We start from the raw sequence: 115,343 nt of genomic DNA, 5'->3' as shown, positions 1-115,343 counted from the left end.
CATTCCGGCGGTGTTCATCTCGCTGCAACTGACGGGCAACCCGCTGCCGCAGCTTGGCCTGTTCTCAACCCATACGGAATCCGGCCAGCCATTGCTGCAAACACTGAACGAAGTGTTGATTGAGCTGGGCTTCAATGACTATACCGGCAATCACGGATCAACCTTCAACATGGTGCTCTTCACCCTGTCGCTGATGATCGGTACCGCTGGTCTGCCACACGTCATCATCCGCTTCTTCACGGTTCCGAAAGTAGCAGATGCACGCACTTCGGCAGGCTGGGCGCTGGTTTTCATCGCACTGCTGTATACTGTCGCTCCGGCAGTTGGTGCAATGGCGCGTCTGAACATCATCACCACGCTTTATCCAGAAGGCATTCAGGGCGAACCGCTTGCCTTTGACAACAAGCCTGACTGGATGCTGAACTGGGAACGCACAGGTCTGTTGCGTTTCGAGGACAAGAATGGTGATGGCCTGATCCAGTACTATAACGAAGCGAACCCGCCGCAGCGTGCGATTGACGAAGGCTGGGAAGGCAATGAAATGGTGTTGTTCAACAACGACATTCTTGTCCTTGCCAACCCCGAAATCGCCAATCTTCCCAGCTGGGTTATTGGTCTGATCGCAGCAGGTGGTCTGGCGGCTGCGCTGTCAACAGCGGCTGGTCTGCTTTTGGCAATCTCGTCTGCGGTGTCGCACGACTTGATCAAGTCGATCATCAATCCGGGTATCTCGGAAAAAGGGGAACTGCTTGCAGCCCGTATTTCGATGGCCTTTGCGATTGCGCTGGCGACCTATCTGGGCCTCAACCCGCCGGGCTTTGCGGCGCAGGTGGTGGCACTGGCCTTCGGCCTTGCTGCGGCGTCGTTGTTCCCGGCCATCATGATGGGCATCTTCTCGAAGAAGATGAACTCGACCGGGGCGATTACAGGCATGATCGTCGGCCTTGGCTCGACCGTTCTGTATATCTTCACCTATCTGGGCTGGTTCTTCATCCCCGGCACCAACATGCTGCCCAACACGCCTGACAACTGGCTGTTCGGCATCTCACCGCTGAGCTTCGGCGCAGTGGGTGCGGCTCTGAACTTCATCGCAGCCTTTATCGTGATGAAAATCTCCGCGCCGGTTCCTGTAGAGATTGAGGAATTGGTCGAATCGATCCGTGTTCCGAAAGGTGCTGGCGACGCTGTCGCTCACTGATCTGACGCAAAGACACTGGCCTGTCCCCGTGCTACGGGGGCAGGCCGCCCAACGCCAGGACGGTGCTATCAGGACAGCATGACATGACCGCAGCAACCCCCCAAGTTCTGGAATTTCTGCAAAGCGTACATCCGTATGATTCATTGCCGCAGGACGAACTGGCGCGCGTCGCCGGTTGCTTCGACCGCAATGAGGTGCCCGCTGGCACCGTGATCTATTCCGAGGGCGAGCCGGTTACCGGTGTCTGGCTGGTCAAATCCGGCACAATAGAGGTGACCGATATTAACGGCGCGCTCGTCTCTATCCTCAGCCCGCGCAACTCTTTCGGTGAACGTGGTTTGTTGCGCGAAGGGCGCGCGGTGACTACGGCCACGGCCACCACTGATGCAGTGCTTCTGTGCCTGCCCGGTAGCGAGTTGCGCCACCTGATCGCCAATTTCCCCGCATTCGAGCGGTTCTTCACCCGTGGCACGCCCAGCGGCAAGCTGGGCCGGCAGAATGATCTTGCAACACTGAAAGTCGCAGATCTGATGGCGCGCAAACCCTTCAGCGCCACCGCGCAGACCACAGCACAGCAAGCGGCAAAAATGATGCGCGAGCATCGCATTTCCTGCGTGCCCGTTGTCGAGGGTGAAAAGCTTGTGGGCATCGTCACCACCCGCGACCTGTCGGGTCGTGTGCTGGCCGAAGGGCGCGCAACCGATACACCGCTGTCAGAAGTGATGACCCCGGACCCGCTGTCCCTGACGCCGCAATCGCTGGGGTCTGATATTCTTCACATGATGCTGGAACACCGCATCGGGCATTTGCCCGTGGTGCGCGATGGCAAGCTGTTGGGGATGATCACTCAGACCGATCTGACCCGATTTCAGGCAATCAGCTCTGGCCAGTTGGTGCGCGATGCCGCTGTTGCTGAAACCTATGCCGATCTGGCGCATGTGACCGAACGCATCCCGCAACTTCTGGTGCAACTGGTGGGCGCACATAACGCGCATGATGTGGTGACCCGGCTGATTACCGACATTGCCGACACAGTAACACGGCGCCTGTTGAAACTGGCCGAAGAAAAGCTTGGCCCCCCGCCTGTGCCCTATCTTTGGGCGGCCTGTGGAAGTCAGGGGCGGCAGGAACAGACAGGCGTCAGCGATCAGGACAATTGCATCATTATTGATGATGCCGTCACCCCTGATGAGATGCCATATTTTGCCGAACTGGCGCGTTTCGTCTGCGACGGGCTGGATGCTGCGGGCTATTTCTACTGCCCCGGCGACATGATGGCGACCAACCCGCGTTGGTGCCAGCCGCAAAGGGCGTGGAAGCGCTATTTTCAGGGCTGGATCAAGACCCCCTCGCCCGAGGCCCAGATGCTCGCTTCGGTCATGTTCGACCTGCGGCCCATTGGCGGGCAAGTCAGCCTGTTTCGTGACTTGCAGGAAGAGACGCTGGCCGCAGCGTCCAAGAACTCGATCTTTGTGGCGCATATGATCTCGAACTCGATCAAACACGCGCCGCCCCTTGGCCTGCTGCGCGGCTTTGCGACAATCCGTTCGGGCGAGCACAAGAACCATGTCGATATGAAGCTGGGCGGCGTTGTGCCGGTCACCGACCTTGGGCGCGTCTATGCCCTGCGCGGGCGGATCACGGCGGCAAATACGCGCGCGCGGTTACTGATGGCCGAAGAACAGGGGATCATCTCTGTCTCTGGCGCGCGCGATCTGATCGAGGCATATGACCTGATTGCCGACCTGCGGCTGGAAAATCAGGCCAGTCTGGTCCGGATGGGCCGCAAGCCGGACAACTTCCTTGCACCGTCCGACCTGTCGGATTTCGAACGCAGCCACCTGCGCGACGCCTTTGTGGTGGTCCGCACCATGCAATCTGCGGTTGGTCAGCTTGCAGGCACTTTGGGATAAAGGACACCACTAAAAATGCTCATGGAATTTCTGGCAGTGATCGTTGCAGGTTTTGGGGGTGGTGGCACCGCCTTGATCCTGCGCCGTCTTAGCGGGCGGCGTCTGCCTGAATGGCTGACCCCGGCAGGTGTTGCGGCGGGAATGCTGGCCATGGTGATCTATCTGGAATATTCTTGGGCACCCCGCTACGAGGCTGGCCTGCCTGAGGACGTGATCGTCGTCAGCAAGAACCAGCATTCCTCATGGATGCGTCCGTGGACATATGCGGTGCCGCTGACAAACCGTTTGATTGCGGTCGATAACCGTATCCGCCAGCGCAACAGCAAAAACCCCGATCTGGTCCTGACCGGGGTCATCTTGCAGGAACGCTGGGCCCTGACGATGGGGTTCAAGTCCATGTTCGACTGCGCAAATGCCCTGCGCGCCGATCTGACCGAGGGGACGAGACTGGATGAAGCGGGGATCCCGGTTTCGGCAGAGTGGTACACGCTCGCCCCTGATGACCGTTTTCTGACTATTGCTTGTGGAGGAGAAGCGCATGAAGGAGTCGTCGGAGAAGGCTGATATCCTTGTTGTGGAGGACGAGGACAACATTGCCATCGCTCTGAACTATCTGCTGACGCGCGAAGGCTACAACCAGACGCGGCTGTCAACAGGTGCGGGCGCGGTCGAAATGATCCGCACGCGCAAGCCTGATCTGGTGCTGCTGGATGTCATGCTGCCCGAGGTTTCGGGTTATGAAATCTGCCAGTCCGTGCGCGCTGATCCCGAATGCAGTGATGTCCGCATCCTGATGATGACCGCCCGCGGCTCAGCGATGGAGCGGCGCAAGGGTCTGGCGATGGGGGCAGATGGGTTCATCTCGAAACCCTTCGAGTTGAAGGAACTTCGTGAACAGGTCCGCAAGATCCTGTCCGGCGAACTGGCCACGCTGCCGCAAGAGGGAATTGCGGATGCTTGAACGCCTCAGCTTGCGCATGCGCATCTTGCTGTTTTTCGTGTTTCTGGCCTTTGGGTCCGTTGCCGCGATGGTGGCGGGTGGTTGGCTGATCCTGTCGCGATCGGACACAGCAGGGCTGGCAGGCGAGATGATACAGGCCGCGATCCTTGCCGGTTTTCTGATCCTCTTTCTTGTGACCGGGATCTGGTATCTGTTCGACGCCCATGTTGCGCGGGCCATTGACAGCCTGGCCAATGCCATACGCACCCGCGCGCATACAGATGTCAGCAATGATATCCGTCAGGAAAAAGAGCGCGCGAAATATCTGGGCGACCTTGCCCCGGCCGCGTCAGAGATGACACGCGCGCTGGCGCAGACGCGCTCGGCGCTTGCGGAATCTGTGGCGCGCGAAACCTCGCGCCTGTCGGCAGAAAAAGCGCGGCTGGAAAAGCTGCTGGCTGATGTGCCTGTCGCTGTGCTGCTGTGCACCGCCGATTACCAGCTTGTGTTCTACAACGGGCAAGCCGTCACCATTCTGGAAGCTGGCGGTGCCCCCGGTCTTGACCGCAACCTTCTCGATTACCTGCGCGAAGGGCCGGTCCGCCATGCCTATGAACGGCTCAGCAAACTTAACGATCCTGAAGCGGCCTCTGACCTGATCTGCGCCACGACCGGAACTGGCCGCCTGTTGTCAGGCCGGATGCGCGTGCTGCGCCGGACCGACAACATCCAGCGCCCCGGCTTCGTTCTGACCCTGCGCGACGTGACAGCCGACCTTGCCACCCATGCCGCGCGCGAAGCGCTGCTGGACGAAGTGTTCGACAAGGTCCGCCGCCCTGCCGCAAACCTGCAGACGGTTATCGGCGTGCTGTCGGAAGATGCCGAAATGGCGCAAGCCCAAGACCTGATGGCAGCGCTGCTCTCCGAAGTGCAGACATTGACAGCCGCCATTACCGACCTTGGCAAGCGCTATGACGAAGGGCGCAGCGACTGGCGCCCGATGGGCCAGACCCGTGCCCAGGACCTGATGGATGGGGTCAGCGCGCAGTTCAATGTGTTGGGTCTGAAGATCGAAACCGAAGGCCCCGACCTGATGCTGACCTGCGACGGCTTCGAGTTGGCGCTGTTTTTCCGCTGGCTGGGGGAAAAGCTGTCAGCGACCGGACATGGCCAGACCTTCCGCCTGTGCCTGGCCGAAGAGGATGGGCCGGGGGCGGTGTTTGACATGCTCTGGCAAGGCGAGGCGCTGCCCGTCGGTGTGCTGGATGGCTGGCTGTCAGAGCCGCTGGATACAGACCTGCCCGATATGACCCCGCGCGCGGTTCTGAATGCCCACGCAACCGAGGCCTGGACAGAAACGCGCAAGGATGGATGGGCCGCTGTCCGAATTCCCATCCCCAAGGCGCGCCGCGCAACGCGCAGACCCGCCCCGATTGACCGCGAGGTTGTCTATGACTTCGAGCTTCTGTCCAAGGAACGCAACGCAGAGGTGCTTGAAAGCAGGCTTGAAGATCTGACCTATGTCGTCTTCGACACCGAAACAACGGGCCTGACCCCGTCCAGCGATGAGATTGTGCAGATTGCGGCTGTGCGGCTGGTGAATGGCCGACGCGTGCGCCGCGAGGTCTTTGACACGCTGGTCGACCCGAAACGCGCCATCCCCCAAAGCTCGACCGAGGTGCATGGCATTACCGAAGATATGGTCAAGGGCGCGCCGACCATAGCCGAAGCGGGCAAACGGTTTCATGATTTCGCGCGCGGCGCGGTGCTGATTGCCCATAATGCCCCTTTTGATATGGAATTCCTGCGCCGTCACGAAAAGAACATCGGCGCAAGATTCGATCATCCGGTGCTGGATACGGTGCTGCTATCCGCAGTTGTCTATGGCCAGCTTGAACAACACTCGCTCGATGCGCTGACCGCGCGGCTGGGCATCACCATCCCGGAAGAGGCCCGCCATACTGCAATCGGCGATACTGTTGCCACGGCTGATGCCTTCCTCAAGCTGATTCCAATGCTCAAGGCCCGCGGCCTGAACACATTTGGCGATGTTCTCAGCGAAGTGCGCCGCCACGGTCGCTTGCTGAAAGACCTGAACTCTAGTTCATGACCTCAAAGCAGCCAGCGCGGAGATAAATCAACTGTCCTTAACTGAAGATTAAGGAATATTCCCTATCCTGTCTTGGCCGGAACAGGCTTAGCCAGGGGGTCAAGAATGACGCAGGCCGCATTATTGGGTATTATCATCACGGTGACAGCATCGCTGATCGTGCTGGGCTCTCTTGCCATATTTGTCGGGCTTTGGCGCCCAAAGCGCAGCACGCCGAATGTCAGCTTTGGCACGTCCGAACAGGATGTCGTTTTCATTTTTCGCGATCATGAGCTGATAGATTGTTCCGACCCGGCCCGCGCCTTGCTGAAATCACTCAGCCCCGCGGACGTTGACAGCGCAGAAAACGGCAATCTGGCCGTGCTGCTCGAATATCTTTCTGCGCGTTTTGAGAATGTGCAGGAAAAACTGGGCGGGCTCGCGCAATCCGGCGGGTGGGAAATTGCCTCTCATGCGGGCGACGGGTTTATCCTTTCGGCCAGTTTTCACAAGGGCCTGACACAACTGCGCCTGACCAACCAATCCGATGCCGGGGCATTGCTGGCCATCGACCGGCTGAGCCATAATGCCCTGCAAACCGAATTGACCACCCTGCGGTCTGTGCTGCGGAACCTGCCGACCCTTGTGTGGCAAAACGACGGGCGTGGCCATATCACATGGGCAAACGCAGCCTATATTCAAAACCTTCAGGGCGTAGAAGGCACAGAACGGGCCTTGGCATGGCCTCTGCCGGACCTGTTCGCGCAATGCGATTCGATGACCGAAGGCCGCCTTGCCTATGAAAAGGACGGCAAAACCCACTGGTTTTCCCATAGCCAGACAACAGACGGCGAGATTGTCACCCATTTTGCCACGCCAATAGACGCCACGGTTCAATCCGAAGCTGCGCGCCGCGAATCCATCCAGACCGTTACCCGGACATTTGCCAGCCTGCCCATCGGCCTCGCGTTGTTTGACGCAGACCGGCAGTTGCAGGTTTTCAACCCTGCCCTGGTGGACCTGACTGGTCTGGAACCGTTATTCCTGTCCGCCCGGCCCAGTTTTGAACAACTACTCTACGCGATGCGCGAAAAGCGGATGCTGCCAGAGCCGAAGAATTTCAATTCCTGGCGCAGTGATATCGTGGCCATGGAAAAAGCTGCCGAGAATGGCGAATACTCTGAGGAATGGTGTCTGGAGGGGGACAGGACCTATCTTGTCACCGGGCGGCCACAACCCAACGGGGCCATCGCGCTGTTCATTCAGGACGTGACGACCGAAACAACCCTTGTGCGCAGTTTCCGGGCCGAGATTGATCTGGCACACAAGGCCCTGGACCGGATTGGTCAGGGGGTCATCATTTTCGGGTTCAGCGGTCAGGCGATGCTGGCGAATGCAGAATATGTCAAAATGTGGCAGACCGACCCCTGCGCCGACCTGGCAGACAAGGGTTTGCCACAAGCGCTTGGGCAATGGTCTAATGCGTGCGAGGCAACCCAATTCTGGGGGCGGCTGGCAGAATTCATCACGACGCAAACCGATCAGGACAAGATGACCGGCACCATCACCTTGCGAACGGGGGGGAATGTCCTTGTGACCGGGCGTCGCCTGACGGGTGGTGACATCATGATAACATTTCAAAGCGAAGCCGTTGCCGCACCGCGCGACCGGCGAGAGCTGGACCTGCATTCAGAATTGTTCCGCCGCCCTGACAAAAGCAGTCCCCTTGACGAAGGCCCCCCCGCAGATGCCTTGTCGCGCCCCCCTCTTGTGCCGCGCAAGCAACGCACCGCGCGCCATACAGGTAGCCGAGTGCGGGCCTGAAGGGTCAGGGACCGGCAATACCGCGCCCCTGCACCACGCAAACCGGAAACTGACAATGCCCGAGGCGGGACGGCCGGCATTAACGTGCCAAAGACAGCAGGCCCGCGACATCAATATATGCTTCAACATGATCCGCCAGTGCATCGAGGGTCTGTTCGACCAATGCGGCATGAACCACCCCGGATGAGGGTATACCCAGCCCCTCCAGAAACTGCGCCCTGAAACGGTCGGACGCAAACAACCCGTGCAGATAGGTGCCTGTTATCCGCCCATTCGCAGATATGGCACCTTCTGGCGAATCATTCACCATCGCAAACGGGCGTGTGCGGTCGGCACCGGACGTGCGCCCGATGTGAATTTCATAGCCCCTTACCTCCAGCCCCGTGGCCACATGCTGCGCCTCGACACGCGTCAACTGCTTGTCGGGCGTCATCGTGGTTTCAACATCCAGCAGGCCAAGCCCCGGCGTGTCACCGGCAGGCCCCTCGATCCCATCAGGGTCAGACACGACGTGGCCCAGCATCTGGTAACCGCCACAGATTCCAAGCACATGCCCCCCGCGCCGGATATGGGCCTGCAAATCAATATCCCAGCCTTGCGCACGCAGAAATGCCAGATCACCACGCGTCGATTTGGAGCCGGGCAAAATGACCAGCCGCGCATCGCCCGGTATCGCCTCGCCCGCGCGCACCATGACCAGATCGACCTCTGGTTCTGCGGCCAGCGGGTCAAGGTCATCGAAATTGGCAATCCGTGAGAAGGCGAGGCAAGCAATCTTGATCCCCTTGCCCGTCCCGCCTGATGCCAGATCTAGCGCGTCCTCGGCCGGTAGCAGATGGGCGCGCTCAAACCACGGCACGACCCCGAAACCGGGCCAGCCGGTGCGCTGTGAAATCAACTGATAGCCATCATCAAACAGCCGCGGGTCGCCGCGAAACTTGTTGATGACAAACCCCGCAACCATCGCGGCATCCTCTGGGTCGATCACCGCCTGCGTGCCCACAAGTTGCGCAATCACGCCGCCCCGGTCGATATCGCCCACCAGCATGACCGGCACATCTGCCGCACGCGCAAAGCCCATATTGGCAATATCACCGGCACGCAGATTCACCTCGGCAGGGCTGCCGGCACCTTCAACGATCACCAGATCATGCACCGCGCGCAGGCGGTTGAAGCTGTCCAGCACAGCGCCCATCAGCTGCGGCTTCAACCGCGCGTAATCCCGCGCCATGGCAGTGGTCAACCGTTTGCCCTGAACGATAACCTGCGCGCCGCGCTCGCTTTCTGGCTTCAACAGCACCGGGTTCATGTCGGTCACCGGCTCCAGCCCTGAGGCAAGCGCCTGCAAGGCCTGCGCGCGCCCGATCTCGCCCCCATCTGCCGTGACAGCGGCATTGTTCGACATGTTCTGTGGCTTGAACGGGGCCACGCGCAGGCCCCGCCGCCGCGCCGCGCGGCATAGCCCGGCCACCAGCATGGATTTTCCGACATTCGAGCCGCAGCCCTGAATCATGATGGCCGTCATTTACCGTCTTTCTTCAAACAAGTGGCGCCGCGACAATGCTGTAGCATATTCTGAAAGAGAAGCCCGCGAAATCACTTGCGCGCACGGGTACAGAGCGCCATCTTCGCCCGAATCCGGGATCAAGCAGGAAATGACAACATGAAGGTCGGAATCGCACAGTTTGCTTCGGACCCAGATGATCTGGATGCCAATTTCGAGTTGCACAAGGACTGGATCACGCAGGCGCGCCGCGAAGGTGTAGAATTTCTGTTGCTGCCCGAATTGTCGCTGACCGGCCATTATGGTGCCCTGCGCCTGCTGGATTTCGCCATGCCCCGCACCGATCCGCGGTTGATCGCCCTGTCGCAGCTTGCGGGCGACATGATCATCTGCCCCGGCTTCATCGAAGAGGGGCCAGCCGCGCAATTCTACAACACCACGGCGGTGTTGCGGGCGGGCGAGTTGGTCACCTTGCACCGCAAGATCAACCTGCCCAATTATGGCAAGCTGGACGAGGGCAAGCATTACGCCTCGGGGCGGTTTGTGGATACCTGGGCGATAGATGAGCAATGGCAACTGGGCCTGCTGATATGTGCCGATGCGTGGAACCCCGCGCTGGTGCATCTGGCATGCCTGCACGGCGCAACCCTGCTGGCCTGCCCTGTGTCATCGGGCATCGAGGCTGTGGGTGAGGAATTCGACAACCCCGCTGGCTGGGCGCGCACGATGAAGTTCTATTCGGTCATGTACGGCCTGCCCTCAATGATGGCCAATCGCACTGGCCGCGAAGGGGACCTGACGTTCTGGGGTGGCTCTCGGATCATCGACCCGTTCGGCAAGCTTTTGGCGCTGGCCGGGTCAGAGCCGGAACTGATTACCGCAACACTGACCTATGATACGCTGCGCCGTGCGCGCTATGCCCTGCCAACGGTGCGCGACAGCAATATCGCACTGATCCACCGCGAAACCACGCGGCTGATCGACTCGCTTGGTGTGCCGGATGTGGTGCGCCGCCCGTAGTGTTTGCCGCCTGACACAAGATACCTATGACCGCTTGGGGGGGGGCGTTTCGGACGGTGGATGGTTTAGGCAAGCCGCGCAGCGTCGGGCCGCGGTGCGGCGAGCCACGGGTGAATCTGTAGCACTTTATGCTGGCCAAATCCGCGCAAGATCAGATCGTTGCGCAGGTGGCAGCCCAATCGCCGTGCCGTGGGGGCGGCCCGGCGATGCACGGCGGGCTGACGCCCTTGATTCCGCGCAGCCGAATGGCCGAAAAGTCCCGCAAAGCCGACCCCCCTCAAAAGCATCGCTTGGGACGCCGGGACTTTCCGTCACGTGGCGAACACTCGCATGGCGCAATTTGGCGCGTGGCTTCGGCAAAATGTCGCGTTTTGCAGCCTGCGCCCGCGCATCATCGCAGTAAGATTGCCTTGACCTGTTCAGGAAGGACACGCGATGTTTACCTGCACCCTGCCCCGCCCTGCCGCAATATTGCAGGTTGGGCCATGAACGCGCCACGCCGCGCAGGGGGACGGCGCAGCAAGGCCGGTCGCACCAGCACCAGCCTGCCGCAACTGCCGTGGCAAACCCTGACCAACCCCTATTCCCCGATGGAGATTGCAGGCCCGGACGCGGTCGAGGCCATTCACCGCACCTCGATCCGTATTCTGTCGGAACTGGGGGTGCGTGTTATCGGCGCGTCTGTGCTGGACCTGTTTTCCAAGGCAGGTGCCAAGGTGGACCGCGACACAGGGCTGGTGCGTTTTGATGAGGAGCTTGTCAATCACGCCCTCGCAACAGTGCCAAGCCGCACCAGCCTGACCCCGCGCAACCCTGCGCGCCGCGTCGAGATTGGGGGCAATTCGCTGTGTTTCGGGCTGGTTGCAGGCCCGCCAAATGTACATGATTGCGTGAACGGGCGGCGCGCGGGCAATCTTGCGGATTATGAAAATTTCATCCGCCTGGCCCAGTATTTCAACGCAATTCACCTGATCGGCAATCAGGTCACCTCGCCCATGGAACTGCCCGCCAATTCGCGGCATCTGGACACCTACCTCGCCAATTTGCGGCTGAGTGAGCTGTCCTTCCATGTCTCGGCCATCGGCAAAGGGCGGGTGATGGACGGCATCAACATGATGGCGATTGCGCGCGGCATTTCGCGTGAAGAGATGGCGCATAGCCCCGGTGTGACGACCATCATCTCGGTCAATTCGCCTAGGCTGTTCGATCAGGAAATGGGCGAGGGGCTGATTGCAATGGCCGAACATGGCCAGCCCGTGTCTATCACGCCATTTACGCTGATGGGCGCAATGACGCCCGTGACCTTGCCCGCCGCGATGGCCCAACAAAACGCCGAGGCGCTATTCGGGGTTGTGCTGACCCAGCTTGTGCGCCCCGGCGCGCCAGTGATTTATGGCGCGTTCACCTCGAATGTGGATATGAAATCGGGCGCGCCTGCCTTTGGCACGCCGGAAAACACCAAGGCCAACCTGATCGCCGGACAATTGGCGCGGCGCTATGGGCTGCCTTACCGCACATCAAACGCCAATGCGTCCAATGCGGTCGATTTGCAGGCGGCTTATGAAACCAGCATGTCCACATGGGGCGCGGTTCTGGGGGGTGGCAACCTGATCTATCACGCGGCGGGATGGCTGGAGGGCGGGCTGACCGCATCCTATGAAAAGCTGGTCCTTGATATCGAGATCTTGCAGAACATGATCGAAATCTTGAAGCCGGTCGATTTTTCGGAAGCCGAGCTTGGATTTGATGCAATCGCCGCCGTGCCCACAGGCGGGCATTTCTTTGGCACCGACCATACGATTGCGCGCTATCAATCCGCATTCTACGAGCCGCTTTTGTCAGACTGGACGAATTACGGCGGCTGGCAGGCGGCAGGCGCAAAAACCGCGCTGACGCGCGCCACTGAAATCTGGCAACGCGCGCTGGTGGAGTATGAGGAACCTGCCCTCGACCCCGCCATCCGCGAGGAACTGGACGCCTATGTTGCCACCCGCAAGGAACAGATCGGAACCGCCGAGCCATGACACACGCAAAACCCCTTCCCTCTCATGCGCAAGCCGTTGTCATTGGCGGTGGCGTCATCGGCTGCTCTATCCTCTATCACCTTGCCAAGCTGGGCTGGGCCGATGTGGTGTTGCTGGAACGCAGCGAATTGACCTCTGGCTCTACATGGCATGCGGCAGCAAATATTCACGGGCTGCATGACAGCACCAACATCTCGCGGCTGCAACATTACACGATGCAGCTGTATAAAGAGCTGGAGGCCGAAACCGGCCAGTCCTGCGGCGTGTTCCAGCCCGGATCGCTATATCTGGCGCAGACGCAAGCGCGCGTCCATCAGTTGCGCCTGCAAGAAGCGAAAGCGCGCCGTTATGGGATGAACTTTCACGAAATCTCGCGCAATGAGGCAGAGCGGCTGCACCCGCTGGTCAATTTCGACGGGGTGCAATGCATCATGTTCGAACCCGATGGCGGCAATGTTGACCCCTCAGGCGTGACCAATGCTTATGCCGTAGGCGCGCGCCAACGCGGCGCGGAAATTCACCGCTTCACCCCTGTTACCGGAACCGAGGCGCAGCCGGATGGCACATGGATCGTGCGCACGAAACGCGGCGATATTCGCACGCCCTGGGTCATCAATGCCGCCGGTTTGTGGGCGCGCGAAGTCGCCGCGATGGCAGGTCTGACGCTGCCGCTTATCCCGACAGAGCATCAGTATTTCGTGACCGAAACCATCGCGGACGTAGCCGCACTGGGCCGCCGCCTGCCATCGGTCGCGGACCGCGATGGCGAATATTACCTGCGGCAAGAGGGGCAAGGGCTGCTGGTGGGCGCCTATGAGCGTGATATGCGGTTCTGGGCGGAAGATGGCACACCGCTGGGCTTTGGGCATGAATTATTCGCCGATGATCTGGACCGGATCGAAGACAACATCCTGCGCGCCATCGACCGGGTTCCTGCCGTGGGCGAAGCGGGCATCAAGCGCGTCATCAATGGCCCGATGATCTGGTCGCCGGATTCGTCGGCGCTGATGGGGCCAGTGCCGGAAATGCGCGGCTATTTCTGCTGCTGCGGCATCATTCCCGGTTTCAGCCAGTCCGGCGGGCTGGGCAAGCTTGCGGCTGAATGGATCGTCGAGGGAGAGCCGTCACTGGACCTGTTCGGCTGGGACATGGCCCGATTCGGGCATTGGGCGGGCAAGGATTTCACCCGCGCGCGGGTGGCCGACCAATATGCAAACCGCTTCAAGATACACTTTCCCGGCGAAGAACGAACCGCAGGCCGCCCTGCACGCACCCGCCCAGCCTATGCGATGCAGCAGGAAATGGGGGCCGTTTTCGGCCTGAATTACGGGTGGGAACACCCGCTTTACTTCGACGCAGCCACCCCCGACAGCGCCGGGTTCACCCGTCAGCCGTGGTTTGACACTGTGGGCCGAGAGGCGCGGATGCTGCGCGACCATGCGGGCATTATCGACATCTCGAATTTCGCAAAATACCGCGTAACAGGGGCAGGCGCAGAGGCTTGGCTGAATGCCGTTTTTGCCAACCGTATGCCCACCCGCGTGGGGCGGTCCTGCCTGACACCGCTGATCGGCAAGCGCGGGGGCGTGGCAGGGGATTTCACTGTCACACGGCTTGGCGAACAGGACTTCTGGGTCATCGGCTCTGGCATGGCAGAGCGCTATCACACCCGCTTTTTCCACGATGTGCCCTTGCCCGACGGCACCCGTTTTGACAGCCTGACCGACAGCACCTGCGGGTTCAATGTCGCAGGGCCGCGCGCGCGCGATCTTTTGGCGCGGCTGACCAATACGGACCTGTCAAACGCGGACTTCCCCTTCTTCCGCTCGCAACGCATCACCGTTGCGGGGGTGGACTGTGTCGCGCTGCGCGTGTCCTTCACCGGCGATCTGGGCTGGGAATTGCATTGTGCCGCGACAGATCAGGTCGCGCTATATACGGCCCTGCTGGACGCAGGCCGCGAGTTTGGCGCAGGCCCGGTCGGCAGCCGCGCGCTGATGAGCCTGCGCGTCGAGAAAGGCTATGGAAGCTGGGGGCGCGATTACAGCCCCGAATACTGGCCACAGGAATCGGGGCTGGATGGGCTGATCTGCGATAACAAGGATTTCCTGAACAAGGGCGCATGGCTGGCCATCCGTGACACGCCGGCGCGTGAACAGATGGTCATGTTGGAAATTGACGTGACCAACGCCGATGCACAGGGCGGAGAGCCTGTGTTCCTGCCCGATGGAACGCCACTTGGGCAGGTTTCATCAGGGGCCTATGGCTATGGCGTGCAGAAATCACTTGCCATCGCCTATGTAAATGCTGGCAGGCGCCCCGATGATGGGCAGGTACAGGTGGCGATTCTCGGCCAGCCACATGGCGCCCGCATTCTGGACCGCGCACCATTCGACCCTGATGGCCTGCGCCTGCGTGACCGCCAGCTTGCAGATATACCCTTGTGACGCCTGCCCTCTCGACACGGGCGGGTGCGCATGTGAAGCTGTGTCAAACAGGTGATCAAGGCGTATCAGAATGACCACTTCAAAGCCCGCTTTCGTCTTTCTGGTCGAAGACGGCTTTGCGATGCTGCCCTTTACCTCGGCCATCGAGGTGCTGCGGCTGGCCAACAAGCTGACTCACAGCACGCAGTACAGCTATTGGGTGTCCACGCTGGGCGATGTGCGGGTTACGGCCTCGAACGGGGTGGGGATTGACCCCAGCCGACAGATTGCAGAGCTGGGGCGCGAGGACCGGATCGTTGTCGTGTCTGGCGATGGGGTGTGTCAGGCGCGCAATGCCGGTCATTCGTCCTTTCTGCACAAGGCCGCGCGCTTTGGGCACGAAATCTGGGGCCTATCCTCGGGGGTGGTGCGGCTGGCGCAGGCAGGGTTGCTTTCAGGGCGGTCTGTTTCGGCCCATTGGGAAGACATTCCCTATCTTGAACAGAATTTCCCCAGCATCACGGTGACCTCTTCGCTCTTCACCTTCAGCCAGAAAATTGCCACCTGCGCGGGCGGGTTATCGGCCGCTGATCTGATGCTCTCGCATCTGCGCATGTCTGGCCCTGCCACCCTTGCAGATGAAATCTCTGCCCGGCTGATTCTGGATGGCACGCGCGCAGGCCGGGTGGTGCAGAAACTGCCCACACGGCTGAGATACCGCAGCAGCAGCCCAAAGGTGCAGCTTGCGCTGGAATTGATGGACGGGTTCATGGATGACCCGCTGCCCATCTCAGAGATCGCGGCCAAGGTTGCCGTATCCCAACGCCAGTTGGAACGCCTGTTCATGACCGAACTGGGCAAGACGCCCAAACAGCTATATCTGGAATTGCGACTGGAAACGGCGCGCTATGATGTGCTGGTCAGCACCCGCCCGATCACCAGCATCGGGCTGGATTACGGCTTTAACCCCAACAGTTTTGCCCGCAATTACGTTAAAATGTTCGGAATAACGCCAAAAGCCGATCGCGCAGGCGCAAAGGGACAGGCACCGCAAAAGGCAGGGGAAAGCTAAGTTATGGTGCGGGTGGTCGGAGTCGAACCGACACTCCTTGCGGAAAGGGTGTTTGAGACCCTCGCGTCTACCATTCCGCCACACCCGCACAACTTTGGCGTCTTTAGCGCGGATGTTTTCCTTTCGCAACGGGTCAAAATCAGCTTTGCGTAAATTTGATGGCGCTTTTCCCCTGCCAATTCCCATGAAGATTGACCTTTTTCGACGAATAGCGTATGGGACGAGGCTATGCCACCTTTCGATGGCATTTCCGCTCGCGGGGCGTAGTAGCAAAGCGTCCCTGAACCGATCGCGGCCCGATGCCGTATCAAATGGACGCATATGACCCAATTTTCTGATCTGAAGCTGGACCCGAAGGTCCTCAAGGCGATTGACGAAGCCGGATACACAACCCCGACCCCCATTCAGGCACAGGCCATCCCGCACGCGCTTGAAGGGCGCGATGTACTGGGAATCGCCCAGACCGGAACAGGCAAGACAGCCTCTTTCACGCTGCCGCTGATCACGCGTCTGGGGCGCGGGCGCGCACGCGCGCGGATGCCGCGCAGCCTTGTGCTGGCGCCCACACGCGAACTGGCCGCCCAGGTGGCCGAGAATTTCGACACCTATGCCAAGCATACCCGCCTGACCAAGGCGCTGTTGATCGGTGGCGTGGCCTTTGGCGAACAGGACAAACTGATCGACCGGGGCGTGGATGTGCTGATCGCCACACCCGGCCGATTGCTGGACCATTTCGAGCGCGGCAAACTGCTGCTGACTGGCGTCGAGGTGATGGTCGTGGACGAGGCCGACCGTATGCTGGATATGGGCTTCATCCCCGATATCGAGCGGATTTTCGGCCTCACACCTTTCACCCGCCAGACCTTCTTCTACTCGGCCACGATGGCGCCAGAGATCGAGCGGATTACCAATACCTTCCTGTCGAACCCCGCGCGAATTGAAATTGCGCGTCAGGCCACCGCGTCAGAGAACATCGCACAGGAACTGATCGAACTGCCCGCCACCCGCCGTGATGGCGCAGCCAAGATCAAGCGCGAAGCATTGCGCGCGATTATCGACGCCGAAGGCGACAAGCTGGAAAACGCGATTATCTTCTGCAACCGCAAGGTCGAGGTTGATATTCTTGCCAAGTCCCTGACCAAGCACAAACTGGACGCGGCCCCCATTCACGGGGATCTGGACCAATCGCTGCGCACCCGCACCTTGGAGCGGTTTCGCAATGGCGAGTTGCGATTGCTGATCGCGTCCGACGTGGCAGCGCGCGGGCTTGATGTGCCAACAGTCAGCCATGTGTTCAACTTTGACCTGCCGTCACATCCGGAAGATTATGTCCACCGGATCGGGCGCACTGGGCGCGCCGGGCGTTCGGGTAAGGCCGTGTCGCTGATGGTCCCCGCTGACCAGAAATACCTCGACGCGATCGAGCAGCTTCTGGACCGCAAACTGCCACGCGGAACAGCGCCGAATCTGGATATTGGCAAACCTGTGGCCGAAACGGAACCCGCGAAAGACGCCACATCACGACGCGCGCATTCTGTATCCAAGGCGAAATCTGCCGCCCCGGCCCCCAAGGCTGAACCCGCGACAGAATCAGCGCAACAAAAAGCAAAGCCCGAGGCGCAGGACGAACAGAATGCCAATCTGTATACCCTTGACGATGCCAAATCCGCACGCGGGCGCGGCCAGTCACGCGGTCGCAAGGACAATCGCGGGCAGGACAACCGTGGTCAGGACAATCGCGGCGCGGTCGTAGGCATGGGCGACCATGTCCCGGACTTCCTGCTGCGCGAATTTCGGATCGCCTGAAGTAACAGGGGAAAGCCGCAACATTTGATGTGCGGCTTTCTACCCTGCCCCCGCACTTAACGATACAACAGTGACACCTTGTTATGAAACAGGTGAATCTTTGACGGGTCGGCCTTCAGCTTGACCTTGCGGCCCTTCAGGTCTGTGTGAATGCCAGCCAGCTTTGCCAGCACCGGGGCCGCCCCTTCAGACTCGGGCTTGAAATACAGCACGGTCAATTCGCCCAAAGCCTCCAGCAACTCGACCTCGCCCGCATAGAGGAAATCGTCGCCATCAGTTGCGACCAGATCTTCGGGACGCGCGCCCAGATTGACCTTCAGCCCCATATCGGCGTCAGTGGTGGGGATATTGGCAACCGCGCTACCGCCGCCCGCCAGTTTGACGCGTGTCTGCGCACCTGTGCCCACAATCTCGCCCGCTAGCAGGTTCATCGCCGGAGAGCCGATAAACTGCGCCACAAACTCGCCATTGGGGCGTTCATACAATTCCAGCGGGGTGCCGACCTGCGCAATACCACCGCCCGCCAGCACGACAATCCGGCTGGCAAGTGTCATCGCCTCGACCTGATCATGGGTCACATAGATCATGGTCGAATTGGGCATCGACTCTTTCAGTTTCGCAATCTCGATCCGGGTGGCCACGCGCAGCGCGGCATCGAGGTTTGAGAGCGGTTCATCGAACAGATACACTTTCGGGTCGCGCACGATGGACCGGCCAATCGCAACCCGCTGCCGCTGCCCGCCCGACAACGCCTTTGGCAAACGATCCAGATAAGGGCCAAGTTGCAAGATATCAGCGGCGCGGTTAACCGCCGCGTCAATCTCGGATTTGGATTTCTTGGCGATCTTCAGCGCGAAGGACATGTTATCGCGCACGGTCATATGCGGATAAAGCGCGTAGGACTGAAACACCATGGCAATGCCGCGCTGCGAAGGGGGGATGTCATTCACGACCATCCCGTCAATCTGCAACTCTCCGGCGGTAATCTTCTCCAAGCCCGCGATCATCCGCAGCAGCGTGGATTTCCCGCACCCTGAAGGCCCGACGAATACAACCAATTCACCCTGCTGGATATCAAGGTTGATGTCAGACAGAACTTTGACCTCGCCATATGCCTTTTCGACATCGGTCAACTTCAGATCGGCCATGATGTCTCCTCCTCCCTTGTTATCTTCTGACGACCAGACAGGGTTGCCAAGGTCCAAGATGCACCAGCCCGTCCTCTCCCGCGCCAGAGCTGTTCAGTTCCTGCCCGACGGGGACCCAGTTGCCCTCGGGCAAATACAGGGTTGCAGGGTCATGGCTCAGGTTGAAGGCACAGAACAGTTCTTCGCCCGCCTCCTCGCGGAAGAAAGACAGCACCTCACCCGAGACATGCAGATTGCGCATCGTGCCGCGCGACAGCGCGCGATGCGCGTGGCGAAAGGCAATCGCGCGGCGGTAGTGATGCAACAGCGCATCTGGCGCGCGTTCCTGTGCATCTACGGCCAGACCCAGATGCTCGCGCGCGACAGGCAACCACGGCTTGCCGCCGGAAAAGCCACCATTCTGGTTGTCTGCAACCCAGACCATGGGCGTGCGGCACCCGTCGCGGCCCTTGTATTCCGGCCAGAACTGAATGCCATAGGGGTCTTGCAAGTCATCGAAGTGCAATTCCGCTTCTTGCAGGCCCAATTCCTCGCCCTGATAAAGGCAGACGGAGCCGCGCAGACACATCATCAATGTGGCATAGGCCCGCGCTGCGGCCGGGGTCAGGTTCCAGCGTGAAATATGGCGCATCACGTCATGGTTGGAAAACGCCCAGCACGCCCAGCCTTCCGGGGCGACATGGTCGGCATGGCGCAACACCGCCGCAAACCGGGCGGCCGAGGGTGCATCCGGGGACAAAAACTCGAACGCATAACACATCTGAACCTTGTCGCCGCCAGATGTGTATTCGCCCAAAATCTCCAGCCCGCGCTGCGCATCGCCCACTTCACCAACCGCAGCAGCATCATAAGTATCCAACACCGCGCGGAACCGGCGCAGGAATTCCAAATTTTCAGGGCGGTTCTTGTCGTAGAGATGTTCCTGATGGTTATACGGGTTCACCGCAGGCGCGATAGAGGCATTGCGCCGCTCTGGTGGCAGGGGCGGGTTGTCGCGCAGGTCATAGTCATGGACATAGAAATTGATCGTATCCAGACGAAAACCGTTGACCCCGCGTTCCAGCCAGAAACGCGCGATATCCAGCAATTCTTCCTGCACAGCGGGTTCATGGAAATTCAGGTCCGGCTGCGACGAAAGGAAATTGTGCAGGTAATATTGCAGGCGCGTTGCATCCCACGCCCAAGCCGATCCACCAAAGATGGACAACCAGTTATTCGGCGGCGTTCCATCGGGTTTAGCATCGGCCCAGACATACCAGTTGGATTTGGGGTTGTCGCGGCTGGAACGGCTTTCCTTGAACCACGGATGCTGGTCCGAGGAATGCGAGAGGACCAGATCAATCAACACCTTGATGCCAAGCCGATGGGCCGTTGCCACCAGCGCGTCGAAATCCGACAAGGTGCCGAACATCGGATCTACATCGCAATAATCCGACACATCATATCCGAAATCCTTCATCGGAGAGGTGAAGAAAGGGCTGATCCAGATGACATCGACGCCAAGGCTGGCGATATAGGGCAGCCGTTCCATGATACCGCGCAAATCGCCGATACCATCGCCATTGCTGTCCTGAAAGCTGCGCGGGTAGATCTGATAGATCACTGCGCCGCGCCACCAGTCGGGGTAAAGCTCCAGCCCGTTTTCGGGCTGCAACAGGGTTTGTGCAGTCACGTTATTTGTCCTTACTTGACGGAGCCGGCCAGCAGACCGCGCACCAGATAGCGTTGCATTGTGAAGAAGACGACCAGCGGCACCGCGATCGAGACAAAGGCCGCAGTGGCCAGAATGCCCCAATCCCCCCCGCGAGAGCCCAACAGGTCATCGGCAATCTTCACCGTCATGACCTGAGAATCCGAGCCGGATGGCAAGAAGACTTTTGCCACCAGCAGATCATTCCATGTCCACAGGAACTGGAAGATGGCAAAAGAGGCAAGTGCCGGAAAACTTAGCGGCAGGATGATGCGCACGAATATCTGGAAATCCGTCGCGCCATCGACCTTGGCCGATTCAATAATGTCGCGCGGCAGCCCGACCATGTAGTTTCGCAACAGATACACCGCCAGCGGCAACCCGAACCCGGTATGCGCAAGCCATATGCCAAGGAAACTTTGCCCGATGCCAATATGCGTATGCAGCGACAACAGCGGCACCAGCGCCAGTTGCAACGGCACGACCAGCAGCCCCACCACAGCGGCAATCAGCAGCCCCCTGCCGGGAAAGTCCATCCAGGCCAGCGCATAGGCCGCGAATGCCGCGATCAGGATCGGGATGATCGTGGCGGGAATGGTCACTGTCAGTGTGTTGATAAATGCACGATCCATCCCATCGGCAAACAGCACGGTCCGGTAATTGGCCAATGTGAATTTCGGCGGTGTGCGGGCCTCGAAATAGATTGTCGGCCCCCTGTCCAGCGCCTCGGGTGTCTCGATCCGGTAACTGCCATCGCTATTGACGACCGCAGTTCCCCCCGCGCGCAGGTCCGACACCTCGCCCGCAGCAAACTCGCCCGGGGCAACAGCGCGGGTTCCATAAGCGGAAACCGTGCCCGTCGCATCGGGAAAACTGCTGGCAAGGGCCGGGTCGGCAAACACGTTGCCTTCCAGAATGAAACTGCCGCCTTCCTCGCGCGGGTTGTCGGCGGCCACACGGGTCCGGAAATTCAGATCAACCGCCAGAGGGGCTTGCCACCAGCCAGAATTGGAAATCTGGTCCCGGTCACGAAAGGACGACACGAACAACCCGATTGTCGGCAACAGCCATAGCAGCACCAGAATGATGACTGTAATATTGACCGCAAGTTTGCTGCCCTGATTTTGTCCCGCGATATTGTCCATATCTCGCCCCTCCCTCAGCGCATTTCATTGCGCGCTTGGCGGATGTTCCAGATCATGACCGGCAGCACCAGAAGCATGATCACGAAGGCCACAGCCGTGGCGCGCCCGTCATCGCGGAACATGTAGGTCATCATGTAGCTGGGCAGGATATGCGTGCCGAAATTGCCGCCTGTCATGGTGTAAACGATGTCAAACACCTTCAGCACAAGAATGGTGATCGTGGTCCAGACAACAACGATCGTGCCCATGATCTGCGGCACTTTGATCTTGAAAAACACCTGAAACGGGTTTGCCCCGTCAATAATCGCGGCCTCGATGGTCTCTTCGGGAATGCCGCGCAGGGCGGCAGACAGGATCACCATTGCAAAGCCTGTCTGAATCCAGACCAAAATGAACATCAGGAAAAAGTTGTTCCAGAACCGCACTTGCAGCGGGTCCAGAACCGCCAGACCCATCGCATCACGGATCGAGTTGATGATGCCGATATCGGGATTGGCCGAATAGACAAATTTCCAGATCAGCGATGCGCCCACGAAGGAAATGGCCATTGGCATGAAGATCAGGGATTTGGCGATATTGCCCCAGCTTAGCCGGTCAGTCAGCTGCGCCACCAGAAGCCCCAGAAAGGTTGCCATCGCCGGCACGAACAGCACCCACAGCAGGTTGTTAATGACCGCAGTGCGAAAAGTCCCCTCGCTGAACAGGTCGATGTAATTGCCCAGTCCGATGAAATTTGCACCTGACCGGTCAAACAGGGACCGCCAGAAAGACCCGACCACCGGATAGGCCAGATACAAACCCAGCGCGAACATGGCCGGGAACAGAAACAGCCACGGGCGCACCTGATTGGCACGGTTGATATTGCGCCCGGTATTCGGCCCCTTGGCCGGGAAGATCACCTTGTCGAGCAGCATGTTCGAGAAATAAAAATACCCGACACAGCCCCCGACACCAATGATAATGGTCAGCATCCCCTGAAAGACTGGTGACATTCTTCCCCTCCCTGCGGGCTATCAAACACCACCATATCTGGCAGCGATCATGCTCCGGCGCGCGGTCCAGATATTGGAACTAGCTTTGCAAAAGACGGGGCCACCGTTTCGTGGCCCCGTCCCGGATACGGTTTGCCTTAGCGCATCGCATCCCAACGCGACTGGATCGCGCGGGCCACATCGTCGGCATCGGCGCCGGTCACGAAATCAACCATACCGGTCCAGAACGCGCCCGCGCCGATCTCGCCCGGCATCAGGTCAGAGGCGTCGAAGCGGAAAGTTGTCGCATCGGCCAGAATCTCGCCCTGCGCGCGCTCGGAATCGCTTGCATAGGTTTCAAGATTCACGCCCGCATGTGCGGTCAGGAACCCGGCCTGCGCCATCCACAACTCATGCGCGATAGGCAGCTTGAGGAATTCGATCATCGCCTCAGCGCCCTCAGAGGGGTTGGTGATGGCAAACAAAGTGCCCGCGCCCAGAACCGGACGCCCCAGATCACGCTCCTCAAAGGCCGGGAAATAGAAGAAATCGACATCTTGACCAACTTCTGTTCCTTCGGGGAAGAACGCCGGAATGAAGGACGCCTGACGATGCATGTAGCAGGAAGGCGGAATCTGGAACAGCCCTGCCGGACTGTCGCGGAAATCGGTCGTCGCCGCAGCCTCTGCGCCGCCCTGGACGAAATCATCATTGCGCACAAACCAACCAAATGCGTCGATGGCCTCAATCACGGCCGGGTCGTCAAAGGGCAAGTCGTTGGTCACCCAATCGTCATAGACCTCTGGCTCATGCAGGCGCAGCATCATGTCTTCGACCCAGTCTGTCGCTGGCCAGCCGGTTGCTGCGCCGGACCCCAGACCAATGCACCATGGCGTGCCACCGTCTTCGACGATCTGTTCGGTCAGCGCCTTCAGCTCTTCCATCGTCTCGGGTATGTCATAGCCCATTTCGTCAAAGGCATCTGGCGAATACCAGACCAGCGATTTCAGATCGACACGGTAGAACAGCCCGTAAAGCTGGTCATTACCATCCGGGTCAGCATAAGTGCCCAGATCAACCCAGCTTTGCCCGGCGGCATAATTCTCGCGCACGAAATCGGCTGTCCCTTCGGCAAGCGGCGTCAGCAGGCCCTGCGCGGCCATATCTGCGGCAAGCCCCGGCTGCGGGAATACCGCGAGGTTGGGCGCACTGCCCGCACGGGTAGAGATGACGATGTCCTGCTCAAAGCTGTCAGAGCCCGAATAGTTGACTGTGGCCCCGGTCGCCGCCTCAAAATAGGCGAGGACATTGTCAACTTTTTCACGCTCATTGCCCGTCCAAGGCCCGGTGATCTCGATTGTTTGGCCTGATAGATCGACGGATTCGGCAAAGGCGTTATAGCTGTCCCAAGTGAAAGCCCCCTCACCCGGCGCGAATATCAGGTCTTGCGCAGTCGCGCCCGATGCAACAAGCGCCAGCACTGCGGCGCTCGCGTAAAATCTGGATTTCATTGTCATCCTCCCAAGGTTGACTCGTTGTTTTGCACAATTTTTATGCGCGTGCTGATCAGCATCCCAGCAGTTTGGAATCGTATCCCCAAACCGCTTTGGATAGCGGCACGTTGGCGGAAGCAAAACTCTCTGTCAAATGATTTTCTTGAAAACCAGCAGTATTTATTGGGCTTTTCGCAGGTGCAGAAAATTATACCTTCAAGATACCCCCTTTTCACCAGAGGAAATTTCCGTAGAGTAACGGCATGATTCAACACGGTTTGGCTAAATCATGGGCGTAACACTAAAGCAGCTTGCGGCCTCGCTGGGTCTGTCACCTACGACAGTCAGCCGCGCGCTGAATGGGTTTCCCGAAGTCAACGCCGCTACGCGCGAAAGGGTGCGCGCGGCGGCGACCAAGGCCAATTACCACCCCAACACCCGCGCCAAAAGCCTTGCGACAGGGCGCGCGCAGGCAATCGGCCATGTGATCCCCGTCTCGACCAGCCATGAAATCGTGAACCCGATCTTTGCCGATTTCATTGCTGGCGCGGGCGAGGTGTATTCGCGCGCCGGGTATGAAATGATCCTGCGTGTCGTCGCCGATGCAGATGAGGCCAGCGCCTATAGCGACCTGATCGCGCGTGGGGCGGTTGACGGGGTCATGGTGCATGGCCCCCTCGTCCATGATCCGCGTGTCGAAATGCTGGCGGGGCTGGATATTCCGTTCTTGCTGCATGGGCGCACCAGCAATGTGACTGCGCCCTATTCCTGGCTGGATATCAACAACCACCGGTCCTTTCATCGCGCCACACAATTCCTGATCGACTTTGGCCATCGGCGTATTGCCTTGGTCAACGGGCTGGAAGAAATGGATTTCGCCTGCCGTCGCCGCAAAGGGTATCTGGAAGCGCTGAGCGGCGCAGGCATCGAACCCGACCCATTTCTGATGCGTCAGGCCGAAATGACCGAACCTTACGGATACCGCGCAGCGCAGGAAATGATGCAACTGCCGGACCCGCCAACCGCGTTTCTTGCCTCTTCCATGATTGTGGCCTACGGACTGCGGCGCGGATTATCTGACCTTGGGTTGAAACTGGGGCGCGACGTATCGGTTGTGACACATGATGACGAATTGTCTTATCTACCCAATGACGGAGATGTGCCGATGTTCACAGCCACACAATCCTCGGTCCGCGAAGCGGGGCGGCGCGCAGCAAAAATGCTGCTGCAACTGGTGACCGACCCGGAATGCGGCCCTTTGACAGAATTGATGGAGACCTCGCTTGTGCTGGGGGCCTCTACAGGGCCGGCGTCACGATGAGCGGGTTTGATTTCTCACGCGCCGGTTTTCCTGCGGACTTCCTGTTCGGCACCGCCACGTCGTCTTACCAGATCGAAGGGCACGGCTTTGGCAAGGCCGGGCGCACCCATTGGGACGATTTTGCCGCTACGCCGGGCAATGTCGTGCGCGCAGAAGATGGGGCGCGGGCCTGTGACCATTACCGCCACTGGGCGCAGGATCTGGACCTGATCGCGGATGCTGGCCTCGACATTTACCGCTTTTCAACGTCCTGGGCGCGCGTGATGCCCGAAGGGCGCGGGGCGGTAAATGCCGAAGGGCTGGATTTCTATGACCGGCTGGTGGACGGTATGCTGGCACGCGGGCTGAAACCAGCACTCACCTTGTATCACTGGGAACTCCCCTCGCCACTGGCCGATCTTGGCGGCTGGCGCAACCGCGATATTGCCGATTGGTTCGCCGATTACACGCAGGTTCTGTGCAAACGCCTTGGCGACCGCATCTGGTCCGCCGCCCCGATAAACGAGCCGTGGTGCGTAGGTTGGTTGTCGCATTTCATGGGCCAGCATGCGCCCGGTCTGCGCGACATTCGCGCGGCTGCCCGCGCCATGCACCATATCGGCCTTGCGCATGGGCGCGCCATTCAGGTGATGCGCGATCTGAACATGTCCAATCTGGGGGCGGTGTGCAATTTCGAATATACCCTGCCCCTGACCGACAGCGCCGAGGACCGCGCCGCCGCCGCGCGCTATGACGGGATCTACAATCGCTGGTTTCTGGGGGCCATGTTCAAGGGTGCCTATCCCGAAGATGTGCTGGAAGGGCTTGGCCCGCATATGCCGCAGGGCTGGCAAGATGACATGGACCTGATCCGCCAACCGCTGGACTGGCTTGGCCTGAATTACTACACCTGCAAGCGCATCGCCCATGCTCCGGGCGCGTGGCCCAACCTGTCCGAACATATCGGCAATCTGCCCCAAACCCAGATGGGCTGGGAAATATGCCCCGAAGGGCTGCACCATTTCCTGCATTTCGCGCGGGACAATTACACAGGCGATCTGCCGCTATATGTCACCGAGAATGGCATGGCCAATCCCGACACGCCCCAAGTGCCGGACACAGCCCGCATCGACTATCTGAACCGCCATATCGCCCAAGCACGGCGCGCAATCACAGAGGGCGTGCCGCTGAAGGGCTATATTATCTGGTCCTTGATGGATAATTACGAATGGTCGCTTGGCTATGAGAAACGCTTTGGCCTTGTTCATGTCGATTTTGAAACCTTGCAGCGCCAGCCGAAAGCATCGTATCACGCGCTGCGCGCAGCCTTGGCGCGGAACTGAAAGAGATCATAGATGACAGAGCGTGACAGCCCGGTTCTTGTGGCCGATGTTGGCGGAACGAATACCCGCGTCGCGCTGGCGCGGGGGCGGACACTGGTTGCGGCCTCGACCGAGCGGTTCAGGAATGCCGAATTTTCCGGGCTGGATGCTGTGTTGCAGGCCTTTCTTGACCGGCATCGCAACCGGCCCGAACGCGCGGCCATCGCCCTTGCGGGGCGGGTGCAGGGCACACAGGCGGAAATGACCAATCTGGGCTGGCAGGTGGATGCAGGCGCAATGGCAAAAGCCACCGGGATCGGGCATATTGCGCTGCTCAATGACTTGCAGGCACAAGGTCACGCCTTGGCCCATTTGCCAGATACACATCTGCGCCGCCTGCGCGCAGGACAGCCCGAAGAGGGGCCAAAACTGGTCATCGGGCTGGGAACGGGTGTGAATGCAGCCCCTGTCTATGCCGCTGGTGCAGGGCATTTCGTCCCCCCGGCAGAGGCGGGGCATATCCATCTGCCATTGCACGGGGCTGAAGATTACCGTCTGGCAGACTGGTTGACCAAAAGGCGGGGGTTTGCCTCAGTCGAAGATGTGCTGTCCGGCTCCGGGCTGGAACGGCTCTATGCCTTTCACGCGCAAGAGGCACATTCCGGCACAGCCCTGAATGCCGAACAGATCATGGCCGCGATGGAGGCGGGCGATGCGCTGGCCCATGCAACAGGGCGGCATTATGTGCGGCTTCTGGCGCAGGTCACAGCGGATCTTGCGCTGATAACACTTCCCGCAGGGGGGGTCTATTTCATCGGCGGCGTGGCGCGCGCTTTTGCGCCCTGGCTGGAACGCTTCGGGTTTGAATCTGCCTTTACCGATATGGGCCGCTTCTCGGATCTGGTTGCGCGCTTTCCGGTGGCGATTGTCGAAGATGATTATGCGGCCCTGTCAGGCTGCGCGGCCTATGTGCAGGCGCATTAGTCGCGCAGCGGCATCCGCTGGCCAATGAAATTAAGCGCATATCCCAGCACCCCGAAGCCCAGCACCATCGCGGCCACATTCACGGCCACGGCACCGGCCCCGATCTGGCCCATATCCAGAAAAGGGTAGGGGTACCACCCGCTAACCGCCCCGCGCCCAAGGGCGTAAACCGCATAACCCGCAGGCCAGATCAGCCACCACAAGGGCTGGCCGCCGCGCGGGTCATGGCGTGTCGTCTCCATCAGCCAGAACCACAGCATGAGTGCTGGGAAAATCGTGTGAAACGCCTGATCTGTCCACCAGTTCAGCCCGCTGAAATTGTACAGATGCGCTAGCAAGGCATGATAGACCACCCCCACCACGATCATCGAAAGGGTGACCATCGTCATCCAGCCAAAGGACAGGCGCTGGCCGGTAATGGCAATGGTCAGCATGGTCGCCGCCATCAGCGCATTGGTCAGAATGGTGAAAAACCCCGCCAGCCCCCAAAGCGTCAGCCCCAGCCCCACGCCATGCTGGGCAAGATTAAGCATAATCTGCGTCGCCAGCACCACCACCCCCAAGCCACCGATCAGGCCAGCTGTGATGCGGTATTTCGGGTTCATGGCAATCTCCCTGCTGATTCTTCCACGCCACCCTAAATCAGGACCGACCCGCAGGAAAACACTTGCCGATGGACAGCCAAAGCGGCACATCCAACTCATGGACTGGCGCGACGAAGGTATTTTGCTGGCAATGCGGCCGCATGGCGAAACAAGCGCCATCATAGAGGTATTCTCGGCGCTGCACGGGCGCCATGCCGGTGTGGTGCATGGCGGGGCCTCGCGCAAGATGGCGCCGGTTCTGCAACCCGGTGCGCAGCTTGATCTGGCGTGGCGCGCCCGGCTGGAAGAACATATGGGCAGCTTCACCGTCGAATTGACGCGTGCGCGCGCGGCAATGGTTCTGGGTGACAGGCTGGCACTGGCGGGGCTAAGTGCCGCTTGTGCGCTGTGTCGCTATGCCTTGCCGGAACGACAGGCGTCGCCCATGCTGTATTCCGCGACAGTTGCCTTACTGGACAGGCTGGGCCAGCCCGGTTGGCTACGTGACTATGCGTTGTGGGAACTGACATTGCTGGAAGAAACCGGCTTCGGGCTGGACCTGCAACAATGCGCAGTGACAGGCGCAACTGACGGGCTTGCCTATGTCTCGCCCCGCACCGGACGTGCGGTCACCGCGCAAGCAGCGGGCGAATTTGCCGCACGATTGCTGGTTCTGCCTGCGGGGCTGGTAACGGATGCGGCGCTCGACGCGCAAGCCGCGCGCGATGCGTTGCACCTTAGCGGGTATTTCCTGCACCATTGGCTCTCAGAGTCAATCGGCCGCCCCCTGCCCGAGGCCCGCGCGCGGCTGGTGTCGCAACTGGGATAACGGGCAGCGGCCCCCGCCCTATTGCGCCGCACGTTCCAAAAATTCGACCAGCGCCTGCCGGTCATCAGGGTCGCCGATGCGCTGCTCTGGCATCCGCGATCCGGGTGTATAGGCTTCGGGGCCAAATTCGAACAACTCCGCCACCGTGCGCGGTGTCCAGACAATATCCAATTCGCGCAGCGCGGCGGAGTAATCATACCCCTTCTGGCTGGCGATAGGGGTGCCGAATATGCCATGCAGGCTGGGGCCTGCGCGCATATGGTCATCGGGTATCAGCGAATGGCATACCGCGCAGGACTGCCAGATTTCCGCCCCCCGGCTATCATCGGTATATTCCTGTGCCATGGCCAGTTCTACACCGCCAAGCGATGTGCCATCGGCCAGTGACCAGCGCCGGATCACACCGTCATTTCCGGCGGTGAACACCTGCTCTGCATCCAGCGCCAGCGCCCAGACGGGGCCGGATTCCGCCGCAAACATCTGCCGCTGCGCAAGATCCGCGCCCGCCAGCAGCCACACTGTGCCGTCTATCGCGGCGGCGGCAACATCTGCCTCTGTCGCCGCAAGAGACACAAGCGGCCGGTCGGTCAGAAACCGTTCCGGCAGCAAGTCGCCACTTTCCGAGAACAGACGCAGCGCGCCATCGGCAAAGATCACGGCAATCCGGCCCTGTGTGATGGTCAGGCCATTAGGCAGGGCTGGCAGGTCTGTGCGGGCCTGCACATCCATCTCCCTGCCCCAGCGCACAAGGCGCAGATCACCGCCCACTGTCACCAGATCACCAGAAGGCAGAAAGCCTATGCCCGTCACCCTGTCGCTATGGGCTTGATGGTCCAGCAGCTGCAAGCTGTCGCGCTGAAGCAACTGGACACGCCCATCCCAGAATGATGCAGCCACATAAGCGCCATCATCCGACACCGCCAGCGCCGCCACAGCAGCGCCACCCGCTTCAGTGGAAAAGACGGGGGCACGTCCATCGCTTTGCCACATTGCAAGACGCCCGTCCTGACCTGCGGTGACGAACTCTCCCCCGGGCAGCACGGCCACGGCGGTGACATTGCCATCATGAAACCGGGTGATATTGCGCGCGGTTGCGGTCTGAATATCCCACAAAATCGCGCGTGTATCGAACCCGCCCGAGAGCAGAACACCCTGCCCGCTATCCAACGCACCTACCGGCCCGCCATGCCCGACCATATCCTGCGCCTTGAGCGGCAGGACAGCGGCCAATGTGGCGGCCAGCGACAGGGCGGCAAAACGCATGATGCGGATCAGTTGCCGATCAGGTTGGATCCGGGGTTATCGACCCGCGCCCCTTCGGTCGTAAAGGCCGCATGTGACGGCTGCTGAAAGCCGCTATCCAGAAATGTCGCAGCCCCGAAGGCAACAACGACAGCAAAGACGACGGCAGCAAGAAAAGCTTTCATGGCAAGACTCCTGTCAGGTTCGCACAGGCCGAATGGCGCGTGCTTCGGGTTTCAGCCCCGCCATCATGGCGCGGGCAATCTGTTGATAAATCTGGCCCAGCGGCCCTTCCGGGTCGCGGGCGGTGATCGGCTGGCCTGAATCTGAGGCGGCTCGCAATTCCATCGTCAGCGGCACGCCCCCCAGATAGGGCACTTTCAGGCGCGCAGCCTCTGCCTCGGCACCGCCCTGGCCAAAAATGGCATGCGCAGTGCCACAATCTGGGCAGAGGAAGTGGGACATATTCTCGACAATGCCCAAAATCGGCACATCGACCTTGCGAAACATGGCAATGCCACGGCGTGCGTCGATCAGCGACAAATCCTGAGGGGTCGAGACGATGACTGCCCCCGCCAGCTTCGTGCCCTGTGCAAGCGCCAGTTGCGCGTCCCCTGTTCCGGGCGGCATATCGACCAGCAGCACATCCAGCCGCCCCCAGTCCACATCGGCCATCATCTGGGTGATGGCGGACATGACCATCGGCCCGCGCCAGACCATTGCAGTCTCTGCCTCGACCAGCAACCCCATGGACATGGCGCTTAGCCCGTAAGCCTGCATCGGTTTCAGCTTGCGCCCCTCGCCCATGCCGGGCTTGCCATGCAGGCCCAGCAAGGTGGGCAGTGACGGGCCATATATATCGGCGTCCAATATGCCAACGCGCAGCCCCTGCGCGCGCAGCGCCAGCGCCAGATTGACTGTGGTGGTGGATTTCCCGACCCCGCCCTTGCCCGAGGCAACCGCGATCACATGGCCAATGCCTGCAAGCGGGTCAACCTTGGCCGGTTTGGGTGCCTTGATCTGCGGCGGGCTATCGCGTTCCGAGGTCAGGACCACGAAAACCGAATTGACCGAAGGCAGCGCGCGCAGCCTCGCCTCCGCTTCATCGCGGACAGGGGCGAAGGCCTGCGCCTCTTGCGGGGTGATCTGGATCGACAGGCTGACGCGGCCTTGCGCCACGTTCAAACCAGAGACCCTGCCAGACGCGGCAAGCCCCGTGCCGTCTGGCAGCATCACCGTATCAAGCGTGGCGCGGATGTCGTCTTGCATGTGCCTTGTCGTTTCCAGTTGCCATCCCGATCAGCCGATCAGAATAAAAACCCGGCCCCATTGCTGGCGCCGGGCATAGGTCAAGACCCCCCTCCCGGCCTCACTCCGCCGGTGTCGTGACCTGTGTGGTATTGCGCTTTTGCGTGGCTTTCACTTCTTCCACCCATAGCGAATGGTGTTCCTTGGCCCAGTTTTCATCCACTTCACCAGACCCCATTGCGTCAAATGCGCCTTCCATCCCGACCGAACCGATATAGATATGCGCGATCACGATGGCCGACAGCGCGGCAGCAATCAGGGCATGGACGACTTGATAGAACTGCCAATCCGCCTGTGTGCCAGCCTCTGCGGGGAACAGCATCATGATGCCGGTATAGGACAGCCCCGCCCCACCAATCACAACAGCCCAAAAGATCAGCTTTTGTCCGGCATTGAACTTGCGCGCGGGCGGGTGAACCCCTTTTTTCAGCAACCCACCGGCTTGCTTGATCCAGTCCAGATCAAGCTTCTCGGGGATGTTGTGGACGATCCACAGCAACAAGATCATAACCAGTGACGCCATGAACGGCCATGCCAGATAGTTATGTGCAATCTTGCCATAGGCCGACAGCGTGCCAAACGCGGCTTCACCAAAGATCGGCAGGATCACCGACTTGCCGATAATCAAGTTCAAACCCGTCAGGGCAAGAATGATGAATGTGGATGCCAGTGTCCAATGAGCAAACCGCTCCACCCAGTTGAAGCGCAGGATCGTGCGGCCAGACATGCCGCTATCAATCCGGATTTTGCCACGGATCAGATAGAAAAGCGTCAGGATCGCAATCATCCCGATCACAGCCCAGATCGAAAGCGTGTGCAGGGTTCGCCCTTGCAAAGCGGCCCATGACTTGTTGTCGGGGCTAATCAGCGTGCCTGCACCACGGTCAGGAATGGTCACCCGGCCAGAGACAACAGCACTGTCCCCGCCAAGCGCCTGGAACATGGCATCTTCATTGACGGAACTTTGCGTCGGGTTCACTTGTGCTTGCACCTGTGGCGCGGACAGACCAAAGGCCAGGACCACGGACAGGGCAACAAACAGTCTTGATAGATATGTCATCTTGGCCCCCTCCTTACACGGTTACCGTATCGCCATAGGCGGTGCGCCAACCCCAGGCACCCGACCCATAGCCGCGCGTAACCACACGCTCGCGGTAAATGTCAGCAATGATGTCGCCATCACCGGCCAACAACGCCTTGGTCGAACACATTTCCGCACAGAGTGGCAGCTTGCCTTCGGCCAGACGGTTCGCACCATATTTGACGTATTCCGCCTGTGACATGTCCGGCTCTGGTCCGCCGGAACAATAGGTGCATTTGTCCATCTTGCCGCGCGTGCCGAAATTGGCGGTTTGCGGGTACTGGGGCGCACCGAACGGGCAAGCATAGCTGCAATAGCCGCAGCCGATGCATGTGTCCTTGTTGTGCAGCACCACACCATCATCGGTGGTGTAGAAACACGCAACCGGGCACACCGCCGCGCAGGGCGCATCAGTGCAATGCATGCAGGCCATGGACACCGAACGCTCGCCCGGCAGACCATCATTGATGGTCACCACGCGCCGCCGGTTTATGCCCCAAGGCACCTCATGCTCGTTCTTGCAAGCAGTTACACAGGCCTGACATTCGATACAGCGGTCTGCGTCACACAGGAATTTCATCCGTGCCATTTTCTTGATCCTCCCTTACGCCGCTGCGATCTGGCAAAGCGTGACCTTGCCTTCATGCATGCCCGTCACCGGGTCGTAGCCATATGTGGTAATGACGTTGACAGATTCCCCCAGAACAATCGGGTCAGTTCCGGCAGGGTAGTTGCCGCGCTGGTCCTCGCCTTGGAACCAGCCTGCGAAGTGGAACGGCATGAAAGCCAGCCCCCGGTTCACACGCTCGGTTACCAATGCCTTGACGCGGGCGCGCGATCCGCCCTCTGGCCCTGTCACCCAGACCCAGCCGCCATCGACGATCCCACGGGCGCGGGCGTCTTCGGGGTTGATCTCGACAAACATGTCCTGCTTGAGTTCGGCCAGCCACGGGTTCGAGCGCGTCTCCTCGCCGCCCCCTTCATATTCGACCAGACGACCAGATGTCAGGATGATCGGGAAGTCGCTTGCGACATTGCGTTCCACAACATCCTGCTGCACAGACTTGCCGATATTCGGCATACGCTGCTGGCGGCGGTCTTCATTCGTCGGATATGCAGCCACCAGATCAGGCCGGGACGAATAGATCGGTTCACGGTGCACCGGAATCGGGTCTGGCAGGTTCCATGCAATCGCGCGGGCCTTGCCGTTGCCGAACGGGACGCAGCCATGTTCCAGCGCCACACGCTGAATCCCGCCCGACAGGTCGATGGACCAGCTTACGCCGCCCATATTGTCACCCCCGATAGCCTCGATGACAGAACGCTCCTGTTCGGTCAGATCGCCATCCCAGCCAAGCTCTTCCAGCAGGGCATAGGTGAATTCAGGGTAACCATCCTGAATCTCTGACCCTTGCGGCCAGCTGCCTTCCGCCAACAGGGTTTCACCATCGCGTTCCAGCCCGAAACGCGGACGGAACGCGCCGCCACCTTCCATCGGGTGCAGGTTGGTATTGTACAGAATATGCGTGCCCGGATGGCGCAACTCTGGCGTGCCCCAGCAAGGCCACGGCAAGCCATAGTAATCACCCTGAACTTCGGCAGGCGCATCGGGTTTGGCCCGAAGTGTCACCAGATCGAAATGTTCCTGATTGGCCATATGCGCTTTCAAACGCTCAGGCGACTGACCAGTATAGCCAGTTGACCACCCCCCGCGATTGATCTCGCGCAGGATGGATTCGGGCGTCGGTTCCATCCCGAACTTGCCCTGTACCATCTCATAGTTCTTGAACATCTCATCCGCAAAGCCAAGGCGCTCTGACAAGGCATGGATCACGGCATAGTCGTTGTCGGATTCAAAAATCGGATCGACAATCTTTTCGCCCCATTGAATGGAACGGTTGGATGCAGTGCGCGAACCGGAACATTCGAATTGCGTGCAGATCGGCAGCAGATAGGTGTTGTCCGTGCGAGAATGCAGGGCTGCGAAGGTTGTCGGGTGTGGGTCAGCCACAACCAGCAGGTCCAGCGCATTCATGCCGCGCTGTGCATCCTGCATCCTTGGCACCGTGTTGCCACCGTGGCCAAAGACGATCATCGCCTTGATATTGTCCTGCTGGTCGATTTCATCGGCGTCAATGGTGACCGCATCGAACCAGCGGGTCGAGGTGATGCCCGGAATTTCCATGTTCTGCTCTGGCGTGCGCGCATCGCGCCCGCCTTTGGCTGGCACCGCATCAAACCGGCTGACGAAATATTCGTAAGGCACGTCCCAGACGCGGCTCCAGTGGCGCCATGCACCTGCGCCCAAGCCGTAGTAGCAAGGCAGGTTACCCACATCGAGGCCGAAATCCGTGGCACCCTGCACGTTGCAATGGCCGCGGAAAATATTGGCGCCATTGCCCTCGCCGCCGACATTGCCGGTGGCCAGCAGCAAGATGTTGTAAGCCCGCACATTGGCAGTGCCGACAGTGTGCTGCGTGCCGCCCATGCACCAGATAAAGGTCGAGGGGCGTTCTTTCGCGAATTGCTCAGCCACCCGCTTGAGCGTTTCGCCATCCACGCCGGTGATATCCTCGACCACGTCAGGGGTGTAATCTTTCACCACTTCGCGGACCTGATCCATACCGTAGACCCGCTGCGCAATGTATTCGGTATCTTCCCAGCCATTCTCGAAGATGTGGTACAGCATCCCGTTGATAACGGCGATATCCGTGCCGGGGCGGAAACGGACATACTCGGTCGCATGCGCGGCTGTGCGTGTGAAGCGCGGGTCAAGCACGATGACATTGGCGCGCTGCGTTTCCTTGCCTTCAAGAATATGCTGAAGCGACACAGGGTGCGCCTCTGCGGCATTGGAGCCCATGAAGATCACGGTTTTCGCGTTGCGGATGTCGTTATAGCTGTTGGTCTGCGCGCCATAGCCCCATGTATTCGCCACGCCCGCCACGGTCGTCGAGTGACAGATACGCGCCTGATGGTCCACGTTATTTGTACCCCAGAAGGCGGCGAATTTGCGGAACAGATACGCGCCTTCATTCGAGAACTTGGCCGACCCCAGCAGGTAAACCGAATCCGCGCCCGAATTCGCGCGGATCTCGCCCATCTTCTCGGCAATCTCGTCCAGCGCCTGATCCCATGAAATACGCTGCCATTCGCCGCCCACCTTCTTCATCGGGTACTTGATGCGACGATCCCCATGCACAAGCTCACGCACTGACGCGCCCTTGGCACAATGCGTGCCGCGGTTGATGGGGCTGCCATAGGCCGGTTCCTGACCAACCCAGACGCCATTTTGCACTTCGGCGATCACAGAGCACCCGACCGAACAATGGGTGCACATGTTCTTCTTGACCTCGATCGGCTGGCTCATATCGGTAAAGCCTGCGGCCTCGACCCGGCGCGTCATGCCTGCGCCAACAGTCGTAAGCGCAGCCAGACCACCCACCGTCAGACCGGAAGCGCGCAGAAAGCTGCGGCGATCCAGCGGCTTTGCGGCCATGCCAGAGGCCATTTGCGACAGGCGGCCAGTGGACGCCGCCTCACGGGTTCTGCGTTTGACCAGCATCAGTTTTCCCCCCGAGGATAGTAGCGGTTGGTGCGGTAGTAGGTTTCGACATGCTCTGTGACCTGATAGCGCGCACGGGTACGCTCATCTCCGGTCTGCTGTGCAAAACCGGGGCGCGCACCGCCGACGCTCAGCGCCGCAGCAGATGCCGCCCCTGTCGCCGCAACACCGAAAAAGGCGCGGCGGCTGATCGGATTTCCCTTATCCTGTGCCATGGAACCCTCCCATCTGGCTGGATGTTGCGGCGTGACCCTGCACCATCCCGGCTGAAGTTCTTGTTTCTTGATCAAGCCGCGAGCGTGAAGGCCCGCGACTCGATATCGGTGAGCAGCCGGCCAATTTCGGCCAGCGGACGATAGAACCGCGCACTTGGCGCAATTGCGAGGTCGTCAAAAAACTGCCCGGCCCAAGGGGCGATGTGGCGACCGAAAAACGCACCCTGCCCGGCAATGTCGATGTCTATATCCCCCGCACACATATCGGCCATCACTTCCAGCAACAGGGCGATATGGTCTTCGGGCTCGTGCCGCCCCTCGGCGCGCGCCACCCCGATCCGGGCAAGGTCGGCGCGCAACTCTGCAAGAGGGCGTTCGTTTAGAAATCCGGTCAGGTAGAAGCTGGCATAGGGCAACAACTCACCACGACCGACACCAACAAAAAGCTCGAAATATTCACGCTCGACCGCATGAGCGTTTGCCTCGGCAGCCGCCGCAGCAAGGGCGTTGAATGCAGCGCCCATCGGGGTCTGATCCCCTTTGATCTTCGCAATCGCACCCAACAACACCTCGTCGGGCGCAGAGATCAGCATGCGTGACAGAAAGCGATACTGTTCGCTTCGCGCCACATCATCCGCAGCAATGGCTGGCCTACTCGTAGGCTGGCTCTGGGTCATTTCAATCAATTCCTGTTCGCGCTGTTTGTACTGATATACAACAGTATGCAAAGTTTAGCGCCAGCGCATCAGACTGTCCAGATATTTGATGGACTTTGTATACAACTTTAGTTCAATCCGGCAGCGCGCCACCATGCCGCCTGCGCGGTGGTGTATCGTCTATATCCGACTGATTCTCATAGGAATTATCTGTGTCATGTGGTGCTTGTGCATCTTGTGGCGGGACCGGAGATTCGACCTTGGAAGCATCCTCAACCGGGGTATTCTGCGCCGCAGAATCCGGTAGCCCGGATGCGGGGACTGCGTGTGATTTTTCCCGCTCTGCTTGCCCTTCCAGAGATGCCGCATTGCAGCGCGGGGCAGTCAATTCGCGCAGCATTTCAGCCGCCCTTTGCGCAGACGGGGCCGCCCCGTCACCGGGCACCCCGCCGGGGGTGTTCCAGTCCCAAGCATAGTCAACCGCCGGGTCCGCATGGTCGCGGATGGCGGGGGTCAACAACCATTTCTTGCGCAGCGCCGCATTGCGAAGCGCTTGCGGCACCCCCTTTTGCAAAAAGGGCCGGATATCCGTTTCGATTGTAAACTGGTCAAGCGATGGCAAGGCGGCAAGCTCTTCATCACTCAGCGATTCGTCAGGTTCTTCTGCTGGTTCAGGGCTGGGCGGCTCTGCCTCCTGCGCCTGCGGGGTTGGGGCAGTGACGCGCTTGCGCTTGGACCAGCGGCTGAAAAAATTCTCGTCTTCAGGTGGTTGCGCCATGTTCTACCTCTTGCGGGGGGCATTGACCCATTTGTCATCAGGCTGAAGGACACGCGGCGCGCGGGCGGTCATGGCGTTCGGGTCCACGGGCAGGCGCTTGCGCTTCTTGAAAGGAATCTCGACATGATGCGCCGCAACGAAATCCGCCACACGGGCGCGAATGGCCTCTGGCATGGGAACAGCCTCGACCACAAGATCAAGGTCAGAGGCATAGCCCTCGCCTTCATAGGGATCGGCGGTGACATCGACAATCTCGGCGCGCTTCGGGTCCTGGCCCCGCATGGCCACCCAGATCGACGGGCGCTGTGCGCGCAGATTGTCCAGATGATGACCAGTATCCCCCGAATACAGAACCAGATCACGCCCCCCCAGATACCACGTCTCAACCCCATCTTCACTGCGCAGCAGGGTATGCGCTGCCGCATCTGGTTCTTGTGGCAACACGGCAATCGGGCGCAATTCGCCGGTGCCCCAACGGGTGACAGGTGGGCGGCGAAGCGCCAGAACCGAAACGCGCAAGACTTCCTGTGGCATGGTGCAACCTTCCTCAGTTCAGCGCAGGCTCTGCCAGGGGCAGGCCCGTCAACAGGTTTTGCGGCTTCATGCGGATCGCGCCATCCGCACCCAGACCAAGGATCAACCAGATCGGCTGTCCACGCAAGTCTGGCCGGATGCGGGCGGTATCTGCCACCTCCATGCGGAACAGGCCAACAAGCGTTGCAGGCATGGGCCGGCCATGCCACAGCGCATTGCCAATCGCGGTGCCCACCGGGTCCAGCCCGACAAACCACTGCAAATCAACCTCATCCGCGCGGGTCTGGGGGGTGATCGCCACCTCCAGCGCCAGCATATGGCGCACAAAGGCTTCCAGCGCTTGCGCCATGCCGCGCCTTGCCTCCGGGTCACCACCGAAATTCAGCACCATTGTATGCGCATCAGATCGGGACCAATAGGTCCATTCATTGCCACCCCCCAGCACATCAAGGCTGTCCACACCGCCTGAAAACATCGCCGTCAGGGGCGAGGCGTGCATTTCCTGTTCATGAAGCTGGACAAGTTCCTCATCTGCCAGCAGCAGCTTGTCGTCCTTGATATGGCTGCGCTGGGGCCGAAAGAAACATTCGGCCGCGCGCAGCACTTGCGGGTCATCACAACCATCCAGCGCATTGCGCAGGATAAGCTGCACCAGTTGCGCCATGAAGACCGCCGGAAATACCGCGCCATCCCGCATGATCTGCGCATAGCCCTCCTCAATCGTCCCTGCCGCCAGCAACCTGTCTCGCAGCCCCAGAAGAAAACGCCAGTTTTCCTGCGCATCGCGGTCTTGCAGCGCGGTCACCTCCATTTCAGACACTTTCGCGCGCGGGCTTGCCATCAGCCTTTTGTGCAAGCTGCGTTCTGCCACGCACGCATCGGCGGGGGGCAACACTTCGGGTCGGGCCAGCCATGCAAGGATCAGCTCATCCGTAACCAGCATCCGCCCGGCGCGGTCCAGCCGTGTCAGATGATGGCCAGAGGCAACCCAGAATTCAGGCATCAGTCATCCCCCCTCAATGCAAACAGATCGACATGATCCTCGACCTCTTCGACAAAATGAAATGCGCGGTCATGGCCCTGCAAGTGACTGCCGGAAAACGCGGTCTCATCACGCGGCTTGAGTGTGCGGAACTGCTCCATGATCGCGCCATCTTCCTTGTGGCGACGGTGCAGCGCAATCAAGGTGTTCAGCGGATGCGCCGCGCACAGGCTTTCCGACAGCGCCACTTCCTCTTCCGCAGCGGGGCGCGCAGCCTCCAGCGACGGCGCCCCCAGATGGGTGACAAGGTTTTGCGCCAGCACCTCAACCATCGCGGCGCGTTCCTGTGCGCTGGCCTCCTGCACTGTCACCAGTGTTGAATGCCCGAAACTGTCCACACCCAGAAAGCCCGAGCGAAAGGCTATCGCTTCCTTGCGGGTCAGGCTGTCAGGCGCACGCCCCCAGAACAGGAATGTGCCCGGCACCGCCCATTCGCCCGGCTCTGCCGCTTGGGCAAACACGACCTTGTCGGACGCGTCCAGCCGTATGGTGCGCGGCAACCGCGTCACAGCTTTGGCCCCGTTTCATCACGCCAACCCGTGCTGCCCAGCGCCTCCAGCAGCGGGGCAGAGCGTGTGCCGCCCCCCGAAGGCGTCATCTCGACCAGCCGATCCCCCTCGACCCGGCGCACCCCGCGCAGCAAGGGCGGGTCGATGCGCATCAGGTAACGGTTGGTCACCGCCTCGATCCCGTCATGCGCCCAGCGGTCGAAATACAGCATCATGTAGCTGGCAAAGGTCGAGATGATATCTTCGGCAGGGTCAAACACCTCTTCCGCCAGCGAGGTCGAATCCGGGAAACGGCCGGGTTCCTCAAGCTGGTCCCGATCCGCAATCAGTTCAACCGCGAAAACCATCCAGTCGGGCACATCCTCCGGCCCGCCCCCCGGCGCAACCTGAAACCGCCCGCCACCAAGGCGCGCCTTGTCAAAACGCAGCTCATCCGGCCAGTTCAGGCGGACGGCGCGTTCAGGCGGGCAATGAGCGGCCAGCGCATCAGCCACAGCCACCATGCCCAGCAAAAATGCCATCTGCGCCTGCGCAAGGGGCTGTTCCGGCTCCAGCACCACGGCAAAGGCCAGACGCCCCGGTGACTGATGCACAACCAGTGTTCCCGCACCTTCTGTCGGTGCCAGTTGCGCTGCATGGTGCAAAACATCGGCCTGATCGGTGCGGTGCAGCGTATAAGGGGGCGGCAGGGCAATCTTGCCCGCCTCGCTGGTTTCAGACGCGGTTTGCATATATCCTCCCTGTCGCGATCTTGCGCATAGGTGCTACCCTTTGCGCCACATGCGGTCTATATGCCTGTCAGATAGTCCAGCCAAAGGCCAGAGAAAAGCCCGATGCCAGATCACCAGAAAACCCGCCTTATCTGCACCTGCGAAGCGACCATGACGCTTGATCCCGCAAAACTTGGGGCCGAGGGGCGCGCGGCCAGCCAGCTTTGCCGCGCACAGCTGGATCATTTTCGCGCCGCCCTGGGCACGTTTGCCGATGTGACCGTCGCCTGCACACAAGAAGCGCCACTCTTCACCGAATTGGCCGAGGATGCGGGCTTTGACGGAAACCTGCGTTTCGTCAACATCCGCGAAACCGCAGGCTGGTCGCAAGAGGGCGCACACGCCGCCCCCAAGATGGCGGCCCTTCTGGCAATGGCCGAAATGGACGCCACGCCATTTGAAGTTGTCAGCCTTGAAAGCAACGGTATCGCCCTGATTCTGGGGCGTGATCAGGTCGCGCTGGATGTGGCGCGCGATATGTCCGACAGTCTGGACATCACCGTATTGCTGACCCCCGGCGCAGATGTCGTGCCACCGCGCCAGACCACGTGGCCTGTGCTTCAGGGCAGCATTCGCCGCGCGAAAGGCCATCTGGGCGCGTATGAGCTTACCGTAGATGACTACGCCGCCCCTGCCCCATCATCTCGTGCAAAGCTTGAATTTGAGGACGCGCGCAACGGGGCCGTTTCGCGCTGTGATCTGGTGATCGACCTGACCGGCGGACAAGCGCTGTTTCACGAAACCCGCCCCGGCTATTTCCGCGCCGATCCGCGCGATGCGCGTGCCGTTGCGACACTGGTCAAACAGGCCGCGCAGATGGTGGGCACATTCGACAAGCCCAAATATATCGACTTTACGCCCAACCTGTGCGCGCATTCGCGCAACACATTGACCGGCTGCACCCGCTGTCTGGACCTCTGCCCGACAGGCGCGATCACCTCGGCGGGCGATACGGTCGCGATCGACCCGAATATCTGCGCGGGTTGCGGCCAATGCGCCGCTGCCTGCCCGACAGGGGCCGCCGCCTATGCGCTGCCTGTGGTGGACAATATCGCCGCGCGCCTGCGCGCAGGTCTGGCCGCGTATCTTGATGCAGGCGCGAAAGATGCGCCTGTCATCCTGTTCCATGACGAGGGGCATGGCGCGTCGCTGATAGATGCCAGCGCGCGGTTCGGGCGCGGACTGCCTGCGCATGTGATCCCGGTGCAGGTGAATGAACCCAGCCAGATCGGCCCGGAACTGATGGCCGCAGCGCTGGCCTATGGGGCGGGCGCTGTGCGGGTTCTGGCCAAGGAGCGCCCCGCGCATCCGCTGGACGGGCTGGCCGACAGCCTCGCCCTGATGGATCGGGTCTGCGCCCAGACAGGCCACGGTACGGGCCTGTGCGCGCTGATCCAGACAGATGACCCGGATGCGCTGGATGCCGCCCTGTGGCACCCCGCCACGCCTGCACGCGCCAAACGCTCGCGCTTTTTGCCGCCCCGTGACAAACGCGGCCTGCTGGTGCTGGCGATGGAGGAATTGAACCAGACCGCCCCGCACCCGGCAGAGGTGATTGCCCTGCCGAAGGGCGCGCCATTCGGCAGGGTTGATCTGGATCTCGACGCCTGCACCCTGTGTCTGGCCTGTGTCGGCGCATGTCCTGCCGGGGCGCTGTCGGACAACCCCGATATGCCGATGCTGCGCTTTACCGAAAGCGCCTGTGTGCAATGTGGCATCTGTGCTGCCACCTGCCCTGAACAGGCCATAACACTGGCCCCGCAAATGGATTTCAACGCATGGTCCGCACCCAAACGCGTATTGAAGGAAGAGGAACCCTTTGCCTGCACATCTTGTGGCAAGGCCTTTGGCACGCGCGCCAGTATCGACCGCGTGATGGAAAAACTTGACGGCCACTGGATGTTCTCTGGCACGGCAGGCGCGGATCGCAAGCGCCTACTGACCATGTGCGATGATTGCCGCACGCGCGAGGTGGTGATTGCGGGCTTTGACCCGCATGAGAAGGCCGGTAGCTGACACGCGCGGACCAATCCGCCGCGCATTGCCGGGCCGCGGTGCGGCGATCAAAGATTCAATCTGTGGCGGTTTATGCTGGCCAAATCCGCACAAGATCAAAGCTATGCGCAGGTGGCAGCCAAATCGCCGTGCCCGTGGGCGGCCCGGCGATGCGCGGCGGCGCATTGCGCCTTGGCTCCGCGCTTGGTGCGAAAATACCCTCCCCAAAGCCCTCGCATCAACACTCTCCAAAGAGGCGACACAAGGGCTGACGGCCAGATGCGGCAGGGCATGAGGCAGCAGCCGAACCCTATTGCGGCGGCAACATGCGCAGCAGCGCGTCCAGTTGGTCGGCCTCTGACGCGGGCTTGTCGTCGCGGATGCGCGAGATGCGCGGAAAGCGCATTGCCACGCCCGATTTATGGCGCGGCGACCGGTTAAGCCCCTCAAAAGCCACCTCAACCACTTTTTCCGGCCTGACCGCGCGGACAGGGCCAAACCGGTCCACCGTATTGTCGCGGACAAAACGATCCAGCGCCTTCAATTCGGCATCCGTGAAGCCGAAATAAGCCTTGCCCACGGGAACCAGCGTGTCACCATCCCACAGCCCGAAGGTGAAATCTGAATAATAGCCCGAGCGTTTGCCATGCCCGCGCTGCGCATAGAGCAGCACAGCATCCACCAGCATCGGGTCGCGCTTCCATTTGAACCAATGCCCCTTTATCCGCCCGGCCAGATAAGGACTGGCGCGGTGCTTTATCATCACCCCTTCTATCACGGCATCATGCGGCGCGGCGCGCAGGGCGGCCACGGTGTCCCAAGTGTCAAAGGGCAGCAGCGCCGACAGGTCAATGCGCGCAGGATCAAGCGTTTGCACAGCGGCCTCCAGCGCGGCACGGCGCTGCGCAAATGGCAAGGGGCGCAGATCGCGCCCTTGCCACAGCAGCACATCATAGACCCGCAACGCCGCCGGGTGCGAGGCCAGCATCGCCGCACTAACCCGCTTGCGCCCCAGTCGGGTTTGCAGATCGTTGAAGGGCGCGACCTGATCGCCGCGCCGCACCAGCAATTCGCCATCCAGTGCGCCGTCGAAATCCATCGCGGCAATCACATCGGGAAAGGCTGCGGAAATATCGTCCCCTGTGCGAGAATAAAGCCGACGTGTCCCCCCCTCGGAAACGGCCTGTACGCGGATGCCGTCCCATTTCCATTCCGCGACATAATCGGCCGGGTCCAGCGCGGCCAGCGCATCTGCATCGGTCGGGGTCGAAAGCATAACGGGCCGGAAGGGGGCCAGGGCGGCGCTGACGGGCTTGGGGCCTTTTTCCGCCCAATGAAAAAGGCTTTCATATGGTGGCGTCAGCCCGTGCCAGATTTCTTCAACCTCGGCCAGATCCAGCCCGCCGTAATCGGCCACCGCCTGACGCGCCAATCGCGCGGACACCCCCACGCGCAAGCCCCCTGTTGCCAGTTTCAGATAAGCAAAGCGTTGCGACGGGCTTAACCCGTCCAGCCGCGCCGTAATCAGCGCTGGGAGGTCAGCCTTTGGGGTATTCTGCAATTCCTCGACCAGCGCATGAAGCGGCACATCACGCCCATCGGCCCCGCCCGGCCAAATCAGCGCGATGGTTTCGGCCAGATCACCCACGAAGTCATAGGACAAGGCGAACAGCTCTGCATCCACGCGCCCAGACACGATTTTGCGCAGCAATGACGGTGTCACCGCGCGCTGGTCCAGATCACCTGTCAGCGCGGCCAGTGCCAGGCCACGATCCGGGTCGGGTGTGGCGGCAAAATACCCCGCCAGATGCGCCAGTTTCAGGCTGCGGCGCGGGGTAAAGGCCAGCCGTTCCAGCAAATCTGCAAAATCACCGATCATTCCGGTTCATCCTCATAGCCCACCAGCCGCAAGGGGCGCGCCTTGCGCTGGTGCATCTCGCACCAGCGCAGGATCGCATCTTCGCGCCCATGCGTGACCCATGTTTCGGCCGGGTCAAGTTCGGTGATGGTCTGGGTAAGTTGCGGCCAATCGACATGGTCGGAAATCACCAGCGGCAATTCGACCCCGCGCTGGCGTGCCCGCGCGCGCACCATCATCCAGCCAGAGGCGAAACTGATCACCGGGTCCGGAAAACGCTGCGCCCATGTCGCCGCAAAGGCCGAAGGCGGGGCCAGAATGATCGCGCCCGCAAAATCGCCTTTCTTGCCGCGCGCCACAGTTGCAGGCCGCAGATCCCCAAGCGCGATTCCTTGCGCGATGTGATAGTCACACAGCTTTTGCAAAGCACCGTGAATATAGATCGGTGCGTCATAGCCCGCCGCACGCAGCAACATGATTACGCGCTGCGCCTTGCCCAGCGCATACGCACCCACCAGATGCGCACGGTCGGGGAAAGCGGCGACCGAGGACAGCAGTTTTGTAATCTCGTCCTGCGGGTCAGGATGACGGAACACCGGCAGTGCAAAAGTGGCCTCGGTCACCAGTATATCGCAAGCCACGGGTTCCCACGGGGCGCAGGCCGCATTGGGGGTGCGGGTGTAATCGCCCGTCACCACAACGCGACCGCCCGGCCCCGCAATACAGACCTGCGCCGAGCCGAGCACATGGCCAGCCGGGTGAAAACTGACCTCGACCCCGCCAATCCGGCAGACCCCTTCGGCCACCTGACGCGACTGTGTGAAATCCGCGCCATAGCGCAGCGCCATAATGTCGAGCGTCTGGCGTGTGGCCATAACAGCACCGTGGCCCGCGCGGGCATGGTCGGCATGGCCGTGGGTGATCAGCGCACGCGGCACCGGGCGCAGCGGATCAACATAGAAATCGCCATCGGGGCAATACAACCCTTCTGGTCGGGTTATCAGCGGTGGCGGGTTTGGGGGCATGGTCTCTACATCTGGTTCGAGGCTGCTTTGGCCATAGCATAGCGCCGCAGTCGGTCAGGCCAAGCACAGAGCAATTCGTCTCAGATACGCCCTTTCAGGCACCGCCCTGCAACGCGGCTTCCAGTCGTGCCCATTCCGTTTCATTCCCCGGCAGTCCAAGGCGCAGCCAGTGCGGGGAATAGGGAAAGATACGGCTCCAGATCTGTGCTGCTGCAAGGACCGTCTGCGCTGCGGCGGCATCGGGGGTGTGATAGGTCCGAAACAACAGTGTTCCGCCGACAAGCTGCCATTCGGCTTGCTGCGCCAGAGCATCGAGCCTTGCACTATCAGCGCGCAGGCGGGTGCAGGTCTGGTCGTGCCATGTGCTGTCATCCAGCGCGATGCGCCCCAGTTCCAGCGCGGCCCCGCTGACGGGCCAGGGGCCGGCCATCTGTGACAGGGCGGTTGTGACCTCTGGCCCCGCAAAGGCAAAGCCCAGACGCAGACCGGCCAGCCCCCAGAATTTGCCGAAGGATCGCAGCACGATCAAGCGGTCGCAGGCATGGGCGGCAAGCGACACATCCGGCACAGGGTCAGCAAAGCTTTCATCGACGACAAGGCACCCGACCTGCTGCGAGATGGCGCGCAACTGCTTTGGGTCATGATGGCGACCGTCGGGGTTGTTCGGGTTGACGACGATGGCCAGATCAGCCCCTGCCAAGGCGCTGATCTTGTCCACCTCGACCACCTGCCAACCAACCGCGCGCAGACAGGCGGCATGTTCGTTATATGTGGGGGACAGTATTCTGGCCTCGCCCACAGGCAAAAGGCGCGGGATCATCTGGATTGCGGCCTGCGCACCTGCCAGTGCAACGCCAAGCGCGTCTGTGCCAAAGGCTTGGCGCGCTGCGCGCATCAGGGCCGCTTGCGCGCTGCGGGTCGGTAGGTCGGTCCAGACATGTGCAGGCAGGTTGGGCACAGGATAGGGTTGGCGGTTTATGCCTGTGGACAGATCTATCCAGTCCTGTCCGCCAAAGCGGGCCTGTGCCTGATCTATATTCCCGCCGTGATCGCGCATGTGCCGTATTGCCTGATTGCCCCGTGCTTCTGTGCCTTTCCCAGACGATCGGTGCAAGAGGGAACCGGGCGATATGAAACGATGCGGCACGGCGCTGCGCGGGTTGCAAGGCCCATCTCACCGTTTGCCATAATACAGGCCCACGACATGCTCGGCCTCGGCAAAGAACAACCATCGTTGCGCCAGCATGCCCGCGATATGGGCCAGCAGTGCGATAAGCACAATCACATAGCCCGCAGGCAACAGCAACGCGATGACAGGCAGCACCACCCCCAAGCCCAAGGCGATGACCCGCAATTTATGCGCATGTTTGCGGCCCACGACATGCACCATCTCGCGCAGCAGATAATTGCGCCCCGAATGCGGCGGCTCCAGCAGGCGAACACGCCCGAAACGCCCCAGACCGGTGGCTGTTCCCGTGTCGCTGCGCGCTTGGGCGAAACGCTGATCGCCTATGACCCAATGAACGATCATGGCCAGCCCCAGCGCCAGCATCAGCCATAGCGCAAGGGTTTGTTGCGCTGCCAGAAGCGCCCCGCCTGCGAGCGCGGCCAGCACAAATACGGGCGGCGTTGACCAGTGATGCCAGCGCGGCACAGCGCGGATCTGGGCGTAGATCATGGCCGTGGCGAATATGGTGGCGAGGGCCAGCACGGCCCCCAGCCAGCCAAGCAATGGCAAAGGCGTGTCCCAAAACACCGAAGCCGCCGCATGTGGGGCCATGACAAGCAGGCTGGCCACCGCAAGCACCGCTTCGCGCGACAGCCAGCTGGAGCGCCATTGCGAAAAAGCCTTCAGCGCGCGTTCGGGGTGGCCCAGATGAAACGCCGCCGCGATCAGCCCGATACCCGCCAACCCGTAGCCGAGCCCGAACAGGATAAACGCCGCCAGTCCCGTGGGCACGCGCAGCCCAAGGCCCAGCCAGACCAGAAGGCCAAACCCCATGCCTGACAGGACCGTAAACAGAATGAGTGAGGGGGCCGGATGCATGTCAGAGCTTCTCCAATGCGCGGTCAAGCCAGCCAAGGAAACCAGCGGCCTTTGCCTCTGATGCGCCGCTGCTGGATGGCGTTTCACACAGGCTGGCAAGGTCGGGCATTTGCAATGTGTCGCGCCCGCGCGGAGGCAGGTATTTGTTGACAGGGCGGGTGCCTTGTTCCGGCATCAGATCGAACCCGCCGCGTTCCGCGACAAGCTGGCTGACTGCGCTATCTGGGTCGCCCAGATCGCCGAAATGGCGCGCACCGGCGGGGCATGTGCGCACGCAGGCGGGTTCACGGTCCTGTTCAGGCAGGTTGTCATTATAGATGCGGTCCACGCAGAGGGTGCATTTCTTCATGACCTTCTCGGCCCCGTCCATCTCGCGCGCGCCATAGGGACAGGCCCAGGCGCATAGCCCGCAGCCGATACAGTCGGTTTCATTGACCAGCACTATGCCGTCCTCGACGCGCTTGTAGCTGGCCCCGGTGGGACAGACCGTGACGCAGGGCGCATCATCGCAATGCAGGCAGGATTTGGGGAAATGCACCACCATTGGCGGGGCGGCATCGCGCGTGACCTCGAAACTATGGACACGGTTCAGGAATGTGCCCTCAGGGCTTTCGCCATAAGCGTCCATGTCCGAGAGTGGCGCGCCATAATTCTCGGTGTTCCAGCCTTTGCAGGAAATCACGCAGGCATGACAGCCCACGCAGGTATCGAGATCAATGACAAGGCCAAGCTTGCGGGTGCTGGGGGGCGGCAAACTGGTCATGTGGGGCACCCCATCGAGGTTCCGCCCGTGGCCCGCGTTGTAATGTGAGTATTTATGGCAAGAAAATGCAACATACGCCTAGTCCTTTACCTGATGCGCCAGATCGCGCGCGGGGGCAGGAAGGGGCGAGGATTGCGCCTTAGGGGCCGGGTAGCTGATGCTTTGACCGGCCGGGGCCTTTTCGATTTTCACGCGCAGGTCATACCATGCCGCCTGTCCGGTGACCGGGTCGGAATTGGCCCAGCGCAGCCCGTCGCCCCTGGGCGGCAGGAGTTCGTGGATAAGGTGATTGAGAAGCGCGGATTTCGTGGCCTCTGGCGCGCTTGGGTCCAGCGCCCATGCCCCGCGCCGCTTGGCAATGGCGTTCCATGTCCAGACAGTGTGGGGGTTGAGCGCATCCATGCGCACCACCGGCAAGGTGATACGCCCATGCGGTGAGGTGAGAACCGCCCAATCCCCGTCGGCAAAGCCATGCTGCGCCCATAGGCTGCCCGAGACATAGAGCGGCGTGTGTCCATGGATCTGGCGCAGCCATGCGTTCTGGCTGCCCCAACTGTGATAATGCGCCATCGGACGTTGGGTCAGCGCGTGAACGGGGTAGTCGGCCCGGTCGGTAATGGCATCGGTAAAGGTGGGGTACCAGACTGGCAGCGGGTCCATACTCTCGATCAGGCGCGCGCGCAGATGATCGGGGGGCTGGCGGTGGCCATGCCCTTCGGCAGCAAGCTGGAACTTGCGCAAGGGTTCAGAATAGAGGTTGAAGACATAGGGCTGCGGGCTGTCATAAAGCCCGCGCGACACGGCCCAGTCCTGATAGGCGGCATTCCACGGTTTGTAGAATTGCGCCTCGGCTGGGATATGGTCGATCCAGAAGCCACCGTTTTCGATATAGCGCTCGATCTGGTCGAGGTTGGGGCTGCCGCGCCCCTTGCCCGCGCCATCGGCACCGCGAAAGCCCGCAAGTGGGCCGATACCGGGGCGGCGTTCGTGGTTGGTGATGTAATCGGCGTAATCCTTGAATTTCGGCGTCCCATCGTCGCGCACCATGCCGGGCAGGCCAAGCCGCGCGCCAAGGTCCAGCAGCACGGATTGAAAGGGGCGCACATTGCGTTCTGGCGTGACCACAGGCCAACGGATAGAGTCGGCCAGCGCCTCGGCCTCGCAGATGGGCCGGTCGAGAAGCGAGATACAGTCATGGCGTTCAAGATAGGTGGTATCCGGCAGGATAAGATCGGCAAAGGCCACCATTTCAGAGCTATAGGCGTCCGAATAGATGATGCGCGGGATCTTGTAGCTGCCATCCTCGTTCTGATCCGTCAGCATTTCCATGACGGCGCTGGTATTCATCGACGAATTCCACGCCATATTCGCCATATACAGAAACAGCGTGTCGATGTCATAGGGGTCGCCCGCATGAGCGTTGGAGATGACCATATGCATCAGCCCATGCGCCGACAGCGGCGCGTCCCATGAAAACGCCTTGTCGATGCGTTTGGGCTGGCCTGCGTCATCTACAAGCAGATGTTCCGGCCCCAGCGGATAGCCCAGATGCGGGCCGTCCAGCGGCTGGCCGGGGCTATGGCCTGCATGGGGGCGGGGGTGTCCTTCGGGGGGCTTGGGATAGGGGGGCTTGAAGCGAAAGCCGCCCGGTGTTTCGACAGAGCCGATCAGGATTTGCAGCATATGCAGGGCGCGGGCCGTCTGAAACCCGTTGGAATGCGCCGAGACACCGCGCATGGCATGCATGGCGACGGGACGCCCTGTCATGCTGGCGTGTTTCACGCCACGAAAATCGGTCCAGGGCTGGTTGATCGTGATTTCTTCCTCGAATGCAACCCGCGCAATCTCGCTGGCGATGGCGCGAATACGGGAGGGGGCGATGCCGCAGCGCCGTGCCACATTCTCCGGGGCGTAGTCGGGCGACAGGTAGCGATCGGCCAGATGGCGAAACACCGGCAGATGCGTGACCCCGCCGATTTCGACCCCATTGGCCAGATCAGGCGCGATATCGGGGCTGTCCCATGCCAAAGCACGGCCCGTGCGACGGTCGCGCACCAGCGGCTTGCCATCCTCATCGCGCAAAAACAGCCCTTTTTCCGGCCCTTCATGCGCATTCACCAGATAAGGGGCGTTGGTGTAGCGGATCAGATAGCCAAGGTCGATCTTGCCCGCGCGCAGCAATTCATGCACCAGCGACAGGATGAACAGACCATCCGTGCCGGGCGTGATGCCGACCCAGTCATCTGCGACCGCGTTGTAGCCAGAGCGGATAGGGTTGACGCCGATCACCCGCGCGCCGCGCGCCTTCAGCTTGCCCAGACCCATCTTGATCGGGTTGGAGTCGTGATCCTCGGCCACGCCGAAAAGCAAAAACAGCTTTGTGCGATCCCAGTCGGGCTGGCCGAATTCCCAGAACGACCCGCCCATCGTGTAAATGCCTGCCGCTGCCATGTTGACGCTGCAAAAGCCCCCATGCGCGGCCCAGTTCGGTGTTCCAAATGCCTGCGCCCACCAACCTGTGAAGCTTTGGCTTTGATCGCGGCCTGTGAAAAAGGCCAGCTTTTCCGGGGCCGTGTCGCGCAGCGGCTTGAGCCAATCCGTCGCCAACTGCAACGCTTCATCCCATGAGATTTCTTCAAACTCGCCCGAGCCACGCGGCCCGACACGCTTGAGCGGTGCGCGCAGCCGGGCGGGGGAGAGGTGCTGCATTATACCCGCGCTGCCCTTGGCACAAAGCACGCCCTTGTTCACCGGATGGTCGCGATTGCCCTCGATATAGGCAACGCGCCCGGCTTTCATATGGACGTCGATTCCACAGCGACAGGCACACATGTAACAGGTTGTCTTGCGGACCTCGTCCGAGACCTGTGGCGACAGGTCCGGCGCCGGTTGGCTTGGCATCCCCATGTTCCTCCCGTTTCTGTTCCGCTGCGGGGTGTAAATGCGGAAACGTGTTTTGCGCATCTGAGCAGAAATGGGACATGGTTGTCCAGAAATTATACATGAGCCGGAAAAAAATTGGCGTACTGAAACAAGGCGCTAAGCCATGCCGATGCATATTCGCGCAGGGCTATCGGACAGGAGGGTGCGAAGAATGCGGTTCAGGCGATGCGGCGGAAGGTCGACACTTCAGTCGAGTTGTCGAAAAACGGCACCGAATCTGCCATCTCTTCGCCCGCAATATGGGCTTGTGCTTCAGCCAACACGACTTCGGTAATGAACGGCAGGTTCAAGCGCCGCGCCTCGCGCAGGGACACCCAGTGCAGATGGCTTAATTCATCGCAGGCGGACGAGAAGTCGTCCAGATCCCCAATTACAGCCTCGGCATTGGCCAGAAAGAAGCGCGCATCGAAGCGCCGGGGCCGACCCGGTGGTGTAATGGCCCGGAAAATATAGCGTAGCCCATATGCATCGGGCACCAGCCCCTGTTCGGCAAACCCGCGCCAGTCCGCTGGCGGGTCAGGCCACGCGCCCGCGCATCCCAACATCAGGCCGGTTTCTTCCCACAATTCGCGGATTGCGGCGACGGCAAGGGCCTGCGGCGCGTCATGGCCTTGTGCAAGGCGGGCGATGCATGCTTGCGCCAAAGGGCGCGCCAAGGTGACTTCGCGATCTGTTGCATCCACCGCGCCGCCCGGAAAAACAAATTTCTCGGGCATGAAGGCGGCCTTGCTGCCACGCTGGCCCATCAGGACGCGGGCATCCTCGCCCGTGCCACGAATCAGCAGGACCGATGCCGCATCTCGAATTGCAGTCTTGTCAGCGCTGGCGTTCATTCGCCCCCTCGAAGCCGTGCATACGGCGTGACCATTGAATGGCGACGATCATGCCCTTGAACCGCGGCAGAAGGAATAGGGAAAGCGCAACCAGCAGGCCAGCAAAGACCCCGAACATGACCGCCGGGTGCCAGTCCCAGGCGAACATGGCCGCAACCATCAGTGGCGTGACCACTTTCAACGTGACCAGCATGGTCAGATAGGCTGGCCCGTCATCGGCGCGCTGATGGCTCAGGTCTTCGCCACAATTCGGACAATTGTCCCGCACTTTCAGGTACCGCTCCAACATGGGGCCGTCGCCACAGGCGGGGCATTTACACTGCACACCGCGCAAGATTGCGGGGCCGAGTGGTCGGTCATCGGTCAATTTCACTTCTGCCAGGGTCATGTTCGCGCTCCATGTAACCAAGGGGTCCAGATACAGGCGTCATGCGCAGAAAAACACCCCTCATGCATATTTTGCGACGCGATGCCGCAACGCGGCGCGAAAAATTGCGACGGAAACAGTCACAACCCGCGTTTGAGGAAGTATCGAGAGGCGAATGTCCGCCTGCAGAGGAGAGATACTGATGAACAAACTTAGCCTTGCCGCCATGATCGGCGCAGTGATGCTGACAACAGCCCCCGCAATGGCGCAGACCCGTATGTCGATGCCCAGTTTTGAACAACTTGACGGTGAAAGCAGCGGCAGCCTGTCGCTTGAAGATTTCCGCGCAGGGCTGGATCAGCACCGTGAAGCCGCCATTGACCAGACCATCGCGCGCATGATGGAACATGCCGATGAAAATGGTATGCTGGACGAAGCCGCCTTGCGCGCAGGTCTGGCAGAGATGCGCCCGGAGGCACGCTCGGAACAACGCGCCGAGCGGCGCGCGGACATGACCTCGCGCTTGTTCTCGCGGATCGACAGAAATGATGATGGCGTGATTGATGAAGCAGAGTATCAGCGCTTTACCGAAATGATGTCAAAGCGCGGCGAGAATACGCGGCCACGGTGGCGCGGTCGGGACTGATATGGTGCGGGCCGGGCACGGAATTCCGCGCCCGGCCTGCAAGGAAAGGCACATATATGCCGCTGGAACAGCGACCGGGTGATGATCAGGCGGCATTGCTGGCGCGGTTTGTTGCGGGTGACCGCCATGCCGCCGAAGCACTTACCGACCTGATTGCGCCGCGTATCCTGCGATTTGCGGCGCGTATGTTGGGCGATCTGGCCGAGGCAGAGGATGTGACACAGGAAGCGATGTTGCGATTGTGGCGTATGGCCCCCGACTGGCAAAGCGGGGCGGCACAACCTGCAACATGGGTGTACCGGGTGGCCGCAAACCTATGTACCGACAGGTTGCGCCGCCGCCGGAAGATGCTGCATGAAGTACCGGAACTGCCCGATACGTCACCCAGCCAGCACGCACAAATGATGCAGACCGCACGAATACAGGCACTAGAGGCAGCGCTGTCACAGTTGCCGGAACGCCAGCGTCAAGCCGTGATCCTGCGCCACCTCGAAGGGATGTCAAACCCAGAGATTGCAGCAATCATGATGCTGGGGGTTGAAGCTGTGGAAAGCCTGACGGCACGGGGAAAACGCAACTTGTCCGCCATTCTGGCCGGCGACCGCGAAGCATTGGGGTATGATGATGACGATTGAGAAGAATAACATGTCTGCGCCGGATCATAATGCCGAGGGCCGCAACCAACAGGATGCGGACCACCTGATGCTGTTTCTTGATGCGGCACGCGACAGCCCGCCAGAGATGAGCACATCGCTGCGCGAGCGGATTCTGACAGATGCGATGGCCAGTCGCACAGCGCCCGCGCGCCCAACAGTGAACGCTTTGGGCTGGCGCAACTGGTTTTCGGGCTGGGCTGCGCCAGGATTTGCAGGCGGGGTGACGGTGGCGGTGCTTGGGTTCTGGATCGGCGTGACAATGCCAATGCCTGTCATGGCTCTTGATGCCCCTGAATGGCTACAAGGCGCGCTGGGATATCTGGACTTGATGGCGGTTCAGTTGATTGGGATAGATGACCCGCTCTTGATGGAGTTCTGAGACATGGAGCAGACGAAACCAAAACGCCGCATTCCGTGGTTGAAACTTGCGCTTGCGGGGTCGCTGGTTCTGAACGTGCTGGTGGTGGGCATGTTGTGGGGGGTCATGACACGGACGACACAAGAAGGGTCGTTGCTGCGCAGTTCGGTTGCGGCCCTACCGGCCGAGGACCGGCGCGAATTGCGCCGCGCGACAGGTGCGATCCTGCGCGAGGCGCGGCGACAGTCCGAAGGTGGTGCGGGTGCCCCCCAACAGATGCTTGCCGCCCTGCGCGCAGATGATTTTGACCCCGATACATTCTCGGATGCGTTGCGTCAGGCGCAGGACCGCTTGCTGCGCATGAGCACCCAGATGCATGAGCAGTTGCTGGAAAAAGTCAGCGCGATGTCGCGTGAAGAACGCCACGCCTATGCAGATTCGTTTGAAGAGCGGATCAGGACCCGCCCCGCGCGCAGCGCACCACGCAATCGTGATTGACCTCTGTCCCAAGGGGCGCACCGTCTGCGACAGCATCCGCGCATTGCCCGATGGCGACCCGGTTCCGCCCGGTCGATTTCGCAACGCGCAAAGCATGATCGGCAAGGTCAACAACCAGTCTGATCTGGTCCAGCCGGTTGATATACGCATCGCTTTGCGCGCTCTGCTGGACGGTAACCCCGATAGAGGCCGTGATGTTCAGACTGTAATTCCCATTGCTTAGCCGGTAGGCACGCCCTTCGATCCGCGCGCGGATATTCTCGGCCATGGCATGCGCCTGTGTCATGTCCGCATCTGGCAGAACGACCAGAAATTCTTCGCCACCGTAGCGCGCCAGCAGATCTTTCGGGCCGATCGCGTCGCGCATCCGGGCCGCAGCTTCGACCAGAACCTCATCCCCCGCGACATGCCCGAAACTGTCATTGACCTGCTTGAAATTATCCAGATCAATCAGCAAAAGGGCATAGGTCAGACTTGGGGCGTCGGCTGGTGTCATAACAATATCTGACAGGCGCGACATTGCATAACGGCGGTTGAACAGCCCGGTCAGAGAGTCACGGGATGCAAGGTCAAGCTCTACGCCAATGGCATGGCGCATTGCATCAATACGGTGCTTGCGCTTGACCATTGCGCGCAAACGCAACTGGGTTTCCTCTGTGTCCAGCGGCAGGGACAGCACTTCTTCTGCGCCCAGATCCAGCGCCATGGCGCGCTGCGATTTCGCGTCTTCCTGCAACAGAACGGCAATCGGAATGCGGCGGGTCGCATGGCGCGCGCGCAATTCCGAAATAAGGTGAATACCGTGTTCTTGCAGCACTTCAGGGGCCAGCAGCAGGATGTCCGGCTTTCGCTGTCCGAACTTGCCCGCCAGAATATCGGTGACATTGCATGAATCATGGAAAATCCGGGCTGCGCCAGCATCCAGAATATCGTCGCTGGACCCGGCAAAGACATTGCGCCCGCGCACCAGTGTCACGCGCCCATCGGGCCTGAACAGCGAAACCGCTTCTGCCAGCCCGTGGCGCAGACCGGGCGTCGCCCTGGCCTGATAATCCTGCTCGAACGCACTGGCGCGCAACAGCGAGCGGATGCGCGACATCAGGAACGCATCATCCATCGGTTTGTTGAAAAATTCATCTGCCCCGGCTTCCAGCGCAAGCAAACGCGTGCTGCGCGCACTGTCGGCAGAAAACAGGATAATCGGCACATTGCGGGTCTTTGGGTCTTCACGCAGGCGGGTGCAGATTTCGAGCCCCGTCGTATCGGGCAAGTTGCAATCCAGCAAGATCAGATCCGGCACGCTCTCCGCCACAAGGCGCAGCGCCTCTGCACCATTGGATGCAAGGCGGGTTTCATAACAGGCAGCCGTCAACTTCGCCCGAAGGATCATGCGGCTAAGTAGCATGTCATCCACCACAAGAATTTGAGCAGGCATTGTGGCTATTCCCCAATTCGCTTATCTGTTTCTTAATAAATATAGCGAAGTGGTTAACAAACCCTTTCCGACAATGAGGGTAATTTTAATGAATGACGCACGCGCTGAAGAAATTTCCTTGGCCGCATTGGGCTGGCTATGTGCACAAGACGAACTTTTGCCGGTGTTTCTGGCGGCCAGCGGTGCCAATGCGCAGGACTTGCGCGCAGAATTGTTAACGGATAGCGGGCCGGACAGAAATTTACTGGTGGCGGTTCTGGACTTCATTCTCATGCGCGATGACACTGTCATCGCCTGCTGCGATGCTCAAGGGCTGGCATTTGACCAACTGGCCCACGCACATGCGCTTCTGTCAGGGACAGCACAGATGCACTGGACCTGAGCCAACGGGCCTTGACTTCTGGCCCGCCAGATTGTGTATCGCCACAGCCGGACGACTTGCAGCCAAAAGGGGCATATCATGCACGCCTATCGCAGCCATACCTGCGCCGATCTGACCGCCGCCCATGTGGGTGAAACCGTGCGCCTGTCAGGCTGGGTGCATCGCATCCGTGACCACGGCGGCGTTTTGTTCATTGACCTGCGTGACCATTTCGGAATTACGCAAGTGCTGGCTGACAGCGATTCTGCCGCGTTCAAGGATATTGAAAAGCTGCGCGCCGAATATTGCATCCGCATTGAGGGCACCGTCAAGGCGCGCGATGCAAGCCTGATCAACAGCAAGCTGAAAACCGGCGAGATTGAAGTCTATGCCCGGTCCATGGATGTGCTTGGCGCGGCCGATGATCTGCCCCTGCCTGTGTTCGGAGAGCCGGATTACCCCGAAGAAACGCGGCTTGCCTACCGCTTTCTGGACCTGCGCCGCGATGGGCTTCATGCGAATATGATGCTGCGCTCCAATGTGGTGCGGTCGATGCGCAACCGTATGTGGGACACGGGTTTCACGGAATTCCAGACACCGATCATCACCGCCTCCAGCCCAGAGGGTGCGCGCGATTTCCTCGTGCCCTCGCGCCTGCATCCCGGCAAGTTCTATGCGCTGCCACAGGCCCCGCAGCAGTTCAAGCAGCTGATCATGGTGTCGGGCTTTGACAAGTATTTCCAGATCGCGCCCTGTTTCCGCGACGAAGACCCCCGCGCCGACCGTTCGCCCACCGATTTCTACCAGCTTGATGTCGAGATGAGTTTTGTCGAGCAGGAAGACGTGTTTTCTGCTGTCGGGCCAGTGCTGCAAGGCGTGTTCGAGGAATTTGCAGGCGACAAGAAGGTTGATCCTTGTGCCGAGTGGCCGCGCATCCCCTACGCGGAGTCGCTGTTGAAATACGGCTCTGACAAGCCGGATTTGCGCAACCCGATTGAGATGCAGGTCGTGTCCGAGCATTTCCGCGGGTCTGGTTTCGCGATTTTTGCGAAACTGCTGGAAAACGAAGGCACCGAGATTCGCGCCATTCCCGCACCGACTGGCGGCTCGCGCAAGTTCTGTGACCGCATGAACAGCTTTGCGCAGGCGCAGGGGCTGCCGGGGATGGGGTATATTTTCTGGCGTGCGGGCGAAAACGGGCTGGAAGCTGCTGGCCCGCTGGCCAAGAATATCGGCCCCGAACGCACCGAGGCCATTCGCACCCAGCTTGGTCTGGGCGAAGGCGATGCAGCGTTTTTCCTTGGTGGCAAGCCTGCCCAGTTCGAGGGTGTCGCCGCGAAAGCGCGCGACGAGATCGGGCGCGAGTTGAAGCTGGTGGACGAAAACCGCTTCGCCTTTGCCTGGATCGTCGATTTCCCGATGTATGAGGCCGATGCCGAGACAGGCAAGGTGGATTTCAGCCACAATCCGTTCTCCATGCCGCAAGGCGGGATGGCCGCGCTGGAGGGTGACCCGTTGGCTGTGAAGGGGTATCAGTATGATCTGGCCTGCAACGGGTATGAAATCCTGTCAGGGGCGATTCGCAACCACAAGCCAGAGATCATGTATCGCGCCTTTGAAATCGCGGGTTACCCCAATTCCGAAGTGGACAAGCGCTTCGGCGGCATGGTCAAGGCATTCAAATTCGGTGCCCCCCCGCATGGTGGCTGTGCTGCCGGGATTGATCGGATCGTCATGTTGCTGGCGGATGAGGCGAATATCCGTCAGGTGATCATGTTCCCAATGAACCAGCGCGCCGAAGATCTGCTGCTGGAAGCGCCATCGGTTGCCACCAATGAGCAGTTGCGCGACCTGGGGCTGCGGATCGCCCCGAAAGACTAGGCCGCGATATGTGTGCCTGACGCCAGTTGCCGCCAAGAGTGGGGATGGTCCGGGATACGGGACCAAACTGACGCTGAAGTGCGCGGGCTTGAGGCCGAAAGCGGTTGTGCATCACCGGGCCGCGGTGCGGTGATGCGCGGTTAAACCCATAGTACGTTAGGCTTGGCAAATCCGCACAAGATCAAATTTGCCCGCTGGAGGCGGCCCAAGCCCCGTGCGGTGGCGGTAGCCGTTTCGGTCGCGGCGGCGCTTGTTGCATTCATCCACTGTCCGCCCCCGATATTCGTGGGTCTTGGGTCAGATGACGAACGCTAAACCAGCGGCTGCGCGTTCAGACGTTTGCGCAAAACCTCGACCAGACGACCCGCGCCGCCCCCGCTTTTGGTGGCCGCGACTGCGCCCTGCATCTCAACGTCATGCAGGCTACGGGCCAGCCCTTCGCAGAATTGCAGCGCGTATTGGCGGCGATCACTCTGGTCCGGCCCCTGCAACAGATCAAGCGCCAGATACAGGTCATCGCGCAACGCGCTTACATCGGGCAGTGGTGTGTAAGCGGCCGCTTGCATGGCATCCATGTCGAAACAGGACGGGGCCAGCGCCGCGCGGAATTGCGACAGGCTGACGATGGGTTTTTCAAAAAACTTGTCTGCGCCGGCAGTATAGGCAGCCGATTCGAGTTCTGGCTGACCAGAGATTGCGATAATCAATGGCACGCGGATAGAACGGCGGGCGCATTCGGCGATCAGTTCCAGCCCCGATCCATCCGGCAGGCCCAGATCAATCATCACGACATCCGGCGTGTATAGCGACAGATGCCGTCTGGCACCGCAGAGTGTATCCGTCCGCCGAATGCGCCCACCCGTCCCGCGCATCACCGCGCGGATCGTGTCGCTGAACAGGCGGCTATCCTCGACCAGCAGCAAGGTTCCCCCTTGCTGATACGCATGGGGCATTGACCTGGGCGCGGGGGCTTCCCGATGTCCAAGGCCAGAATTTACAAGGTGCGAATTCATCCTATCCCTCCATCACAGCTTATTCGATTTCACTACAAATTGACTAAGACAGCGTTAATCACGGCAGTAATTTCGCCCCAATCAGGCCGCGCACGCCACTGAGATATTGCCACGCAGCGCCCGGACCCGCATAAGCGGGGGAAGTATTTTCTTTGGAGGGACAGGATGATCGGTCGTCTGAACCATGTTGCCATCGCCGTGCCGGATCTAGACGCGGCAGCCGCACAATATCGCAGCACATTGGGGGCCGATGTCGGCGCGCCTCAGGATGAACCCGATCACGGGGTGACTGTGGTCTTCATCACCTTGCCCAACACCAAGATCGAATTACTTTATCCGCTTGGAGAGAACAGCCCGATTCAGGGCTTTCTGGACAAGAACCCGGCCGGAGGGATTCACCACATCTGTTACGAGGTGGAGGATATTCTGGCCGCACGCGACAAGTTGAAAGCCGAAGGCGCGCGCGTTCTGGGAAGCGGAGAGCCGAAGATCGGCGCGCATGGCAAGCCTGTATTGTTCCTGCACCCCAAGGATTTTAACGGCTGCCTGGTGGAATTGGAGCAAGTCTGATGTCAATCATGTCTGCAATCGCGCTTTATGGTGTTATCTGGTTCATGACCATGTTTCTGGTGCTGCCCTTTCGCATGACGACACAGGGCGAAGCAGGCGAGGTTGTGCCCGGCACCCCCTCTTCCGCGCCGTCAGATGCGCAGATGATGCGCAAGGTAAAACTGGTGACATTCATCGCCACGCCCGCCTTTTTGGTGATCGCGGGCATTATCCTGTCTGAAGTCATCACCTACGAGATGCTGGAACAACTTACAGGTCGGGGCTAGGCACCGGTTTGTAGAGGCGGTGATACATATGCGTAAACACGGCCGCGCCGACCAGTGGCATGACAAGGTTCAGCACAGGCACGCTTAGGCCAGCCGCCAAAACAATGCCGGGCAGCCACAGGCGGAACATATGGCTTTTCTGAAGCGCGCGCGCTGCGTCCGGCGCGTGCCGGCGGCGCGCGATCATGGTGAAATATTCGCGCGAGAGTAAAAAGCCGTTCACCAGCCATAGCAGGATCAGCCCCCAGCCGTTGGACACGGCGAAAACCCCCATCCCCAGAACATTCAGCGCGACCAGTAGCCCGAAATATCGCATTGCATCATTGGCTGATTCGCGAAACGGCACGGAATTGCGCGGATCAAGGCCGCGGTAATGCTCTGCCTCGACGGTGTCTGCGACATCATTAAGATAAAGGCCCGTAAAGACAGAGGCGACAGGCACCATAAGAAAAACCGATAGCCCAAGGAGATATAGAATAGAGCCGAAGGAAAACAGCGACCCCAGCCCCTGCACCTGCCCGGTAATTGGCAGAAACAACGCGCCGGGGATCAGAAGTTGCACCAGCAGCAGAACAAAGGCGTAAATCACGAACAAGAGCGCCACAGACAATGCGATCCCGATCCATAGCGGTCTGCGGAAGCGGGGATCACGCAATTGCGCGATGGCCAACCTATATGCTTCAATCATGGTGCTTTTCCTTCAGCGTCACTGGTCATCTGCCCCGCCCCATGCAGATTTATGAAAGCGGCTTTGCCGTCATTCGACGGGCAAATACATTCTGTGCGGGGCGGCATCACTCTGCCATCCATGTTGTCAGCGCGGCGATATCGGGGCGCGGGCGTTCCGGGGGTGTGGCTTGCGCCGTGCCGATATGAATAAATCCCGCGACCCATTCTTGCGCAGAGAGGCCAAGTTCCTTCAGGATGTCCTTGTCCGAGGCCACCCAGCCTGTCAGCCAGTTCGCCCCCCAGCCTGACGCAAGCGCGGCATTCACCAACCCAAGGCACACGGCCCCGGCGGACAGGGTCTGTTCAATTTCCGGTATCTTGGCAGAGGGTTTGGGGCTGGCCACCACGGCCACGATCATCGGAGATTCGGCGAAAGCGGAAGCAGCCTTGGCGGCCTTTTCTGCGTCGATCCCCAATTCAGCGCCGCGGGCGAGAATACGATCTGCAAAGCGTGCAAGGGCCGCGCGTTCCAGAACGACGAAGCGCCACGGTTCCAGTTTGCCATGATCGGGCACACGCGCTGCAGCCTCCAGCAGCCGGGCAAGCTGCGCGCTATCTGGCGCTGGCGCGTGCAGCATCTTGGCGGGCCGCGACCGACGGGTCAGCAAGAATTCCATCACTTCTGGGTTTTCGGACATTCAACTTCTGCCATGCTCGTAAATCTGGTCAGAAGGTAATCTGTATTTGCAGGCGGGGGAAGGGGGCGCACGGTTATCCGCAAGTGCGCTGAGAGGCGATGGTAGACAGACCTCCGATGGCTCTGCCGTCTTAACCCTGTGTTCAAGCCTTGCCCTGATACTCGCCATCATATCCTCTGAAAATTTTCTCATATGAATTTTGAAAACCTTTATCCAGAAAGACTTGCGCGCGAGAGGCGCGCCCGGCTGCGTGCAGAAAGGCTGTATGAACAGGCGCAGAACGATTTGCGCGCCATGAATGATCATCTGCGCGCCCATGCCTTCAAATTGTCTGATCAGGTTATCGCCCAGCGCGAGGAACTGGGTGCGATAAAGCGTCACGCCGACACTCTTGAGGGCATGAACACTCAGGTCAGTCAGGATTTGCAGATTGCACATGTCGAAGTTGATCGCGCGAATCTGCGCCTGCGGGAAGCTGTTGAAACGCTGCAAGACGGGTTTGCGGTCTTTGACGCCGAACAGGCCCTGATCCTTGCCAACAAAGCCTATCTTAGTGTTTTCAGAAACTTCGCAGAGGTGCGCCCGGGTATCCGTTACGCCCGGCTGCTGGAGATTTGCGCCCATGAAAAGCTGGTGGAGCTGGGGGACCTTTTGCCAGATGAATGGGTGTTCAAGATGCTGGACCGCTGGCACAAGCCCCAGATTCCGCCAATGGAATTACATTTCACAACCGGTGTGTCGGTACGACTGACCGACCGAAGAGTTGCCAATGGCGATTATGTGTCGCTGGTCAACAATATAACAGACGCCCTGCACTATCAGGCAGAGTTGCGCGACGCGCAGACCCGCGCCGAAGCCGCAGTTCAGGCAAAGTCGGCATTTCTGGCAAATATGAGCCATGAAATCCGCACCCCCATGAATGGCGTTGTCGGAATGGCCGAATTGTTGACAGAAACTGCGCTGGATGAGGAACAGAGCGAATATGCCAACACCATCATCAGCAGCGGTCAGGCGCTGGTCTCCATCATCAACGACATTCTCGATTTCTCGAAGATGGATGCGGGCAAGTTACTATTGGAGCCCACGGCTTTCGATCTGGAAAAGACCATCCATGAAGTTCTGAGCCTGCTTGCCCCGACCGCACGAAACAAGCGCATCGAGTTGATCCTTGATTATGACATCTTCCTGCCCTCTCAATTGATTGCCGACTATGGCCGGATACGCCAGATCCTGACCAATCTTATAGGCAACGCCATCAAATTCACGGAAACCGGATATATTCTGGTGCGTGCGGTTGGCGTTGGCACGTCTGCTACAGGGCATATCGTTACGATCACTGTCGAAGATACCGGGATCGGCATAGACCCAGACAATCAGGGCCAGATCTTCACCGAATTCAGTCAGGTCGATCAGACCGCCAGACGCCGCTATGAGGGGACGGGTCTGGGCCTTGCCATCACGCAACGCATCGTCACACAAATGGGTGGAAATATCTGGGTGGACTCGGAACCCGGCGTCGGGTCGTGTTTCGGCATTACGCTGGAACTGGCCACCGCGCATGACAGGCCCGCGCCCGCAATGCAGCCCCTTCCGCCGGATTGTGGTTCGGTGCTGCTGATCAGCGACCATCTGATCAGCCGCGATATTCTGGCGCGTCACCTCAAGACCTTATCGGTCAATGTCTTGTCAGCAACCCGAATGGATACGGTTCGGCGCCATATTGCGAAATCACCCCCGGACTTTGCCATCATTGATCAGGACTTGACCGAATGCGATGCCCGCGACGTGATGGATGAACTTGCACGTCACTGCCCCACGACTCGCATCGTGGCCCTGTGTTCCAACCTGACCGAAATCAACGCCGAGTCGGAGCGGTGCAAGACCTTTGCCACATTGCGCAAGCCGGTCATCTGGCGTGACCTTCTTGCTGCACTGAACAAAATAGCAACATTCAATCCACCTGTGTCGGGGCCAAAGGGGCCGGGAAGGACAAGCGCGCCCGCGTCGCGCAAGCTGCGCATCCTCTATGCAGAAGATAACAAGGTTAATCGACTTGTTTTCAGCAAGATGCTGAAAGACCTTGATACCGAGTTACACATTGCCGAAAACGGGCGCATCGCAGTGGAGGTATTCAACCGGCTGGCCCCCGACATTGTGTTCATGGATGTCTCCATGCCCGAAATGGACGGGCGCGAGGCGACCCGCCACATCCGCGCCACGCCAGCGGGCAACACAGTCCCGATCATCGCATTGACGGCCCACGCGCTGGAGGACGAAATTACGCAGATGCTGCAAGCGGGCATGAATGCCATGCTGAGCAAACCGCTGAAAAAATCTGAACTTATGGCCGCCTTGCGCGATCACGCGCCGCCGGAATTTACCTTGCCAGAAGATTGAGCAGGCAGTTCCCGCACGAAAACCGGCTGGTCCTGCTGCGAAAGCTCTGGGGTGTAGCGGTAACCGGCTGTGTCGAAGTCACGCAAGGCTGCGGGGTCTGACAGCCGGTTTTCCACGATAAACCGCGCCATCGCCCCGCGCGCCTTCTTGGCGTAGAAGCTGATGATCTGCGGCTCTTCTCCGTCGCGCTGCTCTTTGAAGACGGGGGTTACAACGCGGGGCTTCAATGCGGCGCGATCGACGGCGCCGAAATATTCCTGCGACGCGCAGTTCACAATCACATCCGCGCCTGCCTTTTTGGCATCTGCATTCAGCGCCTTTGAAATCTGTGCACCCCAGTAGTCATACAAGGATTTGCCGCGCGCCGTTTGCAGGCGGCTGCCCATCTCAAGGCGGTAGGGTTGCATCGCGTCATAGGGTCGCAGTACCCCGTAAAGGCCCGACAGAATGCGCAAATGCCCTTCGGCCCAGTCCAGCGTATCCGCATCCAGCGAAGCGGCATCCAGTCCGGTATATGTGTCGCCCGCGAAGGCATAGATCGCGGGGCGTGTCGCCAGATCATCAGGCCGGGCGGCAAAGCTTTCGAAGCGTTCAAGGTTCAGTTCTGCCAGCTTGTCACTGATTTTCATCAGCCGTTTCAGCCCTGCGGCACCAATCTTGCGCGCCGCATCCGCCAGCGCAATCGCATCTTCCTGAAACAAGGGCTCGGACATCGCGCGCGGCTGTCCTTTCGGGGTCCAGTCAAGTTTCTTGGCAGGGGACAAAACAACCAGCATGATACACCATCAAAGATCTTAATTGTCGAGATACCTATCGGACCTGGCGGGAATGTCCAGAGCGGGCAGCAAACGGGCCTTGCGCGCTTGCCCTTTGTGCCCACTCCGCTTAGGTTTGCGCGAACCAATGCGGAGTGACCCATGCTGTCCATTATCCAGATCCTGCTGCTTATCCTGAGTGTCGCGCAATTCATTATCATTGCGCATATCATTCTGAGCTGGCTGATAAATTTTCAGGTACTCAGCCTGCGCAATGCGATGGTTGCCTCAATCTGGGACGGGTTGAACCGGCTACTGGAACCGGCCTATCAGCGCATTCGCCAGTTCATGCCCGATCTGGGCGGGATAGATCTTGCGCCCCTGATCGCATTGATCGCGATTTATGCGATCCGCGTCATCCTGATTAACAACGCGGCAGCATTTATCTAGGCTGATGTCGTCCCCCCTTCCCGTTGCCGATACCCAGCCGCCTGACGCGGTCCTGTCGCGTGTTTTCGGCTTTCCCGCCTTTCGCCCCGGTCAGGCCGAGATTGTTGAGGCCGTGATCGCAGGGCAGGATACGCTGGCCATTATGCCCACCGGCGGTGGCAAGTCGCTGTGTTTCCAACTGCCCGCGCTATGTCGCGAGGGGCTGACTGTCGTGATTTCCCCGCTGATTGCACTGATGCGCGATCAGGTGCGCGCCTTGCAGGAACTGGGTGTTGCGGCAGGCGCGCTGACCTCTGGCAATACCGAAGCCGAAACCGATGCTGTCTATCAGGCTCTGTCGCGCAATGAATTGAAGCTGCTTTACATCGCGCCTGAACGTCTGGCATCGGGCGGCACGATTGACATGCTGCGCCGCGCGCGCTGCGGCTTGATTGCAGTGGATGAGGCGCATTGCGTCAGCCAATGGGGCCATGATTTCCGCCCCGACTATCTGCGGCTGGGTGATTTGCGTCGCACCCTGAATGTGCCGTTGGCCGCCTTTACGGCCACCGCCGATGCCGAAACCCGCGCCGAGATTATCAAGCGGTTGTTTGACGGGGGCGCGCCGAAAATTTTCCTGCGCGGGTTTGACCGGCCCAACATCCGGCTGAACTTTGCCGTCAAGAACAAGCCGCGCGACCAGATATTGGCCTATGCACGCGCGCAGAAGGGGCAATCGGGCATTGTCTATTGCGGCACCCGCGCCCGGACCGAGTCGCTTGCCCAAGGGCTGCGCGACGCAGGCCATAATGCGCGCGCTTATCACGGCGGAATGGAAGCACACGCCCGGCGCATGGTAGAAGACCTGTTTCAGCGCGAAGATGACCTGATCGTAGTGGCAACCGTGGCCTTTGGCATGGGGGTGGACAAGCCCGATATCCGCTGGGTGGCCCATGCCGATCTGCCCAAATCCATCGAGGCCTATTATCAGGAAATCGGTCGCGCGGGCCGTGATGGTGCCCCCGCTGATACGCTGACGCTGTTTGGTCCTGATGATATTCGCCTGCGCCGGTCGCAGATCGACGAAAGCCCGGCCCCGTTGGAACGTAAACAGGCAGATCATGCCCGCCTGAATGCGCTTTTGGGGCTGGCCGACGCGACGGGTTGTCGCCGTCAGGTGTTGCTGTCCTATTTCGGCGATGCATCGGAACCCTGCGGGAATTGTGACCTTTGCGCGATCCCTGCCAAGCTGTTCAATGCCACCACCCCCGTGCGCAAGGCGCTATCGGCCATTCTGCGCACAGGCGAGAATTTTGGCGCAGGGCATTTGATTGATATTCTGTTGGGCAATTCCACCCCCAAGGTCGTCCAGCGCGGGCATGATGCCCTACCAACCTTTGCCGCCGGAAAAGACCTGAGCCGCGCCAAATGGCAGGTGGTGTTTCGCCAGATGATGGGCCGCGATCTGGTGCGCCCCGACCCAGAACGCCACGGTGCCCTGCGCATGACCGAAACAGCCCGCCCGATCCTGCGTGGAGAGGCGGAAATACACCTGCGCGAAGATACGGTCACGGGCGCACAGGACCGCCCTGCGGTAAAATCGCTTGTCTCGGACGAAGACGCGCCGCTTCTGTCCGCGCTCAAGGCCAAACGGCGCGCCCTCGCCGAAGAAGCCCGCGTGCCCGCCTATGTTATTTTCACTGATCGCACCCTGATCGAGATGGCAGAAACACGGCCCGCCAATATGGACGAAATGGCGCGTATTTCCGGTGTCGGCGCGACCAAACTTGACCGCTATGGCGCCGGCTTTCTGGAAATCATCACCGGGGCCACCCCTGCCCCGCAACACCCCCAGCGGCGCAAGCTGGCAGGTCGGGAAGCGGGCGATCTGTATGATGCGCTGTTCATCCTTGCGCGCGATCTGGAACGCGGGCCGGACGGAACCGACAAGTTGCTGACGCTATCACCCGCGACCTTGCGTGCTATCGCAACCGCACAGCCCCGGACTGAGGCAGAGCTGGCGCGGATCAAGGGCATGGACCCCGCGCGCGTGGCGCGGTTTGGCCCCGCCCTGCTGGAAAAGCTGGCAACATAACCCCACGGCCGGCCTTGACGCTGCGCTGCCCTTGCGGCACCGCGTCTGGAAAGGAGAATGCCGATGTACCCCTTCGTCCGATTTACCAAGGAAATGCTGAAATACCGCAATGCCCCGCGCCTTGGGGTCTGCGATCTGCATGTGTCCTATCATCGGTGCTGGCCCTGGGATCTGGACCCTTGGGTGGAATTGAACAATGGCCGCACGCTGACACTGTATGATCTGGGCCGCATTCCGATGGCCATGCGCACCGGGCTGATAGATGTGCTACGCAAAAATGGCTGGGGCATTACAGTCGCGGGCAATTCCACGCGCTACCGCCGCCGCGTGCGCGCGTTCGAGCGGTTCGAGTTGCGCAGCCGGTGTATCGGTTGGGACACTCGGTTTCTTTATACAGAACAGGGCATGTGGAAGGGGGAAGAATGCGCCAACCACATCCTGATCCGCTCGGCCATCACCTCGGCGCAGGGCATCGTGCCGCCCGCGCAGGTTTTGCGCGCAATGGGCCAGCCAGAGGACAGCCCCGAATTGCCGCAATGGGCGCAGCTATGGATCACCGCAGAGGCCGCACGCCCCTGGCCCCCGGTGATCTGACAGGTCGGCACGGCGGGGTTTTCTGACGCCCAGAGTTTAGAACGCTTCCAAAAATTGATCTGCATCAATGCAACGCATCACGACGCTGTTAGGATGTGAGTCGACACGCGTAAGCATGCATGGCGATGGCCTTGCAGTCGTTCTAGACTAAGTAACTCGAACAGGAGGCCCACATGACCCCCAGACATTTCCACCGCCTTGGCGCAACTGCCATGGCCTTGGCGCTAAGTGTCACGGCAGTTCATGCCGAAGACATCGCCGAATACATGGATTTCTTCGAACCGCTCCCATATTTGCCCCCCATCCCGGCCAATAACTCACTCACACCCGAAAAGATTGAATTGGGCAAGATGCTGTTCTTTGAGCCGCGTATTTCCGGCTCTGGGGTGATCAGCTGCGCAACCTGCCACAACCCTGCATTGGGCTGGTCTGACCGTATTCCGACAGCTGTTGGCCATGACGGGCAAGTGGGCAACCGCAACACCCCGACCGTGCTGAACTCTGGCTTCCTTGGGTCGCAATTCTGGGATGGGCGCGAGCCTGATCTGGAAGGGCAGGCACTTGGCCCGATCGAGGCCGAGATCGAGATGAACATGGATCTGGAAGCCGCTATCCGGCGCCTGAAGGAATTCGACATCTATCACGAGCATTTCGCGGCGGCCTTCCCGGGTGAAGATGACCCGATCCGCGCAGAGAACATTGCTTTCGCAATTGCCAGCTTCGAGCGGACGCTGAACACGCCCAACTCGCCTCTGGACCGTTTCCTTGCTGGCGACGTGCAAGCGATGAGCGACAGCCAGGTTGAAGGCATGAAACTGTTTGTCGATGCGGGTTGTGTGGCATGCCACAATGGCCCAGCGCTGACCGATAGCGGCTTCCACCGCTTCGAGCTGCCCGGTTCGACAGATGAGGGGCGCTTTATCGTCACTGGTGATGAAGCAGACATGTTTGCATTCCGCACACCCACCCTGCGCAACGTTGCTGTGACCTATCCGTATTTCAACAACGGTTCGGTCGACAACCTGCATGACGCTGTCCAGTTAATGGGCCAGCAGATGCTGGGTCAGGACTTCTCTGATGAAGAACTCGACAACCTCGTGGCCTTCATGCATGCGCTGACCGGCGAAATGCCCGATCTGGAAATCCCTGCGCTGCCATAAACACGGCTGCGACAGTTTCCTGCACCGCCTGCCACATCGTGGCGGGCGGTGTTTTCATGTGTTTAGCGGGTGGCGCGTGCTGTGCCACATGGCCCATGTCAACGCGACGTTGAGTGTTCCAAGTGCCGCCAGAAGATACAGGGTTGCCCCCTCACCCATTGCGCTGATGACAAACGCGCCGGCCATTGGCGCGACCGCCTGCGCCATCAGCGCCGGACGGGCAAGCCGCCCCAAAGCGTCAGGGTGGTAATCGCACTGCGCGCATCTGCGCCATACAGACGGCCCAGCGTTGCAAATGCCGGATCATACAGCGTGGCCGCCATGCCAGCCCCCAGCACGAACCAGCCCAGCCAGAAAACCCATAGCGCGGGGGCCGATGCCAGCAAGACCAACCCCATCGCAAGGGCCACGACCCCGCCTGCCAGAACCGGACGCCCACCATAGCGGGCAATCAGCCGACCCACAAAGGGCGAGCACAGGGCCGCCGTCAGCAAGCCCGCAGACAATGCGCCGGTGATTGCATTCAACCCCCAGCCTGTCGCAGCGGCTATCGGTGCGGCAAGAACGGTCATAAGGTAATAACTGCTGCCCCATGTCAGGATCATCACGACACCAAGCGCCGAAATGACCACCCAGCGCGCGCGTGCGGGTTCTAGCTCTGGCATGTTTCAGGGCGTGTTTCAGGAAACAGGATCATTCCGTTTTCTTCGCTCAGATGCTGAAGTTTGCACGAAAATGTGCATAGAAAAGTCAAAACGACGCAGAGTGCGCATTTGTGAAACTCTTGCCAGTTGGCGCCTTACCGCTTAGGTATGAATGTTGATGGAAATCTGCGCAACATACAGTTGACGGCCATACCCAAGAATAGGAACTGATCCATGTCAAAAATGAAATCTTTCGTAGTGGCTGCATTGATGACAGTCCCTTTTGCTGCTCAGGCAGAACCCACAGGCGACGCAGCTGCCGGTGAAACCAATTTCCGCCAATGCGCAGCTTGTCACGGAATCGTGGATCCTGATGGCACCGTTATCCAGCGCCTTGCACCCACAGGTCCGAACCTTTGGGGTGTCGTTGGTCGTCAGGCTGGCGCATATGAAGGCTATGCACGTTTTTCCGGTGCAATTGTTGCAGCGGGTGAAGAGCATGGTGTCGTCTGGGACGAGGAAACTTTTGTAGCCTATGTTGACGACCCAAGTGGTTTCCTGCGCGAGGTAACTGGCGATCCGCGCGCACGTTCGAACATGAACCACCGTCTGCGTGGCTCGGCTGAAGACATTTATGCCTACCTGGCACAGTTCAGCGCCGACTGATACATTTTGCAAATACAAAACAAACGGGGCCGCATGGCCCCGTTTTTCATTGCGCTGCGGGAATAGCCATCAGCCATTCTCGCGCAGGATATGCCCCGCCAGATAAAGAGAGCCGCAAATCAGGACATGCGCGCCGGGGTCTTTTGCTGCGATGGCTTGCAGCGCTGTCAGGACATCGGGCGATTCGCTTGCATCAATGCCAGCGCTGCGCGCGGCATCTGCTGTCTGTTGCGCCGACAGGGTTGCCGCCTCGCCTGGAATCGAGACCGCATAAAGATGCTGCGCCACGTCTTGCAACGGGCGCATGAAGCCCGCCACATCCTTGGTGTTCAGCATTCCACAGATCAGCCATATACGGCCGACATTCATCTGCGCCAATGTTGCAGCAATCGCATTGCCCGCTGCAGGGTTATGCCCTCCATCCAGCCAAAGCGTGCCTTGCGGCAGGGCCTCTACCAGCGGGCCGTTGCGCAGCCGTTGCATCCGTGCGGGCCAATGGGCCTGTGTTACAGCCGCCTCTGCCCCGTTGCCATGCCCCAGCGCGCGCAACGCAGCCAGCGCCATGCCGGCATTTTGCACCTGATGCGGGCCGGGCAGGTTTGGCATGGGCAGGTCCAGAAGCCCATTTTCATCCTGATAGATCAGTCGCCCGCCCTCAACACCGACATGCCAATGCTGGCCATACACCAGAAGTGGCGCGCCCAGACAGGCGGCACGCGCCTCGATCACCTCAAGCGCGGCCTCTTCCTGCGGGCCGACGACACAAGGCACACCGCGCTTGATGATGCCCGCTTTCTCGGCCGCGATTTCGGGCAGCGTCTCGCCCAGAAATTGCTGATGATCCAGGCTTATGGGGGTGATAACCGTCAAGGCAGGCTGATCGACCACATTCGTCGCATCCAGCCGCCCGCCAAGCCCCACCTCCAACAAGGTGTAATCGGACGGCGTGCGGGCAAAGGCCAGCAAGGCGGCACAGGTCGTGATTTCGAAATAGGTTATGGAATCGGTGCCATTGGCCGCAAGGCATTCGTCCAGAAGCTGCGCCAGCGCCTCTTCTGAAATCAGCGTCCCCGCCAACCGGATCCGTTCATGAAACCGCGCCAGATGCGGCGAGGTATAAGCATGAACCCGTGCGCCATCGGCTTCAAGCCCCGCGCGAATCATCGCCTGTGTCGATCCCTTGCCATTGGTGCCCGCGATATGGATCACTGGCGAAAGCTTGCGTTCGGGGTGGTCCAGCGCGGCCAACAGGCGCCAGACCCGGTCCAGCGTCAGATCAATGATCTTGGGGTGGAACTGCATCATCCGCGCCAGCAGCGCGTCGGAGCGGGTGTTGCTCATTTTTCCTCTGGGGTTGGCGCAGTTTCGGTTTGCGCTGTCTCGATCGCGGCGGCGGGGTCAGGGCGTGGCAGATCGCCATGCACAACCGGGCCCTGCCCGCCCAGCATACGCAGAATGGTCGCAATCTCGGCCCTCAGTTCCGGCCGCGGTGTAACACGGTCGAGCATGCCGTGTTCCAGCAGGTATTCGGCACGCTGGAACCCCTCGGGCAGCTTTTCGCGGATGGTCTGTTCAATGACGCGCGGCCCGGCAAAACAGATCAGCGCGCCCGGCTCTGCGATCTGGACATCGCCCAGCATGGCATAGCTGGCGGTAACGCCGCCTGTGGTCGGATGGGTCAGCACCACGATATAGGGCAGGCCCGCCTCGCGCAGCATATCGACGGCAACCGTTGTGCGCGGCATCTGCATCAGGGACAGAATCCCTTCCTGCATCCGCGCGCCACCAGCGGCCGAAAACAGCACCAGCGGCAGCTTGCGCTTGATGGCATGTTCGCAGCCTGCAATGATCGCATTGCCGACATGCATGCCCATCGACCCGCCCATGAACCCGAAATCCTGCGCGACCGCGACAAGCCGCGTGCGCATGACATCGCCTTCGGCGACAAGCATGGCTTCCTTTTCGCCGGTCTGCTTTTGCGCCGCCTTCATACGGTCGGGGTATTTTTTCTGATCCCGAAACTGAAGCGGGTCCGCAATCGGTTGCGGCACGGCGATTTCGGAATACAGCCCGCCATCAAAGAAAGCCGCAAAGCGTTCGCGCGGGCTGATCGTCATGTGATGGCCGCAGGAATTGCAGACACGCTGGTTATCCGTCAGTTCACGGTGAAACAGCATCGTGCCGCAACTGGGGCATTTCTCCCACAGATTCTCTGGCATCTCGCGGCGTGAAAACAACGAGTTGATCGTGGGTCGGACGTAATTGGTGATCCAGTTCATCGGGCCATCCCTGCGCAAGTTGGCGTTCAGATAATGGGCGGGCGCGGGAATTGCAATCAGCGCCCGCGCAATGCCCGCCGACAAATCGCCCAGACCAGCAGCATCCCCAGCAGATCAAGGCCCAGCAGCGGCAAGATCGCCTCTGTATCGCTGGCCGAAAAGGGCAGACGATACAGCGCCAGCCCGTCCAGCGCCTCGCCCGTGGTGAATAGCAGGATGGCGAACATGTTATTGGCGAAATGCAGCCCCCATGCCATGCCGATTGACCCGGAACGCGCGGTCAGGTCCGCCATCAGAAGCCCGAAAAACCCGGTCACGAAAACGATCATCCAGACCGAGCCGCCCATTTCCTCGGGGGCATAATGCACCAGACCAAAAATCACCGATGGCAACACCATCCACACCCAGCGAGAGGCAAAACGCGCTGCGAGCTGTTGCTGCATATACCCTCGGAAGACGATTTCCTCGGCACCTGTCTGGATCAGCAGGCCAACCAGCGCAAGCGGCAGGAACATAAGCCATACAGGCCATGCCACACCGCGCGTCAGATCCAACGTTGCAAAGAACCACAGGATGCCCGGCAGCGCGATAACTGCGAAAATCCCGAATCCGACGGCAAAATCGCGCAGCACAATCCTGCGCGGGCCGAACAAGGTTGCGACAGGCCGCTTGTGCAGCCAGCGTGTTGCGGCAAACGCGCCCAGCGCCATGCCCACAAATGTCAGCAGCAACAGGATCAGCGACGATGGCGTGGCACCCGTGCCAACAGCGCCCAGCGCCTCTTCCAAACGGCTGGCGCCCATCAGCAAGCCGATAATGCCTGCCATTGCGCCCATCCACGCAATATAGATGACAAGGATCAGACCCAAGCCAATAACCAGCCGCCAGACCTGCGGGCGCAACCGCGCCGGGGCAACATAGCGATCAAATACAAGCGGCGAAAGCAGCATGGGACACCCCCGAACAATACCGAGCAACACTTGCCTTAAATAGCCTATGCCCCGGCGCTTCAAGCGTTTCCGATGCGCGAGTCTGCGTGACTTCCATCATGCAACATGACAGGTTGGCGACAAGAACATGGCAAGGGATCCTTCACATGGCGGGCGCAACGGTCGTTCTGGTTGTTGTTTTGCAGGTCAGCTTCATCATTCGCGCGCTGCTGCGCGCGGGGCTGACCCCGACAGCGCGGCTTGCCTGGGTCACGGTTATTTCAGCGCTGCCCGGTGTCGGGATTGCGGCCTATTTCCTGTTTGGCGAAATCCGGCTGGAGCGCGCCAAGCGCGAACGGATGCGCGAGGTCCGCAACCAGTTGCTCGCCGCGCAGGCCAGCAGCCCCGATCTGCCCCTGACATTGCAAGGCCCCGCGCGCCCCAGTTTCGCGGCAGGCCATGCCACCAGCGGCTTTTTGCCGGTTGCCGGAAACCGCCTGACATTGTTGCCCGAAGGCGACGAGATGATGGAAGACATGTTCACCGCCATAGATGGCGCACAGGATCACGTGCATGTGCTGTTCTATATCTGGCTGCCTGATGCAACCGGCACGAGGATGGCCGACTGCCTATGCCGCGCCGCGCGGCGGGGCGTGGCGTGCCGTGTGCTGGTGGACGATCATGGCGCGCGGCATCTGATCCGTTCGCCGCTATGGCGCCGCATGCAGGGGGCTGGCGTTGCGCTGGAACGCGCAGCCCCTGTTGGCAACCCTCTGGTCAGCCTTTTGCTAAGGCGGCTGGATCTGCGCAATCACCGCAAGATCGTTGTGGTGGATAATTGCACAAGCTGGGTTGGCAGCCGCAATTGCGCCGATGCGGCCTTTGCGATCAAGCCGCGTTTCGCCCCTTGGGTCGATATCCTGATGCGGCTGGAAGGCCCGGTCGTGCGCCAGCAACAAGCCGTTTTCCTGCATGACTGGATGACCCACCATTCCGAAGACCTTAGCGCGCTGCTAAGTGCTGATGCAACAGACCCGAATGCAGGCAGCGTGATAACACAGGTCATCGCCTCTGGCCCCGATGACGTCTACACTACCCCGTCAGACGCTTTGCGCGCCATGACCTACGCCGCGACAGAGCGCTTGTTGCTGACGACACCCTATTATGTCCCAGATCAGGCCCTGCACACCGCGCTATGTTCTGCGGCAGAACGCGGGGTGCAGGTTGATCTGATCCTGCCTGCGCGCAATGACAGCCTGATTGTGGGCGCTGCCAGTGAAAGCCTGTATCCCGACCTGTTGCGCGCTGGCGTGCGGATACACCTGTTCAGGGACGGTTTGATCCATTCCAAGATTGTCACTGTCGACGGGCTGTTTGGCATGATCGGCACGGCCAATCTGGACCATCGCAGTTTTGACCTGAATTACGAGAATTCGCTTCTGTTTCAATGCTGCGAGGTGACCGCCGCATTGGATGCCCGCCAGCAAAGCTATATCAATCGCGCGCGCACGATTTCAGGCGCAGACGTGCTGAAATGGTCAACCCTGCGCCGCTTGCGGAACAATACCGTCGCGCTGGCATCGCCGTTGCTTTGAACGACTTGATCCAACCGAAGAAACACCGGCAACCTGCGCGCTCGCATACCAATTCCTGCCCATATGCCTGAGAATTCCACCAATCTGCCTTGTTATCCCGATCTGGCTCGGCTATCCGGAAGTTACTGAACATGTGTAGGGTCTATCAATGAGCCTGAGCGCCACCTCTCCTGCTGCCCGGACAAGCTGGCTGGTGCTGGTCGCAATCAGTTTGTGCCACATGATCAATGACATCATGCAAAGCCTTCTGGCCGCGATCTACCCGCTTCTGGCGCTCGAATTCGACCTCAGCTTCTGGCAGATCGGGCTGATGACCTTTGCCTTTCAGGTCACGGCCTCGCTTCTGCAACCCCTTGTCGGGCTGGTGACCGACCGCCGCCCGATGCCACAGTCGCTGCCTGTGGGCATGGGGTCCACGCTGTGCGGGCTGATACTGCTGGCCTATGCCGACAGCTATGGCGGGCTGTTGATGGGCGCGATGCTGATCGGCATTGGATCGGCCGTGTTTCACCCGGAATCCAGCCGCATTGCGCGGCTGGCCTCTGGCGGCAAGTACGGCACGGCCCAATCCCTGTTTCAGGTCGGCGGAAATTTCGGCTCGGCGCTGGGGCCGTTGCTGGCGGCCTTTATCGTGGTGCCACTCGGGCGCCCCAGTGTCGCGGCTTTCGCCATCATGGCGTTGATCGGCATGGTCATCCTGAACCGTGTGGGGCTATGGTATGGCACGCTGACGCGCGCCAGTGCCGGCAATGCGCGGCTGACACAGACACATGGTCTGGCGCGCAACCGCGTTATCTGGGCGATCGTGGTGCTGGCCATCCTGACCTTCAGCAAAAACGCCTATACCGCCAGTATTGCCAGCTATTACACATTCTTCCTGATCGACCGTTTTGATCTGGGCATCGTGCCTGCGCAGCAAATGCTGTTTCTGTTTCTGGCTGCCTCTGCGGCGGGGGTCATGCTGGGCGGCTTGATCGGCGACCGCTTTGGCCCATTGGTCGTGATCTGGGCCTCAATCGTGGGCGTGTTGCCCTTCACGCTGATGCTGCCTTATGTCGGGCTGGGCATGACTGCGATTTTGTCTGTCGTGATCGGGGTCATCATCGCCTCGGCCTTTCCGGCGATTGTGGTCTATGCACAAACGCTGCTTCCGGGGCGCGTCGGGCTGGTGGCGGGCATCTTTTTCGGCTTCGCTTTCGGCATGGGGGGCATTGCCGCCGCTGTTCTGGGTGTGATGGCGGATTCGCGTGGGATTGCATGGGTCTATCAAGCTTGCGCCTTTCTGCCCTTGCTTGGGCTTTTGACGATTTTCCTGCCCAGTCAAGCCGCCCTCAGGTCTTGACCCGCGCGCGGGCTGCTGCTAGTGCACATCGCAACGCGGGCGTTGTGTAGTGGTAAGACCTCAGCCTTCCAAGCTGATGACGCGGGTTCGATTCCCGCCGCCCGCTCCAGAATCTCTTGCATCGTGAACGATTTGCCCTTTTGCTGAACAGATCAGCATGAGAGAGGCGCTTATGAGTTCAATTCCAATGCCCTTCAACGGACATGTCACAGCCTTCCTCACACAGCAGGCACCAGAGGAATTGCGCCAGACCGTGGAAACAGCGCGCAAACGCGACACATTGGCGGGAAGCTACCCCTATCCGCGCTGGATGAAGAAATCCGACTATCTGGATGCGCTTGCCCCGCTGCAATTCGAACTGGCGAAATTGCAGCACTGGCTTGCCGACACTGAACAGCGCGTGATCGTCGTCTTTGAAGGGCGCGACACTGCGGGCAAATCTGGTGCCATAAATCGTATTACCGAGGTGACAAACCCCCGCGTCGTACGGGTCGAGGCATTGCCAAAACCCACCGACCGGCAGCAGCGCGAATGGTTCTTTCAGCGCTATGTCGAGCGGCTGCCTGCAGGGGGCGAGATGGTGCTCTTTGACCGCTCTTGGTACAACCGCGCCGTGATCGAGCATGTTTTCGGTTTCTGCACCCCGGACCAGCGCACGCGCTTCTTTCAGCAATTGCCCGAATTCGAACGCATTCTGGTTGGCGACGGCGTGCATCTGATCAAGATCTGGCTGAACGTGTCGCGCGCCGAACAGCTTCGTCGCCTTCTGGCGCGCGAAAACAACGAAATGCGCCACTGGAAGCTCTCGCGCATCGACATCGAGGGGCTGGAGAAATGGGACAGCTATACCCATGCCATCGCCGAGACATTCGAGCGCACGCATACAATGCACGCGCCCTGGACGGTCATCCGCTCGGAAGACAAATATCGCGCCCGGCTGGCCGTTCTACAGCACATCCTCGGCACGCTGCCTTATGCGTTGAAGGACGCTGACAACATCCCCCCGCCCGACCCCAGCATTTGCGGCACCCCGGCAATATGGGACGCGGAATTATGGGATGATGGCAGTTGATGCCGGTGTGACCTGTGCGCGCCAAATCTGGTGAACCTGCCATTCTTCATTTTCTTGCTTAAAATACTCAAAAAGGCAGGCCATGCGCGCTGTTTTTGCATGAGAGCGGCGCGGGCAGCGTCTTTTTCTGACGTACTGCGCATGCAAGCTGGAATCCGGCGCAGCAAAACCTAGACTGTCCCTTACAGGAGAGCCAATGACAGCGCTGACACTTCAGGAGATATGCAAGAGTTTTGACACGGCCGAGGGCAAGGTCGCGGTGTTGAAATCCGTCTCGCTGCGCCTTGAGATGGGGCAATCGCTGGCGCTGACCGGCGAAAGCGGCAGTGGCAAGTCAACCCTGTTGCACATTGCAGCAGGGTTGGAACACCCGGATTCGGGCCGGGTAATGGTCGGGGCGGATGATATGACCGCAATGGGCGACTCAGGGCGGGCGCGTCTGCGCCGCGGGCAGGTCGGGTTGATCTTTCAGCAGTTCAACCTGATCCCGTCCTTGAATGTTGCGGCCAATCTGGGGTTTCAGGCCCGGTTGGCGGGGGTGCATGACGCCGCCTTTGTGACCGAGTTGGCCGCGCGGCTGGGCCTTGACGCGCTGATGCGGCGCTACCCCGAACAGCTTTCGGGCGGGCAGCAACAGCGTGTGGCCATCGGGCGTTGCCTTGCCGCGCGCCCTGCCCTTGTGCTGGCGGATGAACCCACCGGCAATCTGGACGAAGCCACAGGCGATCAGGTGCTGGACCTCATGCTGCGCCTGACCGCCGAGGCAGGTGCCGCATTGCTTCTGGTCACGCATTCAGAGCGTCTTGCCGCGCGTTGCGATACGCGTGCGCATCTGCGCGCGGGTCAGATTGCGGCGGCGCAATGACGCGTGCTGCCCTCTCGGCGCTGCTGTCGCATTGGCGCGGCAATCCGCTGCAACTGGTCATGTTGCTTGCGGGGCTGGCGCTTGCGACAGCGCTATGGTCTGGCGTTCAGGCCCTGAATGCCGAGGCCCGTTCAGCCTATAGCACAGCGGAGGGCCTGCTGTCCGAAGGTGGGGCCGCGCGGCTGGAACACCCTTCCGGCCAGATAGATCAGGCAGAATTTGCGCGGTTGCGCCGCGCTGGCTGGCAAGTCTCGCCGGTGATTGAGGGGCGCGCGGCTTTGGGCACGGGTCGGGTGACGGTTCTGGGGATTGATCCGCTCAGCGCCGAAGCAAGCGTCGGGGCCGCCCTTGCCGCATCGGATCTGGAGGGGTTTTTCAACGGGCTAGGATTCGCACATCCGCAAACGCTGGCGGAAATCGGGCCGACCGATCAGCCGTTGCGCGCGACCCCAGCCGTGCCGGTTGGCACAGTGCTGGTTGACCTTGCAACGGCCGAAACGCTTTTGGGTACAGGTGGCCACATCACACGCCTCAACCTGTCACTGGCTCAGCCCGATGGGCTGCAACCGCTCGAAACGCTTGTCCCAGATTTGCGGCTGATCGCCCCTGAGGATGGAGTCGAGCTGTCAGGGCTGACCGACAGCTTTCATCTGAACCTGACTGCCTTTGGGCTTCTGGCCTTTGCTGTGGGGTTGTTTATCGTGCATTCCGCCGTCGGCTTGGCATTCGAGCAGCGCCGCGCCATGTTCCGCACCCTTCGCGCCCTTGGTCTGCCGTTGCGCAGCCTGACCGCCTGTCTGGCCGGCGAGATGGTGCTGTTTGCACTGATTTCGGGGACTGTGGGGCTGGGGATAGGCTATCTGCTGGCGTCGGCCCTGTTGCCGAATGTTGCCCTGACGCTGCGCGGGTTATACGGCGCACCTGTCCCCGGCAGCTTGCAATTTGACCCGCTCTGGGCCTTGGCGGGGCTGGGGATGACATTGGCAGGCACCGCACTGGCAGGGGCGCAGGCCTTGTGGCGGCTGTGGCATATGCCGATACTCGCACCAGCGCAGCCGCGCGCCTGGGCGCATGCCTCGGGCCGGACAATGCGCTTGCAAGCCGGTGTTGCGCTGGCCCTGGCCTGCCTTGCGGCCGTCCTTGCCCTGACAGGCACCGGGCTGGTTGCAGGTTTCACACTGCTGGCGGCAACCCTGCTGGCGGCGGCGCTGGCAGTTCCGCTGGTTCTGGCCGCCGTGTTGGCGGGGGCCGCGCGCATATCGCGCACGCCGGTTGCGCAGTGGTTCTGGGCTGACAGCCGCCAGAACCTGCCGCGCCTGTCGCTGGCATTGATGGCGCTAATGCTGGCCCTGTCGGCCAATATCGGGGTGGGTACGATGGTTGCCAGCTTTCGCGCGACATTCATTGACTGGCTGGACCTGCGCCTTGTGGCCGAGGTCAATGTCCTGCCTCGCAGCCCGTCCGAGGCCGAGGCCCTGCACGCGTTCCTGACCCCGCGCGCCGATGCGATCCTGCCCATGCAGCGCATTGATGCAACGCTTGGCGGCCAGCCGGGGCAGATCTATGCGATGAAGGATCACAGCACTTTTCGCGACAATTGGCCATTGATTGACCCTGTCGCCAATGTCTGGGACCGGCTGGCGGCGGGCGAAGGGGTGCTGGTCAATGAACAGCTTTACCGGCGCGCAGGGCTTGCACCCGGCACCTCAATGCTGGAGTTGCCCAATATCGGCCCCCTGCCGGTGCTAGGCGCTTATCCTGACTACGGAAACCCTCTGGCGCAGGCGGTTGTCTCGCTGGACAGGTTTGCAGCGGCCTATCCCGAAACGCCCATCCGACAATTTGCCATCAGAACCGAGGACACGCCCGGACTGATGGCGGCGCTTCAGGATGATTTCGGCCTGCCAAGCGTCCAGATCACTGATCAGGCACAGGCCAAAGAGCTGTCCTTGACCATATTCGAGCGGACATTCCTGATTACGCGAGCGCTGAATGTCCTGACCCTTTCGGTGGCGGCGCTGGCCCTGTTTGCAGCCCTTGTCACCCTGTCCGGGATGCGGCTGGCGCAACTGGCCCCGCTCTGGGCGCTGGGGCTGACAACAAGGCATCTGGCCGCGCTGGAACTGGGCCGCGCGCTGGCCCTTGGCCTGATGACGATGGTGCTTGCGCTGCCGGTCGGGTTGTTGCTGGCACAGGTGCTGTTATCGGTCATCAATGTGCAGGCTTTTGGCTGGCGTTTGCCTATGCAGGTTTTCCCGGCTGACTGGGCAAGGCTGGGGCTATGGGCCAGTCTGGCCGTGCTGGCTGCGGCGGCTATTCCCGCGTTGCGGCTGTGGCGCAGGGGTGCTGCACAATTGCTGCAGGTCTTTGCGCATGAACGCTAGGTGCTCGCCACCTTATATCTGAGCCTCGCTGCCCTTCAGTCGTCGGATCGGCGGAACAGTAACGTTGCGAGGGGCGGTTGTGCGGGACTATCCCGCCGCTCGATTGCTTTCCGCGCGGAATAAAGGCCGAAGGCCGCCGCGCATCGCCGGGCCGCCCCCTCGGCACGGCGATTGGGCTGCCACCAGCGCAAAGATCTGATCTTGCGAGGATTTGGCCAGCATAAAGCGTTACAGATTCAACCGTGGACCGCCGCACCGCGGCCCGACGCTGCGCGGCTTGTCGAAACCATCCACCGGCGGCAAAGCCCTCCAAGCCGTTATCGGACACCCCCCCCTTCGCTGTCTTGCGCCAGCCAACGCCGCGTCAAACCAGAATGACGCGGCGTCTTGCGTGACAGGGCGGCACAGGGGCGCGTATCTCTGGCATGAATGTTCAGGAGGAAACCATGACCCATTACCCCCATCTGCTTGCCCCGCTTGATCTGGGCTTTACCACGCTGAAAAACCGCGTGCTGATGGGGTCCATGCATACCGGGCTGGAAGAGCGCGGCGACTGGAACCGTGTGGCCGAATATTATGCCGCGCGCGCACGCGGCGGTGTGGCGCTGATGGTCACCGGGGGCATGGCCCCCAACCCGGAGGGCGGCGTTTTTCCCGGCGCGGCGGGTCTGTACACCCCGCAAGACATTGAGAACCATCGGCTGGTCACCGATCGTGTCCATGCCGAGGGCGGCAAGATTGCCATGCAAATTCTGCATGCTGGCCGCTATGCCTATGGCCCCGATTGCGTGGCCCCCTCGGCGCTGAAATCCCCGATCTCGCCCTTCAAGCCGCGCGCGCTGGATGAGGCAGGCATCGAGAAACAGATCACAGATATTGTCACCGCTGCCGAACGTGCCCGCGAGGCAGGGTATGACGGGGTCGAGGCGATGGGCTCGGAAGGGTATTTCATCAACCAATTCCTTTGCGCGGCCACCAACCAGCGCGATGACCGTTGGGGGGGCAGCTATGCAAACCGGATGCGCCTGCCTGTCGAGATCGTGTCCCGTGTGCGCAAGGCGGTCGGGCCTGATTTCATCCTGATCTATCGTATCTCGCTGATCGACCTGATCCCCGGCGGCCAGAGCTTTGACGAAGTAACTGAACTTGCCAAGGCTGTTGAAGCTGCTGGCGCGACGATACTGAACACCGGCATTGGCTGGCATGAAGCGCGCGTGCCGACGATTGCCACCTCTGTCCCGCGTGCGGCATGGGCTTGGGTGACACAGAAGCTGATGGGCAAGGTGGGCATTCCGCTGATCACCTCGAACCGGATCAATACGCCCGATCTGGCCGAAACCCTGCTGGCACAAGGGGCCGCAGATATGGTGTCGATGGCGCGGCCCTTTCTGGCAGACCCCAATTTCGTGGCCAAGGCGGCCTTGGGACAGGCAGACCGGATCGCGCCCTGTATCGCCTGCAATCAGGCCTGCCTCGACCATACATTTCAGGGCAAGGTATCGTCTTGCCTCGTCAACCCGCGCGCCTGCCATGAAACCGAATTGCGCTACGACCCCGCCGCCACGCCCAAGACCATCGCCGTTATTGGCGCTGGACCGGCCGGGCTGATGGCAGCCTTGGTCGCGGATCAGCGCGGCCATGATGTGACCATGTTCGAAGGCGAAGGGCAGCTTGGCGGACAATTGAACATGGCGCGCATGATCCCCGGCAAGGAAGAATTTCACGGGCTGGTGCAGTGGTTCGAGGGCGAAGTCGCGCGCTCGGGTATTGAATTGCGCCTGAACACCCGCGCGAAGGCGCAGGATCTGGAAGGGTTTGACGAGGTGATCGTCGCCACAGGTGTCAGCCCGCGTGACCCGCAGATCGAAGGGCAGGATGCGCCACATGTGCTGCGCTACATTGATGTGCTGAAAGGCAAGGCCCCGGTCGGCGCGCGGGTTCTGGTGGTGGGGGCTGGCGGCATCGGCTTTGATGTGTCGGAATATCTGGTCCATGAGGGAGAGAGCGCCACCGAGGATCTGGCCCTGTGGCAGCGCGAGTGGGGGGTGACGGACCCTGCCGATGCGCCGGGCGGCTTGGCCCCCGCAGGGCCGCAGCCCGAACGCCCTGCCCGGTCAGTCACATTGGTGCAGCGCAAGGCAGGCAAACCCGGCAAAGGACTGGGCAAGACAACTGGATGGATTCACCGTGCGGCCCTGGCGGCAAAGAATGTGCGCATGATCGGCGGATTGGAATACCGCAAGATCACGCCAGAGGGGTTACTGGTGCTGCGCGACGGGAAAGAAGAGCTGCTGGAAGCCGATACGATTGTTCTGTGCACAGGGCAGGACCCCTTGCGCGATCTGGCCAGCGCGCTGGAAGATGCAGGCCGCGCGGTTCATGTCATCGGGGGCGCGGATGTGGCTGCCGAACTGGACGCGAAACGCGCGATTGATCAGGCGGCGCGACTGGCGGCAAGGCTGTAGACGCGCCCCATATGGCCCACCCGCCCACCCCCGCAGCGCGTCCCGCGCTGCTTGCCATATGGGGCGCGGGGGATTCCAATGACAACCGGAACCACGGGAAATCGGTCGTTGCGGTAAGTTCATGCCAGCTTGTTACGCAAGGTCGTTTTTCCGCCCTGTCATGTCGTGCCCGCCTGATCCTGCGCGCTGCGGATTTGTCATGACGGGCGCAGCCGCAACCCAGCCGGAGTCCTGCCAATGAAAACTCATGTAAAATCGCTTGTCGTCGGCGGTGGGGCGGTTGGCGCCTCGATCGCTTATCATCTGGCCAAAGCCGGCTGGGAGACGATGCTTCTGGAACGCGACGAGTTGACCTCTGGCTCGACCTGGCATGCCGCGGGTTTGCTGCCGCTGTTCAACATGGGATATGCGACAAGCCATATCCATGACTACAGCGTCAAATTCTACAAGACACTGGAAGCAGAGACCGGCCTGAATGCGGGTTTTTATGTCGTGGGCAATCTGCGCATGGCACAGACAAGCGAGCGCATGGATGAATACATGCTCTATGCCTCGACCGCCGAATCTGTTGGTATTCCTTATGAATGGATGACCCCTGCGCAGATCAAGGACCGCTGGCCGCTGGTGCGCACGGAAGATCTGAAAGGCGCGATCTACCACCCCACTGATGGCTATATCAACCCTGCCGATGTCACGCAGGCGATGGCCAAGGGCGCGCGCCAATTGGGCGCAGAGATCGTGCGGCGTGTTCAGGTCGATGGCTATCGCTGGACTGGCAGTGAATGGATCGTATCCTGCACCAAGATGGTCGAAAAGGGTGGCAATCTGGTACCGTCCGAGGAAACATTTGAGATTACGGCCGAACATGTTGTGACCGCGACTGGTAACCACGCCCAGCGCACCGCGCGGCTGCTGGGCATCAAGATCCCGGCCATCCCGGTCGAACATCAGTATATCGTGACCGAACCCGACCCGATGCTGGTGGAATACCGCAAGAACAACCCCGAGCACCCCGTTTTGCGCGATGCAGATGCAAAATGGTATGTACGCGAAGAACGCGGCGGCTGGATTCTTGGCCCATATGAACGCAATGCGCCCGCCTGTTTTGAATATGACGTGCCCCAAGCCTTCCGCGCTGATCTGTTCCCGCTGGATCTGGACCGGATCGAGGAAGAGTACATGTCCATGATCCACCGGATTCCCAGCTCGGAAACCGTGGGGCTGAAGGACGACTATAACGGTCCCATCTGCTACACGCCCGATGGCAACCCGCTGGTTGGCCCTGCGCCGGGCTTGCGCAACATGTGGCTGGCCGAGGGGTTCAGTTTCGGCATTACCGCCGCAGGCGGCACAGGCTATTACCTTGCGCAAATGATGGTGCAGGGCGAGGCCGAGATCGACATGGCCGCCCTTGACCCCAAGCGCTACGGGTCATGGATGACCACGGAATATGCCGCGCGCAAGAATGAAGAATGCTACGAGCATGTCTATATCCTGCACCACCCTGATGAGGAACGCGAAGCCTGCCGCCCGCTGCGCACAGCACCCTGCTATGACCGCGTAAAGGCGCAGGGCGCGCAATTTGGCTGCGTGAATGGCTGGGAGCGTCCGAATTATTACGCGCCGCAGGGCTTTGACGACCATGCCGCGCGCAGCTTCCGCCGTGGCGGCTGGTGGCAATACGCGGTTGAGGAGGCGAAAGCCATCCGCGAAGGCGTGGGCATGATTGACGCCACCGCGTTTACCAAACACCTTGTGCGCGGCCCCGGTGCGACCGCGTTTCTGGACTGGTTCACCTGTAACAAACTGCCCAAGGTCGGGCGCATCAACCTGACCTATGCGCTGACGGAAACCGGCACCACGCGCACGGAATACACGATCGTGCGTCTGGCAGAGAATGAGTATTACCTGATATCGGCAGGCGCATGGACCGCCTATGACGGGGATTACCTGCGCAAGGCCGCCGAGGACAAGATGGCCGAATTCGGTTGGATCGACATCCATGACGTGACCACGCAATGGGGCGTTTTTGCTGTGGCAGGCCCTAAATCCCGCGATCTGCTGGGCAAGCTGGTCAAGGACGCTAATCCTGCAACTGTGCTGTCGAACAAGCGTTTCCCGTGGTTGTCGATGCGCAATATTGAATTGGGCATGTGCCCTGTGCGCGCAGTGCGCGTGGCTTATACAGGGGAATTGGGCTGGGAATTGCACCACCCGATTGAAATGCAGAATTACCTGTTCGACCAGATCATGGCGGCGGGTGAGGATGTCGGCCTGAAGCTGGTAGGCGCACGTGCACAGAACTGGTTGCGGCAAGAAAAATCCTACCGTGCCTTTGGCAATGAACTTGGCCGCGACGCCACCCCGCTGGAGGCAGACCTGCCGCGCTTTATCGACATGTCAAAAGACTTTCATGGCAAGGCCGCGATGGAGCAGACAGGCATTCGCGCCAAATGCTGCACCCTGCTGATCGACGGGCCGGAAGATGCCGACCCCTGGGGCCGCGAGGCATTGTACGAGGGCGACACCAAGGTGGGCCGTCTGACATCGGGCGGGTATTCGGTAGCGTTCGGCAAATCCATCGGCATGGGCTATGTCCGCCCCGATCTGGCTGTGGAAGGCACCAAGCTGAAAGTGAAGATGCTGGACCAGCTATGGGATGCGACTGTCACCTGTGACAGCCCGTATGACCCGGCAAACGCAACGATCCGCAAGGACGTGTGAGTGAAAGGCCAGTGGCCCCGTCAGGCCACTGGCTATAAATGTCAGCAAGGGCTTCATGTAGTGGACAGGCCGCCCATTCCGCCACGAACGATCAGCCACTCATGGCGCGACGGTCTGGGCGATGCTCACCGCTGTCCCCCACCCTTCGCACTTGCGGGCCAGCTTTTCAGGCAAGGCAGCATCTGTGTAGAAGCTGTCCATATTAGCGAGTGAGGCAATGCAGGCAGGCGCGCGACGCCGGAATTTCGATTGATCCGCCACAAGAAAACTGCGCCTTGCCTGTTTCAGGATGGTCTGGCTGACCCCGACTTCCTGAATGTCATAATCCAGCATGTCGCCATCTTCATCCAGGGCCGAACAACTGATGACCGCCAGATCGAATTTGAACTGCTGAATGGCCTGCATGGTGACTGTGCCAACAAGCCCGCCATCAACCCGGCGCAACAGGCCGCCGACGACAATGATCTCGCAATTCGGGTTATCAACCAGAATATTGGCGACATTCAGGTTATTCGTCAGCACCATGATATCGCGATGCGCCAGCAATGCGCGCGCCACGGCTTCGGTTGTGGTGCCGATATTGAGGAAAAGCGAGCAGCCATTCGGAATGTCGCGCGCACAGCGCGCCGCAATCGCGGTCTTGGCGGCCTCGTTCAAATCGCGCCGGTCCTGATAGCCAATATTGGCAACGGTCGAGGGCAAGATTGCCCCACCATGAACGCGCTGCAACTTGCCCTGCTCTGCCAGATCCCCAAGATCGCGGCGGATTGTTTGCAAGGTCACATTGAAATGCGCGGCCAACGCTTCGACAGAGACACGCCCATCCCGCCGCGCGATGATCTGGATGTCGCGCAATCGGGCGGCCTGAGACATGAAATCAATCCTTGAAGTCGCAAATCTGGTTCTGATCGGCTGCGGATTTGATGCACGTTATCAGGTCAATGCAACGCATCCCAAGCGGCGCTTTTAGTCTATCTTCCATCTGCGGGCAGAGTAAAGCACGCCCGAAAGGGACGAATCCAGAAATTGACGGCAATTCACGGTGCGAAAACATGGATTTCACGCGACGCCCCATCTTTGGCATGTCACTGCGGATCACAGGCAAATCTACCATAGATTGAAAGAACATCGCCATTTGCTCGTCCCTGAGCTACAGTGATGGAATGATCCGTAGCATCGCAGATTTAGCGAAACCTACAGGCCCCCAAGACAAGGAACCTTTGCCATGTATCGTATTGCATCCACAGCTATTCTGGCCTTGGTGTCTGCGCTGCCCGTTGCGGCGCAGCAAACATCCGATATCCTTGCGCCAGAGCCTGAAACGCAGGTTATGCAGGACTTTCCGGGCCTGTCCAACGCAGCAACCGCCGCGTTGGATGCGAAGCGCGAAGGTCGGCCCGTCGAAGCAGATAACTGGATGGTAACTGCCGCGCATCCGCTTGCCGTCGAAGCAGGCGCAAAGGTTCTGCGCGAGGGCGGCAATGCCGCCGATGCGATGGTCGCAGTGCAAGCAGTTCTGGGGCTGGTAGAGCCGCAATCCTCGGGGCTTGGCGGCGGGGCATTCCTTGTCTGGTATGACGCCCAGTCCGGCGAGTTAACAACGCTGGACGCGCGTGAAACCGCGCCTTTGGCAGCCGATCCGCGCTATTTTCTGGATGAAGAAGGTGAACCGCTGAGTTTCATGACAGCTGTGGTCAGCGGGCGTTCTGTCGGCACGCCCGGCACCCCGCGCCTGATGGAAGAAGCGCATCGCCGCTGGGGTCGGTCAAACTGGCGCGGGCTGTTCACCGATGCGATAGAGCTTGCGCAGGATGGCTTCACAGTCTCGACACGCATGGCCGAGTCGGTGGCAGCAGCAGCCGAAAGCCTTGGCAGTTTTCCCGCGACAGCCGATTACTTTTTGCCCGGTGGCGCGCCCCTTACCGCCGGTGACACGCTGGTAAACGCCGATTACGCCGAGACGCTGCGCCAGATCGCGGCACAGGGAACGGCCGCGTTTTACACTGGCGAAATTGCTGCCGATATTGTGGCCGCAACCCGCACCGACGCCCTGCCCGGCCTGCTGTCGATGACCGACCTTGCGCGCTATCAGGTGATAGAGCGGCCCGCCATCTGCTATGACTATCGCGGCAACGCAGTCTGCGGCATGGGGCCACCATCCTCGGGGGCGGTGGCAATTGCGCAGATTCTTGGGAAGCTGGAAAACTTTGATCTGGGCGCGATGGACCCGCAAGATGCGCAAACCCGGCGCTTGATGGGCGATGCCACGCGCCTCGCCTTTGCCGACCGCGGCCGCTATCTGGCGGATAGTGACTTTGTGCCCGTGCCGGTCGAAGGGTTGATCGACCGCGACTATCTGGCAAGGCGCGCAGACTTACTGCGCGGCGACGATGCCCTGCCAGAGGTTTCGGCAGGCAGCCCCGAATGGGACCACGCGCAAATCTGGGGCGATGACCTGCGCCAGGAACGTCCAGCAACCTCTCACATCTCTATCGTGGACAGCGATGGAAATGTGCTGTCGATGACCACCACGATCGAAAGCGGTTTCGGGTCACGCATCTTCGTTCGCGGCTTCTTGCTGAACAATGAATTGACCGACTTTTCTTTCCGCAGCCATGCCGATGGCTGGCCCATCGCCAACCGGGTAGAGCCGGGTAAGCGCCCGCGCTCGTCCATGTCGCCCACCATCGTCCTGCGTGACGGGGTGCCTGTGCTTGCCATTGGCAGCCCCGGCGGGGCCACCATCATCGGCTTTACCGCGCAGACCATTATCGCGCATCTGGATTGGGGAATGAACGTGCAAGAAGCGGTAATGATGCCGCATCTTGTCAACAGTTTTGGCACCTATCAGATCGAGGCGGATACCTGGGCCGAGGATCTGGTGGACCCGCTGTCTGATCTGGGCTTTCAGACCAATGTGACAGCGCTGACATCGGGGCTGCACGCAATCTCGCTGGGGGACAGGCTGCAAGGCGGTGCAGATCCACGGCGCGAAGGGATTGCCTTGGGCGAATGACCTTTCGCGTTACGCGGCAATACGCTGCGCGCGGCTAGCTGCGGGTGTCCGACAGTTGCGAGATTGTCAGTGCCTTGCCGTGTTTGAATGCCTTGCGCAGCGCCTTCAGACGGGCCTCATTCAGGGCCGCGTCACAATCTTTGCAGGCGTCACGCAGTAGCGCCATTTGTTCGCGGCGCATACGGGCGCCGATCAGGCAGGACACGGTCAACACATCCAGCACACGCGCCTGCCCCGCCGCGTCAAACTCTGAAAGATGGCGGCGCATTGCGGGCCAATCCAGCGCAATATCCGCGCGAAGCCCCAGTGCAATGCGCAGCTCGTTAAGCAGATAGACCTGATTTGGATGCGCATCTTGTCCGCGTGTCAGCATTTCACCCGCCGCGTGCAAGACCACATCCCGCTCTTGCGCGGGTAGCGCGGTCGCGTCTTTGAAATGGGACTTTATCAGCATGTCCACCGCGAAGGGGCCAAGCGTGCGGACCTGCGCCTCGGACATGATCCGCCCGATGATATAGGCGTTCCACACAGCATAAAGCGGCCCTGCAAGCAGCGGGACCATGCTGCGAATAGCCGTGCGTGCGACCAGCCTGCGCAAGAAAACCCGCAAGACAAAGCTGCTGACACCAACTTTCAGTTTGTAAGCGATATTCAATGCGGTCCGCTTCCAATTTGCCACATGCGCATATGGATCAATTCCGTAGACACTGACCTGCGGGCTGGGAAACTCCAGCGCGGTGCGCGCAAGGCTATGGGCAAACAACATGCGCCCCGCATCATGCGTAATCGACAGGCCAGATTGGTAGGCGACGCGTGCAACCCCGCGCAGCGCGATGGCGTAGAGGATTCCGATCTCAACCGCGCTGACCACACCCACAAGGATGTAGAACACTGACCAGTAGCGCCACGTCTCGCGCCAGTCGGTTGCGTCCATGCCATCCAGCATGTTCTGACGCATCCAGATCTCGCTGCCGCCGATCAGCCCGCCAGAGATGACCCCCGCCAGTGCCGACAGCGCGATCACCCAGCGCGTGGTCCGGCGGATCTGGGCAATGCGCACGGACGAGGGATGATCCGCTGCGCCCTGCTTGGCGCAATGCTGCGCCAGATAATCGGCAAACTTGCGCTCCAGCAGGTTCGGCTCGGGGGTATAGGTATCGACCGCCGGCATTGCTCCCTTTCTTACATGTCTGTCCTGAATGGTCTGTCGCAGGTGACTGCCGCGCACCCCTCAGGTGACCTTCTCGCCAAGGGTGTATTCGACCCACAGCTTTTGCACCGCAACCATTGCGACAACTGTCAGCGGCGCAGCAAGGATCAGACCGACCACCCCGAACACAAGACTGAGCAGCACCTGCACCGCGATCAGAAGCGCTGGCGCCAGATTGACGGCCTTTTGCTGGATCATGGGAACAAGGATGGTCCCTTCGATATTCTGGATGATGATATAACCTGTCAGCACGATCAGCCCGGTTTGCGTGCCCTCGGAAAACCCAACAGCCACAATCGGCACGGTCGCAATCAGCGGGCCAAGAAACGGGATAAAGGTCAGCAGCGCCGTCAACACGGCAAGGGCCAGCCACAGGTCAATGCCCAGCACAAACAACCCAAGCCCGACAGTCACCCCCAGCACCGCCATGGACACAAGCTGCCCAAGGAACCACCAGCGCACGGCATAAGCCAGTGACGAAAGCGTATCCTCTGCCTTGTGTCGGGCGTTCGGCGGGATAAGGCGGATCAGGCCGCCGCGATAAAGTTGGGGGTTCGCAGCAAGGAAAAAGGTCAGCACGATAAGAATCGCAAAGCTGCTTAACGCCCCCACCGCTGACATTCCAAAGGTCATGAGATGGTCTGCCACGCTGCCCGCCGCACCGACAAAGCTGCCCTCATCGGTGTCCAGGTCGTCGATCATGGAAAGCGCGCCGCGATCCGCCAGCCATGATTGCGCCCGCTCGACAAAGTCCATCACCTCTGCGCCAAGGTCACGGAATTGCTGCGCCAGTCGGGCCGCTGACAGGCCAAAGGTGGTCAACAGGAAGGCCGCAATGCCCGCCCCGATCCCCGCAAGCGCCCAGCCCCGTGAAACCGGCAGACGCTCGGCAATGATGCGTGCAAGCCCGTCCAGACCAACCGCCAGCACAACCGCCGCGAAAACCAGAAGCAACACATCCGACAGCAGGTAGGCCAGCAAAAGCCCCCCTGCGATCAGCAATATGGTGTTTGTCTTGACTATGCGCCTTGTATCCATGCGTCATGAAACGCATCAGCACATGATGCGTTCCCTTCAGGTTTGCTCGACAAACTGCCCGATCCGAACCGGCATGACGCTATTCCTGCGTTTGCTGGCGCAAAATCCGGCTGAACTCTTCTCGTGTTTTTCCGGGTCTCATCTGGTCTGTCAGCAGGCTTTGCGACGAGAATGTCAGGTGGTCGCTGTTATCTTTTGCAATGAAGGTCTTGCTTGCCCCGACAATGCGCGAAGCCTGTCCTGCAATAGCCACAACACTGACCGTCACACTGTCGATCTGATCTGGGGTCCAGTCCTGCTTCAGGCTGATGCGGGCACGATTGACGATATCCGCAAGCGATCCGATATCGACAGTTTCACCGGGTTGCAGCGTTCCCCGATTGGTGCGCGCCAGTGGGTCTTCGACATCATCCTCGGAGATCTCGTTTCGGTCAGTGACGATCGTCCGGCTGGTGTCGCCGTTGCACGCAAGATCCGCGACAAGGCCCTGAACATAAACCGGATTGTAGCTAAGGTTCGTCACAAGGCACCGCGAGCGCGCGCCTTTGGCCGCGCCGATGTCGATATGAATCACAGTGCCGGATTGGCGCAGATGATTCAGCAAGATCAGATGCAGATAGACTGTCCAGATCAGCACCATGACCGCGTTGAGCGCGGAATCCAGAATCTGCAAGTTTTCAGCATAGAATTCCAGCATTATGAACGCGGCCCCGATGTGATCTGCCTCTCTCCCACACAACACAACGTGCCAAGAAACGTTCCTGAAAGGGGTAAGGTGCTTGCCCCCGCTTTATGGGGCCAGCACCACGCACAGCGTCAAAAGCCCTGCAAGCTCGGCCAGTTGCTGGCCCGCGCCCAGCACATCGCCGGTCTGCCCGCCCAACCTGCGCCGCGCCAATGCGCCAAGCGCGAACACCACCGCAACCTGCACGGCCAAGAGCAGCGCAAGGGCCAGTACCGGCATAGTCTGCGCCACCACCAAGGGTACCAGCGCGACCAGCGCCGCCACGCCAACGCTGCGCCAGCTGACCGATGTTGCAGAATGGCCCAGCCCATCGGTACGCGCCGCAGGCAGCAGCGCCAGCAAGGCCGCCGGAGCGACCCGGCTGAGCATCGCCATTGCCACCAGCGCCAGAACGGCGACAGACAGGTCCAGCACGGCCAGATAGACCAGCGCTTGCCAGCGCAGCGCCAGCGACAGGATCAGCGCCAGAACCCCATAGCTGCCAATGCGCGAATCGCGCATGATCTCCAGCCGCCGCTCTGGGGTGTGGCCGCCCCATAGCCCGTCAGCCAGATCGGCCAGCCCGTCTTCGTGCAGCGCCCCGCAAATGGCAATCTGCGCGCCAAGTGCCAAAAGTGCCGCCAGCGCCAGCGGCAGACCCAGCGCTGCAGCCCCCAGAAGCACCAGCGCTGCGCCCAGACCAACGGCCAGCCCGGCCAAGGGAAAGGCCCAGGCCGCCGCGCTTATGCGCGGCGCGGGGTCTGGCAACTGCCCGGCGGGCAGCCGCGTCAGCAACATGAACGCCAGCTGTATCTGCGCCAGCGCTGCGCGGATCATGCCTCGGACACTCCGGCCTCACCGAAGGTGGCCATGCCGTTATGGCACGCTAGCGCGCTGCGCAGAATGCCCAGCGCCAGTGCCGCGCCAGAACCTTCGCCAAGGCGCATGTCGAATTCCAGCACCGGCGTTTGTCCAAGTGCTGCCAGCAAACGCCGGTGACCGGGTTCGGCAGAAGCGTGGCCAACCAGACAATGCGCCAGCAAACGCGGATCGGCGGCATGCAGGCAGGCTGCCGCTGCCGTGCAGATGAACCCGTCCAGAATGACCGGAATGCGGGCCGCGCGGGCGGCCAGCACAGCGCCGCAAATCGCAGCCTGTTCGCGCCCCCCCAAGGCGGCAAGCGTGGCCATTGCCCCCTGCCCGCCATGACGGCGCAAGCCTGTCTCAATCGCTGCAATCTTGCGCCCGATACCCGCTGGATCGGACCCGGTGCCGGGGCCAACCCATTCGGCGGCACTGCCCCCGAACAGGGCGGCGGCAAGTGCTGCGGCGATGGTCGAGTTGCCGATTCCCATTTCACCCAGCACAAGAATATCTGCGCCGGTATCCACTGCTGCCGCGCCACGGTTCATTGCGTCCAGCGTTTCGGCCTCGGACATCGCAGGGGCGGTGGTGAAATCCTTGGTCGGGTTGTCCAGATCCAGCGCGATCACCTGAAGGGCGGCGCCATTGATCTGGCAAAGCTGGTTGATCGCCGCACCGCCCGCCTGAAAATTGGCCACCATCTGTGCCGTTACGGCCTGCGGGAACGGGTTTACGCCTTGCGCACAAATGCCGTGATTGCCCGCGAAGATCAGCGCCTGCGCCTGATCTATTCCGGGGCGGTCTGTGCCTTGCCATCCGGCCATGAAAATCGCCAGTTCTTCCAGACGGCCCAAGGCACCGGGGGGCTTGGTCAGGCTGTTCTGACGCGCAAGTGCGGCGTCGCGCGCGACCTGATCCGCGACAGGCAAGCTTTGCGCCAGTGCGGGAATATCGGAAAGCTGTGTAAATGGCGTCATTTCATCCTCATTGACAGTCCGGCGGCGACAAAATGCACTTCATCCGCCGCGTTTGCGACCCATTGGTTCAATCGTCCTGATGCATCTCTGAAATCGCGCGCAAGCCGGTTGTCGGGCACAATCCCCATGCCCACCTCATTGCTGACCAGCACCACGGGTGCAGTTTGCGCTGCCAGCGCCTCGATCAGCGCGCGCGCCTCTGCCTGCCAGTCCTGGTTGGCCAGCATGATATTGGTCAGCCACAAGGTCAGACAATCGACAAGGCGCGGGCTGCCATCGGTCGCGGACAAGGCCCCCACCAGATCGCGCGGTTCGGCATGGGTGCGCCACGCACTCCCTGCGCGCTGCGCCTGATGGGCTGCAATGCGCGCCTTCATCTCGTCATCCCAGGCTTGCGCCGTGGCGATATAGGTTGCGGGTTGGGCATATTGCAGGGTCCGCGCCTCGGCCAGACGGCTTTTGCCTGAACGCGCGCCACCGATATAGAGGATGATCTCGCTCATACTGCCCCTTGCCCCTTTGCTCTGCGTAAAGCAGATATGACAACTGATCGGCAAGGAGAAATGCGCGCATGCAGATGGGCACAAGGCTGTTGATGATCCGCCATGCGCCCGCGCTGCATGGTGGCGCTTTGGCTGGGCGGCGCGATGTGGCGGCGGATGTGTCGCAGACGGACCAGATCGCAGCCTTGCGCGCGCGGCTGGATGCACGCGATATATCGCAAATCCTTGTCAGCCCCGCACTGCGTTGTGTGCAGACTGCGCAGGCAATTTGGCCGGAAAATAGGGTATTTCGCCAAGATACGCGGCTCTGGGAACAGGATTTCGGCGCATGGGAAGGGGTGCCCTTCGCGGACCTGCCAGATCTGGGACCGCTGAGTTCCGAGCAATTGGCCCGGCACGCCCCCCCGGGTGGCGAAAGCTTTCTGGACCTGTGCGCACGTGTCACACCCGCGCTGCAAGAGCTTGCGCAAGGGTCTGGCTGTGTCGCGGTCATTGCCCATGCAGGTGTTGTTCGTGCGGGCCTTGCCCTTGCACTCGAAGCACAGGCCCCCGCCCTGCGTTTCGAGATTGCGCCGCTGTCAGTGACCGAGATTTCTTGCGTGGCCGGGCATGGCTGGTCGATCGCCGGGGTCAACCGGGGGGCCGAATGACGCGAACCATCCGGATCGAAGGGCATTTCGGAGAATATCTGCAAGGCAGGCTTGGGCCGGACGGACCAGTTGTGCTGGTCACGCTACCTTGCCCGCTGACAGGTGTAACGGGGCACTATAAGCCCGCAAGCAAAGGTTTGAAGCTGACCGGTGCCGGGCTGTCACGACCACAGGCGCAGCGCTTTGCTGCATCGCTGGGGGCCGCGCTGACAGGGCAGATCCGGCTGCGCGCCCATGTTGCGCCGGGTTTGGGAACCGGGGTTTCCACTGCGCGGCTTATGGCCTTGGCGCGGCTGTCGGGCTGGGATGGCCCGTCCGAAAGTCTGGCGCGCGCCTGTATTGCCTTCGAGGGCGCCTCTGACCCGCTGATGTTCGACGCGCCCGAGCGGCTGCTCTGGGCCTCTCGCATCGGCCAGATCATTCAACCCATGCCCGCACTTCCCCGACATGAGGTGATCGGCGGTATATTTGGTGCCCCGCAACGCACGGATGCGCGCGACAACAACTTTCCCGATATCAGCGATCTGGTGGCAAACTGGGCAGAGGCTGAAACTCTGACCGACTTTGCCCGTTTGGCCCGAGAAAGCGCGCGGCGCTGCCTCGCTCTGCGTGGTCCCCTGAGTGACCCGACAGATGCCCTCGCCAGCGAACTTGGCGCCCTGGGGTGGGTCATGGCGCATACAGGGGCCATGCGCGGACTGATCTTTCCACCGGGGCAAGTGCCTGAACGCGCGCGCGCCACGATGCGCGCAGCAGGTATGCGCGGTATTATCCAGTTCAAAGGGGGCAGAAGATGAGCTTTGCGGCAATGATGCTGGTCGCCCTTGCGCTGGATCTGGTCCTTGGCTGGCCCAAGGCCCTGTATGACCGGATCGGCCACCCGGTGACATGGCTGGGCGCGCTGATTGTTGCGCTGGAACGTCGCTGGAATACAAACGGCCCGTTGCGGCGTGCACGCGGCCTAGCTGTGGCTGTGCTGGTCGTAGGGTTGGCTGGACTGGTCGGGCTGGCGCTTCAATTTGCACTGCCTGCAAACTGGATTGGCATTGCCTTGGGTGGGGTTCTGGCATGGCCACTGGTTGCCATGCGGTCCATGCATGAACATGTCGCCGCCGTGCTGCACCCCTTGCAACGCGGCGATCTGCCCGCCGCGCGTCATGCTGTGTCGATGATCGTGGGGCGAGATCCTGCACTACTGGATGAACCGGGGGTCGCACGCGCAGCGCTGGAAAGTCTGGCAGAAAATACATCTGACGGGATTGTCGCGCCTGTGGTCTGGGGGGCCCTTCTGGGGCTGCCGGGCATCGCGGCCTATAAGGCAATCAATACGCTGGATTCGATGATTGGACACAAGAACGCGCGGTATCTGGAATTCGGCTGGGCCTCTGCGCGGATAGATGATCTGGCCAACCTGCTGCCCGCGCGGCTGACCGGGCTGATATTCGCCTTGGTGTCCGGCAGGTTTCGCGCAAGTCTGGCCTGTATGTGGCGCGATGCGGGGCACCACCGGTCGCCAAATGCTGGCTGGCCCGAGGCCGCGATGGCCGGCGCGCTGGAGGTGAAGTTATCCGGCCCCCGCGCCTACGGTACCGATCTGGTGCAGGAGCCTTGGGTCAACGCAGATGCCAACAATCCAGAAGCGAACGACCTGCGGCGCGGGTTGCATCTATATGCGCGCAGCATGGTTTTTCTGGCAATCGCCCTGACAGGGGTCGCAATCTGGGCCATTTAAGGGCCGATAATGTTGGCGCGCCGGGTCTGCCCCGTGACTTGTAACAGCCAAATATGACCATGAGTCCGGCGGCATTATCACTGAAAAAATAAACAATCGTCTAAATCTGGTCGGAATTGCGTCTGATTCAGGTCATATTACCATGTCATTAACTGCCAAAGTCAAAAGGCAAGAACACCATGAAAATAGCAATGCACCTGGGCGTTCATCTGACCGATGACAAAAAGGCGAGAACATGTTTGCGGGCGAATAAGCCCATGCTTGAGGCGGCTGGTATTCTCGTTCCGCGCGCAAGCAGTTACCTGAACCTGATGCGCGGTGCCGCCGGTCAGGTCGTGACGGGCGCGGAAATCCCGGATTTCGACGAGAAGCTGCGCGCCTCGGTCGAAGCGACGGATAGCACGCAGCGCCTTGTTCTGTCTGCGCCCGGACTTTTGGCAAAGCAGCACGAAGCCGTTGAGGGGAACATGTTTTACCCCGGCGCGCGGGCGCGCATCTCGGCGTTCCGAAAGCTGCTACAGGACCATGAGGTCGAGATATTTATGGCCATTCGCAACCCGGCCTCTTTCGTGCCCGCCTTGTTGCAGGACATGAAAGAGGGTGAACGCGCCGAATTGATGCAAGGCCTGAAAGGCGCTGAATTGCGCTGGTCGCACCTGATTGCCGAAATGCGCGAAACCTGGCCCGAAGCCCCGATCACCCTGTGGTGCGACGAAGATACGCCTTTCATCTGGCACCGTCTGCTGCGCCTGATTTCGGGGTATGAGCCGGAAACCGAATTCGAAAACAGTTTCGATTGGTTCGAAACCGCAATGATCGATGGCGGCGCACAAAAGCTTGCCGCCTATCTGGACGCCATGCCGCCGGTTGACGAAGCCCACCGCCAGCAAGTCATTTCCGCATTTCTGGAAAAATTCTGTGACCCGGACAAACTGGAGATTGATTTCAGCCTGACCGGATGGGACGAGACGCAGATCGATGTCATTTCGCAACTCTACGAAGATGACATCGAACTGATCCGCACAATGGAGGGGGTGCGCCTGCTTCAACCCTAGCTTTCGCCGCCTGACACCACATACATGATGACGGGATCGGGGGCGTTGCGGTCTTTCACCAGCGCGGAATCAAGGCCAAAGGCTGCCAGCCCGCAATCACTCCATGCCAAGCGCGGCCTTATACAGGTCCATCACGGCCTCTTCCTCGGCAATCTCGTCGGGCTTGCGCTTACGCAATGCAATGATCTTGCGCAGAACCTTGGTGTCATATCCGCGCCCCTTGGCTTCGGCCATAACCTCTTTCTGCTGGTCGGCGATGTCCTTTTTCTCGGCTTCGAGGTGTTCAAACCGTTCAATGAACTGGCGAAGCTCGTCTGCTGTTACGTTATAGGCATCGTTTGAAATATCGTTCATCTTGTCGCCCCTGCTCGGTTCCGTGAGTGTGGCCATGCTCTTGCCCAATCCTTCCGGCGCATGCAAGCCTTCGCTGGAACGACAGGGCGAATAGAAGCTGCCCTGCGGCTTTGCCCAAATTTTCTGAGGCCAGCCACCGCGCGCCAATATGCCGCAGCCGCAAAAAAATTTTCATTTGAAAATACGCGTAAAATTTGTATTGTCTTACAAATGCAAAAAGGGAAGCGAATGCCCAGAATCCGGAATAGCGAACTGCGCAAATTCGAGAAATCCTTGCCCATAGCCCTGTTGCGCGCCAGAGAAGCGACAACGCGGCTGTTCAAACCTTTTATCGAAAGCCATGATCTGACCATGCCGCAATGGCGAGTGTTGCGTGCATTGGCCGAAGCGGATGCGCTGGATGCCAAGACGCTGGCCGAACGCTGCGTGATCTTGCCACCATCGCTGACGCGCATATTTCGCTGCCTGACCCAGCGCGGTTTTATTGCGCAGGTCGATTGCAACGATGCCCGCCGACATATGGTCCGTTTGACAGATGAAGGGCGCGCCCTTTTCGAAGATGTGGTGCAGGAATCCGAGCCCAGCTACAAACAACTGGCCGATGCGTTTGGGCCAGAGCGGCTGGATACGCTTCTGGACCTGCTCAATGATCTGCGCAACACCGTGCAGACAATGAGCGATCCCGTTGAGGACATGCCGCCCCTGCGCAAGGTTGCAGGCGGACGCTGATCATTTTCCGTCAGGAAAACAGACTCATCGCATGGCAGCGCTTCACATTCCAAAGGGTGGATGAAGCTCCGCGAAGCGGGATCGGGTCGCCGTTCAGCTGCGCGGAGTCAAGGTCATAGGCCGCCGCGCATCGCCGGGCCGCCCCCACGGCACGGCGATTTGGCTGCCACCTGCGCAACGATTTGATCTTTCAGGGACTTGGCCAGCATAAAGCGCTAAAGAGTAAACCTTGGATCGCCGCACCGCGGCCCGACGCTACGCGGCTGTGCACCCGGCCTCGGTATGTCTGCAAAGTCCCGCAGAGCCGCCCCTCACGAAAGCATCACATAAAGCGCGGCGACCTTTCATCAGGTGGCGAACACCAGCCCCTTTTGCAAAGGGTGGATCGGCACTCCGCAATAACCGCTCATAAGTTGTTCGAGCGCGGCACCTAGCCGGAAATCTGCTCTCGCAATACGGACCCCGTCATCGAGACAAAAAGATAGATCCCAAGGAAGATGAGGAAGGCAAGCGATGAGTATTCCAGCTTGCGCGGATAGGTCGATTCATCCGATGCAACGGGTTCAACTGACAAGGCCAGATACCGAACCTGACGGCTGACCTCGACCCGGGCGGATTCCATTTGCTGCATGGCCTGCGCGCGCATCATCTCTCGGGTCTGAATCTCGGCCTCGGCCATGATCAACTGGCTTTGTGTGCGCGCCAAAGATGCGCCATCCGCTGAATCCACCGTCATCGAGCCGCGCAATTGTTCTATCTGTTCGCGCAACGCGGCTTCGCGCCGCTCCAATGGTTGTAGTCGTGCGGGGTTTGGCCGCACGTTTGAGCGCAATTCCTGCAAGCTCAGTCTGGTTTGTGTCAGTTCCGTTTCCAGCGCGCCTATCTGCTGCGACAACAGGTTCAGCTCGACCTCGCCTGACATGATGCTGAATTGTTCCTGCAACTCGACAGAGGCAAGACGCGCTTCGATCAGCTTTTGTTGCGCATCGTCCAGATTCTCTTGTGCCTCGCGCATCTGGCTGTCGCGCAGACGTTGCGTCATCATGTCGATATGTTCTTCTGCAAAGCGGATCAGCGCGCGCGCGAAGCGTTCGCTATCCTCTGGCGAGGCGGCAATCACCTCCATGCGAACAACGCCTTCTGTCGGGTCATAGCCGATCTTCACGTGCCGCTTATAGGCCTTGAACGTTGCCTCATCTGTGGCAGGGCTGGGCAAGCGGCGGATGAAGTCGATATTGTCCTGACTGAAATGCTCTCTGAAACCTTCTTCCATATCAAGGCGCAGCATCGCAGCCCGCGATTGCAGGAAGCTTTGCACAGATGCGGCCTCACTCTGGCCACCCAAGCCCATCCCGGCGGCTGAGGGAAGCATTCCCGCCATACCATTCATACCGGCCTGAGCATCGGCTTGCTGAATGATGAACTGGCTTTCGGTCGCATACATTGGTGTTGCAAGGACGTAGAAATACCAGCTGACAATGAAGGTAGGCAGGGTCACGAAGACCAGCAGGCGCGCACCTAGTAGCGCCAGCCGTTTGCGGCGGCGCTTGGCGATGTCGCGCTGAACGCGTTTCAACTCTTTCTCGCGTTCGGCGGCGATCTGGGCCATGCGATCTTGCGCATCGGCAACCGGATTCGCAGGTGCAGGTGTGCCGGGTGCTGTCCTGACCTGTGGTGCGGTCTGCGCCGGAAGTGCAACCTCGCGCCCGGGTTCAGGGGGTTCTGATTGGATCAGGTCCAGCATCGTCGAACGTGCGAACGGGTCGATGCCGCGTTGGCGCAACATCAAGACCGCTTCAAATGCTGAAGTGGGGCGAATTCCGTGCTTTTGCGCAACACGCATCGCCATGCGCAGTTGCCGCGCGGTCAACCCTTCGGCGCGAATCGCGTCGATACTGTTCAGTGTCTTGGGGCTGCCTTCATGATCCGCCATGTGGGGCGTTTCGGCAGCTTTCTGTTGCGAAGTGGCGTGTTCTTCAGCCTCGGGTCGCGGCGGTGCCGCAGTGGTTTGCGGGCTGAGAGGCCGCTTGCTGACCACAACTGGTGCGGTGGCGGCAGATTGCGCTGTGTTGCTGGCCGGTTTCACAGCCGAATCGTGGGTTTGCGCAGGTGCACTTTCTTGAATGCCCAGAGCCGCCTTTTCCGACGCGGCACTGACATCGTCGCGCGAAGATGGGGCATCCGCCGTCGTTGCAGGCGTCTGGCGCCGCAGCCGGAAACGTTGGGGTTTAGCTTGTGTAGTCATACAGTGCCTTGGCTTCCTGCAAAGTATCGAAAAAGTATAATTTTCCGTCATGCATTACGGCTGCAGAATTGCAGAATTTCGATAATATTTCCATATCATGCGACACAATTACGAGCGTCGCATATTGAAATCGTTCGCGCATGATTGCGCCAGCGCGTCGGTTGAAGGCAACATCGGTTGTAGATGGCATGCCTTCATCAATAAGGTACATGTCAAAATTCATGGCCAGCATCAGCGCAAGCGACAGGCGCGCGCGCATCCCTGTGCTGTAAGTGCCGATAGGCATATCGAAATATTCGCCAATATCGCAGAGCCAGCGACAAAACGCTTCAACTTCATCCTGATCAAGACTGTACAGCGCTGCAATATAGCGCACGTTTTCAGTCCCGGTATGCTTTGATTCAAGCCCCCCCATGAAACCAAGGGGGAAGGACACACTGCAATTGCGTTCGATTCTGCCCATATCGGGCTTCTCCAGTCCTGCCATCATATTGATGACAGTGGTTTTACCGGTGCCATTTTTGGCAAGAATGCCCAGATTCATCCCACGCCGGACAGTGAAGCTGGCGCTTTCGAGGATGACCTTGCGTTGGGTGCCCGTCCAGTAGGATTTGCTTACATTCTCGAATTCCAGCATTCTCAACAGCCTCGCCCAGATGATGGGACATTTACCGATAAGCTTGTATTTCCACACATATTACAGAAGCAATATGCGCAGATTTCGTTCAAATTGAGACGCAAATGCCGATTTTCAAAGTTTTACATGTCTCCACGGTGCGATGTGGTCTGCCTCAATGGCGCATGCCACGTGCAACCCTGATTCTGGTACGGTAGTACGCAAAAAGCGGCAAGACACGTCAGCGTGTCTTGCTTGAATGCTCATCCGAATCATTCATTGCGGGAAAGCGGGTCACGACCCCCAGCTGCGGACGGCGCCGCAGTCGAAATGCACAAAATCAGACCGTGAATAGCGGCCGACACCGCCCGCGTTGCAGGCCTGTGCCGCTTGCGCGATCTGGCGCACCGAGCGTGAGCGAAGCCTGACATCCGCCGCTTGTCCGCGCAGATGCAGCGAGTTTTGCGCCACATTATTGGACCGCGCACGCAGCATCGCGTTCGTCTGAGGAGAGCGGTAGCCCGATAGCAGCATATAGGGTTCATTCACGCGCAGCATGTTATGTGCGGCGGCCAGAAAATCCACGGTCCGCACGTCGATATTGTGCACGGCATTGTTGCGCCAGTCACGGAAGAAGTGGTTGATTTCACCCAAGGATTCCGGGATGTAATTGCCATCTATCCAATAGATGACATTCATGCTTTCCCCTGTCCGGCCAGAATAGAAATGCAATCTGCGAATGTCGCCAGCGCCACGCGCGTAGGCCGTCACTCCGGGAAAGAACGGAGCTGCTGTAACCGCGGTCGCGGCGAAAGCACCCAAGATTGAACGGCGTGTCAGGTTCGGTCTGCTTGCATCCTGCATGAAGCGATCTGTCCCTTTTTCTTGAATTCTTGCCAGCTTAGCCGCAAGAACAGTCTTATTTTTCGCTGCTTGAGCATACGTGCGGCATATTGGTGCCACATTTGACGGTCGTCCCCAACCCGATTTTGAGGTTGGTTCCCGACAAATTGGGCAAACAAGCGGAATTTCGCCGGTTTCGTAGCTCTGACAAGCGGATACTGGGGGTGATTGATTGGTTTGCATGCCCGCTATTGTAGCGAAAACCGGTTTCCAAAACCTCAAGGCAACACCCGGTTGACAGATTATATTGATCGCAGTCTTGTGACTGGACCTGATGGGCGGTTATTTGCCCAACTGTGAGTCGGTGCTGAAAAAAGGTGGTTTTATGATAGATGATTCCGTGGGTTGGCGCGCGTATGCGCTCAAGAATCTGTTTGCGGCGGTGGCGCTTGTCATTGCAGTTGGATTTCCACCTTCTGTTTCGGCCCAGCAATTCCCGGCTTTCAGGCAGGCGCTGGCCGAGAGCGTGGCTGCTGACCCGAAAGTATCGGCCTTTTATCGTGATACCGACTATGCCCCCCTTTGGACCGAAGCCGAGCACGCGCCGCGCCGCGAGGCGCTGTTGAACGCATTGACGCGCGCGCCGGAACATGGCTTGCCAAGTGCGCGCTATGACGTGCCCGGACTGATCGCCGCATTCGAAGCGGTCGAAACAGAGCAGGACCGCGCGCATCTTGAAGCCAAGGTCACCAAGGTGTTCTTGCAATTCGCCCGCGACCTCAGCAGCGGCGTTCTGGACCCGAGGTCCGTTGATCGCAGCATTGTCCGCGTCTTGCCGCGCCCTGACCCTGAAGAATTGCTGCGCGAGTTTTCGCAAAGCCCCCCTGCGGCCTTTATCCGCAACCTTGCCCCGGCAGCGCCCGAATATGCCCGCCTGTTTCGCGCACGTCAGGATCTGGAACGCGTGATCGCATCTGGCGGTTGGGGCCCCCGCGTGCCTGACGCGCGGTTCACACCGGGAACCTCTGGCGAGGCGGTCGTGGCGTTGCGCAACCGGCTGATCGCGATGGGCTATCTGGAACGCTCTGCCACGGCGAGTTATGACGCCACGCTGCAAGCGGCGGTTCTGGAATTCCAGTTGCGCCACGGGATCGAGGCAGATGGTATCGTCGGTGCCGCGACATTGCGCGCGATCAACACCCCGCCTGAGGAGCGGCTGAAATCCGTTATTGTTGCGATGGAACGCGAGCGCTGGCTGAATATCCCCCGTGGAGAGCGGCATATCTGGGTGAACCTGACCGACTTTACCAGCCAGATCGTTGATCAGGATCAAGTGACATTCGAGACGGTTTCAGTCGTCGGTGCACAAGCGGCAGACCGGCAGACGCCAGAGTTTTCCGATCGGATGACCTATCTGGAAATCAACCCTGACTGGACATTGCCGCGCTCGATCGTGGCGCGATCATATTGGGGTGCGCTGGCGTCTGGCGGGGCGCGGCACCTGCAGATCGTGGATGCGCGCGGACGGGTTGTGCCGCGCAATGCGATCGACTTCTCGCGCTACACACCTGCCAACTTTCCCTTCAATGTACGCCAGCCACCCGGCCCGACGAATGCACTGGGCGAGGTGAAGTTCATGTTCCCCAACCCTTACGCGATCTATCTGCATGACAGCCCCGAGCGGCATTTGTTCAACACAACTGTGCGCACGCATTCCTCTGGCTGTGTGCGGCTGAACGATCCGCGTGATTTTGCATATGAATTGTTGTCACGCCAGACAGATGATCCGCGCGGCCTGTATCATTCGGTGCTGAATACGGGCCAGCAGACCCGTGTCTACCTTGATGATCCCGTTCAGGTGCATCTGGTCTATCGCACCGCCTTTACCGATGTGCGAGGCGCGCTGAACTTCCGCAATGACATGTATGGTCGCGATGCAAAGATCTATGACGCATTGTCGCGGGCGGGGGCGGTCGAAAACGGCCTGCGAATCTGACGGTATGCGGCAACGGACGCAGGACTGCATCATTGCCGCACCCGCAAGAAATTGAGTTGCCCCGTGTTACGAAACTGTTACAGTCTTGCGGAATACAGGACGCACCAAACTGGTCTGGAGTGTGTCCAATGGGACTCGACGTCATGCAGGAAACTGATTTTATCGCAGCCCGTGTCACGGAGATCATTGCCGAACAGGCAATGATGGAGCCGTCCGATATAACAGATGACAGCCGTTTGGCTGATCTGGGGATCGACAGTCTGGGTCTGGTCGAGTGCATTTTTGGTATTGAAGAAGCCTTTGGCATCTCGGTGCCGTTCAATGCCAATACGCCAGAGCAGCCGGGATTCGACATTTCTTCGGTCGGCGCAATCATTGCCGAGGTTGAAAAGCTGGTAGCCCGACAGGCGGCATGAGGCGTGTTGTCATTACTGGAGCGGGGACACTGAACCCGCTGGGCGCAGACGTGCGCTCGACATTTTCAGCAATGCAACAAGGCCAATGTGCCATTGGCCCACTAACCTGCCGCGATGTAGAGCGCCTCCACATCAAGATCGGTGCCGAGATTCGGGGATTTGCCCCCGAACAACATTTCGCGCGCAACGCGCTTTCCCTGCTCGATAGATTCACCCAGATTGCCCTTGTTTCGGCACGTCAGGCAATGGCGCAGTCCGGATTGGTGATTGATGAAGCTCTGGCACTGCGTGCAGGGGTTATTCTGGGCACGGCTGGTGGCGGCAACACAACGGTCGATGACAATTACCGCGCAGTTTATGCCGATGGCAAAGACCGCGTACACCCATTTGTTGTCCCGCGCCTGATGCACAATGCGGCGGCGTCGCATGTGTCGATGGAATTCGGGTTGAAGGGGCCGGGCTATACGGTTTCGACCGCCTGCGCATCGGCCAATCATGCGATGGGGCAGGCGTTTCACATGGTCCGCGGCGGTGGCGCGGATGTCATGCTGACCGGCGGATCAGAAGCGATGCTGTGTTTCGGCGGGATAAAAGCCTGGGAGGGGTTGCGCGTCATGTCGCGCGACACCTGCCGCCCGTTCTCGCGCGATCGTTCCGGGATGGTGCAGGGCGAGGGTGGCGCGGTTTTCGTGTTTGAAGATTACGAGCACGCCCGCGCGCGCGGGGCCGAGATACTGGCCGAAGTTGTCGGGTTTGGCATGAGTTCGGATGCAGGCGATATCGTCATGCCCGACCGTGACGGGCCAGTGCGCGCCATGCGCGCGGCCCTTGCCGACGCGGCACTTGCCCCTAACCGGGTTGATTATGTGAATGCGCATGGCACAGGCACGGCCGCGAATGACCGGACCGAGGCCGAGGCGTTGCGTATCGTCATGGGGGCTCATGCTGATGCGGTGCCTGTTTCTTCGACGAAATCAATGCATGGGCATATGATCGGCGGCACAAGCGCTGTTGAACTGTTGGGCTGTCTGATGGCGCTTCGCGAAGGGGTTATCCCGCCGACCGCCAACTTCAATGAACCCGACCCCGAGATCGGGCTGGATGTCGTGCCAAATTCGGCGCGAGAGGCGAGTGTCGATGTCGCCATGTCAAATGCTTTTGCCTTTGGCGGGCTGAATGCTGTACTGGTCTTGCGCCGCGCACCATAGGAAGGTTGCGCCGAAGGCGCGGCCCAGCGATGCGCAGCGGCACTTTGCACCTTGGCCCCGCAGTTGGCGCCATATGCACCGTCCGCAATGCTCTCAGACGGCCTGTCCGGCGACCCAGCCCGATGACCATGCCCATTGGAAGTTATAACCTCCCAGCCAGCCCGTGACATCGACAACCTCGCCGATGAAGTGCAATCCGGGCAAGCTGCGGCTTTCCATTGTTCGGGAATCGAGGCCGCGCGTGTCAACGCCACCCAGCGTGACTTCAGCAGTCCTGTACCCCTCGGTGCCGACAGGGCGCACACGCCAGGCGGAAACATCCCGCGCCAGCGCCTGCAACCTTGCCTTTGGCTGATCAGCCAGATTCCCGACCAGCCCGGAACGCGCCACGATCTGACGCGCAAGCTTTTCGGGCAAATGGGCACTCAGCGCCACGGAAACGCTTTGTTTGCCGCGTTGTTGTTTTTCAGCAGCCAAGGCGGCTGCGATATCAACATCTGGCGCAAGGTTGATATCGATGGCTTCTCCCTCGCGCCAATAGCTTGAAATCTGAAGGATTGATGGACCGGACAAACCCCGATGCGTGAACAGCAACCCTTCTCGAAAAGCGATAGTCCCGCAACATACGCTGGCTGAGACAGACAGACCTGCCAGCGGTTTCATCTCATCAAGTTGCTCAGAGGTAAATGTCAGCGGGACCAGTGCAGGGCGCGTTTCTGTCAGGTCCATCCCAAAGCGGGTGGCAAGCTGATAGCCCAGCCCACTCGCCCCCATCTTGGGAATTGATTTGCCACCTGTTGCAACCACCAGCTTGGGCGCATGCAATTCCCCGGCGCTTGTCCGGACCGTGAAGCCATCAGAATGCTGGACATCTTCGATGCGGGTCGCAAGCTTCAGTTCTACCCCGACCTCTGCCATATCCTTGCACAGCATGGCGATGATCTCGCGCGCAGAGCCGTCGCAGAACAACTGGCCCAGCGCCTTTTCATGCCATGCGATTCCGGCCGCATCGACCCGCGCGATGAAATCATGCTGGGTGTAGCGCGACAATGCAGATCGGGCAAAGCGCGGGTTTTGGGACAGAAAGCGTTCGGGGCGGATATCCAGATTGGTGAAATTGCACCTACCCCCGCCAGAGATGCGGATTTTTTCACCCGGCGCTTTTGCATGGTCAATCAGCGCGACGCGGCGGCCCCGCCGCCCGGCCTCGATAGCGCAGAACATGCCTGCGGCCCCTGCGCCAAAGATAATGACATCATAGGATTGCATGGCGCGCCCCCACACACATGGCCCGCCCGCGCAGCCGGGCACGCCCTGCCGCGCGCACCCCGCTATGTGCCACATCTGCCACCACCGCCCATATATATGGGGGTGCCAAAGGCAGGGCGTTTTGCCGTGCCGGTGTCATTCCACCTCAACGCTCTGGCGTGCCCACATGGCCGCATAGCGCCCGTTCTGCGCCAGCAGCCCATCATGCGACCCTTCTTCTACGATATGCCCGTCCTCCAGCACAATGATGCGGTCCGCATCCACGACGGTGGACAATCTGTGCGCAATCGTCAGAACCGTGCGGCCTTTTCCCATCTGGCGTAAGCTGTCCTGAATGCTCTGCTCGGTCTGCGTGTCAAGCGCGCTGGTCGCTTCGTCCAGCAGCAGGATGGGCGGGTTTTTCAGCAAGGTCCGTGCAATGCCCACGCGCTGCTTTTCACCGCCTGACAGTTTCAGGCCACGTTCGCCCACGGCTGTGTCATAACCTTCAGGCAGCGAGAGGATAAAGTCATGTATCCGCGCGGCCTTTGCCGCAGCTTCGATCTCTTCGCGGCTTGCCCCTTCGCGCCCATAGGCGATGTTATAGGCAATCGTGTCATTGAACAGCACTGTATCCTGCGGGACCACGCCGATTGCCCCATGCAGGCTGGATTGCGTCACCTCTCGCAAATCCTGCCCATCTATCCTGATTGCGCCGCCCGTCACGTCATAGAAGCGAAACAGCAGTCGCCCGATTGTTGATTTGCCGGACCCGGACGGGCCGACAATGGCCACTGTCTCGCCCCCTGCTACTGTCAGGTTGATCCCTTTCAGAATTGGGCGGGCCGCGTCATAACCGAATTCTACCTGCTCGAAACAGACCTCGCCCTTGCCGACTGTCAAATCGGCTGCATCCGGCGCGTCGCTGACATCTGGCGGCTGGTCCAACAGGTCGAACATTTCGGCCATATCGACCAGCGCCTGCCGGATTTCGCGGTACACAGTTCCCAGAAAATTCAGCGGCATGGTAATCTGGATCATATAGGCGTTGACCATGACGAAATCGCCCACAGTCAGATCGCCACGTTGCACGCCAATCGCGGCCAGCACCATGACCGTCACCAGCCCCGAGGTGATCAGGAATGCCTGTCCGAAATTCAGGAATGCCAACGAATAGTTCGTCTTGACAGCGGCTTCTTCATAGCGCGCCATCGCCCCGTCATAGCGGCTGGCCTCCATCGCTTCGGCATTGAAATACTTGACCGTCTCGAAATTCAACAGGCTGTCGATGGCCTTTTGGTTGGCATCGGTATCTTGCTGGTTCATGATCCGGCGTTGGGTGACGCGCCATTCGGTCACCCGGAAGGTGAACCAGACATACAGGCTGATCGTCACCACCACCGTGACCAGATACCACACATCAAACAGCCAGAAGAAGATGACCGCAATCATCAACAGTTGCAGCATCAGCGGAAAGATCGAGAACAAAAGGAAGCGCAGTAGGAAATCCACGCCTTTCACGCCACGCTCGATAATCCGGCTTAGCCCGCCGGTCTTACGGGTGATGTGATAGCGCAGGCTCAGCCGGTGGATGTGCTGAAATGTCTCCAGCGCCAGTTGACGCAAGGCGCGCTGGCCTACACGGGTGAACAGGATATTGCGCAATTCCTGAAAGCCCACCTCCATCAGCCTTGCGACACCATAGGCCACAGTCAGCCCGATCGCGCCCACGGCCAGAAACCACGCGGCCCCCTCGCCCGCAAGCGCATCGACCGCGCCCTTGTAGAAAAACGGGGTTCCGACCGCGACCAGTTTGGCCAGAACCAGCATCAACAGGGCAAGGACAACGCGCTTGCGCGCCCATGCGGCATTTGCGGGCCATAGATACGGGATAACACGCTTTATCGTGCGCAATCCGCTTGCGCGTTCCTGCGATGCCGTTGGAACAGATTGGGTGTCTTGCGCTGTAGAAGTCTGGTCAGTCGCAGTCATATCGGGCTTTCTTCTGTATGCCCGTGCTATCTAGGCCCGCGCCCGCGAAAAGACCAGAGCGCCCCTGTCAGGTCTCGCCCGTGCCTGACAGCTTCATCAACACAAGGCCGCCCACGATCATCGCCGCCGCTGCCACGCGCATGGGTGTCACCGCTTCGCCCAGCGCCATAATGCCGACAGTAAAGGCCCCGACCGCGCCGATTCCGGTCCAGACCGTATAGGCCGTGCCCAGTGGCAGGGTTTTCATCGCAATGGCCAGCAGCGCGAAACTGCCCAACATCGACACCCCCATGACCATGGTTGGCACCAGCCGCGTGAAACCCATTGATTGTTTCATCGCGAAGGCCCAAACCACCTCCAACACACCAGCGATTGCAAGATAAATCCAGGGCATCTGATCCTCCTGTCGGACCAGGTCGTCCTGGTGCTGAAGATAGGTTTGCAAGGCCGTCCCTGCATGCCCAAGAATTGGGCATAAAATCACGGGGGTCAAGCTTTCGGTAATGAAAACAGGGCACAGGTTGCCCCATGGCAACCCTTGCCTAGTCGCGCCCGCCTTCGTCCGCATCTTGCGGCAGAACGAAGACCTGCCCCGGATAGATCAAATCCGGGTTACGGATCTGGTCGCGATTGGCATCGAAAATGCGCATATAGCGCGCGCCGTCGCCAAATTGCTCCTGCGACATGGCCCAAAGAGTGTTGCCCGGTTGCACGATCAGCGCCTGCGGGCCAGCGGCTTCGCGCGCGATTTCAGGGACGACACGTTCAAAGGGGATCTCTGCGCGGGATGTGACCTGCGCGGCATCATCCAATTCATCCACGCGCAGACGATAGACACCACGCTCTATGCCCTGAAGCTGTGCCTGCCAATTTCCGTCAGAGCTGGCGCGCGCGCGCAGGATCGGCTGATTGTCCAGATAAATCTGAATATCCGCAGCCCCTACGCGGGTGCGACCGCTCAGCGCAACATCGCCGCCAGAATCATAGGTTACAGCGTCAATGCTGACATTGCTGCCAGATGACGGCTGTGTTTCCAGGGCGCCCGCCTCCCCCAGAAGCTGAACGCTGCCATCCGCGCGCATGAGAACTGCAAGCGGTGCGCCCGTTCCTGTGGAGTCAGACAATTCTGTGCGGGATTGCCCTTCTGCGGCATCGGGCTGGGTTGCGCCCGCGATTTGCGGCGCAGATATAACCGGCGCAGGCGCGGGTTCGGACGCTTCGGGAAACAGCGGGTCAACTTCCACTGCGCGTGCGGTCTGAAGCGCCTCTGCCTCTGCAACCAGGCGGTCGCTGCGCGGTGCAAGCATCAGCGTATCAACTGAACGCAGCCTGTCCCCACTCGCCAAGCGGACCTCCAGTTCCAGCACGCGCGGCGCGACGCTGGGCTGCACCTCGAACATCAGCACGAATTCCCCAGCCGCTGTGCTGACGGTCTGGGCAACAGGTTCTTCATCGATCAAGACGGTCACGGCACTGCTTGCAGGCGCTTGGCCTGCAATGAGCACATCGCCAAGGTCGGTCACGCGCACCAGATCGAAACTTGGGGGCTGCTCTATCGCCGGGGCCATCAACGCGGCTTGCAGGTCTGGCCCCGTGTCATCAGACGGCAGGTCAAGTCCCGCTGGCTCTCCCATCATGACGCTGGGCGCGGCGCGTTCAGTCGGCGCGTCATTCGACGGAAAGATCAGCAGATAGGCCACACTGGCCGCACCGACCACCGCAACCGAGCCGACAAGCCATTGCGCAAGCGTATCTTTTGGAAGAAATCTTAACATCGCGCGCCCCTTGAAACCACGCAACCGACTTGCACTTGCAAGACTGTAGCAATCTAGGTAACCGATAGTAAAGCAATTCAGGAGAACAATTGTTCCAGATGTCAGATCAGACCCGTTCACTATGTGTCTTTTGTGGATCACGGGCTGGCACCGACCCACGATTTGCTTTGGATGCCCGCGAAGTTGGCAAGATGATGGCCCGGCATGGCTGGCGGCTTGTTTACGGTGCCGGGGATATCGGCATCATGGGCGAGGTCGCGCGCGCGGCACAGGGCGCAGGGGCGGCAACGATGGGGGTCATTCCTACACATCTGATGCAGGCCGAAGTTGGCAAGCGCGATCTGGGAATGCTGGTCGTCACCGAAACCATGCATGAACGCAAGAAGGTGATGTTCACCAATTCAGATGCAATCGTCGTCCTGCCCGGCGGTGCCGGTTCACTCGATGAGTTCTTCGAGGTGCTGACCTGGCGGCAACTGGGCCTGCATGTGAAACCAATCTATCTGCTGAACACCGCCGGATATTGGGCACCACTTGCCAATCTGATTGATCATATCATCGAACAAGGCTTTGCCGATGCAAGCCTGCGAGAGTTCTTTCAGGTGTTGCCTGACGTAGCCACACTGGAAGCGCGGCTGGTCGAAACCTTGGCGTGACCTGAGCCGACCACCACATCGCGCAGATCCCTTAAACACCAGACTTTTCAGTTTTATCGGGCTTGGCAAAAGTTTTCTGAAACTTTTCCTGGCTTCAATAAGTAGCGTTGGGAGCCGGATTTAAAAGCCGCCCCACAACCCATAGTTTATTTTTCTCTAATTAAGTCAATCAAAAGGAGTATTCGTTAACGATTCGTCGATTGCCTCTATCTTTCGTGAGCCTGCTTGGTTCAAACGAAGAAGATTGATCGACTTTTGTCGCCATGCGACACAATTTTGCCCAAATAAGATATTAAGCCTCAATGTCGAAACAATAAGCGATGCAAAACGCATCATCAATGCTCGTTTCATGCCAGTCCGCTTGAAATATTTAGAAAAATTATGAAGATGATCGAACAGGATACATGAAAATTGTCTATAACAAGGTTGTTTAATGCAATTGCGCACATAGGGTCTTCCACCTTTCCAGCGATAACCATTCAGACGCGGTCGAGTGCAAAAGCTTGATCATCGCAGTCAGAAGACTGTGCCATTTCGTTAATCAGGAATGGCACTCGCAATGTGGATCATTGAACAGGTCCAGCATTACGCGCGTTACAGACAATGCAATATACGGCCGCGTTAATCGAATTCGCGGCGATGAAACAAAGAACAGGCTGCTTGAGCGGCAAGCGGCAACTTGTGTCGCCAACATAAGTGTAATCACGCGCAAGGCGCTGTGGGTGTGGGAAAGGATAGTGAGATGACATCAGGTAACTGGACTTGGAAAAAAAGCGGATTGCTTTGGAAGAAAGTGTGGAACAACGCCCCCAATGCCAACGATGATGCATTCTCAGGCGACTTCAACGAGCCCGTGAAAGGTAACGTTCTTGCCAATGACACCGACAAGGATGGCGACAAGCTTTCCGTCGTTTCCGTGACCCAGCCAAAAAATGGTACCGTCAAGATGTTCTCTGACGGCAATTTCACCTACACCCCCAATGACGGGTTCTCCGGAACCGACACATTCACATACAAGATCAGCGACGGCAAAGGCGGCTATGGCACCGCAAAAGTGACAATTACCGTTGACGAAGACCCCCATGTGGCAGACGACGATAATGACGGTGACGACACAGACCAGACACCTGATGATGAAGATTGCCCGAAAGGCGGGTTCAACGCAGCGAAGTTCGACGCGATCTCGTTGAATTACTCCGATGCCGTGAATGACAGCATCAAGGTCAGCGCGACCAATGCCTCTTCAGGCGACTCGGTCATCTATCGCAATGCGGCCACGCTGGAGGACGGAACTGTTGTTTCCGCACGCCTTGTTCTGGTCGAAAAATCCAACAAGCATCTAGAGGTCAATCTGGCCTTCTCCGACGATTACGAAATCGTTCTGAATGCCAACAACAACGCGCATATGGGCGGGGAAACGGCGACATTCCGGCTGGAATTCTTTGACCAGGAAACTGGCGCGCCGGTCTCGCTGAACCCGGCCCTTGTCTTTGCCGATCTGGACAAGAACCAAGGCGCCGAGGTTATCACGATCAATGACCCCAATCTTTTGAACGTGGGCGTCAGCGACAACTCCAATGTCAATGTGAACTTCGATGGCGGATCCTCTGTCACAGGGTCCGGGACTGCCGACAATATCGACCCCAATCTGCTCGAGAGCCAGTTTCTGGTGCTGTATGATGACACCAGCGAAATCACCTTCACGATGACCTCTCGTCATGTGAATTCCGGGTTGAATTTCGGTGAGGCGGTTCCGGAAAACTTCAACATGCTGACGAATGCCGACCCGATTGCGGCGGATGATACGTATGAAGGTGAATTCGACGCGGTCATCACCGGCAACGTGCTCGACAATGATACGGACCCGGACAAAGACACGATTTGCGTGACCTCCAACACCGATCCGGCCAATGGCACTGTCACGGTGAACCCGGATGGTACTTTTTCCTACACGCCGAATACCGGCTTTTCTGGCACCGACCAATTCACTTATACAATCAGCGACGGCAATGGTGGCACCGACACGGCCACAGTCACGCTGACAGTGGCCGAAGATCCCAACCCGGATTGCCCGAAGGGCGGCTTCAACCCTGAAGCCTTTGACGCCATTTCGCTGAAGTTTTCTGAGGCTGAGGATGGCAGCATCGGGGTCGGCAACGACAATGCGACTGCTGGCGATTCAGTCATTTACCGCAACGCGGCCACGCTGGAAGATGGAACAGTTGTCTCGGCACGGCTGGTTCTGGTCGAAAAATCAAACGAGCATCTGAAGGTTGATCTGGCATTCGGTGACGAGGCCGAAATCCTGCTGAACGGCAATAACAACCCGAATGTGGGCGGCGAAACCGCCACCTTCCGGCTGGAGTTTTTCGATCAGGCGACAGGTACGCCTGTCAACCTGCATCCGGCCCTTGTCTTTGCCGATCTGGACAAGAACCAAGGCGCCGAGGTTATCACGATCAATGACCCCAACCTGTTGAATGTCGGGGTCAGCGACAATTCGAATGTTGATGTGAATTTCGATGGTGGCTCTTCTGTCACAGGGTCCGGAACTGTCGACAATATCGACCCTGACCTGCTCGAGAGCCAGTTTCTGGTGCTCTATGATGACACTAACGCGATCACCTTCACGATGACCTCGCGCGATGTGAATTCAGGGTTGAATTTCGGCGAGGCGGTCCCGCAAAACTTTAACATGCTGACAAATGCCGACCCGATTGCGGCGGATGACATGTATGAAGTCGAATTCAACGCGGACATCACTGGCAACGTGCTCGACAATGACATGGACCCGGACAAGGACAAGATCTGTGTGATCTCCAACACCGATCCGTCCAATGGCACTGTCACGGTAAACCAGGACGGCACCTTTACCTATACACCGAACCCGGATTTCACCGGCACCGACCAGTTCACTTACACAGTGACAGATGGCAATGGCGGCACTGATACCGCCACAGTTACCCTAACAGTCGGCGCGGCACCCAACAGCCCGCCGGATGCTGTGAATGATGCCTTCTCGGGCAATTTCAACCAGCCGATTGAAGGCGATCTGCTTGCCAATGACAGTGACCCCGATGGTGATGATCTCACCGTGATCGGCAATACCGATCCGCTCAATGGTACTGTCACGGTAAACCAGGACGGCACCTTCACCTACACGCCGACTACCGGTTTTGCGGGCACTGACCAGTTCACCTATACGATCAGCGATGGCAATGGCGGCACAGACACCGC

At 60.0% G+C, this 115,343-nt stretch carries 102 protein-coding genes and 2 tRNA genes (1 of these 104 only partly in view); 50 read left to right on the top strand and 54 right to left on the bottom strand.

All coding sequences use genetic code 11. The annotated features are described in order from the left end of the window. The 6 genes from EV660_RS01135 to EV660_RS01110 form a co-directional block, all read left to right on the top strand. A protein-coding gene (locus EV660_RS01135) for a sodium:solute symporter family protein (RefSeq protein ID WP_071481754.1) crosses the window boundary here: on the top strand, positions 1–1,198 show its 3' portion. The gene continues 569 nt to the left of window position 1, outside the view; the window shows 1,198 of its 1,767 coding nt (coding positions 570–1,767); the start codon falls outside the window, past its left edge; it ends in the stop codon at positions 1,196–1,198. 83 nt (positions 1,199–1,281) lie between these two features. After that, positions 1,282–3,111 carry a DUF294 nucleotidyltransferase-like domain-containing protein gene (locus EV660_RS01130; RefSeq protein WP_071481755.1) on the top strand — a complete coding sequence of 610 codons (1,830 nt, stop codon included), beginning with the start codon at positions 1,282–1,284 and terminating at the stop codon, positions 3,109–3,111. A 15-nt stretch (positions 3,112–3,126) separates the two neighbouring features. After that, positions 3,127–3,675 carry a hypothetical protein gene (locus tag EV660_RS01125; protein ID WP_071481756.1) on the top strand — a complete coding sequence of 183 codons (549 nt, stop codon included), beginning with the start codon at positions 3,127–3,129 and terminating at the stop codon, positions 3,673–3,675. Continuing rightward, complete coding sequence (locus tag EV660_RS01120; protein WP_071481757.1) at positions 3,650–4,072, top strand: response regulator transcription factor; 423 nt, start codon at positions 3,650–3,652, stop codon at positions 4,070–4,072. Before EV660_RS01125 ends, EV660_RS01120 begins: the two co-directional genes overlap by 26 nt. Next, positions 4,065–6,161 (top strand): 3'-5' exonuclease, encoded by a 2,097-nt coding sequence (locus tag EV660_RS01115; RefSeq protein WP_071481758.1) that lies wholly within the window; start codon positions 4,065–4,067, stop codon positions 6,159–6,161. Before EV660_RS01120 ends, EV660_RS01115 begins: the two co-directional genes overlap by 8 nt. Positions 6,162–6,266: 105 nt before the next feature. Continuing rightward, on the top strand, positions 6,267–7,964 hold the full coding sequence (locus EV660_RS01110) for a PAS-domain containing protein (protein ID WP_071481759.1): 1,698 nt from the start codon (positions 6,267–6,269) through the stop codon (positions 7,962–7,964). Positions 7,965–8,043: 79 nt separating this feature from the next. Here the strand turns inward: EV660_RS01110 and EV660_RS01105 are convergent, their stop codons facing one another. Beyond that, on the bottom strand, positions 8,044–9,489 hold the full coding sequence (locus EV660_RS01105) for a cobyric acid synthase (protein WP_100319208.1): 1,446 nt from the start codon (positions 9,487–9,489) through the stop codon (positions 8,044–8,046). Positions 9,490–9,627: 138 nt separating this feature from the next. On the opposite strand from EV660_RS01105, the gene EV660_RS01100 reads away from it, so the two are divergent. The 4 genes from EV660_RS01100 (at position 9,628) to EV660_RS01085 (ending at position 16,010) form a co-directional block, all read left to right on the top strand. Next, positions 9,628–10,488, top strand: a complete 861-nt coding sequence (locus EV660_RS01100) for a nitrilase-related carbon-nitrogen hydrolase (protein ID WP_071481760.1) — start codon at positions 9,628–9,630, stop codon at positions 10,486–10,488. A 485-nt stretch (positions 10,489–10,973) separates the two neighbouring features. Beyond that, a complete protein-coding gene (locus EV660_RS01095) occupies positions 10,974–12,512 on the top strand; it encodes a trimethylamine methyltransferase family protein (protein WP_071482341.1) in 1,539 nt (512 codons plus the stop codon). Then, entirely contained in the window at positions 12,509–14,959 is a 2,451-nt protein-coding gene (locus EV660_RS01090) for a GcvT family protein (RefSeq protein WP_071481761.1), read from the top strand. Before EV660_RS01095 ends, EV660_RS01090 begins: the two co-directional genes overlap by 4 nt. A gap of 70 nt (positions 14,960–15,029) precedes the next feature. Continuing rightward, on the top strand, positions 15,030–16,010 hold the full coding sequence (locus EV660_RS01085; protein WP_071481762.1) for a GlxA family transcriptional regulator: 981 nt from the start codon (positions 15,030–15,032) through the stop codon (positions 16,008–16,010). Between the two features lie 4 nt (positions 16,011–16,014). On the opposite strand, the gene EV660_RS01080 is transcribed toward EV660_RS01085, so the two are convergent. Then, positions 16,015–16,098, bottom strand: a tRNA-Leu gene (locus EV660_RS01080). Positions 16,099–16,331: 233 nt separating this feature from the next. Here EV660_RS01080 and EV660_RS01075 point away from each other — a divergent pair. Next, entirely contained in the window at positions 16,332–17,816 is a 1,485-nt protein-coding gene (locus tag EV660_RS01075; RefSeq protein WP_071481763.1) for a DEAD/DEAH box helicase, read from the top strand. Between the two features lie 56 nt (positions 17,817–17,872). Here the strand turns inward: EV660_RS01075 and EV660_RS01070 are convergent, their stop codons facing one another. The 5 genes from EV660_RS01070 to EV660_RS01050 form a co-directional block, all read right to left on the bottom strand. After that, positions 17,873–18,964: an ABC transporter ATP-binding protein gene (locus tag EV660_RS01070; protein WP_071481764.1), complete on the bottom strand. Its 1,092-nt coding sequence runs from the start codon at positions 18,962–18,964 to the stop codon at positions 17,873–17,875. A gap of 19 nt (positions 18,965–18,983) precedes the next feature. Then, entirely contained in the window at positions 18,984–20,636 is a 1,653-nt protein-coding gene (gene bglA, locus EV660_RS01065; protein ID WP_232727318.1) for a beta-galactosidase BglA, read from the bottom strand. Between the two features lie 11 nt (positions 20,637–20,647). Then, the gene (locus tag EV660_RS01060; RefSeq protein WP_071481765.1) at positions 20,648–21,799 is read right to left on the bottom strand and encodes a carbohydrate ABC transporter permease; all 1,152 of its coding nucleotides are present in this window, start codon (positions 21,797–21,799) and stop codon (positions 20,648–20,650) included. A 14-nt stretch (positions 21,800–21,813) separates the two neighbouring features. Continuing rightward, positions 21,814–22,791 (bottom strand): carbohydrate ABC transporter permease, encoded by a 978-nt coding sequence (locus tag EV660_RS01055; protein ID WP_071481766.1) that lies wholly within the window; start codon positions 22,789–22,791, stop codon positions 21,814–21,816. Between the two features lie 137 nt (positions 22,792–22,928). Further along, positions 22,929–24,281: an ABC transporter substrate-binding protein gene (locus tag EV660_RS01050; RefSeq protein WP_071482343.1), complete on the bottom strand. Its 1,353-nt coding sequence runs from the start codon at positions 24,279–24,281 to the stop codon at positions 22,929–22,931. A gap of 271 nt (positions 24,282–24,552) precedes the next feature. Here EV660_RS01050 and EV660_RS01045 point away from each other — a divergent pair, with 271 nt between their 5' ends. The 3 genes from EV660_RS01045 to EV660_RS01035 are packed head-to-tail and all read left to right on the top strand — an operon-like array spanning position 24,553 to position 27,869. Beyond that, positions 24,553–25,584 carry a substrate-binding domain-containing protein gene (locus tag EV660_RS01045; protein ID WP_071481767.1) on the top strand — a complete coding sequence of 344 codons (1,032 nt, stop codon included), beginning with the start codon at positions 24,553–24,555 and terminating at the stop codon, positions 25,582–25,584. Beyond that, the gene (locus EV660_RS01040; protein ID WP_071481768.1) at positions 25,581–26,906 is read left to right on the top strand and encodes a GH1 family beta-glucosidase; all 1,326 of its coding nucleotides are present in this window, start codon (positions 25,581–25,583) and stop codon (positions 26,904–26,906) included. Before EV660_RS01045 ends, EV660_RS01040 begins: the two co-directional genes overlap by 4 nt. 12 nt (positions 26,907–26,918) lie before the next feature. Then, positions 26,919–27,869, top strand: coding sequence for a glucokinase (locus EV660_RS01035; protein WP_071481769.1), 951 nt, complete (start codon positions 26,919–26,921; stop codon positions 27,867–27,869). Here EV660_RS01035 and EV660_RS01030 read toward each other — a convergent pair. Further along, on the bottom strand, positions 27,866–28,474 hold the full coding sequence (locus tag EV660_RS01030) for a Pr6Pr family membrane protein (protein ID WP_071481770.1): 609 nt from the start codon (positions 28,472–28,474) through the stop codon (positions 27,866–27,868). The two genes, EV660_RS01035 and EV660_RS01030, sit on opposite strands and share 4 nt — an antisense overlap. A 97-nt stretch (positions 28,475–28,571) precedes the next feature. Here EV660_RS01030 and recO point away from each other — a divergent pair, with 97 nt between their 5' ends. Then, positions 28,572–29,282: a DNA repair protein RecO gene (recO, locus tag EV660_RS01025; RefSeq protein ID WP_071481771.1), complete on the top strand. Its 711-nt coding sequence runs from the start codon at positions 28,572–28,574 to the stop codon at positions 29,280–29,282. An 18-nt stretch (positions 29,283–29,300) separates the two neighbouring features. Here the strand turns inward: recO and EV660_RS01020 are convergent, their stop codons facing one another. From EV660_RS01020 to EV660_RS00965, 13 genes are all read right to left on the bottom strand, one after another. Continuing rightward, positions 29,301–30,545 (bottom strand): c-type cytochrome, encoded by a 1,245-nt coding sequence (locus tag EV660_RS01020; RefSeq protein ID WP_071481772.1) that lies wholly within the window; start codon positions 30,543–30,545, stop codon positions 29,301–29,303. An 8-nt stretch (positions 30,546–30,553) separates the two neighbouring features. After that, positions 30,554–30,709, bottom strand: coding sequence for a hypothetical protein (locus EV660_RS18525; protein ID WP_168800281.1), 156 nt, complete (start codon positions 30,707–30,709; stop codon positions 30,554–30,556). Between the two features lie 13 nt (positions 30,710–30,722). Further along, a complete protein-coding gene (locus tag EV660_RS01015) occupies positions 30,723–31,793 on the bottom strand; it encodes an Mrp/NBP35 family ATP-binding protein (protein ID WP_071481773.1) in 1,071 nt (356 codons plus the stop codon). A 100-nt stretch (positions 31,794–31,893) separates the two neighbouring features. Beyond that, entirely contained in the window at positions 31,894–32,892 is a 999-nt protein-coding gene (locus EV660_RS01010; RefSeq protein ID WP_071481774.1) for a formate dehydrogenase subunit gamma, read from the bottom strand. Between the two features lie 13 nt (positions 32,893–32,905). Beyond that, entirely contained in the window at positions 32,906–33,502 is a 597-nt protein-coding gene (gene fdh3B / locus EV660_RS01005) for a formate dehydrogenase FDH3 subunit beta (RefSeq protein ID WP_071481775.1), read from the bottom strand. Positions 33,503–33,517: 15 nt separating this feature from the next. Further along, the gene (locus EV660_RS01000) at positions 33,518–36,475 is read right to left on the bottom strand and encodes a formate dehydrogenase subunit alpha (RefSeq protein ID WP_375781711.1); all 2,958 of its coding nucleotides are present in this window, start codon (positions 36,473–36,475) and stop codon (positions 33,518–33,520) included. A 2-nt stretch (positions 36,476–36,477) separates the two neighbouring features. Continuing rightward, the gene (locus tag EV660_RS00995; protein WP_071481777.1) at positions 36,478–36,693 is read right to left on the bottom strand and encodes a hypothetical protein; all 216 of its coding nucleotides are present in this window, start codon (positions 36,691–36,693) and stop codon (positions 36,478–36,480) included. 71 nt (positions 36,694–36,764) lie between these two features. After that, entirely contained in the window at positions 36,765–37,370 is a 606-nt protein-coding gene (locus EV660_RS00990) for a TorD/DmsD family molecular chaperone (protein ID WP_071482344.1), read from the bottom strand. Between the two features lie 112 nt (positions 37,371–37,482). Continuing rightward, a complete protein-coding gene (locus tag EV660_RS00985; RefSeq protein WP_071481778.1) occupies positions 37,483–38,127 on the bottom strand; it encodes a DUF3306 domain-containing protein in 645 nt (214 codons plus the stop codon). A gap of 3 nt (positions 38,128–38,130) precedes the next feature. Further along, positions 38,131–38,661: a DUF3305 domain-containing protein gene (locus EV660_RS00980; RefSeq protein ID WP_071481779.1), complete on the bottom strand. Its 531-nt coding sequence runs from the start codon at positions 38,659–38,661 to the stop codon at positions 38,131–38,133. 13 nt (positions 38,662–38,674) lie between these two features. Further along, on the bottom strand, positions 38,675–39,664 hold the full coding sequence (locus EV660_RS00975; protein ID WP_071481780.1) for a DUF6352 family protein: 990 nt from the start codon (positions 39,662–39,664) through the stop codon (positions 38,675–38,677). Next, positions 39,664–40,212, bottom strand: a complete 549-nt coding sequence (locus EV660_RS00970; RefSeq protein WP_071481781.1) for a DUF6505 family protein — start codon at positions 40,210–40,212, stop codon at positions 39,664–39,666. The genes EV660_RS00975 and EV660_RS00970 overlap by 1 nt, the downstream gene beginning before the upstream one ends. Next, positions 40,209–40,943 carry a biotin/lipoate--protein ligase family protein gene (locus tag EV660_RS00965; protein ID WP_071481782.1) on the bottom strand — a complete coding sequence of 245 codons (735 nt, stop codon included), beginning with the start codon at positions 40,941–40,943 and terminating at the stop codon, positions 40,209–40,211. The genes EV660_RS00970 and EV660_RS00965 overlap by 4 nt, the downstream gene beginning before the upstream one ends. Before the next feature lie 150 nt (positions 40,944–41,093). Here EV660_RS00965 and EV660_RS00960 point away from each other — a divergent pair, with 150 nt between their 5' ends. Then, complete coding sequence (locus EV660_RS00960; RefSeq protein WP_198510643.1) at positions 41,094–42,998, top strand: 4Fe-4S dicluster domain-containing protein; 1,905 nt, start codon at positions 41,094–41,096, stop codon at positions 42,996–42,998. A gap of 289 nt (positions 42,999–43,287) precedes the next feature. Here EV660_RS00960 and EV660_RS00955 read toward each other — a convergent pair whose 3' ends face one another. The 8 genes from EV660_RS00955 to EV660_RS00920 form a co-directional block, all read right to left on the bottom strand. Further along, positions 43,288–44,853 carry a cisplatin damage response ATP-dependent DNA ligase gene (locus EV660_RS00955; RefSeq protein ID WP_100319280.1) on the bottom strand — a complete coding sequence of 522 codons (1,566 nt, stop codon included), beginning with the start codon at positions 44,851–44,853 and terminating at the stop codon, positions 43,288–43,290. Beyond that, a complete protein-coding gene (locus EV660_RS00950; RefSeq protein WP_071481785.1) occupies positions 44,853–45,860 on the bottom strand; it encodes a ligase-associated DNA damage response exonuclease in 1,008 nt (335 codons plus the stop codon). The genes EV660_RS00955 and EV660_RS00950 overlap by 1 nt, the downstream gene beginning before the upstream one ends. 94 nt (positions 45,861–45,954) lie before the next feature. Continuing rightward, complete coding sequence (cobD, locus tag EV660_RS00945; RefSeq protein WP_071481786.1) at positions 45,955–46,917, bottom strand: threonine-phosphate decarboxylase CobD; 963 nt, start codon at positions 46,915–46,917, stop codon at positions 45,955–45,957. Between the two features lie 117 nt (positions 46,918–47,034). Further along, positions 47,035–47,907 carry a dimethyl sulfoxide reductase anchor subunit family protein gene (locus EV660_RS00940; protein WP_071481787.1) on the bottom strand — a complete coding sequence of 291 codons (873 nt, stop codon included), beginning with the start codon at positions 47,905–47,907 and terminating at the stop codon, positions 47,035–47,037. Position 47,908: 1 nt separating this feature from the next. After that, complete coding sequence (locus EV660_RS00935; RefSeq protein WP_071481788.1) at positions 47,909–48,670, bottom strand: 4Fe-4S dicluster domain-containing protein; 762 nt, start codon at positions 48,668–48,670, stop codon at positions 47,909–47,911. Between the two features lie 78 nt (positions 48,671–48,748). Next, positions 48,749–51,571, bottom strand: a complete 2,823-nt coding sequence (locus tag EV660_RS00930) for a molybdopterin-dependent oxidoreductase (RefSeq protein WP_084635161.1) — start codon at positions 51,569–51,571, stop codon at positions 48,749–48,751. A gap of 200 nt (positions 51,572–51,771) precedes the next feature. After that, entirely contained in the window at positions 51,772–52,446 is a 675-nt protein-coding gene (locus EV660_RS00925) for an NUDIX hydrolase (RefSeq protein WP_071481790.1), read from the bottom strand. Beyond that, on the bottom strand, positions 52,430–52,834 hold the full coding sequence (locus EV660_RS00920) for a DUF983 domain-containing protein (protein WP_071481791.1): 405 nt from the start codon (positions 52,832–52,834) through the stop codon (positions 52,430–52,432). Before EV660_RS00920 ends, EV660_RS00925 begins: the two co-directional genes overlap by 17 nt. A gap of 181 nt (positions 52,835–53,015) precedes the next feature. On the opposite strand from EV660_RS00920, the gene EV660_RS00915 reads away from it, so the two are divergent. The 4 genes from EV660_RS00915 to EV660_RS00900 are packed head-to-tail and all read left to right on the top strand — an operon-like array spanning position 53,016 to position 54,971. Beyond that, positions 53,016–53,459 (top strand): EF-hand domain-containing protein, encoded by a 444-nt coding sequence (locus EV660_RS00915; RefSeq protein ID WP_071481792.1) that lies wholly within the window; start codon positions 53,016–53,018, stop codon positions 53,457–53,459. A gap of 56 nt (positions 53,460–53,515) precedes the next feature. Then, complete coding sequence (locus EV660_RS00910; RefSeq protein ID WP_071481793.1) at positions 53,516–54,094, top strand: RNA polymerase sigma factor; 579 nt, start codon at positions 53,516–53,518, stop codon at positions 54,092–54,094. After that, positions 54,078–54,494, top strand: coding sequence for a hypothetical protein (locus tag EV660_RS00905; protein ID WP_071481794.1), 417 nt, complete (start codon positions 54,078–54,080; stop codon positions 54,492–54,494). The genes EV660_RS00910 and EV660_RS00905 overlap by 17 nt, the downstream gene beginning before the upstream one ends. A gap of 3 nt (positions 54,495–54,497) precedes the next feature. Further along, on the top strand, positions 54,498–54,971 hold the full coding sequence (locus EV660_RS00900) for a periplasmic heavy metal sensor (RefSeq protein WP_071481795.1): 474 nt from the start codon (positions 54,498–54,500) through the stop codon (positions 54,969–54,971). On the opposite strand, the gene EV660_RS00895 is transcribed toward EV660_RS00900, so the two are convergent. After that, on the bottom strand, positions 54,928–56,406 hold the full coding sequence (locus EV660_RS00895; RefSeq protein ID WP_071481796.1) for a diguanylate cyclase: 1,479 nt from the start codon (positions 56,404–56,406) through the stop codon (positions 54,928–54,930). The genes EV660_RS00900 and EV660_RS00895 overlap by 44 nt on opposite strands. 88 nt (positions 56,407–56,494) lie before the next feature. Between EV660_RS00895 and EV660_RS00890 the strand changes: the two genes are divergently transcribed. After that, positions 56,495–56,788, top strand: a complete 294-nt coding sequence (locus tag EV660_RS00890) for a DUF3572 domain-containing protein (RefSeq protein WP_071481797.1) — start codon at positions 56,495–56,497, stop codon at positions 56,786–56,788. A gap of 78 nt (positions 56,789–56,866) precedes the next feature. Continuing rightward, positions 56,867–58,648 carry an aspartate--tRNA ligase gene (gene aspS / locus EV660_RS00885; RefSeq protein ID WP_071481798.1) on the top strand — a complete coding sequence of 594 codons (1,782 nt, stop codon included), beginning with the start codon at positions 56,867–56,869 and terminating at the stop codon, positions 58,646–58,648. 311 nt (positions 58,649–58,959) lie between these two features. Here the strand turns inward: aspS and EV660_RS00880 are convergent, their stop codons facing one another. Further along, positions 58,960–59,601, bottom strand: coding sequence for a response regulator (locus EV660_RS00880; protein ID WP_071482345.1), 642 nt, complete (start codon positions 59,599–59,601; stop codon positions 58,960–58,962). A gap of 225 nt (positions 59,602–59,826) precedes the next feature. On the opposite strand from EV660_RS00880, the gene mce reads away from it, so the two are divergent. Beyond that, entirely contained in the window at positions 59,827–60,231 is a 405-nt protein-coding gene (mce, locus tag EV660_RS00875) for a methylmalonyl-CoA epimerase (RefSeq protein WP_071481799.1), read from the top strand. After that, complete coding sequence (locus tag EV660_RS00870; RefSeq protein ID WP_071481800.1) at positions 60,231–60,497, top strand: DUF1467 family protein; 267 nt, start codon at positions 60,231–60,233, stop codon at positions 60,495–60,497. Before mce ends, EV660_RS00870 begins: the two co-directional genes overlap by 1 nt. On the opposite strand, the gene EV660_RS00865 is transcribed toward EV660_RS00870, so the two are convergent. Both EV660_RS00865 and EV660_RS00860 read right to left on the bottom strand, forming a co-directional pair. Continuing rightward, positions 60,481–61,185: an EI24 domain-containing protein gene (locus EV660_RS00865; RefSeq protein WP_071481801.1), complete on the bottom strand. Its 705-nt coding sequence runs from the start codon at positions 61,183–61,185 to the stop codon at positions 60,481–60,483. The two genes, EV660_RS00870 and EV660_RS00865, sit on opposite strands and share 17 nt — an antisense overlap. Before the next feature lie 106 nt (positions 61,186–61,291). Continuing rightward, positions 61,292–61,864 carry a nitroreductase family protein gene (locus EV660_RS00860; RefSeq protein ID WP_071481802.1) on the bottom strand — a complete coding sequence of 191 codons (573 nt, stop codon included), beginning with the start codon at positions 61,862–61,864 and terminating at the stop codon, positions 61,292–61,294. A 192-nt stretch (positions 61,865–62,056) separates the two neighbouring features. Here EV660_RS00860 and EV660_RS00855 point away from each other — a divergent pair, with 192 nt between their 5' ends. After that, on the top strand, positions 62,057–64,261 hold the full coding sequence (locus tag EV660_RS00855) for a response regulator (RefSeq protein ID WP_071481803.1): 2,205 nt from the start codon (positions 62,057–62,059) through the stop codon (positions 64,259–64,261). Here the strand turns inward: EV660_RS00855 and yaaA are convergent. Then, positions 64,225–65,037, bottom strand: coding sequence for a peroxide stress protein YaaA (yaaA, locus tag EV660_RS00850; protein WP_071481804.1), 813 nt, complete (start codon positions 65,035–65,037; stop codon positions 64,225–64,227). The genes EV660_RS00855 and yaaA overlap by 37 nt on opposite strands. Before the next feature lie 141 nt (positions 65,038–65,178). Between yaaA and EV660_RS00845 the strand changes: the two genes are divergently transcribed. The 4 genes from EV660_RS00845 (at position 65,179) to EV660_RS00830 (ending at position 69,294) form a co-directional block, all read left to right on the top strand. Beyond that, entirely contained in the window at positions 65,179–65,466 is a 288-nt protein-coding gene (locus EV660_RS00845; RefSeq protein WP_071481805.1) for a YggT family protein, read from the top strand. Between the two features lie 4 nt (positions 65,467–65,470). Continuing rightward, positions 65,471–67,540 (top strand): DNA helicase RecQ, encoded by a 2,070-nt coding sequence (gene recQ, locus EV660_RS00840; protein WP_071481806.1) that lies wholly within the window; start codon positions 65,471–65,473, stop codon positions 67,538–67,540. A 63-nt stretch (positions 67,541–67,603) separates the two neighbouring features. Beyond that, positions 67,604–68,134: an acyl-CoA thioesterase gene (locus EV660_RS00835; RefSeq protein WP_071481807.1), complete on the top strand. Its 531-nt coding sequence runs from the start codon at positions 67,604–67,606 to the stop codon at positions 68,132–68,134. 173 nt (positions 68,135–68,307) lie between these two features. Beyond that, positions 68,308–69,294 (top strand): cytochrome-c peroxidase, encoded by a 987-nt coding sequence (locus EV660_RS00830; protein WP_071481808.1) that lies wholly within the window; start codon positions 68,308–68,310, stop codon positions 69,292–69,294. A gap of 54 nt (positions 69,295–69,348) precedes the next feature. On the opposite strand, the gene EV660_RS18520 is transcribed toward EV660_RS00830, so the two are convergent. Then, complete coding sequence (locus EV660_RS18520) at positions 69,349–69,501, bottom strand: hypothetical protein (RefSeq protein ID WP_168800282.1); 153 nt, start codon at positions 69,499–69,501, stop codon at positions 69,349–69,351. Continuing rightward, the gene (locus tag EV660_RS00825) at positions 69,501–69,959 is read right to left on the bottom strand and encodes an MFS transporter (RefSeq protein WP_184409733.1); all 459 of its coding nucleotides are present in this window, start codon (positions 69,957–69,959) and stop codon (positions 69,501–69,503) included. Before EV660_RS00825 ends, EV660_RS18520 begins: the two co-directional genes overlap by 1 nt. Before the next feature lie 222 nt (positions 69,960–70,181). On the opposite strand from EV660_RS00825, the gene EV660_RS00820 reads away from it, so the two are divergent. Continuing rightward, entirely contained in the window at positions 70,182–70,604 is a 423-nt protein-coding gene (locus tag EV660_RS00820; RefSeq protein ID WP_246028969.1) for a c-type cytochrome, read from the top strand. Between the two features lie 69 nt (positions 70,605–70,673). Here the strand turns inward: EV660_RS00820 and EV660_RS00815 are convergent, their stop codons facing one another. Genes EV660_RS00815 through EV660_RS00805 form a run of 3 tightly spaced genes read right to left on the bottom strand, consistent with a single transcriptional unit; the run spans position 70,674 to position 73,833 of the window. Beyond that, positions 70,674–71,945 carry a bifunctional folylpolyglutamate synthase/dihydrofolate synthase gene (locus EV660_RS00815; RefSeq protein WP_071481810.1) on the bottom strand — a complete coding sequence of 424 codons (1,272 nt, stop codon included), beginning with the start codon at positions 71,943–71,945 and terminating at the stop codon, positions 70,674–70,676. After that, complete coding sequence (gene accD, locus EV660_RS00810; protein ID WP_071482346.1) at positions 71,942–72,883, bottom strand: acetyl-CoA carboxylase, carboxyltransferase subunit beta; 942 nt, start codon at positions 72,881–72,883, stop codon at positions 71,942–71,944. Before accD ends, EV660_RS00815 begins: the two co-directional genes overlap by 4 nt. A 56-nt stretch (positions 72,884–72,939) precedes the next feature. Beyond that, on the bottom strand, positions 72,940–73,833 hold the full coding sequence (locus tag EV660_RS00805; RefSeq protein WP_071481811.1) for a CPBP family intramembrane glutamic endopeptidase: 894 nt from the start codon (positions 73,831–73,833) through the stop codon (positions 72,940–72,942). A gap of 146 nt (positions 73,834–73,979) precedes the next feature. Here EV660_RS00805 and cls point away from each other — a divergent pair, with 146 nt between their 5' ends. The 9 genes from cls (at position 73,980) to EV660_RS00765 (ending at position 86,259) form a co-directional block, all read left to right on the top strand. Beyond that, a complete protein-coding gene (gene cls / locus EV660_RS00800) occupies positions 73,980–75,407 on the top strand; it encodes a cardiolipin synthase (protein WP_071482347.1) in 1,428 nt (475 codons plus the stop codon). A 148-nt stretch (positions 75,408–75,555) separates the two neighbouring features. Further along, positions 75,556–76,749, top strand: a complete 1,194-nt coding sequence (locus EV660_RS00795; RefSeq protein WP_071481812.1) for an MFS transporter — start codon at positions 75,556–75,558, stop codon at positions 76,747–76,749. 35 nt (positions 76,750–76,784) lie between these two features. Continuing rightward, positions 76,785–76,858: transfer RNA gene (locus EV660_RS00790), tRNA-Gly, on the top strand. Positions 76,859–76,921: 63 nt separating this feature from the next. Further along, entirely contained in the window at positions 76,922–77,821 is a 900-nt protein-coding gene (gene ppk2, locus EV660_RS00785) for a polyphosphate kinase 2 (RefSeq protein ID WP_221232218.1), read from the top strand. A gap of 196 nt (positions 77,822–78,017) precedes the next feature. Then, positions 78,018–78,686 carry an ABC transporter ATP-binding protein gene (locus EV660_RS00780; protein WP_071481813.1) on the top strand — a complete coding sequence of 223 codons (669 nt, stop codon included), beginning with the start codon at positions 78,018–78,020 and terminating at the stop codon, positions 78,684–78,686. After that, on the top strand, positions 78,683–81,070 hold the full coding sequence (locus EV660_RS00775; protein WP_071481814.1) for an ABC transporter permease: 2,388 nt from the start codon (positions 78,683–78,685) through the stop codon (positions 81,068–81,070). The genes EV660_RS00780 and EV660_RS00775 overlap by 4 nt, the downstream gene beginning before the upstream one ends. Before the next feature lie 446 nt (positions 81,071–81,516). After that, positions 81,517–83,535, top strand: coding sequence for an NADPH-dependent 2,4-dienoyl-CoA reductase (locus EV660_RS00770; protein WP_071482349.1), 2,019 nt, complete (start codon positions 81,517–81,519; stop codon positions 83,533–83,535). An 11-nt stretch (positions 83,536–83,546) separates the two neighbouring features. Next, the gene (locus EV660_RS18810; RefSeq protein ID WP_100319211.1) at positions 83,547–83,738 is read left to right on the top strand and encodes a hypothetical protein; all 192 of its coding nucleotides are present in this window, start codon (positions 83,547–83,549) and stop codon (positions 83,736–83,738) included. Between the two features lie 34 nt (positions 83,739–83,772). Then, complete coding sequence (locus tag EV660_RS00765; RefSeq protein WP_071481815.1) at positions 83,773–86,259, top strand: GcvT family protein; 2,487 nt, start codon at positions 83,773–83,775, stop codon at positions 86,257–86,259. 99 nt (positions 86,260–86,358) lie between these two features. Here EV660_RS00765 and EV660_RS00760 read toward each other — a convergent pair whose 3' ends face one another. Then, positions 86,359–87,132, bottom strand: a complete 774-nt coding sequence (locus EV660_RS00760; RefSeq protein WP_071481816.1) for a DeoR/GlpR family DNA-binding transcription regulator — start codon at positions 87,130–87,132, stop codon at positions 86,359–86,361. Positions 87,133–87,484: 352 nt separating this feature from the next. Here EV660_RS00760 and ggt point away from each other — a divergent pair, with 352 nt between their 5' ends. Further along, positions 87,485–89,275 (top strand): gamma-glutamyltransferase, encoded by a 1,791-nt coding sequence (ggt, locus tag EV660_RS00755; protein ID WP_071481817.1) that lies wholly within the window; start codon positions 87,485–87,487, stop codon positions 89,273–89,275. Positions 89,276–89,309: 34 nt separating this feature from the next. Here the strand turns inward: ggt and EV660_RS00750 are convergent, their stop codons facing one another. From EV660_RS00750 to cobU, 6 genes are all read right to left on the bottom strand, one after another. Next, positions 89,310–90,446 carry an LBF_2804 family protein gene (locus EV660_RS00750; protein ID WP_071481818.1) on the bottom strand — a complete coding sequence of 379 codons (1,137 nt, stop codon included), beginning with the start codon at positions 90,444–90,446 and terminating at the stop codon, positions 89,310–89,312. A gap of 60 nt (positions 90,447–90,506) precedes the next feature. Next, positions 90,507–91,523, bottom strand: a complete 1,017-nt coding sequence (locus EV660_RS00745; RefSeq protein ID WP_071481819.1) for an AI-2E family transporter — start codon at positions 91,521–91,523, stop codon at positions 90,507–90,509. Positions 91,524–91,602: 79 nt separating this feature from the next. Further along, a complete protein-coding gene (locus EV660_RS00740; protein ID WP_071481820.1) occupies positions 91,603–92,220 on the bottom strand; it encodes a hypothetical protein in 618 nt (205 codons plus the stop codon). Positions 92,221–92,313: 93 nt separating this feature from the next. Further along, positions 92,314–93,084 carry an adenosylcobinamide-GDP ribazoletransferase gene (cobS, locus tag EV660_RS00735; RefSeq protein WP_071481821.1) on the bottom strand — a complete coding sequence of 257 codons (771 nt, stop codon included), beginning with the start codon at positions 93,082–93,084 and terminating at the stop codon, positions 92,314–92,316. Next, positions 93,081–94,088, bottom strand: a complete 1,008-nt coding sequence (gene cobT, locus EV660_RS00730) for a nicotinate-nucleotide--dimethylbenzimidazole phosphoribosyltransferase (protein WP_071481822.1) — start codon at positions 94,086–94,088, stop codon at positions 93,081–93,083. The genes cobS and cobT overlap by 4 nt, the downstream gene beginning before the upstream one ends. After that, complete coding sequence (gene cobU, locus EV660_RS00725; protein ID WP_071481823.1) at positions 94,085–94,591, bottom strand: bifunctional adenosylcobinamide kinase/adenosylcobinamide-phosphate guanylyltransferase; 507 nt, start codon at positions 94,589–94,591, stop codon at positions 94,085–94,087. Before cobU ends, cobT begins: the two co-directional genes overlap by 4 nt. Positions 94,592–94,659: 68 nt before the next feature. Between cobU and EV660_RS00720 the strand changes: the two genes are divergently transcribed. From EV660_RS00720 to EV660_RS00705, 4 genes are all read left to right on the top strand, one after another. Continuing rightward, complete coding sequence (locus tag EV660_RS00720) at positions 94,660–95,241, top strand: histidine phosphatase family protein (RefSeq protein WP_071481824.1); 582 nt, start codon at positions 94,660–94,662, stop codon at positions 95,239–95,241. Next, the gene (locus EV660_RS00715; protein WP_071481825.1) at positions 95,238–96,038 is read left to right on the top strand and encodes a hypothetical protein; all 801 of its coding nucleotides are present in this window, start codon (positions 95,238–95,240) and stop codon (positions 96,036–96,038) included. The genes EV660_RS00720 and EV660_RS00715 overlap by 4 nt, the downstream gene beginning before the upstream one ends. Next, positions 96,035–96,973, top strand: a complete 939-nt coding sequence (gene cbiB / locus EV660_RS00710) for an adenosylcobinamide-phosphate synthase CbiB (protein WP_071481826.1) — start codon at positions 96,035–96,037, stop codon at positions 96,971–96,973. The genes EV660_RS00715 and cbiB overlap by 4 nt, the downstream gene beginning before the upstream one ends. Before the next feature lie 257 nt (positions 96,974–97,230). Next, positions 97,231–98,028, top strand: a complete 798-nt coding sequence (locus EV660_RS00705; protein WP_134013865.1) for a hypothetical protein — start codon at positions 97,231–97,233, stop codon at positions 98,026–98,028. A 96-nt stretch (positions 98,029–98,124) separates the two neighbouring features. On the opposite strand, the gene EV660_RS00700 is transcribed toward EV660_RS00705, so the two are convergent. Then, on the bottom strand, positions 98,125–98,382 hold the full coding sequence (locus EV660_RS00700) for a DUF2312 domain-containing protein (RefSeq protein WP_071482350.1): 258 nt from the start codon (positions 98,380–98,382) through the stop codon (positions 98,125–98,127). A gap of 228 nt (positions 98,383–98,610) precedes the next feature. Here EV660_RS00700 and hpaR point away from each other — a divergent pair, with 228 nt between their 5' ends. Then, positions 98,611–99,111 carry a homoprotocatechuate degradation operon regulator HpaR gene (gene hpaR, locus EV660_RS00695; RefSeq protein ID WP_157798960.1) on the top strand — a complete coding sequence of 167 codons (501 nt, stop codon included), beginning with the start codon at positions 98,611–98,613 and terminating at the stop codon, positions 99,109–99,111. Positions 99,112–99,541: 430 nt separating this feature from the next. On the opposite strand, the gene EV660_RS00690 is transcribed toward hpaR, so the two are convergent. The 3 genes from EV660_RS00690 to mepK all read right to left on the bottom strand — a co-directional run bounded on the left by EV660_RS00690 (position 99,542) and on the right by mepK (position 102,836). Next, positions 99,542–101,356: a hypothetical protein gene (locus tag EV660_RS00690; protein WP_071481829.1), complete on the bottom strand. Its 1,815-nt coding sequence runs from the start codon at positions 101,354–101,356 to the stop codon at positions 99,542–99,544. Then, a complete protein-coding gene (locus EV660_RS00685; protein ID WP_071481830.1) occupies positions 101,340–101,993 on the bottom strand; it encodes an ABC transporter ATP-binding protein in 654 nt (217 codons plus the stop codon). Before EV660_RS00685 ends, EV660_RS00690 begins: the two co-directional genes overlap by 17 nt. A gap of 273 nt (positions 101,994–102,266) precedes the next feature. Continuing rightward, positions 102,267–102,836 (bottom strand): peptidoglycan L,D-endopeptidase MepK, encoded by a 570-nt coding sequence (gene mepK, locus EV660_RS00680; protein WP_071481831.1) that lies wholly within the window; start codon positions 102,834–102,836, stop codon positions 102,267–102,269. 364 nt (positions 102,837–103,200) lie between these two features. Between mepK and EV660_RS00675 the strand changes: the two genes are divergently transcribed. The 3 genes from EV660_RS00675 (at position 103,201) to EV660_RS00665 (ending at position 106,435) form a co-directional block, all read left to right on the top strand. Beyond that, entirely contained in the window at positions 103,201–104,811 is a 1,611-nt protein-coding gene (locus EV660_RS00675) for a L,D-transpeptidase family protein (protein WP_071482351.1), read from the top strand. A 128-nt stretch (positions 104,812–104,939) separates the two neighbouring features. Continuing rightward, positions 104,940–105,227 carry an acyl carrier protein gene (locus EV660_RS00670; RefSeq protein ID WP_232727319.1) on the top strand — a complete coding sequence of 96 codons (288 nt, stop codon included), beginning with the start codon at positions 104,940–104,942 and terminating at the stop codon, positions 105,225–105,227. After that, positions 105,224–106,435, top strand: coding sequence for a beta-ketoacyl-[acyl-carrier-protein] synthase family protein (locus tag EV660_RS00665; RefSeq protein WP_071481833.1), 1,212 nt, complete (start codon positions 105,224–105,226; stop codon positions 106,433–106,435). Before EV660_RS00670 ends, EV660_RS00665 begins: the two co-directional genes overlap by 4 nt. Positions 106,436–106,528: 93 nt before the next feature. On the opposite strand, the gene EV660_RS00660 is transcribed toward EV660_RS00665, so the two are convergent. From EV660_RS00660 to EV660_RS00645, 4 genes are all read right to left on the bottom strand, one after another. Beyond that, a complete protein-coding gene (locus EV660_RS00660; RefSeq protein WP_071481834.1) occupies positions 106,529–107,704 on the bottom strand; it encodes a BaiN/RdsA family NAD(P)/FAD-dependent oxidoreductase in 1,176 nt (391 codons plus the stop codon). A 135-nt stretch (positions 107,705–107,839) separates the two neighbouring features. Beyond that, positions 107,840–109,675, bottom strand: a complete 1,836-nt coding sequence (locus tag EV660_RS00655) for an ABCB family ABC transporter ATP-binding protein/permease (RefSeq protein ID WP_084635050.1) — start codon at positions 109,673–109,675, stop codon at positions 107,840–107,842. A 67-nt stretch (positions 109,676–109,742) separates the two neighbouring features. Continuing rightward, positions 109,743–110,069: a DMT family transporter gene (locus EV660_RS00650; RefSeq protein WP_071482352.1), complete on the bottom strand. Its 327-nt coding sequence runs from the start codon at positions 110,067–110,069 to the stop codon at positions 109,743–109,745. A gap of 148 nt (positions 110,070–110,217) precedes the next feature. Next, complete coding sequence (locus tag EV660_RS00645) at positions 110,218–111,450, bottom strand: LysM peptidoglycan-binding domain-containing protein (RefSeq protein WP_100319214.1); 1,233 nt, start codon at positions 111,448–111,450, stop codon at positions 110,218–110,220. A gap of 98 nt (positions 111,451–111,548) precedes the next feature. Here EV660_RS00645 and EV660_RS00640 point away from each other — a divergent pair, with 98 nt between their 5' ends. Together EV660_RS00640 and EV660_RS00635 are read left to right on the top strand one after the other, a co-directional pair. After that, complete coding sequence (locus tag EV660_RS00640; RefSeq protein ID WP_071481837.1) at positions 111,549–112,106, top strand: LOG family protein; 558 nt, start codon at positions 111,549–111,551, stop codon at positions 112,104–112,106. 853 nt (positions 112,107–112,959) lie between these two features. Then, positions 112,960–115,343: cadherin-like domain-containing protein (locus EV660_RS00635; protein WP_246028968.1), on the top strand; the 2,384-nt coding region annotated here is incomplete at its 3' end.

Source organism: Roseinatronobacter bogoriensis DSM 18756, from assembly GCF_004366635.1.
In the GTDB taxonomy this organism is placed as follows: domain Bacteria; phylum Pseudomonadota; class Alphaproteobacteria; order Rhodobacterales; family Rhodobacteraceae; genus Roseinatronobacter; species Roseinatronobacter bogoriensis.
This window is presented reverse-complemented; position numbering and strand designations above follow the sequence as displayed.

Coding starts and splice junctions, on each gene's coding strand:
- EV660_RS01130 (WP_071481755.1), top strand. CDS start 1,282: ATGACCGCAGCAACCCCCCAAGTTCTGGAATTTCTGCAAAGCGTACAT.
- EV660_RS01125 (WP_071481756.1), top strand. CDS start 3,127: ATGCTCATGGAATTTCTGGCAGTGATCGTTGCAGGTTTTGGGGGTGGT.
- EV660_RS01120 (WP_071481757.1), top strand. CDS start 3,650: ATGAAGGAGTCGTCGGAGAAGGCTGATATCCTTGTTGTGGAGGACGAG.
- EV660_RS01115 (WP_071481758.1), top strand. CDS start 4,065: ATGCTTGAACGCCTCAGCTTGCGCATGCGCATCTTGCTGTTTTTCGTG.
- EV660_RS01110 (WP_071481759.1), top strand. CDS start 6,267: ATGACGCAGGCCGCATTATTGGGTATTATCATCACGGTGACAGCATCG.
- EV660_RS01105 (WP_100319208.1), bottom strand. CDS start 9,489: ATGACGGCCATCATGATTCAGGGCTGCGGCTCGAATGTCGGAAAATCC.
- EV660_RS01100 (WP_071481760.1), top strand. CDS start 9,628: ATGAAGGTCGGAATCGCACAGTTTGCTTCGGACCCAGATGATCTGGAT.
- EV660_RS01095 (WP_071482341.1), top strand. CDS start 10,974: ATGAACGCGCCACGCCGCGCAGGGGGACGGCGCAGCAAGGCCGGTCGC.
- EV660_RS01090 (WP_071481761.1), top strand. CDS start 12,509: ATGACACACGCAAAACCCCTTCCCTCTCATGCGCAAGCCGTTGTCATT.
- EV660_RS01085 (WP_071481762.1), top strand. CDS start 15,030: ATGACCACTTCAAAGCCCGCTTTCGTCTTTCTGGTCGAAGACGGCTTT.
- EV660_RS01075 (WP_071481763.1), top strand. CDS start 16,332: ATGACCCAATTTTCTGATCTGAAGCTGGACCCGAAGGTCCTCAAGGCG.
- EV660_RS01070 (WP_071481764.1), bottom strand. CDS start 18,964: ATGGCCGATCTGAAGTTGACCGATGTCGAAAAGGCATATGGCGAGGTC.
- EV660_RS01060 (WP_071481765.1), bottom strand. CDS start 21,799: ATGGACAATATCGCGGGACAAAATCAGGGCAGCAAACTTGCGGTCAAT.
- EV660_RS01055 (WP_071481766.1), bottom strand. CDS start 22,791: ATGTCACCAGTCTTTCAGGGGATGCTGACCATTATCATTGGTGTCGGG.
- EV660_RS01050 (WP_071482343.1), bottom strand. CDS start 24,281: ATGAAATCCAGATTTTACGCGAGCGCCGCAGTGCTGGCGCTTGTTGCA.
- EV660_RS01045 (WP_071481767.1), top strand. CDS start 24,553: ATGGGCGTAACACTAAAGCAGCTTGCGGCCTCGCTGGGTCTGTCACCT.
- EV660_RS01040 (WP_071481768.1), top strand. CDS start 25,581: ATGAGCGGGTTTGATTTCTCACGCGCCGGTTTTCCTGCGGACTTCCTG.
- EV660_RS01035 (WP_071481769.1), top strand. CDS start 26,919: ATGACAGAGCGTGACAGCCCGGTTCTTGTGGCCGATGTTGGCGGAACG.
- EV660_RS01030 (WP_071481770.1), bottom strand. CDS start 28,474: ATGAACCCGAAATACCGCATCACAGCTGGCCTGATCGGTGGCTTGGGG.
- recO (WP_071481771.1), top strand. CDS start 28,572: ATGGACTGGCGCGACGAAGGTATTTTGCTGGCAATGCGGCCGCATGGC.
- EV660_RS01020 (WP_071481772.1), bottom strand. CDS start 30,545: ATGCGTTTTGCCGCCCTGTCGCTGGCCGCCACATTGGCCGCTGTCCTG.
- EV660_RS18525 (WP_168800281.1), bottom strand. CDS start 30,709: ATGAAAGCTTTTCTTGCTGCCGTCGTCTTTGCTGTCGTTGTTGCCTTC.
- EV660_RS01015 (WP_071481773.1), bottom strand. CDS start 31,793: ATGCAAGACGACATCCGCGCCACGCTTGATACGGTGATGCTGCCAGAC.
- EV660_RS01010 (WP_071481774.1), bottom strand. CDS start 32,892: ATGACATATCTATCAAGACTGTTTGTTGCCCTGTCCGTGGTCCTGGCC.
- fdh3B (WP_071481775.1), bottom strand. CDS start 33,502: ATGGCACGGATGAAATTCCTGTGTGACGCAGACCGCTGTATCGAATGT.
- EV660_RS00995 (WP_071481777.1), bottom strand. CDS start 36,693: ATGGCACAGGATAAGGGAAATCCGATCAGCCGCCGCGCCTTTTTCGGT.
- EV660_RS00990 (WP_071482344.1), bottom strand. CDS start 37,370: ATGACCCAGAGCCAGCCTACGAGTAGGCCAGCCATTGCTGCGGATGAT.
- EV660_RS00985 (WP_071481778.1), bottom strand. CDS start 38,127: ATGGCGCAACCACCTGAAGACGAGAATTTTTTCAGCCGCTGGTCCAAG.
- EV660_RS00980 (WP_071481779.1), bottom strand. CDS start 38,661: ATGCCACAGGAAGTCTTGCGCGTTTCGGTTCTGGCGCTTCGCCGCCCA.
- EV660_RS00975 (WP_071481780.1), bottom strand. CDS start 39,664: ATGCCTGAATTCTGGGTTGCCTCTGGCCATCATCTGACACGGCTGGAC.
- EV660_RS00965 (WP_071481782.1), bottom strand. CDS start 40,943: ATGCAAACCGCGTCTGAAACCAGCGAGGCGGGCAAGATTGCCCTGCCG.
- EV660_RS00960 (WP_198510643.1), top strand. CDS start 41,094: ATGACGCTTGATCCCGCAAAACTTGGGGCCGAGGGGCGCGCGGCCAGC.
- EV660_RS00950 (WP_071481785.1), bottom strand. CDS start 45,860: ATGCCCCCAAACCCGCCACCGCTGATAACCCGACCAGAAGGGTTGTAT.
- cobD (WP_071481786.1), bottom strand. CDS start 46,917: ATGCGCGATCACGGCGGGAATATAGATCAGGCACAGGCCCGCTTTGGC.
- EV660_RS00940 (WP_071481787.1), bottom strand. CDS start 47,907: ATGCATCCGGCCCCCTCACTCATTCTGTTTACGGTCCTGTCAGGCATG.
- EV660_RS00935 (WP_071481788.1), bottom strand. CDS start 48,670: ATGACCAGTTTGCCGCCCCCCAGCACCCGCAAGCTTGGCCTTGTCATT.
- EV660_RS00930 (WP_084635161.1), bottom strand. CDS start 51,571: ATGCCAAGCCAACCGGCGCCGGACCTGTCGCCACAGGTCTCGGACGAG.
- EV660_RS00925 (WP_071481790.1), bottom strand. CDS start 52,446: ATGAACGCCAGCGCTGACAAGACTGCAATTCGAGATGCGGCATCGGTC.
- EV660_RS00920 (WP_071481791.1), bottom strand. CDS start 52,834: ATGACCCTGGCAGAAGTGAAATTGACCGATGACCGACCACTCGGCCCC.
- EV660_RS00915 (WP_071481792.1), top strand. CDS start 53,016: ATGAACAAACTTAGCCTTGCCGCCATGATCGGCGCAGTGATGCTGACA.
- EV660_RS00910 (WP_071481793.1), top strand. CDS start 53,516: ATGCCGCTGGAACAGCGACCGGGTGATGATCAGGCGGCATTGCTGGCG.
- EV660_RS00905 (WP_071481794.1), top strand. CDS start 54,078: ATGATGATGACGATTGAGAAGAATAACATGTCTGCGCCGGATCATAAT.
- EV660_RS00900 (WP_071481795.1), top strand. CDS start 54,498: ATGGAGCAGACGAAACCAAAACGCCGCATTCCGTGGTTGAAACTTGCG.
- EV660_RS00895 (WP_071481796.1), bottom strand. CDS start 56,406: ATGCCTGCTCAAATTCTTGTGGTGGATGACATGCTACTTAGCCGCATG.
- EV660_RS00890 (WP_071481797.1), top strand. CDS start 56,495: ATGAATGACGCACGCGCTGAAGAAATTTCCTTGGCCGCATTGGGCTGG.
- aspS (WP_071481798.1), top strand. CDS start 56,867: ATGCACGCCTATCGCAGCCATACCTGCGCCGATCTGACCGCCGCCCAT.
- EV660_RS00880 (WP_071482345.1), bottom strand. CDS start 59,601: ATGCCCCATGCGTATCAGCAAGGGGGAACCTTGCTGCTGGTCGAGGAT.
- mce (WP_071481799.1), top strand. CDS start 59,827: ATGATCGGTCGTCTGAACCATGTTGCCATCGCCGTGCCGGATCTAGAC.
- EV660_RS00870 (WP_071481800.1), top strand. CDS start 60,231: ATGTCAATCATGTCTGCAATCGCGCTTTATGGTGTTATCTGGTTCATG.
- EV660_RS00865 (WP_071481801.1), bottom strand. CDS start 61,185: ATGATTGAAGCATATAGGTTGGCCATCGCGCAATTGCGTGATCCCCGC.
- EV660_RS00860 (WP_071481802.1), bottom strand. CDS start 61,864: ATGTCCGAAAACCCAGAAGTGATGGAATTCTTGCTGACCCGTCGGTCG.
- EV660_RS00855 (WP_071481803.1), top strand. CDS start 62,057: ATGAATTTTGAAAACCTTTATCCAGAAAGACTTGCGCGCGAGAGGCGC.
- yaaA (WP_071481804.1), bottom strand. CDS start 65,037: ATGCTGGTTGTTTTGTCCCCTGCCAAGAAACTTGACTGGACCCCGAAA.
- EV660_RS00845 (WP_071481805.1), top strand. CDS start 65,179: ATGCTGTCCATTATCCAGATCCTGCTGCTTATCCTGAGTGTCGCGCAA.
- recQ (WP_071481806.1), top strand. CDS start 65,471: ATGTCGTCCCCCCTTCCCGTTGCCGATACCCAGCCGCCTGACGCGGTC.
- EV660_RS00835 (WP_071481807.1), top strand. CDS start 67,604: ATGTACCCCTTCGTCCGATTTACCAAGGAAATGCTGAAATACCGCAAT.
- EV660_RS00830 (WP_071481808.1), top strand. CDS start 68,308: ATGACCCCCAGACATTTCCACCGCCTTGGCGCAACTGCCATGGCCTTG.
- EV660_RS18520 (WP_168800282.1), bottom strand. CDS start 69,501: ATGGCGCAGGCGGTCGCGCCAATGGCCGGCGCGTTTGTCATCAGCGCA.
- EV660_RS00825 (WP_184409733.1), bottom strand. CDS start 69,959: ATGCCAGAGCTAGAACCCGCACGCGCGCGCTGGGTGGTCATTTCGGCG.
- EV660_RS00820 (WP_246028969.1), top strand. CDS start 70,182: ATGAAATCTTTCGTAGTGGCTGCATTGATGACAGTCCCTTTTGCTGCT.
- EV660_RS00815 (WP_071481810.1), bottom strand. CDS start 71,945: ATGAGCAACACCCGCTCCGACGCGCTGCTGGCGCGGATGATGCAGTTC.
- accD (WP_071482346.1), bottom strand. CDS start 72,883: ATGAACTGGATCACCAATTACGTCCGACCCACGATCAACTCGTTGTTT.
- EV660_RS00805 (WP_071481811.1), bottom strand. CDS start 73,833: ATGCTGCTTTCGCCGCTTGTATTTGATCGCTATGTTGCCCCGGCGCGG.
- cls (WP_071482347.1), top strand. CDS start 73,980: ATGGCGGGCGCAACGGTCGTTCTGGTTGTTGTTTTGCAGGTCAGCTTC.
- EV660_RS00795 (WP_071481812.1), top strand. CDS start 75,556: ATGAGCCTGAGCGCCACCTCTCCTGCTGCCCGGACAAGCTGGCTGGTG.
- ppk2 (WP_221232218.1), top strand. CDS start 76,922: ATGAGTTCAATTCCAATGCCCTTCAACGGACATGTCACAGCCTTCCTC.
- EV660_RS00780 (WP_071481813.1), top strand. CDS start 78,018: ATGACAGCGCTGACACTTCAGGAGATATGCAAGAGTTTTGACACGGCC.
- EV660_RS00775 (WP_071481814.1), top strand. CDS start 78,683: ATGACGCGTGCTGCCCTCTCGGCGCTGCTGTCGCATTGGCGCGGCAAT.
- EV660_RS00770 (WP_071482349.1), top strand. CDS start 81,517: ATGACCCATTACCCCCATCTGCTTGCCCCGCTTGATCTGGGCTTTACC.
- EV660_RS18810 (WP_100319211.1), top strand. CDS start 83,547: ATGGCCCACCCGCCCACCCCCGCAGCGCGTCCCGCGCTGCTTGCCATA.
- EV660_RS00765 (WP_071481815.1), top strand. CDS start 83,773: ATGAAAACTCATGTAAAATCGCTTGTCGTCGGCGGTGGGGCGGTTGGC.
- EV660_RS00760 (WP_071481816.1), bottom strand. CDS start 87,132: ATGTCTCAGGCCGCCCGATTGCGCGACATCCAGATCATCGCGCGGCGG.
- ggt (WP_071481817.1), top strand. CDS start 87,485: ATGTATCGTATTGCATCCACAGCTATTCTGGCCTTGGTGTCTGCGCTG.
- EV660_RS00750 (WP_071481818.1), bottom strand. CDS start 90,446: ATGCCGGCGGTCGATACCTATACCCCCGAGCCGAACCTGCTGGAGCGC.
- EV660_RS00745 (WP_071481819.1), bottom strand. CDS start 91,523: ATGGATACAAGGCGCATAGTCAAGACAAACACCATATTGCTGATCGCA.
- EV660_RS00740 (WP_071481820.1), bottom strand. CDS start 92,220: ATGCTGGAATTCTATGCTGAAAACTTGCAGATTCTGGATTCCGCGCTC.
- cobS (WP_071481821.1), bottom strand. CDS start 93,084: ATGATCCGCGCAGCGCTGGCGCAGATACAGCTGGCGTTCATGTTGCTG.
- cobT (WP_071481822.1), bottom strand. CDS start 94,088: ATGACGCCATTTACACAGCTTTCCGATATTCCCGCACTGGCGCAAAGC.
- cobU (WP_071481823.1), bottom strand. CDS start 94,591: ATGAGCGAGATCATCCTCTATATCGGTGGCGCGCGTTCAGGCAAAAGC.
- EV660_RS00720 (WP_071481824.1), top strand. CDS start 94,660: ATGCAGATGGGCACAAGGCTGTTGATGATCCGCCATGCGCCCGCGCTG.
- EV660_RS00715 (WP_071481825.1), top strand. CDS start 95,238: ATGACGCGAACCATCCGGATCGAAGGGCATTTCGGAGAATATCTGCAA.
- cbiB (WP_071481826.1), top strand. CDS start 96,035: ATGAGCTTTGCGGCAATGATGCTGGTCGCCCTTGCGCTGGATCTGGTC.
- EV660_RS00705 (WP_134013865.1), top strand. CDS start 97,231: ATGCTTGAGGCGGCTGGTATTCTCGTTCCGCGCGCAAGCAGTTACCTG.
- EV660_RS00700 (WP_071482350.1), bottom strand. CDS start 98,382: ATGAACGATATTTCAAACGATGCCTATAACGTAACAGCAGACGAGCTT.
- hpaR (WP_157798960.1), top strand. CDS start 98,611: ATGCCCAGAATCCGGAATAGCGAACTGCGCAAATTCGAGAAATCCTTG.
- EV660_RS00690 (WP_071481829.1), bottom strand. CDS start 101,356: ATGACTACACAAGCTAAACCCCAACGTTTCCGGCTGCGGCGCCAGACG.
- EV660_RS00685 (WP_071481830.1), bottom strand. CDS start 101,993: ATGCTGGAATTCGAGAATGTAAGCAAATCCTACTGGACGGGCACCCAA.
- mepK (WP_071481831.1), bottom strand. CDS start 102,836: ATGCAGGATGCAAGCAGACCGAACCTGACACGCCGTTCAATCTTGGGT.
- EV660_RS00675 (WP_071482351.1), top strand. CDS start 103,201: ATGATAGATGATTCCGTGGGTTGGCGCGCGTATGCGCTCAAGAATCTG.
- EV660_RS00670 (WP_232727319.1), top strand. CDS start 104,940: ATGGGACTCGACGTCATGCAGGAAACTGATTTTATCGCAGCCCGTGTC.
- EV660_RS00665 (WP_071481833.1), top strand. CDS start 105,224: ATGAGGCGTGTTGTCATTACTGGAGCGGGGACACTGAACCCGCTGGGC.
- EV660_RS00660 (WP_071481834.1), bottom strand. CDS start 107,704: ATGCAATCCTATGATGTCATTATCTTTGGCGCAGGGGCCGCAGGCATG.
- EV660_RS00655 (WP_084635050.1), bottom strand. CDS start 109,675: ATGACTGCGACTGACCAGACTTCTACAGCGCAAGACACCCAATCTGTT.
- EV660_RS00650 (WP_071482352.1), bottom strand. CDS start 110,069: ATGCCCTGGATTTATCTTGCAATCGCTGGTGTGTTGGAGGTGGTTTGG.
- EV660_RS00645 (WP_100319214.1), bottom strand. CDS start 111,450: ATGTTAAGATTTCTTCCAAAAGATACGCTTGCGCAATGGCTTGTCGGC.
- EV660_RS00640 (WP_071481837.1), top strand. CDS start 111,549: ATGTCAGATCAGACCCGTTCACTATGTGTCTTTTGTGGATCACGGGCT.